The 104,889-nt window shown below is 31.4% G+C and carries 98 protein-coding genes, 2 tRNA genes and 2 pseudogenes; 69 read left to right on the forward strand and 33 right to left on the reverse strand.

The genetic code is table 11. From position 1 onward, the window contains the following. Positions 1-95 (forward strand): annotated as a pseudogene (locus BUB70_RS14070) (fructose-6-phosphate aldolase); the annotation flags it as partial. A 31-nt stretch (positions 96-126) separates the two neighbouring features. On the opposite strand, the gene BUB70_RS13050 reads toward BUB70_RS14070, so the two are convergent. Next, on the reverse strand, positions 127-816 hold the full coding sequence (locus BUB70_RS13050) for an NUDIX hydrolase (RefSeq protein WP_073122330.1): 690 nt from the start codon (positions 814-816) through the stop codon (positions 127-129). Positions 817-1,116: 300 nt separating this feature from the next. Between BUB70_RS13050 and BUB70_RS13055 the strand changes: the two genes are divergently transcribed. From BUB70_RS13055 to BUB70_RS13100, 10 genes are all read left to right on the forward strand, one after another. Then, positions 1,117-2,676 carry an alpha-N-arabinofuranosidase gene (locus BUB70_RS13055; protein ID WP_234950304.1) on the forward strand — a complete coding sequence of 520 codons (1,560 nt, stop codon included), beginning with the start codon at positions 1,117-1,119 and terminating at the stop codon, positions 2,674-2,676. Positions 2,677-2,760: 84 nt separating this feature from the next. Beyond that, positions 2,761-3,747, forward strand: coding sequence for a glycoside hydrolase family 43 protein (locus tag BUB70_RS13060; RefSeq protein WP_084730291.1), 987 nt, complete (start codon positions 2,761-2,763; stop codon positions 3,745-3,747). A gap of 11 nt (positions 3,748-3,758) precedes the next feature. Further along, positions 3,759-4,757: an arabinan endo-1,5-alpha-L-arabinosidase gene (locus tag BUB70_RS13065; RefSeq protein WP_308691729.1), complete on the forward strand. Its 999-nt coding sequence runs from the start codon at positions 3,759-3,761 to the stop codon at positions 4,755-4,757. A 5-nt stretch (positions 4,758-4,762) separates the two neighbouring features. Further along, complete coding sequence (locus BUB70_RS13070) at positions 4,763-5,875, forward strand: glycoside hydrolase family 43 protein (protein ID WP_200777498.1); 1,113 nt, start codon at positions 4,763-4,765, stop codon at positions 5,873-5,875. 73 nt (positions 5,876-5,948) lie between these two features. After that, positions 5,949-7,616 carry a ribulokinase gene (locus BUB70_RS13075; RefSeq protein WP_073122334.1) on the forward strand — a complete coding sequence of 556 codons (1,668 nt, stop codon included), beginning with the start codon at positions 5,949-5,951 and terminating at the stop codon, positions 7,614-7,616. Positions 7,617-7,623: 7 nt separating this feature from the next. Further along, positions 7,624-8,325, forward strand: a complete 702-nt coding sequence (locus tag BUB70_RS13080) for an L-ribulose-5-phosphate 4-epimerase (protein ID WP_073122336.1) — start codon at positions 7,624-7,626, stop codon at positions 8,323-8,325. A gap of 22 nt (positions 8,326-8,347) precedes the next feature. After that, positions 8,348-9,856 carry an L-arabinose isomerase gene (araA, locus tag BUB70_RS13085; RefSeq protein ID WP_073122526.1) on the forward strand — a complete coding sequence of 503 codons (1,509 nt, stop codon included), beginning with the start codon at positions 8,348-8,350 and terminating at the stop codon, positions 9,854-9,856. Between the two features lie 34 nt (positions 9,857-9,890). Beyond that, positions 9,891-11,072: an aldose epimerase family protein gene (locus tag BUB70_RS13090; protein ID WP_073122337.1), complete on the forward strand. Its 1,182-nt coding sequence runs from the start codon at positions 9,891-9,893 to the stop codon at positions 11,070-11,072. Positions 11,073-11,146: 74 nt separating this feature from the next. Next, a complete protein-coding gene (locus tag BUB70_RS13095) occupies positions 11,147-12,736 on the forward strand; it encodes a solute:sodium symporter family transporter (protein WP_073122338.1) in 1,590 nt (529 codons plus the stop codon). A gap of 216 nt (positions 12,737-12,952) precedes the next feature. Further along, positions 12,953-13,026, forward strand: a tRNA-Arg gene (locus BUB70_RS13100). Between the two features lie 163 nt (positions 13,027-13,189). Here the strand turns inward: BUB70_RS13100 and BUB70_RS13105 are convergent. Further along, positions 13,190-14,215 (reverse strand): LacI family DNA-binding transcriptional regulator, encoded by a 1,026-nt coding sequence (locus BUB70_RS13105; protein ID WP_073122340.1) that lies wholly within the window; start codon positions 14,213-14,215, stop codon positions 13,190-13,192. Between the two features lie 184 nt (positions 14,216-14,399). On the opposite strand from BUB70_RS13105, the gene BUB70_RS13110 reads away from it, so the two are divergent. From BUB70_RS13110 to dusB, 10 genes are all read left to right on the forward strand, one after another. After that, positions 14,400-15,407: a zinc-binding alcohol dehydrogenase family protein gene (locus BUB70_RS13110; protein ID WP_073122342.1), complete on the forward strand. Its 1,008-nt coding sequence runs from the start codon at positions 14,400-14,402 to the stop codon at positions 15,405-15,407. Between the two features lie 44 nt (positions 15,408-15,451). Next, positions 15,452-16,486 (forward strand): sugar kinase, encoded by a 1,035-nt coding sequence (locus BUB70_RS13115; protein WP_073122344.1) that lies wholly within the window; start codon positions 15,452-15,454, stop codon positions 16,484-16,486. Positions 16,487-16,566: 80 nt separating this feature from the next. Further along, entirely contained in the window at positions 16,567-17,235 is a 669-nt protein-coding gene (locus tag BUB70_RS13120; protein ID WP_073122346.1) for a bifunctional 4-hydroxy-2-oxoglutarate aldolase/2-dehydro-3-deoxy-phosphogluconate aldolase, read from the forward strand. Between the two features lie 22 nt (positions 17,236-17,257). Beyond that, positions 17,258-18,910 carry a UxaA family hydrolase gene (locus BUB70_RS13125; protein WP_073122348.1) on the forward strand — a complete coding sequence of 551 codons (1,653 nt, stop codon included), beginning with the start codon at positions 17,258-17,260 and terminating at the stop codon, positions 18,908-18,910. 124 nt (positions 18,911-19,034) lie between these two features. Continuing rightward, positions 19,035-20,471 (forward strand): tagaturonate reductase, encoded by a 1,437-nt coding sequence (locus tag BUB70_RS13130; protein WP_073122351.1) that lies wholly within the window; start codon positions 19,035-19,037, stop codon positions 20,469-20,471. Positions 20,472-20,732: 261 nt separating this feature from the next. Further along, positions 20,733-21,569 carry an amidohydrolase family protein gene (locus BUB70_RS13135; RefSeq protein ID WP_073122353.1) on the forward strand — a complete coding sequence of 279 codons (837 nt, stop codon included), beginning with the start codon at positions 20,733-20,735 and terminating at the stop codon, positions 21,567-21,569. A gap of 9 nt (positions 21,570-21,578) precedes the next feature. After that, positions 21,579-22,370 carry an SDR family oxidoreductase gene (locus tag BUB70_RS13140; RefSeq protein ID WP_073122356.1) on the forward strand — a complete coding sequence of 264 codons (792 nt, stop codon included), beginning with the start codon at positions 21,579-21,581 and terminating at the stop codon, positions 22,368-22,370. Between the two features lie 30 nt (positions 22,371-22,400). After that, complete coding sequence (gene fucP / locus BUB70_RS13145; protein ID WP_073122358.1) at positions 22,401-23,720, forward strand: L-fucose:H+ symporter permease; 1,320 nt, start codon at positions 22,401-22,403, stop codon at positions 23,718-23,720. Positions 23,721-23,723: 3 nt separating this feature from the next. Beyond that, positions 23,724-24,059 carry an L-rhamnose mutarotase gene (locus BUB70_RS13150; RefSeq protein WP_073122360.1) on the forward strand — a complete coding sequence of 112 codons (336 nt, stop codon included), beginning with the start codon at positions 23,724-23,726 and terminating at the stop codon, positions 24,057-24,059. Between the two features lie 182 nt (positions 24,060-24,241). Beyond that, positions 24,242-25,246 (forward strand): tRNA dihydrouridine synthase DusB, encoded by a 1,005-nt coding sequence (gene dusB, locus BUB70_RS13155; protein ID WP_073122362.1) that lies wholly within the window; start codon positions 24,242-24,244, stop codon positions 25,244-25,246. Between the two features lie 78 nt (positions 25,247-25,324). On the opposite strand, the gene BUB70_RS13160 is transcribed toward dusB, so the two are convergent. Beyond that, positions 25,325-26,524, reverse strand: coding sequence for an ABC transporter permease (locus tag BUB70_RS13160; protein ID WP_073122365.1), 1,200 nt, complete (start codon positions 26,522-26,524; stop codon positions 25,325-25,327). Between the two features lie 4 nt (positions 26,525-26,528). Further along, positions 26,529-26,924 carry a 30S ribosome-binding factor RbfA gene (gene rbfA / locus BUB70_RS13165; protein ID WP_073122368.1) on the reverse strand — a complete coding sequence of 132 codons (396 nt, stop codon included), beginning with the start codon at positions 26,922-26,924 and terminating at the stop codon, positions 26,529-26,531. Positions 26,925-27,086: 162 nt separating this feature from the next. Here rbfA and BUB70_RS13170 point away from each other — a divergent pair, with 162 nt between their 5' ends. The 4 genes from BUB70_RS13170 to truB are packed head-to-tail and all read left to right on the forward strand — an operon-like array spanning position 27,087 to position 29,709. Next, complete coding sequence (locus BUB70_RS13170; RefSeq protein WP_073122370.1) at positions 27,087-27,965, forward strand: cell division protein FtsX; 879 nt, start codon at positions 27,087-27,089, stop codon at positions 27,963-27,965. A gap of 3 nt (positions 27,966-27,968) precedes the next feature. Continuing rightward, a complete protein-coding gene (locus BUB70_RS13175; RefSeq protein WP_073122373.1) occupies positions 27,969-28,208 on the forward strand; it encodes a DUF3098 domain-containing protein in 240 nt (79 codons plus the stop codon). A gap of 1 nt (position 28,209) precedes the next feature. Next, the gene (locus BUB70_RS13180) at positions 28,210-29,004 is read left to right on the forward strand and encodes an undecaprenyl-diphosphate phosphatase (protein WP_073122375.1); all 795 of its coding nucleotides are present in this window, start codon (positions 28,210-28,212) and stop codon (positions 29,002-29,004) included. Continuing rightward, on the forward strand, positions 29,005-29,709 hold the full coding sequence (gene truB, locus BUB70_RS13185) for a tRNA pseudouridine(55) synthase TruB (RefSeq protein WP_073122377.1): 705 nt from the start codon (positions 29,005-29,007) through the stop codon (positions 29,707-29,709). Positions 29,710-29,736: 27 nt separating this feature from the next. On the opposite strand, the gene BUB70_RS13190 is transcribed toward truB, so the two are convergent. Beyond that, entirely contained in the window at positions 29,737-30,213 is a 477-nt protein-coding gene (locus tag BUB70_RS13190; RefSeq protein WP_073122379.1) for an ABC transporter ATPase, read from the reverse strand. A 161-nt stretch (positions 30,214-30,374) separates the two neighbouring features. On the opposite strand from BUB70_RS13190, the gene BUB70_RS13195 reads away from it, so the two are divergent. Beyond that, a complete protein-coding gene (locus tag BUB70_RS13195) occupies positions 30,375-30,926 on the forward strand; it encodes a hypothetical protein (protein ID WP_073122381.1) in 552 nt (183 codons plus the stop codon). A gap of 10 nt (positions 30,927-30,936) precedes the next feature. Here the strand turns inward: BUB70_RS13195 and BUB70_RS13200 are convergent, their stop codons facing one another. The 5 genes from BUB70_RS13200 to BUB70_RS13220 all read right to left on the reverse strand — a co-directional run bounded on the left by BUB70_RS13200 (position 30,937) and on the right by BUB70_RS13220 (position 38,037). Beyond that, a complete protein-coding gene (locus tag BUB70_RS13200) occupies positions 30,937-31,413 on the reverse strand; it encodes a regulatory protein RecX (protein ID WP_073122384.1) in 477 nt (158 codons plus the stop codon). 62 nt (positions 31,414-31,475) lie between these two features. Then, entirely contained in the window at positions 31,476-34,928 is a 3,453-nt protein-coding gene (locus BUB70_RS13205; RefSeq protein ID WP_073122386.1) for an efflux RND transporter permease subunit, read from the reverse strand. 7 nt (positions 34,929-34,935) lie between these two features. Beyond that, the gene (locus BUB70_RS13210) at positions 34,936-36,069 is read right to left on the reverse strand and encodes an efflux RND transporter periplasmic adaptor subunit (protein ID WP_073122388.1); all 1,134 of its coding nucleotides are present in this window, start codon (positions 36,067-36,069) and stop codon (positions 34,936-34,938) included. A 22-nt stretch (positions 36,070-36,091) separates the two neighbouring features. Then, on the reverse strand, positions 36,092-37,429 hold the full coding sequence (locus BUB70_RS13215) for a TolC family protein (RefSeq protein WP_084730292.1): 1,338 nt from the start codon (positions 37,427-37,429) through the stop codon (positions 36,092-36,094). 2 nt (positions 37,430-37,431) lie between these two features. Then, positions 37,432-38,037: a TetR/AcrR family transcriptional regulator gene (locus BUB70_RS13220; protein WP_073122390.1), complete on the reverse strand. Its 606-nt coding sequence runs from the start codon at positions 38,035-38,037 to the stop codon at positions 37,432-37,434. A gap of 145 nt (positions 38,038-38,182) precedes the next feature. Between BUB70_RS13220 and BUB70_RS13225 the strand changes: the two genes are divergently transcribed. Further along, positions 38,183-39,154, forward strand: a complete 972-nt coding sequence (locus BUB70_RS13225) for a polyprenyl synthetase family protein (RefSeq protein WP_073122392.1) — start codon at positions 38,183-38,185, stop codon at positions 39,152-39,154. 61 nt (positions 39,155-39,215) lie between these two features. Continuing rightward, positions 39,216-39,289: transfer RNA gene (locus BUB70_RS13230), tRNA-Ile, on the forward strand. 44 nt (positions 39,290-39,333) lie between these two features. Here the strand turns inward: BUB70_RS13230 and BUB70_RS14120 are convergent. Next, positions 39,334-39,495, reverse strand: a complete 162-nt coding sequence (locus BUB70_RS14120; protein ID WP_159431435.1) for a hypothetical protein — start codon at positions 39,493-39,495, stop codon at positions 39,334-39,336. A gap of 252 nt (positions 39,496-39,747) precedes the next feature. Here BUB70_RS14120 and BUB70_RS13235 point away from each other — a divergent pair, with 252 nt between their 5' ends. From BUB70_RS13235 to BUB70_RS13265, 7 genes are read left to right on the forward strand one after another with little or no spacing between them, the layout of a single operon-like run. Further along, positions 39,748-40,161 carry a response regulator gene (locus BUB70_RS13235; protein ID WP_073122394.1) on the forward strand — a complete coding sequence of 138 codons (414 nt, stop codon included), beginning with the start codon at positions 39,748-39,750 and terminating at the stop codon, positions 40,159-40,161. Beyond that, positions 40,162-40,704, forward strand: coding sequence for a heme NO-binding domain-containing protein (locus BUB70_RS13240; protein WP_073122396.1), 543 nt, complete (start codon positions 40,162-40,164; stop codon positions 40,702-40,704). Continuing rightward, a complete protein-coding gene (locus BUB70_RS13245; RefSeq protein ID WP_073122398.1) occupies positions 40,701-42,329 on the forward strand; it encodes a PAS domain-containing sensor histidine kinase in 1,629 nt (542 codons plus the stop codon). Before BUB70_RS13240 ends, BUB70_RS13245 begins: the two co-directional genes overlap by 4 nt. Beyond that, positions 42,301-43,434, forward strand: a complete 1,134-nt coding sequence (locus BUB70_RS13250) for an FIST signal transduction protein (protein WP_073122400.1) — start codon at positions 42,301-42,303, stop codon at positions 43,432-43,434. Before BUB70_RS13245 ends, BUB70_RS13250 begins: the two co-directional genes overlap by 29 nt. Then, the gene (locus tag BUB70_RS13255) at positions 43,434-44,486 is read left to right on the forward strand and encodes a sensor histidine kinase (RefSeq protein WP_073122402.1); all 1,053 of its coding nucleotides are present in this window, start codon (positions 43,434-43,436) and stop codon (positions 44,484-44,486) included. Before BUB70_RS13250 ends, BUB70_RS13255 begins: the two co-directional genes overlap by 1 nt. After that, positions 44,487-44,804, forward strand: a complete 318-nt coding sequence (locus tag BUB70_RS13260) for an Hpt domain-containing protein (RefSeq protein WP_073122405.1) — start codon at positions 44,487-44,489, stop codon at positions 44,802-44,804. A gap of 9 nt (positions 44,805-44,813) precedes the next feature. Further along, positions 44,814-45,542, forward strand: a complete 729-nt coding sequence (locus BUB70_RS13265) for a LytR/AlgR family response regulator transcription factor (RefSeq protein ID WP_073122407.1) — start codon at positions 44,814-44,816, stop codon at positions 45,540-45,542. Here the strand turns inward: BUB70_RS13265 and BUB70_RS13270 are convergent. Continuing rightward, on the reverse strand, positions 45,537-47,600 hold the full coding sequence (locus BUB70_RS13270; RefSeq protein ID WP_073122409.1) for a tetratricopeptide repeat protein: 2,064 nt from the start codon (positions 47,598-47,600) through the stop codon (positions 45,537-45,539). The genes BUB70_RS13265 and BUB70_RS13270 overlap by 6 nt on opposite strands. Before the next feature lie 166 nt (positions 47,601-47,766). On the opposite strand from BUB70_RS13270, the gene BUB70_RS13275 reads away from it, so the two are divergent. Then, positions 47,767-49,026, forward strand: coding sequence for an oligosaccharide flippase family protein (locus tag BUB70_RS13275; RefSeq protein WP_073122411.1), 1,260 nt, complete (start codon positions 47,767-47,769; stop codon positions 49,024-49,026). A gap of 104 nt (positions 49,027-49,130) precedes the next feature. Continuing rightward, positions 49,131-50,342, forward strand: a complete 1,212-nt coding sequence (locus BUB70_RS13280; protein ID WP_073122414.1) for a glycosyltransferase — start codon at positions 49,131-49,133, stop codon at positions 50,340-50,342. On the opposite strand, the gene BUB70_RS13285 is transcribed toward BUB70_RS13280, so the two are convergent. Genes BUB70_RS13285 through BUB70_RS13295 form a run of 3 tightly spaced genes read right to left on the reverse strand, consistent with a single transcriptional unit; the run spans position 50,332 to position 56,123 of the window. After that, positions 50,332-51,852 (reverse strand): glycoside hydrolase family 2 TIM barrel-domain containing protein, encoded by a 1,521-nt coding sequence (locus BUB70_RS13285; RefSeq protein ID WP_073122416.1) that lies wholly within the window; start codon positions 51,850-51,852, stop codon positions 50,332-50,334. The two genes, BUB70_RS13280 and BUB70_RS13285, sit on opposite strands and share 11 nt — an antisense overlap. Further along, positions 51,852-53,039 (reverse strand): hypothetical protein, encoded by a 1,188-nt coding sequence (locus BUB70_RS13290; RefSeq protein WP_073122418.1) that lies wholly within the window; start codon positions 53,037-53,039, stop codon positions 51,852-51,854. Before BUB70_RS13290 ends, BUB70_RS13285 begins: the two co-directional genes overlap by 1 nt. After that, entirely contained in the window at positions 53,040-56,123 is a 3,084-nt protein-coding gene (locus BUB70_RS13295; RefSeq protein WP_073122420.1) for a hypothetical protein, read from the reverse strand. It abuts the gene before it with no gap. Positions 56,124-56,301: 178 nt separating this feature from the next. Between BUB70_RS13295 and BUB70_RS13300 the strand changes: the two genes are divergently transcribed. Together BUB70_RS13300 and BUB70_RS13305 are read left to right on the forward strand one after the other, a co-directional pair. Then, on the forward strand, positions 56,302-57,051 hold the full coding sequence (locus BUB70_RS13300) for a dolichyl-phosphate beta-glucosyltransferase (protein WP_073122423.1): 750 nt from the start codon (positions 56,302-56,304) through the stop codon (positions 57,049-57,051). Positions 57,052-57,483: 432 nt separating this feature from the next. Beyond that, a complete protein-coding gene (locus BUB70_RS13305) occupies positions 57,484-57,678 on the forward strand; it encodes a PID-CTERM protein-sorting domain-containing protein (protein ID WP_073122425.1) in 195 nt (64 codons plus the stop codon). A 45-nt stretch (positions 57,679-57,723) separates the two neighbouring features. On the opposite strand, the gene BUB70_RS13310 is transcribed toward BUB70_RS13305, so the two are convergent. Beyond that, entirely contained in the window at positions 57,724-58,314 is a 591-nt protein-coding gene (locus BUB70_RS13310) for a riboflavin synthase (RefSeq protein ID WP_073122427.1), read from the reverse strand. A 50-nt stretch (positions 58,315-58,364) separates the two neighbouring features. Between BUB70_RS13310 and pdxA the strand changes: the two genes are divergently transcribed. The 13 genes from pdxA to BUB70_RS13375 all read left to right on the forward strand — a co-directional run bounded on the left by pdxA (position 58,365) and on the right by BUB70_RS13375 (position 68,847). After that, complete coding sequence (gene pdxA / locus BUB70_RS13315; RefSeq protein WP_073122429.1) at positions 58,365-59,402, forward strand: 4-hydroxythreonine-4-phosphate dehydrogenase PdxA; 1,038 nt, start codon at positions 58,365-58,367, stop codon at positions 59,400-59,402. Positions 59,403-59,474: 72 nt separating this feature from the next. Further along, positions 59,475-59,999, forward strand: a complete 525-nt coding sequence (locus BUB70_RS13320) for a YceD family protein (protein WP_073122431.1) — start codon at positions 59,475-59,477, stop codon at positions 59,997-59,999. A gap of 12 nt (positions 60,000-60,011) precedes the next feature. After that, entirely contained in the window at positions 60,012-60,206 is a 195-nt protein-coding gene (gene rpmF / locus BUB70_RS13325) for a 50S ribosomal protein L32 (protein ID WP_068827521.1), read from the forward strand. Between the two features lie 167 nt (positions 60,207-60,373). Further along, positions 60,374-61,369 carry a beta-ketoacyl-ACP synthase III gene (locus BUB70_RS13330; protein ID WP_073122434.1) on the forward strand — a complete coding sequence of 332 codons (996 nt, stop codon included), beginning with the start codon at positions 60,374-60,376 and terminating at the stop codon, positions 61,367-61,369. A gap of 41 nt (positions 61,370-61,410) precedes the next feature. Continuing rightward, positions 61,411-61,887, forward strand: a complete 477-nt coding sequence (accB, locus tag BUB70_RS13335; RefSeq protein ID WP_073122436.1) for an acetyl-CoA carboxylase biotin carboxyl carrier protein — start codon at positions 61,411-61,413, stop codon at positions 61,885-61,887. A 50-nt stretch (positions 61,888-61,937) separates the two neighbouring features. Next, positions 61,938-63,284, forward strand: a complete 1,347-nt coding sequence (gene accC, locus BUB70_RS13340) for an acetyl-CoA carboxylase biotin carboxylase subunit (protein WP_073122438.1) — start codon at positions 61,938-61,940, stop codon at positions 63,282-63,284. 72 nt (positions 63,285-63,356) lie between these two features. Then, positions 63,357-64,310 (forward strand): asparaginase domain-containing protein, encoded by a 954-nt coding sequence (locus tag BUB70_RS13345; protein ID WP_073122440.1) that lies wholly within the window; start codon positions 63,357-63,359, stop codon positions 64,308-64,310. A 107-nt stretch (positions 64,311-64,417) separates the two neighbouring features. Beyond that, positions 64,418-65,233: a MotA/TolQ/ExbB proton channel family protein gene (locus BUB70_RS13350; protein WP_073122442.1), complete on the forward strand. Its 816-nt coding sequence runs from the start codon at positions 64,418-64,420 to the stop codon at positions 65,231-65,233. An 8-nt stretch (positions 65,234-65,241) separates the two neighbouring features. Then, positions 65,242-65,682: a hypothetical protein gene (locus tag BUB70_RS13355; protein ID WP_073122444.1), complete on the forward strand. Its 441-nt coding sequence runs from the start codon at positions 65,242-65,244 to the stop codon at positions 65,680-65,682. Between the two features lie 9 nt (positions 65,683-65,691). Further along, positions 65,692-66,312 carry an ExbD/TolR family protein gene (locus BUB70_RS13360; protein WP_073122447.1) on the forward strand — a complete coding sequence of 207 codons (621 nt, stop codon included), beginning with the start codon at positions 65,692-65,694 and terminating at the stop codon, positions 66,310-66,312. Between the two features lie 8 nt (positions 66,313-66,320). Then, positions 66,321-66,794, forward strand: a complete 474-nt coding sequence (locus BUB70_RS13365) for an ExbD/TolR family protein (RefSeq protein ID WP_073122449.1) — start codon at positions 66,321-66,323, stop codon at positions 66,792-66,794. 157 nt (positions 66,795-66,951) lie between these two features. After that, positions 66,952-68,244 (forward strand): phosphopyruvate hydratase, encoded by a 1,293-nt coding sequence (eno, locus tag BUB70_RS13370; protein WP_073122451.1) that lies wholly within the window; start codon positions 66,952-66,954, stop codon positions 68,242-68,244. Between the two features lie 123 nt (positions 68,245-68,367). Beyond that, on the forward strand, positions 68,368-68,847 hold the full coding sequence (locus BUB70_RS13375) for a GNAT family N-acetyltransferase (RefSeq protein ID WP_073122453.1): 480 nt from the start codon (positions 68,368-68,370) through the stop codon (positions 68,845-68,847). Between the two features lie 79 nt (positions 68,848-68,926). On the opposite strand, the gene BUB70_RS13380 is transcribed toward BUB70_RS13375, so the two are convergent. From BUB70_RS13380 to BUB70_RS13405, 6 genes are all read right to left on the reverse strand, one after another. Then, positions 68,927-69,535, reverse strand: coding sequence for a superoxide dismutase (locus BUB70_RS13380; RefSeq protein ID WP_073122455.1), 609 nt, complete (start codon positions 69,533-69,535; stop codon positions 68,927-68,929). A 371-nt stretch (positions 69,536-69,906) separates the two neighbouring features. Next, positions 69,907-71,232, reverse strand: a complete 1,326-nt coding sequence (locus BUB70_RS13385; RefSeq protein ID WP_188351971.1) for an MptA/MptB family glycosyltransferase — start codon at positions 71,230-71,232, stop codon at positions 69,907-69,909. Between the two features lie 74 nt (positions 71,233-71,306). After that, positions 71,307-72,830: a cellulose synthase family protein gene (locus BUB70_RS13390; RefSeq protein ID WP_440870551.1), complete on the reverse strand. Its 1,524-nt coding sequence runs from the start codon at positions 72,828-72,830 to the stop codon at positions 71,307-71,309. Between the two features lie 98 nt (positions 72,831-72,928). Next, positions 72,929-73,624, reverse strand: coding sequence for a glycosyltransferase family 2 protein (locus BUB70_RS13395; protein WP_073122462.1), 696 nt, complete (start codon positions 73,622-73,624; stop codon positions 72,929-72,931). Positions 73,625-73,652: 28 nt separating this feature from the next. Further along, positions 73,653-75,269, reverse strand: coding sequence for a 4Fe-4S binding protein (locus tag BUB70_RS13400; RefSeq protein WP_073122465.1), 1,617 nt, complete (start codon positions 75,267-75,269; stop codon positions 73,653-73,655). 70 nt (positions 75,270-75,339) lie between these two features. Then, positions 75,340-76,671, reverse strand: coding sequence for an NAD(P)/FAD-dependent oxidoreductase (locus BUB70_RS13405; protein WP_073122467.1), 1,332 nt, complete (start codon positions 76,669-76,671; stop codon positions 75,340-75,342). A gap of 170 nt (positions 76,672-76,841) precedes the next feature. Between BUB70_RS13405 and BUB70_RS13410 the strand changes: the two genes are divergently transcribed. Further along, entirely contained in the window at positions 76,842-78,098 is a 1,257-nt protein-coding gene (locus tag BUB70_RS13410; RefSeq protein ID WP_073122470.1) for a POTRA domain-containing protein, read from the forward strand. A gap of 175 nt (positions 78,099-78,273) precedes the next feature. Here BUB70_RS13410 and BUB70_RS13415 read toward each other — a convergent pair whose 3' ends face one another. The 9 genes and pseudogenes from BUB70_RS13415 to BUB70_RS13455 all read right to left on the reverse strand — a co-directional run bounded on the left by BUB70_RS13415 (position 78,274) and on the right by BUB70_RS13455 (position 87,416). Next, entirely contained in the window at positions 78,274-81,642 is a 3,369-nt protein-coding gene (locus tag BUB70_RS13415; RefSeq protein WP_073122472.1) for a T9SS type A sorting domain-containing protein, read from the reverse strand. 134 nt (positions 81,643-81,776) lie between these two features. Beyond that, positions 81,777-81,968: pseudogene (locus tag BUB70_RS13420) on the reverse strand (FAD-dependent oxidoreductase); the annotation flags it as partial. A gap of 48 nt (positions 81,969-82,016) precedes the next feature. After that, entirely contained in the window at positions 82,017-82,985 is a 969-nt protein-coding gene (gene arsM, locus BUB70_RS13425) for an arsenosugar biosynthesis arsenite methyltransferase ArsM (protein ID WP_073122474.1), read from the reverse strand. A gap of 3 nt (positions 82,986-82,988) precedes the next feature. Then, positions 82,989-83,804: a purine-nucleoside phosphorylase gene (locus BUB70_RS13430; RefSeq protein WP_073122477.1), complete on the reverse strand. Its 816-nt coding sequence runs from the start codon at positions 83,802-83,804 to the stop codon at positions 82,989-82,991. Next, a complete protein-coding gene (locus tag BUB70_RS13435) occupies positions 83,804-84,412 on the reverse strand; it encodes a TIGR04282 family arsenosugar biosynthesis glycosyltransferase (protein ID WP_073122479.1) in 609 nt (202 codons plus the stop codon). Before BUB70_RS13435 ends, BUB70_RS13430 begins: the two co-directional genes overlap by 1 nt. A 51-nt stretch (positions 84,413-84,463) precedes the next feature. Further along, the gene (gene arsS, locus BUB70_RS13440; RefSeq protein ID WP_073122481.1) at positions 84,464-85,516 is read right to left on the reverse strand and encodes an arsenosugar biosynthesis radical SAM (seleno)protein ArsS; all 1,053 of its coding nucleotides are present in this window, start codon (positions 85,514-85,516) and stop codon (positions 84,464-84,466) included. Positions 85,517-85,607: 91 nt separating this feature from the next. Further along, positions 85,608-85,943 carry an arsenosugar biosynthesis-associated peroxidase-like protein gene (locus BUB70_RS13445; RefSeq protein WP_073122529.1) on the reverse strand — a complete coding sequence of 112 codons (336 nt, stop codon included), beginning with the start codon at positions 85,941-85,943 and terminating at the stop codon, positions 85,608-85,610. A gap of 5 nt (positions 85,944-85,948) precedes the next feature. Continuing rightward, complete coding sequence (locus tag BUB70_RS13450) at positions 85,949-86,659, reverse strand: DUF547 domain-containing protein (RefSeq protein ID WP_073122483.1); 711 nt, start codon at positions 86,657-86,659, stop codon at positions 85,949-85,951. A gap of 61 nt (positions 86,660-86,720) precedes the next feature. Next, positions 86,721-87,416, reverse strand: a complete 696-nt coding sequence (locus tag BUB70_RS13455) for a queuosine precursor transporter (RefSeq protein ID WP_073122484.1) — start codon at positions 87,414-87,416, stop codon at positions 86,721-86,723. Positions 87,417-87,524: 108 nt separating this feature from the next. On the opposite strand from BUB70_RS13455, the gene fabD reads away from it, so the two are divergent. Further along, positions 87,525-88,406 carry an ACP S-malonyltransferase gene (fabD, locus tag BUB70_RS13460; RefSeq protein ID WP_073122486.1) on the forward strand — a complete coding sequence of 294 codons (882 nt, stop codon included), beginning with the start codon at positions 87,525-87,527 and terminating at the stop codon, positions 88,404-88,406. Positions 88,407-88,461: 55 nt separating this feature from the next. On the opposite strand, the gene BUB70_RS13465 is transcribed toward fabD, so the two are convergent. Both BUB70_RS13465 and BUB70_RS13470 read right to left on the reverse strand, forming a co-directional pair. Further along, positions 88,462-89,139, reverse strand: a complete 678-nt coding sequence (locus tag BUB70_RS13465; protein WP_073122489.1) for an alpha/beta family hydrolase — start codon at positions 89,137-89,139, stop codon at positions 88,462-88,464. A 341-nt stretch (positions 89,140-89,480) separates the two neighbouring features. Then, positions 89,481-91,367 (reverse strand): peptidase U32 family protein, encoded by a 1,887-nt coding sequence (locus tag BUB70_RS13470; RefSeq protein WP_073122491.1) that lies wholly within the window; start codon positions 91,365-91,367, stop codon positions 89,481-89,483. A 242-nt stretch (positions 91,368-91,609) separates the two neighbouring features. On the opposite strand from BUB70_RS13470, the gene BUB70_RS13475 reads away from it, so the two are divergent. The 15 genes from BUB70_RS13475 (at position 91,610) to BUB70_RS13545 (ending at position 104,747) form a co-directional block, all read left to right on the forward strand. After that, on the forward strand, positions 91,610-92,449 hold the full coding sequence (locus tag BUB70_RS13475; RefSeq protein ID WP_073122493.1) for a 1,4-dihydroxy-2-naphthoyl-CoA synthase: 840 nt from the start codon (positions 91,610-91,612) through the stop codon (positions 92,447-92,449). A 107-nt stretch (positions 92,450-92,556) separates the two neighbouring features. Beyond that, complete coding sequence (purU, locus tag BUB70_RS13480) at positions 92,557-93,429, forward strand: formyltetrahydrofolate deformylase (protein ID WP_073122495.1); 873 nt, start codon at positions 92,557-92,559, stop codon at positions 93,427-93,429. 94 nt (positions 93,430-93,523) lie between these two features. Then, on the forward strand, positions 93,524-94,135 hold the full coding sequence (locus tag BUB70_RS13485; RefSeq protein ID WP_073122498.1) for a fumarylacetoacetate hydrolase family protein: 612 nt from the start codon (positions 93,524-93,526) through the stop codon (positions 94,133-94,135). A gap of 91 nt (positions 94,136-94,226) precedes the next feature. After that, complete coding sequence (locus tag BUB70_RS13490; protein ID WP_073122500.1) at positions 94,227-95,471, forward strand: CinA family nicotinamide mononucleotide deamidase-related protein; 1,245 nt, start codon at positions 94,227-94,229, stop codon at positions 95,469-95,471. Between the two features lie 73 nt (positions 95,472-95,544). Then, entirely contained in the window at positions 95,545-95,784 is a 240-nt protein-coding gene (gene rpmB / locus BUB70_RS13495) for a 50S ribosomal protein L28 (protein ID WP_073122502.1), read from the forward strand. A 28-nt stretch (positions 95,785-95,812) separates the two neighbouring features. Next, a complete protein-coding gene (gene rpmG, locus BUB70_RS13500) occupies positions 95,813-95,995 on the forward strand; it encodes a 50S ribosomal protein L33 (RefSeq protein ID WP_010134999.1) in 183 nt (60 codons plus the stop codon). An 8-nt stretch (positions 95,996-96,003) separates the two neighbouring features. Then, positions 96,004-96,156 (forward strand): DUF4295 domain-containing protein, encoded by a 153-nt coding sequence (locus BUB70_RS13505; protein ID WP_068824224.1) that lies wholly within the window; start codon positions 96,004-96,006, stop codon positions 96,154-96,156. Positions 96,157-96,258: 102 nt separating this feature from the next. Then, on the forward strand, positions 96,259-97,212 hold the full coding sequence (gene ftsY, locus BUB70_RS13510) for a signal recognition particle-docking protein FtsY (protein ID WP_073122504.1): 954 nt from the start codon (positions 96,259-96,261) through the stop codon (positions 97,210-97,212). A 76-nt stretch (positions 97,213-97,288) separates the two neighbouring features. Beyond that, the gene (rimO, locus tag BUB70_RS13515) at positions 97,289-98,602 is read left to right on the forward strand and encodes a 30S ribosomal protein S12 methylthiotransferase RimO (protein WP_073122506.1); all 1,314 of its coding nucleotides are present in this window, start codon (positions 97,289-97,291) and stop codon (positions 98,600-98,602) included. A 350-nt stretch (positions 98,603-98,952) separates the two neighbouring features. After that, positions 98,953-100,041, forward strand: coding sequence for a DNA polymerase III subunit gamma/tau (dnaX, locus tag BUB70_RS13520; RefSeq protein WP_073122508.1), 1,089 nt, complete (start codon positions 98,953-98,955; stop codon positions 100,039-100,041). Between the two features lie 170 nt (positions 100,042-100,211). After that, positions 100,212-100,652, forward strand: a complete 441-nt coding sequence (locus BUB70_RS13525) for a hypothetical protein (RefSeq protein ID WP_073122510.1) — start codon at positions 100,212-100,214, stop codon at positions 100,650-100,652. 36 nt (positions 100,653-100,688) lie between these two features. Continuing rightward, positions 100,689-101,522: a universal stress protein gene (locus BUB70_RS13530; RefSeq protein ID WP_073122512.1), complete on the forward strand. Its 834-nt coding sequence runs from the start codon at positions 100,689-100,691 to the stop codon at positions 101,520-101,522. Positions 101,523-101,526: 4 nt separating this feature from the next. Further along, a complete protein-coding gene (locus tag BUB70_RS13535) occupies positions 101,527-103,737 on the forward strand; it encodes a SulP family inorganic anion transporter (RefSeq protein WP_073122514.1) in 2,211 nt (736 codons plus the stop codon). Next, positions 103,724-104,305, forward strand: a complete 582-nt coding sequence (gene miaE / locus BUB70_RS13540; RefSeq protein ID WP_073122516.1) for a MiaE family protein — start codon at positions 103,724-103,726, stop codon at positions 104,303-104,305. The genes BUB70_RS13535 and miaE overlap by 14 nt, the downstream gene beginning before the upstream one ends. Before the next feature lies 1 nt (position 104,306). Next, positions 104,307-104,747: a DUF4268 domain-containing protein gene (locus BUB70_RS13545; protein WP_073122518.1), complete on the forward strand. Its 441-nt coding sequence runs from the start codon at positions 104,307-104,309 to the stop codon at positions 104,745-104,747. Positions 104,748-104,889 lie beyond the last annotated feature (142 nt).

The raw sequence follows: 104,889 nt of genomic DNA on the forward strand, positions 1-104,889 counted from the left end.
CAGGACCATTATCATCAATTACTGGATTGTTAAAACATCCTTTAACAGATAGCGGATTGGCTCAATTCTTAGCGGATTACCAAAAAGGGAATTAGTAGAAATAAAATAATATAAAGGAAGAGGGGGTTATAATTTTAAATAAAAATTATCCCCTTTCTTTTTGTCATATTTTTCTTGATCAAACTGATAAAGGAAAGATCCTTTGGTAGAAGAAGTCATGTCTTTTTCGTTTAGCTTAATCAAAATATCCATGGAATTGATTTTGTTGATAAAATTTCTTTTGTCTAACTCCTTATCCAAAATAGCTTCGTACAATTTTTGCAATTGTCTCATGGTGAATTTTTCTGGTAAAAGTTCGAACCCAATTGGGTTTATAGAAGTTCTTCTTCTTAATCTTCTAATCGCCTTTTGAACCATCTCGTTATGGTCAAAAATTAAATCAGGAATATCAGCAAGACTAAACCACTGTGCGTTGTATTGTTGTATTAATTCTTCATTATGTTTCTCAATATTAATAATAGCATAATAAGAAGTTGAAATGGTTCTGGCTACAGGGTCACGGTCTAAATCACTAAAAGAGTAAAGTTGTTCTTGGTAAATATCGTGCACACCAGTCAATCTATGTAGAATTCTATCGGCAGCATCGTCTAAGGTTTCGTTAGATTTTAAAAACCCCCCCATTAAAGACCATTTTCCTTTTTCAGGTTCAAAATCTCTTTTAATTAAAAGTACTTTTAAATCTTCGTCGTCAAATCCAAAAATAATACAATCTACAGCCAGAAAAACTCTATCTTCAAGATTATAACCAGTATACATATTTCAATAAATTTAGGCAAATATATGTTTTTTTAGCGGAAATTATATTTATAACAGTCTTGTAAGTGTATTTGTTACATTTAATTAATAAATGTTTGTTTAAATTAATAATTTGTTATTATTTTACAAGTGTTTTATAAACATTTATAAAACAATCTTAAAAATTAATTTTTAAGATTGTGCGTAACTTAATGATAATGTATTAGGTTATGTCAATTTTTGAAGTGAAATTTAGGCGTTTTTTGAAAAAAATATATATGCTAAAATAGAATATAAAATCAAACTATAAATAAACCAAACATGATGTTTAAAGGCAAATCACTTTTATTAAATTTTGTTGCAGTTTTTATGACAACAGCAAGTGTTTTTTCACAAGAAAAAACAACAAAAATAACAATTAATGCTGATGAAAAATCTCCAGTAATTAGCAAGCATATATACGGGCATTTTGCAGAACATTTAGGAAGATGTATTTATGACGGTTTTTATGTAGGTGATTCCTCATCAATAGCAAATACTGATGGTATTCGTAATGATATTGTAGAAGCACTTAAAGAATTACAAATTCCTAATTTACGTTGGCCAGGTGGATGTTTTGCTGATACTTATCATTGGAAAGATGGTATTGGCCCTAAAGAAGATAGACCTACCATTGTAAATACTTGGTGGGGAGGGGTTACAGAAGATAATAGTTTTGGAACTCATGATTTTTTAAATATGTGTGAACTTTTAGGAACAGAACCATATTTATCAGGAAATGTAGGGAGTGGAACGGTACAAGAATTGGCTGATTGGGTTCAATACACCAATTTTGGAGGAATTAGTCCTATGAGTAAATTACGTGAAGAAAATGGAAGAAAAGAACCTTGGAAAGTAAAGTTTTGGGGAATTGGTAATGAAGCATGGGGATGTGGTGGTAATATGACTGCTGATTATTACGCAAACGAATACCGTAAATACGCAACTTTTATTTCTGATTGGGAAAATACTGGAGGATTATTACGTATTGCTTCTGGAGCTAGTAGTGATGATTATAACTGGACAGAAACTTTAATGAAAAACATACCTAAAAGTTTATTAGGCGGAGTAGCATTACATCATTATTCTGTAATTGATTGGAAAAAGAAAGGAGATGCTGTTACTTTTACCGATGCACAATATTTTAGAACTATGGAGGAGGCATTAAAGATGGAAGAATTGGTAACGAAGCATGCTGCCATTATGGATAAATATGATCCTAAAAAGAAAGTAGACTTAATTGTTGATGAATGGGGAGGATGGTATGAAGTTGAAAAAGGAACCAACCCAGGATTCTTATATCAGCAAAATACAATGAGAGACGCACTTTTAGCAGGTGCTACGTTAAATATATTTAACAATCATGCAGATAGAGTTCGTATGGCTAACTTGGCTCAAGCAGTAAATGTGTTACAAGCTGTTATTCTTACAGACAAAGCTAAAATGATTTTAACACCAACATATCATATAATGAATATGTATAAGGTTCATCAAGATGCAAAGTTATTGCCATTAGCTTTTGAATCTCCTAAATATACTTTTGAAGGGAAATCGTTACCAGCAGTTTCTGTATCTGCCTCAAAAGATAAAAAAGGATCAATTCATGTTTCATTAGTAAATATCGATCCTACAAAAGATAATGAAGTAGAGATTGATATTACAAAGCTTGGAATTAAAAATGTTTCAGGTACTATTTTAACTTCAAAAAACTTAAGAGATTATAACAGTTTTGACGAACCTAATAAAATTGAACCACAAATTTTTAAAAAGTTTAAGGTTAAAAAAGGTTTGCTAAAAGTAACGATTCCTGCTTTTTCAGTAATTGTTTTAGAAGGGAAGTAATTCATACAACATTAGCATAAAACATCAATAAAGAAAACTTCTTTATTGATGTTTTTGTTTTAGACTTTATATTATTAATTTTTTATGAAAAAATCTTTATTAATCTTATCGGTGATGTCTTTAATCACATCATGTAATACCATTAAAAATAATAATGTTGTTGAGAAGGATAAAATGGAAAAACCGTTAAAGCTCAACAATCCTATTATTACAGATAAGTATACAGCAGATGCTGCAGCTTTGGTTTATAATGACAAAGTTTATTTGTATGCAGGTCATGATCAGGCACCTGATAATGTTGAGGGATATAGAATGCATGAATGGCTGGTTTATACATCAGAAGATATGGTAAATTGGCAAGAACATCCTGTGCCATTAAAACCAACAGATTTTGTATGGGCATCTGGTAGCGCATGGGCATCTCAAGTCATAGAGCGCAATGGTAAGTTTTATTTTTATGCAACAGTAGAACATGGAAGTATTCATGGAAAAGCCATTGGAGTTGCCGTTGCTGACAATCCTTTAGGACCCTTTAAAGATGCTTTAGGAAAAGCCTTAATTACCAATGATATGACTACGGAAACTAATATTAGTTGGGATGATATAGATCCTACTGTATGGATTGATGATGATGGTCAAGCATATTTATATTGGGGAAATACGGTTTGCCATTATGTAAAATTAAAGGAGAACATGTTAGAATTTGATGGGCCTATTGAAACGGTTGAGTTACCAAATTATACAGAAGCTCCTTGGATTCATAAAAAAGGAGATTGGTACTATTTATCCTATGCTTATCAATTCCCCGAAAAAATAGCTTATGCCATGAGTAAGTCTGTAACCGGGCCATGGGAATTCAAAGGAATTTTAAATGAAGTTGCTGGGAATAGTAATACCAATCACCAAGCCATTATAGAGTTCAAAGGGAAAGATTATTTTATTTATCACAATGGAAGTATTCCAACACATGGGGGAAGTTTTAGACGTTCTGTTTGTATAGATAGATTGTACTATAACGCTGATGGAACCATGAAACGTGTGATTATGACTTCTGAAGGGATTCAAAAATAGAATAGGATAAAATGATGCAGTTAAACCAAGTGATAAAAGGATTGAAACTACTAGTTGTTTTATTGTTTACAACAAACATGTTTTCGCAAGATGTAATAGTTCATGACCCTGTTGTAATCAAACAAAATGATACCTATTATATGTATTGTACAGGAAGAGGTATAGATGCGTTTAGTTCGAAAGACTTAAAAGATTGGAAAAAATTACCTGCTGTTTTTTTGGAAAAACCAATTTGGACAGATAAAGTCGTTTCTGATTTTAACAATCATATTTGGGCTCCAGATATTTCGTTTCATCACAATAAATATTATTTGTATTATTCTGTGTCAGCTTTTGCTAAAAATACATCAGCGATTGGATTAACCATAAATACAACTCTAAATCCAGAAGATGAAAATTATAAGTGGGAAGATCAAGGGATTGTGATTCAGTCTGTTCCTAACAGAGATATGTGGAATGCCATTGATCCTAATTTGGTTTTTGATGATAACAATACGCCATGGTTGTCTTTTGGTTCTTTTTGGAATGGATTAAAATTGGTGAAATTAAATTCAGACTTAACCTCTGTTGCTCAGCCAGAAGAATGGTTCACCATTGCAAAAAGAGAAAGATCTTTTGATTTAAAAGATTCAAATCCAGGAGATGCAGCGTTAGAAGCTCCTTTTATCTTTAAAAAGAATGGATATTATTATTTATTCCTTTCTTGGGATTTATGTTGTAGAAGAGAAAAAAGTACTTATAAAGCAATGGTAGGTAGGTCTAAAAATGTAACAGGACCTTATGTTGATAAAGATGGAAAAAATTTGAATAATGGGGGTGGAACTTTATTAATCCAAGGAGATGAAAATTGGTATGGAGCAGGTCATAATAGTGTTTATACTTTTGATGGAAAAGATTACATTTTTTATCATGCTTATGATGCCAATGATAGAGCTATTCCAAAATTACAAGTTTCTGAATTGGAATGGGATGCCGATTTATGGCCAGTTTTAAAAAATCAAATCAAATAATTGATATGAAAAATAGATTTAAAATATTAGTGGTTTTTGTAGTTATGATGGTCTGTGTTTCTTCTTGTACAGATAAAAAAGTAAAGAATGAAAAAACTAAAGAAGTTGCTGTTAAACATGAGTCTATTTTAACAAATGACCCTATTGTGTTACAACGTGCAGACCCGTTTATTTATAAACATACAGACGGATATTACTATTTCACAGGATCGGTACCAACTTATGATGCTATAGAAATAAGGCGTGCTAAAACCATAGAGGATTTGCAAGATGCCAAACCGTTTATAGTTTGGGAAAAACATGAAAGTGGTCCTATGAGTCGCCATATCTGGGCACCTGAAATTCATTATTTAGATGGTAAATGGTATGTGTACTTTGCAGGTAGCGAAGAAGGCGATATCTGGAAATTAAGACCGTATGTTATTGAATGTTCTGGTCAAAATCCGTTAAATGATAAATGGATAGAACTAGGGCAAATGCAAGCAGCAGATAACGACCCTATGAGTTTTACTGATTTCTCTTTAGACGGAACCGTTTTCGATCATAATGGAAAACGTTATTTCTGCTGGGCAGAGAAAACAGGTGGACAATTTGCAGCTTCTAATTTATATTTAGCTGAAATGGAGTCGCCTATCAAATTAAAAACAGTACAATTTATGCTTACCACGCCAGACTATGACTGGGAACGTATTGGTTTTTGGGTTAATGAAGGGCCTGCAGTAATTAAAAATGGAGGGAAAATATTTATCACTTTTTCAGCTAGTGCCACAGGTGCTTGTTACAGCATGGGGATGATGGAAGCTGATGAGGAGGCTGATTTATTAGATAGAAATTCATGGACAAAATCTAGACATCCTGTACTTAAAACCAATGAAACAAAAGGTATTTATGGCCCTGGACATAATTCTTTCACTATAGATGAAAATGGTAATCCCTTAATGATTTACCATGCAAGATCCTATGAGAAAGCAGTTGGCGATCCTTCCGTAGTTCCGGCATCTGATACCAGACCATTAGAAGATATTAAAGCAGATCCATTGTATGATCCTAACCGTCATGCTAGAATGATGAAAGTTAGATTTGATAAAGATGGGAAACCTGTATTTAAATATTATTAAAAATAGTAAGTGTTTAATTGACACTTATGAATAAAATATTATATTTGCTTTTAGTTAGTTAAAATTTATTTAAATGAATAATTATGTAATTGGTTTAGATTACGGTTCAGATTCTGTGAGAGCTGTATTAATAGATACCCAAACAGGAAAAGAGTTATCTTCAAACGTACACTATTACCAGAGATGGAAAAATAAGGAGTATTGCAATGCTGCAATCAATCAATTTCGTCAACATCCTTTAGATCATATCGAAGGATTAGAAAACACCATTAAGTATGTGGTAGAAAACGGGAATGTAAATCCAGCTGATATCAAAGGTATTTGTATTGATACTACTGGATCTTCTCCAATACCGGTAACAGAAGATGGAACTCCTTTAGCTTTAACGCAAGGGTTTGAACACAATCCTAACGCAATGATGGTGTTGTGGAAAGACCATACAGCAATTAAAGAAGCTAATGAAATTAATGAGTTGGCTGCAAATTGGGGTGGTGAAGACTTTACTAAATATGAAGGAGGAATTTATTCATCAGAATGGTTTTGGGCTAAAATTTTACACATTGCTAGAGAAGATGAGGCTGTAAAAAATGCAACTCATACTTGGTTGGAACACTGTGATTTAATGACTTATTTGTTAATCGATAATAAGGATTTAAAATCTTTTAAAAGAAGTAGATGTGCAGCAGGTCATAAAGCAATGTGGCATAAAGACTGGAATGGTTTACCTCCAGAAGAATTTTTATCAAAATTAGATCCTTATTTAGCTGAGCTAAGAGGAAACTTATATGATGAAACCTATACTTCTGATTTGGTTGCTGGAAATTTAAATGCAGAATGGGCTCAAAAATTAGGGTTAACAACTGATACTGTTATTGCAGTGGGTACTTTTGATGCGCATTCAGGAGCTGTTGGAGCTAAAATAGATAATAATACATTGGTTCGTGTTATGGGAACTTCTACATGTGATATTATGGTGTCTCCAGAAGAAGCTGTTGGAACAAAAGCAGTTCGTGGAATTTGTGGACAAGTAGATGGTTCTGTAATTCCAGGAATGATAGGATTAGAGGCCGGACAATCTGCTTTTGGAGATTTATTGGCTTGGTTTAAAGATATGTTGTCCTGGCCAGTAGATAATTTAGTATTGACTTCTGACATTCTTTCTGCTGAACAAAAAGTAGCTTTAAGAGAAGAAATTGATGCTAACTTTATTAAAAAGTTAACGGAAGATGCTGAGAAAATTTCTTTAGAAGAAAGTATTCCTACAGCTTTAGATTGGATCAATGGTCGTAGAACTCCAGATGCAAATCAAGGGTTAAAAGCAGCCATGACGAATTTATCTATGGGAACTAGAGCTCCACATATTTTCAAAGCATTGGTAAACGCGATCTGTTTCGGTTCTAAGAAAATTGTAGATAGATTTGAAGAAGAAGGTGTTAAAATAGATACAGTTATTGGAATTGGAGGAGTGGCTAGAAAATCTGCCTTTATTATGCAATCTTTAGCTAATGTACTAAACATGCCTATTAAAGTAGCAGCATCAGACCAAGCACCAGCTTTAGGAGCCGCTATTTATGCAGCAGTTGCAGCAGGAATTTATCCAAATGTAATTGAAGCTAGTAAAAAAATGGGTAGTGATTTTGAAGCTGAATATTTCCCTGAAACTGAAAAAGTAGAAGCTTACGAAGCATTAATGGCATCATATAGTGAGTTGAGTACTTTTGTAGAATCTATCACAAAATAAAAATATTATGAGTTCTAAATATAAAGATTTAAAACAAGAATGTTACGAAGCAAACATGCAATTAAATGCATTAGGTTTGGTAGTTTATACTTTTGGAAATGTAAGTGCTGTAGATAGAGAAAACAGTGTTTTTGCTATCAAACCAAGTGGTGTTCCTTATGAAGATTTAAAGGCAGATGATATTGTGATTGTTGATTTTGATAACAATATTATTGAAGGAGAATTAAGACCTTCATCTGATACTAAAACACATGCTTATTTGTATAAAAATTGGCCAGAGATTGGAGGAATTACCCATACACACTCAACTTACGCTGTAGCTTGGGCACAATCTCAGTTGGATATTCCAATTTTTGGAACCACACATGCAGATCATTTAACAGCAGATATTCCTTGTGCTCCACCAATGGCTGATGAATTGATTGAAGGAAATTACGAGCACAATACTGGAATTCAGATTTTAGATTGTTTTAAAAACAAAAATTTATCATACCAAGAAGTAGAAATGGTTTTATTAGGGAACCATGGTCCTTTTGCTTGGGGTAAAAATGCTGCAAAATCTGTATATAACAGTAAGGTGTTAGAGGTAGTAGCTGAAATGGCATATTTAACTCGCCAAATCAACCCAAATGCTCCAAGACTAAAAGATTCATTAATAAAAAAACATTACGAACGTAAGCACGGAAAAAATTCTTATTACGGTCAATAAAAAATAAATAAAGATTAAAATGATAATAGATATCTCTCAGAAAGAAATTTGGTTCATCACAGGAAGCCAACATTTATATGGTGAAGAAACTTTAAGACAAGTTGCTGAAAACTCACAAGAAATTGTAAAAGGATTAAATGCATCATCTCACATTCCCGTGAAGATTGTTTTTAAACCAACAGTGAAGACGCCAGATGAAATTACAAATATTTGTATCGAAGCAAATGAATCTAAAAACTGTATTGGTTTAATTACTTGGATGCATACTTTCTCTCCAGCAAAAATGTGGATTAGAGGCTTAAGTATTATTAACAAACCAATTTGTCACTTACACACTCAGTTTAATGCTGAAATTCCTTGGAGTACTATTGATATGGACTTTATGAACTTAAACCAATCTGCTCACGGAGATAGAGAATTTGGGTTTATCATGTCTAGAATGCGTAAAAAACGCAAGGTCGTTGTTGGTCATTGGCAAGCAGAACCAGTTCAGAAAAAATTAGGAATTTGGTCTAGAGTGGTTTTAGGTTGGGATGAATTACAAAACTTAAAAGTAGCTAGAATTGGTGATAACATGCGTGAAGTAGCCGTTACAGAAGGAGATAAAGTTGAAGCACAAATTCGTTTCGGTTTTTCTGTAAATGGTTTTGATTCATCTGATGTTGTAAAACATATCGAGAAAATTACAGATAAAGAATTAAATGATTTATTGGCGGTTTATGAAGAATCTTATGAGTTAACACCATCATTATTAGAAGGAGGAGCTCAAAGACAATCATTGGTAGATGCTGCTAAAATTGAATTAGGATTAAGAGCTTTCTTAGATGAAGGAGGTTTTAAAGCCTTTACAGATACTTTTGAAAACTTAGGAGAATTAAAGCAACTTCCGGGAATTGCAACACAAAGATTAATGGCAGATGGTTATGGATTTGGTGGAGAAGGAGACTGGAAAACAGCTGCAATGGTTAGAGCTTTAAAAGTAATGAACTATGGTTTAGAAGAAGGAACTTCTTTTATGGAAGATTATACTTATCACTTTACACCACAGAAATCTTACGTTTTAGGTTCTCATATGTTAGAAATTTGTCCTACTATTGCTAGTGGAAAACCAAAATGTGAAGTTCATCCTTTAGGAATTGGAGGAAAAGAAGACCCTGCAAGATTGGTATTTGATTCACCTGCTGGAGAGGCAATCAACGTATCATTAGTAGATATGGGGAACAGATTTAGATTGATTGTAAATGAAGTAACTGCTGTAGAACCTATGGCAGATTTACCAAATTTGCCAGTAGCAAGAGTATTGTGGGATTGTAAACCAGATTTAGAAGTAGCAGCAACAGCTTGGATTTTAGCTGGAGGAGCACATCATACAGTATATAGTCAAGCAATTACAACAGAATACATGGAAGATTTAGCGGATATTGCAGGAATTGAATTACTTGTAATTGATGATAAAACAACTGTAAGAGAGTTTAAAGATAAGATCAATGCTAACGAAGCATATTACAATACGTTTCAGCACGGTCTATAAAATTAATTATTAACACTAATATCAAAATTGTATCATGAAATTATTTAAAAAAAGTTTGTATATAGCAGCAGCAATGGTTGTTTCTTTTGTGAGTATCCAATGTAAAGATGGAAAGAAAAAAGAGGCTTCTACAGAAGTTGCTAAATCGGTAGCAAAGGTAACTATTACTAAGGAGTCTTTTGGAACTACAGAGGATAATATACCGGTTGATAACTACACATTAAAGAATAGTAATGGTATGGAGGTTAGTGTAATTACTTATGGAGGAATTATACAATCATTAAAAGTTCCAAATAAGGATCAGGTTATAGAGGATGTTGTATTAGGGTTTAATTCTTTAGCACAATATGAAAAGCCAAATCCTTATTTTGGAGCTCTTATTGGTAGATTTGGAAATAGAATTGCAAAAGGAAAATTTTCTTTAGATGGAAAAGAATACACTTTGGCAACTAATGATGGAGAGAACCATTTACATGGTGGACCAGAAGGATTTCATAGAAAAGTTTGGTCGGCTACAGAAAATCAAACAGAGCATTCGGCTTCTTTAGTTCTTACTTATTTAAGTAAAGACATGGAAGAAGGATATCCTGGAAATTTACAAGTTGAAGTTACTTATATGTTAACTGATAAAAATGATTTAGCAGTAACTTATAGCGCTACTACTGATAAAAAAACAGTGTTAAATTTAACGCAACACTCGTACTTTAATTTATCAGGAGATTTTTCTAAAACTATTTTGGATCATGATGTAACAATTGATGCAGATAAATATTTACCTGTTGATGCTACTTTAATTCCAACAGGAGAATTAAGAGATGTTACTGGTACTCCTTTTGATTTTAGAGAAGCTAAACAAGTTGGTAAAGAAATTAATAGTGATAATGAGCAATTGAAAAGAGGTTTAGGTTATGATCACTGTTGGGTTTTAAATGGTAAAGAAGGTGAAATTGCTTTTGCTGCATCTGCTTATGATAAAGCTAGTGGAAGAATGTTAGAGGTATATACTAACGAGCCAGCAATTCAGTTTTATACAGGAAACTTTTTAGATGGAACCTTGCCAAGTAAACAAGGAGGTAACTATGAGCATAGAACTGGTTTTTGTTTAGAAACGCAACATTATCCAGATTCACCAAATCAAAAAGATTTTCCTTCAGTTGTGTTAGAACCTGGGCAAAATTACAAATCTAGTACAGTTTTTAAATTTAGTGTAAAATAATTGCAAGAAGTTTGTAAATTGTGCACCCAACACAATCAATAATTAATAAAAAAAATAAAATACATTAAAAAATTATGGGAATTATCTCTTTTGTTGCTTTTACTTTATTAGTAGCAGTTATATCATATTTGGCTACTAGAAAAACTGATGAAACTTCGTCGGACGGATATTTTTTAGGAGGAAGAAGTTTAACAGGACCTGTAATAGCAGGATCTTTATTGTTAACCAATTTATCAACAGAGCAAATTGTTGGATTAAATGGAGTATCATTTGCTGATGGTTTACCAGTAATCGCTTATGAAGTAGTTGCTGCCATAGCAATGGTTTTTACAGCGTTTGTTTTGTTACCACGTTATTTAAAAGGGGGAATTGCAACCATTCCTCAGTTTTTAGAGAAACGTTATGGTAAAGCAACAAAGACAATAGTTTCGATGTTATTTTTACTAGGGTATGCAATATCTATGTTGCCAACAGTATTGTATTCAGGAGCGCTTGCTATTAATACAATGTTTGATATTCCTGAAGCTTTAAATATGACCGCTGAAGGAACCTTATGGGTAACTGTATTGGCTATTGGAATTATAGGAAGTATCTATGCTATTTTTGGAGGATTAAAAGCAGTTGCTGTTTCAGACTCTATCAATGCAGTAGGTTTAATTATTGGAGGTTCTTTAATTCCAATTTTTGGTTTAATGTATATTGGTGATGGAAATGTATTAGATGGTTTAGATATTTTAACCACAGAGTTACCAGAAAAATTTGTAATTATAGGAGATGCAACTTCTGCAGTACCGTTTTGGACTTTGTTTACAGGTATGATAATTGTAAACTTTTATTACTGGGGTACTAACCAAGCAATTATTCAGAGAGCATTAGGAGCGAAAAACTTAAAAGAAGGACAAAAAGGATTAATCATTGCTGCTTTTCTTAAAATTTTAGGGCCAATTATTGTTGCTTTACCAGGAATTATTGCTTTCTATATTTTTAATGGAGATTTGGCTAATGCCGATGAAGCTTATCCTATGTTGGTAAGAAAAGTATTGCCAACTGCATTTATTGGTTTCTTTGCAGCAGTATTGTTTGGGGCTATTTTAAGTTCTTTTAACAGTGCTTTAAATAGTTCGGTTACTTTATTTGGATTAGATTTTTACAAAGAATACATTAATAAAGAGGCTAATGAAAGACAAGTAGTAAAAGCGGGTAAAACATTTGGATTTGTTTTGGCTTTATTTTCAATGGGAATTGCTCCGTTGTTATATGGAGTCGAAGGAGGAATTTTTACCTACTTACAAGAATTAAATGGATCTTATAGTGTACCTATTTTAGCGATTATTATTGTTGGATATTTTTCTAAAAGAGTATCAGGAAAGGCTGCGAATATTGCTATTATATTTAGTGTAGTAACTTACTTAGTATCATTGTATGTAATCAAACCTATCTTTGTAGAAAAGGGAATTTTCTTCCCACATTTCTTGCACTTAATGGGAATCATTTTTGCTTTAGCTGTATTGATTTTATACGGAGCTAGTAGAATAAAACCAAGAGAGTCTGACTTTGAACTAGAGTATACTAAACAAGTTGATATTACACCTTGGAAATATCTAAAAGTAGCAGGGTCATGTGTGATACTGATAGTTGTTAGTTTGTATATCTACCTATCTTAAAATAGTTAAATACAAGCATAAAATAAAAAAAGCAGATTATTTAAATAATCTGCTTTTTTGTTAATTATTGATTTTCTGTAGTTTATAAATTTTAGCTAAAAAAAGTTAAATTAATTTGATAATATATTAATAGAAGTTATATATTTGCATCCCGTAAGGAAAACAAGTAATTGTGATTCTTTAATAAGTTCAGAAATTTTTTTTAAAAAAATACTAGGTGGCATAGCTCAGCTGGATAGAGCACCTGCCTTCTAAGCAGGCGGTCGAAGGTTCGAATCCTTCTGCCATCACATAAACCCTTACTATTAATTAGTAAGGGTTTTTTGTTTGTGTAGATATAGGATTTTAATTCGTAGAAAAATTAAAGATAAACTAGCTTTTGCTTAATATAGAATTAGAGGTTTTAAATGTCTAATGCAGTAAAAATATCTAGTTTGTTAATTATACAGTAGTTTAAATCTTCTTAGATGAATCTCTAATAATAAGCTCTGCTTTTAAAATAGTTTTGGTTAAAACAGGTTTCCAGTTTTTGTCATTTACTCTTTTTAAGAATTGTTTTGCGACTAACTTTCCTATTTTTTTATTGTGTTGAGAAATAGTTGTAATGGTCGGTTTAATTAATGAAGTAAATGGTTCGTTGCTAAAACCAACTAAAGCAATTTCTTCGGGTACTTTAATATTGTTTTCTTGTAATATTTGTAAAGCTCCTAAGGCTGCATAATCTCCAGCTGCATAAATAGCATCGGGTCTATTAGGTAGCCTTAGGAGTTCTTTGGTTTTTTTTCTTCCATCTTCAAGAGTTAAATTACTTTCTTTGATTAAATCGGTGTCTAAAGGTAAATTGTGTTTTTCTAAAGCATCAACATATCCTCTAATTCTGTTCTTATATATTCTGGCTTGACTCAAACCTGCCAAATGAGCAATTCTTTTACATCCTTGTTCTACCAAATGTTCCACAACCAAATGGCTACTTTCATAATCATCAATCCCAATGTAGTCTACACCAATGTCGTTTTCACCTCTATCATATAAAATCAAAGGAATCCCTTTTGATTTAATTTTTTCGTAATGACTAAAATCAACGGTTTCGTTAGCTAAAGAGGCAATAATTCCATCTACTTGTGTTTGAAGTAAAGTCTGAATATTTCTACATTCTTTTTTGTAAGATTCGTTTGATTGAGTAATAATTACATTATACCCTTCTTTGTTCAGTTCGTTTTCTATGCTTTCAACTACAGTAGAAAAGAAATAACTATTTGTTTTAGGTACAATTACACCAACTAAATTGCTTTTACCGCTTCGTAATGCAGAGGCTAATTGATTTGGTTGATATTCTAATTCCAAAGCTACTTTTTTAACAGCTTCTTTGGTTTTGTCGCTAATTCGGGGATTATCGTTTAGAGCTCTAGATACAGCTGATGGGGTAATCTTCAAAACGTTAGCAATATCTTTTATAGTAGTTTTTCTTTTGCTTTTCAAAATATTACTTATATTTGGTCAATCGTTTGAACAAATGTAAATATAAATAGATTTTTATTCAATATTTACAAGTTTTATTTTTAATTTTCTGAGTTATAAGTAATAACATTTTTTTTTGAAGATAATTTTTTTAATTAAATATTGTTCAATCGTTTGAACAAAGTACGATAAATTTTAATATTGAATGAAATATATAGTTTGTGAAGAGCCAGGTGTTTTTTTGTTGAAAGAAAAACAATTACCTGTTCGAAAGGAGAATGAAGCATTATTGAGAGTTAAAAAAGTAGGTATTTGTGGTACAGACTTACATGCATACTCTGGAAATCAAGCATTTTTTACGTATCCAAGAATTTTGGGACATGAATTGGCTTCTGAAATTGTAGAAATTGGTGAGAATGATCAAGGATTAAAATCTGGGGATAAGGTTGTGATTATGCCATATGTAAGTTGTGGAAAATGTGTGGCTTGTCGTAATGGTAAAACCAATTGTTGTACTAATATTTCTGTTTTAGGTGTTCATTCTGATGGGGGAATGCAAGAGTATATTACGGTACGTCAAGACTTATTATTACCAGCTAACCAATTAAGTTATGATCAAATGGCTATTGTAGAGCCTTTAGCTATTGGTGCACACGCCATTCGTAGAGCCAATGTAAAAAAAGGAGAAACAGTTGTTATAGTTGGTTGTGGACCTATTGGAATTGGTATGGTTAAGTTGGCCCAAATTGCAGGAGCAAAAGTGATTGTGTTAGATGTGAATGATGACCGATTAAAATATACCAAAGAAGAAATAGGAGCAGATTATGTGATTAATGTAAATAATCAACCTGTTGAAAAAATTGCTGAAATTACTGGTGGAGACATGGCAACTGCCGTTTTTGATGCTACAGGATTTAAAGGTGCTTTAGAGGTTGGAGTTGATTATATGTCTCACGGAGGAAGATATGTTTTAGTTGGATTATCTAAAGGAGATTTAAATTTTAATCATCCAAAAATACACGCTAAAGAAACAACTATTATGTGTAGTAGAAATGCAACTACTGAAGATTTTGAACATGTTATAAATGTTTTAAATCAATTTCCGACAGATTCTTTTATTACTCATAATGTTCCGTTTACAGAAATGATTTCACATTTTGATAGTTGGACAAAGCCAGCTACTGGAGTGATTAAAGCAACAGTAGATTTTTAATAAGACAGAAATAATATTAAAGAAATAAGATTCAAATCATAAACATGAAAAAAAAGGATCACAAAGTCATCACTTTTGGTGAAATCTTAGGAAGACTATCTCCTCAAAATAATTTAAGATTTAGTCAGGCAACAAATCTTGAAGTTAATTATGGTGGTGGAGAATTTAATGTTGCAGCATCATTAGCAAATTATGGAATTAGAACACAATTTATTACCGCTATACCAGACAATGCAATTGGAGATTGTGTAATTCAGAGTATTAGAAGTAGAAATGTAGGAGCCAAACACATTCTTAGACAAGGAAAGCGTTTAGGTTTATATTTTCTAGAAAATGGAGCTTCTGGTCGTAATAGTAGTGTTGTTTATGATAGAGAGAATTCTTCTATTTCTGAGGTTAAAATAGGGCAGTTTAATTGGGATGTTATTTTTAAAGATGCAACTATTTTTCACTGGAGTGGTATAACACCTGCTTTGTCTCAAACAGCTGCTGACGTATGTTTAGAAGCAATTAAAGCAGCATCAGAAAGAGGTTTAACCATTTCTACAGATTTAAATTATAGAAGTAAGCTTTGGAAATATGGTAAACAACCTAAAGAGGTAATGCCAGAACTATTAAAGTATAGTAATATCCTTTTGGCTGATGTAGACACCGCAATGTTTATGTTAGGAAAAGAAAAAATCAATCCTGATTATAGTAAAGATGATGATATCAAACTTCAGTTTGATAAAATTATGGAAATGCTACCTAATGTTAATACTATTGGAATGACTTTTAGAAATTCAGTAAACGCATCACATCAAAAAATAGGAGGGTTGTTGTATAAAAATAAAGAACTTTATAGAGCACGTATTAAAGAAATTACTCCTGTGGTAGATAGAGTAGGAACTGGTGATGCTTTTATGGGAGGATTGCTTTATGGTTTAATTGGGTATAAAGATGATTTACAAAAAGCAGTAGCGTTTGCAACAGCTGCATGTGTAATTAAGCATACTATTTTTGGAGATGTAAATAGAGCATCAAAACAAGAAGTAATTGATTTTATGGAAAGTGATGGGTCTGCTTTGGTAGATAGGTAAAAAGAAGTTTTCTGATATCAAAACAATAGAACAGTTAAGCAAATAAATAAAAAGTTAAACGAAATAAACGTTAAATAAAAATGGCACAATATTCAAGAATAGAAGTAGCTCAAGTGATGAAAGAAACAGGAATGGTTCCTTTGTTTTATCACCCAGATGTAGAATTAGGTAAAAAAGTATTAAAAGCATGTTATGATGGTGGAGCTCGTTTGTTAGAGTTTACTGCTAGAGGGGATTTTGCTCATGAGGTTTTTGCAGCATTAACTAAATATGCTATTGCAGAATTACCAGGTATGATTATGGGAGTAGGATCTATTACAGATGCTGCTGCTGCTTCATTATATATGTCTTTAGGTGCTAACTTTATAGTAACTCCTGTTTTTAGAGAAGATATTGCAATTGCTTGTAACAGACGTAAAGTAGCATGGAATCCAGGATGTGGAACCTTAACGGAGATTGCTAGAGCCGAAGAATTAGGGTGTGAAATCGTGAAATTATTTCCTGGAAATTTATACGGACCAAATTTTGTAAAAGGAATTGTAGGACCGCAACCTTGGACATCAATTATGCCAACAGGTGGGGTAACTACAGAAGAGTCTAATTTACAAGGATGGTTTGATGCTGGAGTAGTTTGTGTAGGAATGGGATCTCAATTAATTAGTAAAAAAGTATTGGCTGATAGAGATTTTGAAGGATTAAAAAAGACTGTAGCTAAAGCATTAGAGACAATCAAAAAAGTTAGAGGTTAAAAAATAATTAATATTATATAATATGTCAGTTCAATACGCTCAAATAGATCCAAGAGATAATATTATTGTAGCTATTCAAGCCTTAGCAAAAGATACTTTTGTAGAGGTGGCAGGTCAAAGTTTAATGTTAAAAGAAGATATTAAACAAAAACATAAGTTTGCCTTAAATGATTTTGCTGTAGGTGATGAAATTATCATGTATGGTGTTTTAATAGGGAAGGCGGTAAAAGAAATTCCAGCAGGATGTGCTATTACGATTGATAACGTAAAACATGCCTCTTCAGAATTTAAAGAAACTAGCGAGAAGTTTACATGGAAAGCTCCTGATGTATCAAAGTTTAAGGACAGAACCTTTAATGGTTACCATAGAAAAGATGGTAAAGTTGGTACTGGTAATTATTGGTTGGTAATACCTTTAACTTTTTGTGAAAACAGGAATGTTGATGTTTTAGAAGGGGCGCTTTCTGAAAAATTAGGATACGAAACTAAAAAGGATTTTGCAGTAGATACTGATGCTTTGATTCAACAATACAAATCAGGAGCAAGTGCAGATGAAATTTTTAAAACACCTATCATTACTACCAAAGAAGAAATGTCTAAAAACAGAGTATTCCCAAATGTAGATGGTATTAAATTTTTAAAGCACGATGGTGGTTGTGGAGGAATCCGCCAGGATTCTGAAACTTTATGTAGATTGTTAGCAGGATATATTACAAACCCTAATGTAGCAGGAGCAACTGTGTTTAGTTTAGGATGTCAAAATGCACAGATAGAAATGTTACAAAACGCAATTAAGGATATTGCTCCTAATTGTGAAAAAACAGTTCACTATTTAGAGCAACAACAAAGCGAAAGCGAACGTGCTTTAATTGAAGAAGCTGTAAAACATACATTTATTGGTTTAACAGAAGCTAATAAAGTGACTCGTCAGCCAGCACCATTAAGCAAATTAGTTTTAGGATTAGAATGTGGTGGTTCTGATGGATTCTCAGGAATTTCCGCAAACCCAGGTTTAGGATATGCATCAGATTTATTAGTGGCTTTAGGAGGTTCTCCAGTATTATCAGAATTCCCAGAATTAAATGGAGTAGAGCAAGAAATCATCAACAGATGTGTGACTGAGCACGATGCTAAAAAATTCTACGATTTAATGAGAGCTTATTCTGCAGCAGCAGTTGCGGTTGGTTCAGGATTTGAAAATAATCCATCTCCAGGAAACATTAAAGATGGTTTAATTACAGATGCGATGAAATCTGCCGGAGCAGCAAAAAAAGGAGGAACTTCTCCAGTAGTTGCTGTGTTAGATTATACTGAACAAGTAACTAAGCCAGGATTAAACTTATTATGTACACCAGGAAACGATGTTGAGTCTACTACTGGTTTAGTAGGGTCAGGGTGTAATGTTGTGGTGTTTACTACAGGTTTAGGAACGCCAACAGGAAACCCAGTAGCTCCAGTATTAAAAATGTCGAGTAACACCAATTTATACGAACGTATGAATGATATCATAGATATCAATGCAGGAACTGTAATTACCGGTGAAGATACTATTGAGACCATGGGAGAAAAAATCTTAGATCACGTAATTAAAGTAGCAAGTGGAGAAGTAGCTTCAAAAGCTGTATTGCACGGTAATAATGATTTTATTCCTTGGAAAAGAGGGGTTTCTTTATAATATAGTATAAAGTACAAAGTATTGAGTACAGCGTATTCGGTATTTTGTAAGAACAATAAAAAATTAAAATTAAATAATGAGTGGTACTCTGTACACAATGCTCGTTACTCAATACTAAACAAAAATGAATTCATTAAATAGAAAAACAGCAGACGTAAAGTCGTACTCAGAGAGAGTAATTCAATTTGGAGAAGGTAACTTTTTAAGAGCCTTTGTAAACTGGATGTTTCATGAAATGAATCAAAAAGCTGGATTTAACGCAGGAGTTGTTGCGGTTCAGCCAATTGATCAAGGATTGATAAAAATGTTAAACGATCAAGATGGATTGTATACATTGTACTTAAACGGTATTAAAAATGGGAAAGCTATTAGCGAACACCAAATTATTGATTGTATTCAGAGAGGAATCAACCCTTATGAAAACTATACTGATTATTTGGCTGTTGCAGAAAATCCTGAATTACGTTTTGTAATTTCTAACACTACAGAAGCAGGTATTTCTTACAATGCTAATGATAAATTGGATGATGCACCACAATCTAGCTATCCAGGAAAATTAACGGCTTTATTATACAAAAGATTCCAAGCTTTTAATGGAGCATCAGACAAAGGATTAATTTTGATTCCTTGTGAGTTAATTGACAAAAACGGAGATAATTTAAAGAGAATTATTTTACAATATGCTGCAGATTGGAACTTAGGAGATGCTTTTGTAGATTGGATAAACAATGACAATATTTTCTGTAATTCTTTAGTAGATAGAATTGTGCCAGGATATCCAAGAGATAAAATGGATGCAATTACTAAAGAATTAGGATATAAAGATAATTTGGTGGTAGAAGGAGAGCAATTCCATTTATGGGTAATTGAAGGACCAGCATCTGTAAAAGAAGAAATTCCTTCTGAGTCTTGTGGGTTAAATATTGTATTTACAGACAATATGGAGCCTTATAGAACTCGTAAAGTAAGAATTTTAAACGGAGCTCACACCACTCTAGTACCTGTTGGTTATTTATACGGAATTGATAAAGTACGTGAGTCTTTAGAAGATGAAGTAGTAGGAACATATTTAAAGAATACCATTTTTAATGAAATCTGTCCTACTTTAGATTTACCTGAGGCTGAATTAAATCAATTTGCAAACGATGTGTTAGATCGTTTTAGAAATCCATACTTAGAACATGCTTTAATGAGTATTTCTTTAAATTCTACGTCTAAATTTAAAACAAGAGTACTGCCATCAATATTAGAGTATGTCAAAAGAAAGAATGAGTTACCAAAAGGTTTGTTGTTCTCTTTAGCTTCTTTAATTGCTTTTTACAAAGGAGATAGAGATGGTGAAAAAATTGCTTTAAATGATGATCAATCAGCATTAGACTTTTTTGCAACTCAATGGGCTACGGGAGATATTGTAGAAATTGTAAAGGCAACTTTATCTAATACAGATTTCTGGGGTACAGATTTATCTACTATTGATGGTTTGCAAACCACAGTAACTACCTATTTACAAGCAATTGTAGATAATGGAATGAAGGCAAGTTTACAAGCTTTTATTAAATAGTAAAAGTTCATAAATTTAAAAGCTCTTAATATATAGATTAAGAGCTTTTTTTGTATCTATACGTTAAATATTAAAAAGATAAATTTGGAGTTTAAATTTTATCAATTATGTATTTATTTACTAATAAATGTATAATCTTTATCATTTTTTCCAAAAAAAGTATCATAGATAAATATTCTATATTATTAGTTTTAAAAGTTAAGAATATGGATTATTTACTTGTAGGTAAAGAGGTTTAACATTATATGTTTATAGTTAAAAATGAGAGATTTAGTAATAGATTCACATCAGCACTTTTGGAAATATAATTCAGAAAAACACAGTTGGATAGATGATGAAATGGCGATTATCAGAAAAGATTTTTTGCCAGAAGAATTAAAAACAGTTTATCAGGAGAATAAAGTAGATGGTTGTGTGGCAGTTCAAGCAGATCAAACATTACAGGAAACAGATTTTTTAATAAATCTAGCTTCTGAAAATAGCTTTATTAAAGGAGTTGTTGGTTGGGTAGACTTTAGAGCAGATGATATTGATGAGGTTTTAGAACATTATAGTCAATTTCCAGTTGTAAAAGGATTTCGTCATGTTGTGCAAGTAGAAGCAGATCATAATTTTCTGTTAAGGCCTAATTTTTTAAAAGGTATTTCTAAGCTAGAAAAATATGGTTATACCTATGATATTCTTGTGTTTCCACATCAGTTAGGTGCTGTTTTAGAATTTGTAAAAAAATTCCCCAATATTAAATTTGTGATAGATCATATTGCTAAACCTTACATTAAAGATGGTTTTTATGATGGATGGGCAGTTTTAATGATAGAAATTGGAAAATGTCCAAATGTGTATTGCAAAATTTCGGGAATGATTACAGAAGCGGATTATAAAACATGGGATTACAATCAATTAGAACCATATATGCAATTGGTTTTAAATGCTTTTGGAGCGAATAGAGTTATGTTTGGTTCTGACTGGCCTGTTTGTTTAGTAGCAGGCAATTACGCAAGAGTAAAAGAGATTATAACCACATTTATTTCAAAATTAAGTACTCAAGAACAAGCAGCTATTATGGGAAATAATACTGCAAATTTTTACAATTTATAATATAAAAAAATGGATTTAAAACTAACAAATAAAGTAGTTGTAGTAACAGGAGCAGCAGGGGTAAAAGGAAGTATAGGAGAAACTATTGCACAAGCTTTGGCAAATGAAGGAGCCATACCTGTTATTGTAGATAGAAATGATAGAGGTTTTGGCTATGTAGAAGAATTTCAAAAAAGAGGAATAGATGCCATTTTTATTAAAACAGACTTATCAGATCATACACAAATAGAAAAAGCCGCTAAAATAATTGAAGAAAAATACGGTAGAGTAGATGCATTGATTAATAATGTTGGGATTAATGATGGAGTAGATTTAGATGGTTCTATAGAAGATTTTATGTACTCTTTAAAAATAAACATGGTTAGCTTTTTTGCCATGACTAAATATTGTTTGCCAATGATTAAAAAGGCAAAAGGGAATATTTTAAATATTGGTTCTAAAGTAGCATTAACAGGACAAGGAGGAACTTCAGGATATGCAGCTGCAAAAGGTGGTGTGTTTGGGTTGACTCGTGAATGGGCTGTAGATTTAATTAAGTTTGGCATTCGTTCTAATGCTATTGTAATTGCAGAAAGTTGGACTCCTGCTTATGATACATGGATTAAAACCTTAGACAATGCTGAAGAAAAATTAAAGTCTATTGTTGAAAAAATTCCATTGGAACACAGAATGACAACTCCGCAAGAAATTGCAGATCAGTGTTTGTTTACTATTTCAGAAAAATCATCTCATACTACTGGGCAATTTATTACTGTAGATGGTGGATATGTACATTTAGATAGATCTTTACTTACAGAGTAAAAACTAATAAAAATAATTTATAGAAACGTTATGGAGAATATAAAAGTGCCAGTAGTGGCCAAATCGGTTTTAGTACCTTTTGTTTTAATTACCTCACTTTTTGCCTTATGGGGATTTGCAAATGATATTACCAATCCTATGGTAAGGGCTTTTCAAAAAGTGTTAGAATTATCTAATGTAGAAGCTTCATATGTTCAATTTGCTTTTTATGGTGGATATGGTTGTATGGCTATACCAGCAGCATTATTTGTAAATAGATATTCTTATAAAAAAGGGGTGTTGGTAGGTTTGGCTTTATATGCTATTGGAGCTTTGTTATTTTTTCCAGCAGCTCAGTATGAAAGTTATACTTTCTTTCTATTGTCTTATTATATTTTAACATTTGGATTGGCTTTTTTAGAGACAACATCTAACCCATATATTTTATCTATGGGGGCAGAAGAAACCGCAACAAGACGTCTTAATTTTGCTCAAATGTTTAATCCAATTGGATCTATCGGAGGATTGTTAGTAGCTCAGAATTTTGTATTAAATGCATTAAAATCTGATGATACCAATGCCGACGGAACTTCTGTTTTTGATACCCTTTCTGATTCAGCCAAGTCAGTAATAAGAACCTCTGATTTAGAAGTGATTAGAAATCCATATGTGATTTTAGGAATTGTTGTATTGGTGTTTTTTGTAATGATTAGTGTTTTAAAAATGCCCCAAAACAAAGATCAAGAGGTAAAGGTTAATTTTTTAGAATCTGTAAAAAGATTGTGGAGTCAGCCAAAGTTTGCTTTTGGTGTAATTTCACAAGTTTTTTATGTCGGAGCACAAATTATGTGTTGGACCTATGTTTATCAATATGCAGAAACTTTGGGAATAGATAGTGAAAATGCTGTTTGGTTTGGTTTAGCAGGATATATTGTGTTTTTAGTAGGAAGAACCATTGGAACTATTTTAATGAAAAATATAGATTCAGGAAAATTGTTAATGTATTTTGCAATAGGAGCAATTTTAACAACCTTAGGTGCTGTTTTTATGCCAGGAATGACAGGAATCTATTGTTTGGTGGCTACTTCTGCATTTATGTCTATCATGTTTCCTACTATTTATGGTATAGCCTTAGAAGGTCAAGGGCAAGACGCTAAATTTGGAGCAGCCTTTTTAGTGATGGCTATTGTAGGAGGAGCTTTATTAACACCTTTACAAGGACGCATTTTAGATTTAGGTGGTTCTGGATATGAAGATGTAAGCTATTTAGGACTTACTGAAATGAGGCTTTCATTTATTATTACTTTAGTTTGTTTTATTGTTATAGGGGTTTATGGTAAATTGGTTTATTCAAAATATAATAAGAGTTAAAAGATGAACATAACAAGATATTGCTTTACCTGTGATTTAAAACAGGATGAGGTTTTAATAGCTGAATATAAAGAACAACATCAAAAAGTTTGGCCAGAAATTATAGCAAGTATCAAAGAAGCAGGAATTGTAGACATGCAAATCTATTTGTCTGGAAATAGAATGTTAATGATTATGGAATGTGATGAAACTTTTGATCCGGTTCAAAGAGCTAAAAAAGATGCTAACAATCCTAAGGTACAGGAGTGGGAACAATTGATGTGGAAATATCAACAAGCCATTCCTTGGGCAAAACCAGGAGAAAAATGGATTGAAATGGAAAAAATTTTTCAATTGTAAAACATATTACATTTTGTAAAATAATTTAAACCTGTGATTTTTTAATCACAGGTTTTTTATTTAGGGATATTATTGAACTGATATACAGGGATTAAAAATTCTTGATTTGTTATGGCAAATTGCTAAATCTTATGTTGTATCTTTGCAGTCCAAATTTTTTGGAACTTTAAAATCAGTACGTTATGGTAAAAATTGGTGATATAGAATTGTGCGACTTTCCTTTATTATTAGCTCCTATGGAAGATGTTAGTGATCCTCCGTTTAGAGCTTTGTGTAAAGAGCAAGGAGCGGATTTGGTATATACTGAATTTATATCATCAGAAGGATTGATTCGAGATGCAGCAAAAAGTGTAAAAAAATTAGATATCTACGAAAAGGAACGTCCCGTTGGAATACAAATTTTTGGAGCAAACTTAGAATCTATGTTACGTACGGTGGAGATTGTTGAGCAATCTAAGCCTGATATTATTGATATTAATTTTGGATGTCCTGTAAAAAAAGTAGTAAGCAAAGGTGCTGGTGCAGGTATTTTAAAAGATATTGATTTGATGGTTTCTTTAACCAAAGAAATGGTAAAACACACCAAATTACCTGTTACTGTAAAAACACGTTTGGGTTGGGATGAAAGTTCTATTATGATAGAGGAGGTTGCTGAGCGTTTGCAAGATGTTGGGTGTGCTGCCATTTCTATACATGGAAGAACTCGTGCGCAAATGTATAAGGGAAATGCAGATTGGACCAGAATTGCAGCGGTAAAAAACAATCCAAGAATGCACATTCCTGTCTTTGGAAATGGTGATGTTACTTCACCAGAACGTGCTATAGAAATGAGAGATGATTACGGTTTAGATGGTTGTATGATTGGTCGTGCTGCGATTGGAAATCCTTGGTTTTTTAAAGAAGTAAAACATTTTATGGCTACAGGTGAGCATTTACCAATAGCTTCAATTGAAGATAGAGTTGAGGTTGCACGTAGACATTTAGAAATGGAAATAGCTTGGAAAGAAAATGAAGTACAAGCAGTTATGGAAACTCGCAGACATTATGCAAATTACTTTAAAGGAATTAAAGATTTTAAAGATTACAGAATCCGTTTGGTAACTGAAGATTCAGCTCAAGGAGTGTATGATGTAATGAATGAGATTTTAGACAGGTTTACAGGGGTAGAAAACTTGATGCAAAAATAAATTAAAGTATTAAATAGGTAGTACTGAGTACAAAGAGTTAAGAATGAATGTTGAAGACTTTGTATCTTGTACTAAATTTTATCTTCTTTTTACAAATCTTTCAGAAATTCTACCGCTGGCCAATAAACTAGCCAAAGCTCCCAAGAGGATAATGGTAACGCAGACTACCCAGATGTTTTCCCATTCAAAAGCTATAGGATATGCAATGGAAGGAGTCATCATAATTAGGTCGTAATGAAGTTGAGTATGTACAATAATAACTCCTATAATCAATCCAACAAACATTCCCAATATATTTAATAGGAACCCATAAGTAGCAAAAATACGTCTTACACTTTTTAATGGAGCACCCATATTTAAAAGAGTTTTGATATCATTTTTTTTATCTACAATTACCATGATAATGGTTCCGCTAGTGTTAGATAATACCATAACAACCACTAGTAAAGAAACCAAATAAGCAATCAGTTTTTCGGAATTTAATATTTTATAAAAAGAACCATTAATTTCTTCTCTTTTAGAAATTTTATAATCAGGAAAATTCTTTTTTAGGTACTCAATGGTGTTGTCACCATCTTTTTTGTTTTTGATGGCTATGTCTATATAACTAACTTCATTGTTAGCTTTAGTTAGTAGTTTTTGACTTAAACCCAAAGGAACATATACATATTTCTTTTCCTCTTGACTTTGATTTGAAATGACTCCAACAACTTGTGGCTTAATGGTGGTAAAAGCATTGTTAGGGTTCGAAATATATCCTTTTCCAGCTTTGGGCACGTATACTTGTAGTAAATCAGTGTAAACACTTAAATTTAATTTCCTAGTCAAATGATATTCTACAATACAAGCATTAGTGCTTTTGGCAGCAAACCATTCTCCAGCCATTACTAAAGAATCTAAAGGAGTTACCTTATTGAAAAGACTATCTACTCCTTTGATGTGTGCAATTTCTTCTTTGTCTTTGTTTTTAAAAAAAGCACGTTCTTCTAATACTTTAGTATAAAAAATTGAGTCAGGAGTGTTTTGTAGTTTTTCTATAAAAAGGTTATCAACCAAAAAGGTTTTTCCTTTTGCAGGACTAATACGAATATCAGGAGTATCAACATCTAAAATGCTTAAACTATAGTCCTTAATTCCGGAAAAAACTGAAAGAACTATGAAAAGGGCTGTGGTTCCAGCCATCACTCCCAAACATGCCAAAATGGTAACAAGATTAATAATGTTGTTACCACTTTTAGATTTTAAATAGCGTTGGGCAATGTATAGTGGAAACCTCAAAAGCTTATGATTTTTTTCTTTTGTCTAAAATTTCAGGATTGTAAATAGGGTTTACATCTTTTCCTTTTAAAGAATCATCTATATTTTCTATATAATCCAAAGAGTCATCACCAAAAAATAATAAGTTAGGCATACGTCTTAATTGGTGTTTGGTACGTTGAGCCAATTCGTGACGAATTCCTACTACGTTCGCATTTACAGCTTTAATAATTTCCGCTCTTTTTTCTGATGGAAATACACTTAAGTAAGCTTTTGCTTGCCCTAAATCTGCAGTAACACTTACTTTAGATACTGAAATAATGACACCACGTAAACCATTTCTAGCATCTGCTTGTAAAACTTCGGCTAAATCTTTCTGAATTACCCCTGCTATTTTTTTTTGTCTATTTGTTTCTTCCATACGGCAAAGATACGATTATGAATTACGATTTTACAATTACGTATTAAGAATTATTAGCTTGATAAACATATAACTTAATACTGAATACTTTTATACTGATAACAAAATTTTTAATAATCATTTTTTGATAGTACCTTGCAGACAAATTATTGAGATTATACCATGTCAAAATCTTTTGAAAAGTATCAAAAAAGACGTTTACAAGCCTCGTACTTATCGGTAGTGTTAAGTATTACAATGGTTTTGTTAATGGTTGGTTTTTTAGGATTAACGGTGTTAAAATACCGTAATTTAAGTGGTTATTTTAAAGAAAAGGTAAGCATTACTTTGTATTTAAAAAATAACATGTCTGACAAGCAACAAACGGAGTTAAAAAAGTTTTTGGCAGATAAAGACTATACCAACAAAATAAGATTTGTATCTAAAAAGCAAGCTGCTGAAGAATTTAGTAAAGATATTGGAGAAGATTTTTTAAGCTTTTTGGGAGATAATCCTTTAAAAAGTTATTATGAAATTAGATTAAAGGCTGATTTTGTAAACCCAGCACAATTGGTGTACATAAAAAAAGAATTAGAAAAAAACGATTTTATTGAAGAAGCAGCTTATGATGCTCCTTTGGTAGATTTGTTAACAAAAAACATCAAAACCATTGGTTTCTGGTTAATTGTTGGAGCATCGGTATTGGCATTTATATCGGTATTGTTATTAAATAGTTCTATTAGATTATCTATTTACTCTAAAAGATTTACAATCAAAACCATGCAAATGGTTGGAGCTACAAAATCATTTATAAGAAAACCATTTATTTTAGGAAGTGTGCGTTTAGGATTGGCAGGAGCATTTTTTGCTTCAGCTATTTTATTAGGGATTTGTTATAAAATAAATCATAAATTACCTGCTTTGGCGTTGTTAGAAGATGTTAAAGTATTGGCTTTAGTAGTTGGAGGAATTTTTGCTTCAGCAATAATTATTACTGCTGCGAGTGCTTTTATGGCTACTCAAAGATTTTTACGTTTAAAAACAGATCAACTTTATTTTTAAGTTATGAAAGAAAAATTTGCATCAGACTTTGTGTTTGGAAAAAGAAATTATCAACTGATGTTGATTGGTTTGGCTTTTATTGCCATTGGATTTATTTTAATGTCGGGTGGAGGATCTGACAATCCAGAAGTATTTAACGAAGCAATTTACAATTTTAGAAGAATTAGAGTTGCACCCACTTTGGTGTTGATAGGATTCGGAATTGAAATTTGGGCCATTTTAGCAAAACCATCAAAAAAGTAGCATGGGAATATTAGAAGCAATTATTTTAGGTATTATTCAAGGATTAACTGAATTTTTACCTGTATCCTCTAGTGGACATTTAGAAATAGCAAAATTTATATTAGGAGACAATTCTGTACCAGAAGAAAGTTTAACTTATACAGTTGTATTGCATTTTGCAACAGCTTTAAGTACCATTGTTATTTTTAGAAAAGAAGTTTTTCAAATTTTAAAAGGATTATTTCAGTTTAAAATAAATGATGAATTTATGTTTTCTTTAAAAATAGTCTTGTCGATGATTCCTGCGGTTATGATTGGATTATTATTTGAAAAAGAATTAGAATCTTTTTTTGGAGGAAAAATACTTTTTGTTGGAGCCATGTTACTGGTAACAGCGGTACTTTTGTTATTGGCAGATAGAGCTAAAACGACCAATAAAGATGTAACCGTAGCAGGTTCAATTATTATTGGAATTTCTCAAGCCATTGCTATGTTACCAGGTATTTCTAGATCTGGGGCAACAATTTCTACTTCAGTGATTTTAGGAGTAGATAGAAATAAAGCAGCAAGGTTCTCTTTTTTAATGGTAGTGCCATTGATTTTTGGGAAAATAGCGAAAGATCTTTTAGGAGGAGATATTCATGTTTCTTCACAAGAAATGGTTCCCATGGGTGCAGGTTTTGCAGCTGCTTTTATAGCAGGGTTACTTGCTTGTCAATGGATGATTGCTTTGGTTAAAAAAAGTAAGTTAATTTATTTTTCTATTTACTGTGCAATTGTTGGTGTAATAGCAATTACTTATACCTTTTTATCTTAAATGAAAACATTAGAGGAGTATAAAGAAGGGCAGGTATTGTTGATTGACAAACCTTTACATTGGACATCTTTTCAAGTCGTAAACAAATTACGATGGGTTATTAAGCAACATTTTGGGCTTAAGAATATCAAAGTTGGTCACGCAGGAACGTTAGACCCTTTGGCTACAGGGTTATTAATTTTGTGTACAGGACAATTTACCAAAAAGATAGAAACGTATCAGGCTCAACATAAAGAATACACAGGAACTATTGTTTTGGGGGCTACCACTCCAAGTTATGATTTGGAAACAGAGATTGATAAAACATTTCCTACCGATCATATTACTTCTGAAATGATTTATGAAGCTACCAAGCAATTTGTGGGAGAAATAGATCAGGTGCCACCTATTTTTTCAGCCATTAAAAAAGAAGGAAAACGTTTGTACGAATTGGCTAGAGAAGGGAAAACAACTGAAATAAAATCAAGAAAAATTACCATTTCTGAATTTGAAATTACAGCAATTGATTTTCCGAATGTACATTTTAGAGTAGCATGTAGTAAAGGAACCTATATTCGTTCTTTGGCTTATGATTTTGGAAAAGCTATCAATACAGGATCTCATTTATCAGCTTTACGAAGAACTAAAATTGGAGATTTTAATGTTAATAATGCTGTTTCTGTGGCAGCTTTTTTACAAGATTTTGGATTAGAACTAAAAGAGTAGAAAAGTATAATTAGGTGTTTAATTAAATTAAAACATCCTAGAGTACCAAGTATCTTCGGCAGGTAGTTCCCAATCAGATTCTAGTTCTTCTTTGGTGTTGATTAGGTTATCAAAAACAATGGTGTTCTTGTTAACACTTTTGTTTTTAATCAATTTTTTAAACTCTTTAACATCTTTATATTGCACAAATTCACCTTGTTTAAAACAAACATTTAATTTGTCTAGCAATTCAATTTCGTGCTCCAGTTGTAGGGTAAAAATAAAGCTTACCAATTCATCAATAATGGTGGTGGTAATTGGCTTGGTGTTGTTAATAGCAATAATAATAAAACGTTGATGTTTAATATCAAAGCCAGCTTCAATATCGTTTTTATCACACCATTGAGTTACAAAATTATTTACTTTGGTTTCTATTTCTGAAAGTAATTCAGGATGAAACTTTTTATTGCTAGGATATAAAAAGACTTTAGCGTTATTTTCAAGCTGATTAAAATCTACTAACATAAATTAATTTTGTTTATTGCAAATATATTAGCTATCCCTAAAATAATCGTTTATTTTTTTAATTATTTAAATTTTGATTTTTAGAGAATTATCGTTCTTAAAATGTGATAAATTTTAAAGCCATCTATCATCATCCATAAGATTCTTATATATTTGTGTCTATGAAGTACATCACCCTATTAGTAATATTTTGCACTGTTTTTATTGCTTGTGAGCAAAAGAAAACCAAGACTGCTATAAATGCAGAAAATGATGAAAAATATTTAAGTACTAAGGACGAAATAATTGTTTTTGATTCTTTAGCACCTGTAGAGGTGATTTATAAAGATTCTATTATTGGTTGGAAGGGCTATTTTAAAGTTACCGAAGATTTAAAACGTTTAAAAAAAACAACCCCAAACGAAGTTTTAAATACAGCAGAAGAGTTGACCAAAGATGTGGAATTGATGAGAGATTCTATTACGGTTGAGGTTTTAAATGAGAGAGGTATGAGAGCAAGAATAAACACTTTGTTCAATCAATCTTTAAGATTGCAAGAAATGAAAGATATTCCAGCGATTACCGTTCCAGAAATAACCAAACAAACACAAGGACTTTTTAATATTTATAGAATGATCAATACCAAGATTAATGCGATTTATGAGCAAAATGATTTTGAAAGAGAATTGGTTGAGGATAATTTTTTCTTTTCTAAGATAGATTCTATTAAATAGTTCTAATTTATTATTGGTTGTTGTACTCAGATAGTGCTTCGTATATTAGGTTAGATTCATACCCTTTTCGTAGCAAAAAATCAGCAACTTTTTTTTTCTTTTTATAGAAGTTACTTTCTTTGGTGTTTTCCCATTTTTGAGAAGATAAAGCATAAAGTGTTTCTATATATTCTTTTCCATCAATTTCTTTTAAGGCTGTTTTGATGTTGTATTCTGAAATGTTTCTGAATTTTAGTTCTTGGGTAATTCTAACTTTACCATATTTTTTTATTCTAAATTTACCTCTAGCAAAACTTTTAGAGAAACGTTCTTCATTTAAAAAGTTGTGTTCCATTAAATGTAAAATAATCACTTCACAAGCCTGTGGAATCATGCCCATTTTGTGGAGTTTTTCTTCAACTTCTTTATGACATCTATCTTGATATACACAATAGTTTTCTAGCGCTCTTTTAGCTTCTTCTATAGTATAGGTTTTCTTATGTTGCATGATGCTAAAATAAAAAAGCCTACATAAATAATATGCAGGCTTTCCGTATTGTTTTTATATGCTTATTTATTTTTAACCTTGATTTTAATTTTATGTAATAAGTAAAACATCACTGGTACAATAATTAAGGTAAGGAAGGTTGCAAAGGTTAATCCAAAGATTACAGTCCATGCAAGTGGCCCCCAGAAAATTACATTATCACCTCCCATGTAAATATTAGGGTTTCCAGTACTAAACAAAGCAAAGAAATCAATATTAAAACCAATAGCTAAGGGCACCAATCCTAATACAGTAGTAATAGCAGTTAAAATTACAGGTCTTAAACGAGCTTTACCTCCTTGTACTATGGCCTCAAAGGCATGTTCTATAGATATTACTTCATCTTCAGGAAGATCGATTTCTTCTGCTTTTCTATCGAATAATAATTGAGTGTAATCTAATAAAACCACACCATTATTTACCACAATTCCGGCTAGTGATATAATTCCCATCATGGTCATCATAATAACAAAGCTCATTCCTATTCCAATAATACCGAAGAATACCCCAGTAAAACTTAAGAAAATAGCGACCATGATAATAGCCGGTTTGGTAACAGAATTAAACTGAAACACAAGAATAAACATAATTAATCCTAAACCAGTTAGTAAAGCTCCCATCAAGAAACTCATTTGTTTGTTTTGTTCTTCAATTTGTCCAGTAAAATCAAATGAAATTCCTTTAGGTGAATCAAAATCTGCCATTTCTAATTCAATTTGTTTTACTACAGCACCTGCATCTTTATAACCAGGAGCCAAAGCAGAGTATACCGTTACAGTTCTTTCTCCATTTATATGTTTAATAGCACTAAAAGAGGCTGTGTTTCTACGAGATATTAATGCAGAAATTGGTACTTCTTTTAATTGTCCATCTATTTGGCTACGGAAAATTACATTTTGATTAAATAATAAACTTGTATTGGTTCTGTCTTCTTTCTTAAAACGAACATACATGTCATAATCATCACCATCTTCTTTGTAAACACTTGCTTTTTCTCCAAAAATAGAACGTCTTAATTGATTGGCAACCATTACTACAGGTACTCCTAATGCACCTGCTTTTTTTCTATCAACATAAACCTCCATAGCAGGTTTTGCTTTGTTTACATCAACTTTAAGTTCATCAATACCTGCAATACTACGCTCAGAGATAAATTTTTGCATTCTTTGTGCTACTGAAATCAACTCGTTATAATCTTTTCCTTGTATCTCAATATTAATAGGGTATCCAGCAGGAGGTCCTGCCGCATCTTTTTCAACAGAAATAGCAAGTCCAGGATATTTGTTTTTTAAATCTTCTTGAACTTTAAGTCGTAATTCTTCAGAATCTGCTCCTCTACGATATTTATATTCTCGCATGGTAGCCGTAATTTTACCTCTATGTGGCATTTCAGAATCTCCACTATCAGTATTTGGGTTACCTGCTCCCATACCTACTTGAGAAACAGCAGATTCAACTAAAAAGTTGTAACCATTGTCTACATATTCGGCACTATTTAATATTTTATAAACACGTTTTTCGATGTCTTTGGTTATCTTATTGGTTTTTTCAATATCCGTTCCTTGTGGATATTCTAAATACACAATAATTTGGTTAGGTTTGTTGTCTGGGAAAAACTCTACTTGTGTTTTTCCAGATTCTACAGAGGTACCAAAGACCATAAATGAGGCAATTAACAATACAAAAGTTCCTCCTAAAAATACATAAGGTCTCCAGCTACTTAAAGAAAAACGCAAGGCTTTTTCATAAGCATTTTCAAAATAGGTTAGCATTCTTTCTTGGAAGAAAATAGCTCCATTTTTGATGAATAATCTATATAACCAAAACAAAAGACACGTAACGACCATTAAACTACCCAAACCTCTTGTGGCACCACCGAATAACATAATTGGAATTCCAACTCCACAAAGAATAATGGTTAATCTTGTTAATTGTTTGTAGGTTAATTTTTTTTCTCCAATGGTCATAAATTGTGAAACCAAAACTGAGTTAAAGAAAATAGCTACAAATAATGAAGATCCTAACACAATAGATAAAGTAATAGGGAAGTACTTCATAAATTGTCCCATAATTCCTGGCCATAAACCAAGTGGAATAAATGCTGCTACTGTAGTTGCTGTAGAAATGATAATTGGATAAGCAATTTCACCAATTCCTTTTTTAGCAGCTTCCTTTCTAGTCATTCCTTCCTCATCCATCAAACGGAATACGTTTTCTACTACTACAATACCATTATCAACCAACATTCCTAATCCCATAATCAATCCAAAAAGGATCATGGTATTCATGGTGTATCCTAATAAATCAATAATCCAAAAGGACATAAACATAGACATTGGAATAGCAAATCCTACAAATAATGCATTTCTAAATCCTAAGAAAAACATTAGTACCATTACTACCAATAAAATACCAAAGATGATGTTGTTTACTAGATCATCTACTTGATTTAAGGTATTAGAAGATTGATCGTTACTAATGGTGACTGTTAAATCACTTGGTAACTCTTCTATTTGAGCTTTTTTGATAATTTCTTTGATTTTATCAGCAGCTTCTACCATGTTTTTACCAGCACGTTTTTTAACGTCTAGCATTACTACAGTTTTTCCCCATTCACGAGCATAGGTTGTTTTTTCTTTTTCTTTAAAGAATACATCTGCTACATCTTTAAGATAAACAATCCCTCCTTGTCTTTTAATAACAAAGTCTTTTAGCTGAATAGGGCTTTCAATTTCTCCTAAAATTCTTATGGTTCTACGTTGTCCGCTGGTAATTAAATTTCCTGCAGACATGGTGATATTCTCTTGCTTAATAGCGTTGATAATATCATCAAAACTAACTTGAGCAGCTGACATTTTATAGACATCTACAGCAATCTCAACTTCTTTTTCTTGAGCTCCTCTAATATCTACTTTTTTAATTTCAGGTAACTCTTCAATTTCATCTTGTAAAAGTTCCCCGTATGCTTTTAACTTCTCTACAGTATAATCTCCTGTAAGGTTAATGTTTAGGATAGGCATTTCTTCCGAAATGTTTAAATCAAAAACAGCAGGGTCTACTTTGGCTCCGTTAAAAGTTGGCCAATCTTCTCCGGCTTTTACACCATCAACTTCATCTTTTACTTTTTGTTTGGCAGCTTCAACGCTAATTTTTTCATCAAATTCAACAATAATAATCCCGTAATCTTCTTGTGAAGTAGAGGTTACTTTGTTTACATTACTAATGTTTTTTAGTTCGTCTTCTAGCGGATCAACAATTAAACGCTCTATATCTTCGGCTGTATTACCTGGGTACATAGCATTTACATATATCTTTGTTTCCTTTACTTCCGGAAAACTTTCTCTAGGCAGGTTGTTGTATGCAGAAACTCCTAAAATTAGGATGACTGCAGCCAACACGTACATGGTGGTTCTATTGTTGATAGCCCATGATGACCATGCAAATTCTTTAATGGTGCTTTTTTTCTTTTCTGACATGATCAGCTTAGTTTAAAATAGTTACTTCTTGACCTTCTTTTACAGATCTTGCTCCTTCTACAATAATTAATGATTTTGGTGCCAATCCACTTACCACTTCAATGTCATTTTTGTTAGTTCTACCCAATTCAACAAATGTTTTATGAGCAACGTATTTGTCACCTTTCTTTACTGCTGTAAAAATATATTCTTCATTCTTCTCATTTTCTGAAATGATACTTTGAGGAATTAAAATAGCAGCTTCGTTATGATAGTCATTGATGTTTAAACGAACAGACATGTTTGGTTTTGCTTCAATACTATTAGGAACGTTCATTTCTACTTTAAACTTTCTGTTGTTAGGGTTAATGAAATTTCCTGCTTGTGTAATAGTAGTTTCAGCAGATGCATCTAACACAGGAATATAAATATCAACTTTTTTACCTTTTTTAACATTAGAGATAAATGTTTCAGGAACTTCTGCACTAATAGTCATATCGCTTAAGTTAACCAAACGAACAATAGGTGATTGACCAGGCATTACATAAGATCCTTCTTCTGTAATAATATCATCAACAATACCGCTATAAGGTGCTTTTAAATAGGTTTTGTCTATTTGTGCTTTTAAATTATCAACCGCTTTAGATTTAGCTGCATAAGCAGTTTTGGCTTGTAAAAACTGAATTTCAGAACCAATTTTTTGATTCCATAATCGTTCTTGTCTTTCAAAAGTAGTTTTTGCTAATTCAGCATCTGCATCTAATTGAGCTAATTGATCTTTTAAACCTGAATCATCAATAATGGCAATGGTTTGACCTTTATTAACTCTTTGACCTTCTTTTACCAAAATAGATTTTAAAGCTCCATTAATTTCTGGATAAAGAATTAAGTTTTGTTTGGTTTCTACATTTCCTTGGATTTCTACATAATGATAAAAATCTGTAGTAGTTGCTAACATGGTGGATACCAAAATAGTTTTTTTAACGGTATCTAATTTTGAAATTGCAATTTCTAATTCCTTTACTTGGCTAACAAGAGCATTTCTTTTAGCTTTAATTTCTTTTATGTTATTAGTTGCAATAACATCTGCAACTGATTGTTCTTTTTTAGTTCCACACGCAATCATGGTAATTGCTGCAATGACGAATAATATTTTTTTCATGATTCTATTTTTGAGAGCGGTTTTAGTTTTGTAATGCGTTTAATTCTGCTTTTTTGTTAATGACATTTACCATGGCTTGTAAATATTCTTGTTGACTACTGTATAATTGCATTTGCGCTTGTCTTAATTCAAAGCTACTAGCAATTCCTTCTTTATACTTAATATTGTTTTTATTTTCAATACGTTGAGCCAATTTTAGATTTTGTTTTTTGTTGTCTAAAGTATTAATAGCCAAATCTAAATCAGATTGTATGGTTTGGTAGTTGATTTGTATTTGCTCCTCCATATCAATTAAATTGTTTTGCGATTTTAACCATTCTATTTTAGCTCTTTTACGTTTTGCACCACTTGCAAAAGAAGAAAAGATTGGAATATCAACAGTTACACCAAACATAGCCGTTGGAATCCATGATTGACTACTTTGTAAAAATGTAAAACTGTTACTGTTACCTATATAATTTCCAGTTAAAAATCCACTAATACTTGGTAATAATTTAGCCTGTTCTAATTTGTATAACAGTTTTTTAGAAGTAGTTTCGTTTTCTGCAATTTTATAATCGATATTGTTAAAAACAGAAAAATCAGTAAAGGTTGTTGGTTGTTCTTTGGTTTCAGTAATTAAGGTTTGTAAGTCTTGAGTAAGGGTAAGTGAAACGTCTTCTGTAAATCCTAAGGTTAATCTTAATAATTTTAAAGAAATCTCATGCATTCTTTCTAAACTTTCTAAATTGCTTTTAAGGTTATTCAAAGTAATTTGAAGCTGTTCTATGTCTTCTTCTTCAGCAAAACCGTTTTGTAACATTGCTTTAGATTCTTTTAAATTACCTTCAATACTTTCAATATTCTTTTTAATTAGTTTAATGCTTTCTTCAGTTAATAAAACATTGCTATAGGCACTGGTGACACCTTTAGTGATTTCTTGATCTGTTTTTGCTTTGGCATTTTCAGAAATGGCTAAAAATACTTTGGCAGATTGTAATCCTACAATGTAAGAACCGTCAAAAATAAGTTGGGTTAAAGTAACTGTAGGCGTAATATTTTGTTTTGCACCGAAGTCGATAGTACCATCACCATTAAAATCGACTCCAGGAAATTGTTGCTTTAAAGCATTAGTATACTCTATTTTACCATTAATTTGTGGTAATCCTATAGCTGTAGTTTCCCACTTTTGTTGTTTTGCAGCTTCAATATCATAATTGGCATTTTGTGCCGTTCGGTTATTTTTTAACGCAAATTCAATAGCTTCTTGTAAAGAAAAGTTTGTTTTAATGCTATCTAGCACTTGTGTTTGCACTTTTTCTTGAGCAGGAACTATTAAGTATGTTAAAAAACATAGATATATAATAAAGTTCTTTTTCATAATTATTTTTTAGTGTTGTTTAGTATTTGGTTTAATGTTTTTATTCCTTTTTCTGTAGCAATAGCTCTTGTGTGGTATTCTAGGTATTCTGTAGCTAAATTAGATTTGTTTTCTAGCTCATTAATATGGTTTGCCATCTCTTTAACGCCTTCAATTCCAGCAAAGTGAATTTTAACTACAAAGTCTATATTTAAGTTTTTTCTGTAGTATCCTTCTAAAATTCCACGCTCAATGTTTTGAGTTACACACTTTGTCATAGCTTCTTGATGCTTTTTCTTCATTTTGCAGTGAATTTCGGGAAAAAATTTCTGAAGTTGGCAAATGGAAGAATGATTTTTAGTGCTGGAATTGTTCATCATTAGTTCTTTTATTTCGAAGAGTTCCTCAATAGAGTTTTGTTTTTTATTCTCTATGGCACTAATACCTTGTAAAATATTATTGAATATATTCAGGGTTGTAGCTTCTACAAGTTTATTTTTGTTTTTAAAATGGGTGTAAACTGTTTTTTTAGAAATCCCTAATGCGTTTGAAATATCATCCATAGTAACGCTTTTAAATCCAAGATCTAAAAACATACTTGTGGCGGTTGCTAATATTTTATCTTTTATTTACATTAAAATTTGATGGCAAAGATAATCATGGAAACTAAAAAAACAAATTTAGTTTCCATAGTTTTTTAAAATATAAATATTTGTTAACATTCCTTTTTCATAAAGTCTAACATTATATTACTTTTACTACAAAAAATACCCATTGGAATTATCAGTATATAGAAATTCGTTTCTTTCTTTTTTAGAAGAAAACACAAAATTTACAGAGCCTAAAAGTTTATATGAACCAGTAAGTTATATATTACAATTAGGAGGAAAGCGTATGAGACCTTTATTGGCTTTAATGAGTGTTGATGCTTTTGGTAAAGATTATAAATTAGGACTACATGCCGCTTTGGCTATTGAGGTGTTTCATAACTTTACGTTGTTACATGATGATATTATGGATGGTGCTCCGTTAAGACGAGGTAAAGCAACGGTTCATGAAAAGTGGGATGTAAATACAGCTATTCTTTCTGGAGATGCGATGATGATTTTAGCCAACCAGTGTTTAGAGGTTTACGAAGGAGATATTTATAAAAAACTGATGCAGTTATTTCAAAAAACAGCATTAGAGGTTTGTGAGGGACAGCAATATGACATGGATTTTGAAAATAGAAATGATGTTTCTATTCCAGAGTATATTGAAATGATTAGGTTAAAGACATCTGTATTAGTTGCAGCTGCTTTAAAAATGGGAGCCATTATATCGGATGCTTCTGAAAAAGATGCAGAAGCAATGTATCAATACGGATTAAATTTAGGATTGGCTTTTCAGTTACAAGATGATTATTTAGATGCCTTTGGAGATCCAGAAACTTTTGGAAAGCAAGTAGGAGGAGATATTATAGAGAATAAAAAAACATTTTTATACTTAAAAGCACTTGAAAACCTTGAAGGTTCTGAAAAAGATCAGTTGTTAACTTTGTTTACAACAACGCAAGAAAATATAGATTCTAAAATAGAAATTACAAAAAAAATATTTATAAAATCAAAAGCAGTTAATGAAATTCAACAAGAAATTAAAAATTATACTCAAAAGGCTTTTGATGTTTTAGAAGGGGTATCTATTTCAGTATCAACCAAAGAAGACTTAATTGCCTTTGGTCATTATTTAATGGGGAGAAAAGTATAAATAGAAAACTCATATTTTATTTGTGAGAAAATAAAAATATATTAAATTTGCGACCGCTTTAGGTCTCATAGCTCAGCTGGTTAGAGCACCTGACTCATAATCAGGGGGTCCATGGTTCGAGCCCATGTGGGACCACTACTTAAAGCCAAAACCACTTCAGTCCGAAGTGGTTTTTTTGTTTAAGATTTTTTACTCATTGCTAGCTTTTTTTGTAAAAGTTTGAATTCTTCAGGAGTTAGATTTTTTTTAGCATCATCATACACTGATGTGTATAAGTAAGGGTCACTTTTAATTCTGTTTATAAATTCAAAGTAATTTAATTTAGGTGTTATATTATTCATAATAATAGCTTTAGATGTTTATATACTTCAAAGCTATAAATAGAGTGAACTTTAAGTTTTAAAAATTAGATGAATTAATTTTTATTGTAGATGAGTTGTTGCATTTAAGAAATAAAGATTAAATTTAGGAGTGAAAAATTCACTTATCGATTAAAATTAACCATTCGTCTACAGATATTTAGTGTTTTAACGATATGAAAAACTGCTACAGAGTAGATTGATTATTTTTAGTTGCATTTAAAGTTGTATATAATGAACACGTTCCTGAAAATATTACTAATAGAGGATGATGCTATTGAAGTAATGAAGTTTAATAGGGCTATTTCTTCTTTAAGCTTACCACATAAAATGGTAAATGCTGGTAATGGAGAAGAGGCGTTAAAAATTTTAGAACAAAAAGATAGGTTGCCCGATATTATTCTATTGGATTTAAATATGCCAAAAATAAATGGTATTGAATTTTTATCGATCTTAAAAAATGATTCTGATTTAAGATATATTCCTACGATTATTTTAAGTACTTCAAATAATCAAAAAGACTTATTAGAATGTTATAAGATTGGAGTAGCTGGTTATGTATTAAAACCTTTAAAATATGAAGAATATGTGTCTAAAATAGAAAAATTATTATCTTATTGGAGTATCAATCAGTTAATTACTATATAAATGAAAGGAATTGTCTTTACAGATTTTTTAGAATTGGTTGAAGAAAAATATGGTTTAGAAATGGTTGATGACATCATCAATCAATCTATGTTAAACTCAGGAGGGGCTTATACCTCCATAGGAACTTATGAGTTTTCTGAAATGCTTCAGTTAATTTCTAATTTAAGCCTTAATACTTCCGTTTCTGTAGATGATTTATTAATGATTTTTGCCGAACACTTTTTTAAGACATTAATCAAATCACATCCTAATTTAGTTCAACATTATAAAAGTCCCATGGACTTATTAGCCTCTATAGAAAATCATATACATTTAGAAGTACAAAAAATATATCCAGATGCACAACTTCCTACTTTTGAATTGATTTTGCATGAGGAAAATAAAATGATCATGATTTATAAGTCAGACAAAGCTTTATATATTCTAGGGAAAGGCTTAATGGAGGAAACTTTTAAATTGTTTGGGGAACATGCTATTATAGAATTTGAAAAGTTAAAAGAAGATGGAACTGAAGTAAAATTCACCATTGTTAAAACATCATGAGTCAACATGAAGTTGAAATATTAAAACGAACTTTAGCAAGAGAGCGATCTGCTAGAAAACAAGCTGAAGAAATCCTAGAAAAAAAATCTGAGGAGCTTTATCATCTAAATCAAAAAAACAAAAAAGCCAAAGACAGGCTAGAAGCATTATTAAAAGTAAAAAACTCCGAATTAAAAGGGTTTTATGAAAACTTGGTAGATCCTTATATTATGATGGATTTATCAGGAAATGCTATCAAAATGAATGAGGCTGCAGAAAAACTAACTGCTTATCAATTGTCAGATGGTGTGTTAAATTTGATGAAATTAACTTTGCCAGAAGATATTGATTACATTTCTAATTCTTTTAAAACTTTATATGAGACTGGTAGAATTGTAGATTTTGAAATAAAAATAAAAACCAAGACATCAAAAATTAAATTGGTACAAATAAATGCTAGTATAATATATGATGAACATAATAAGCCTATTGCAGCACAAGGAATTTTAAGAGATATTACCTTAAATAAGTTATATGAAAGAAAGCTAGAGGCAGAAAAGCAAAAATACAGTAGTATTATTGCGAATATGAATCTTGGTTTATTAGAAGTTGATAATGATGATAAGGTGCTGTTTGTCAACCAAAGCTTTGAAGAAATGTCAGGTTTTTCAAGTAAAGAATTACTAGGTAAAGTAGCTTCAAGTATTTTTCTAAAGGATGAATCCAAAGAAAAGTTAGCTATTGAGCACGAAAAAAGAAAGAAAGGTAGTTCTAATTCTTACGAATTGCAGGTGTTTACCAAAACAGGTGAGCCTAGGTTTTGGTTAATTAGTGGAGCACCAAATTACAATCTTAAAGGAGAAATTACAGGATCTATAGGGGTTCATTTAGATATAACAAACCTTAAAAAATTAGAAAAACAAAAAGAAGAACTTTTAGAGGAATTAGCAAAGAGTAATGAAAGTTTAGAGGAATATGCCCATGTAGTTTCTCACGATTTAAAATCACCTTTAAGAAGTATTAATGCTTTAGTTAGTTGGATTAAAGAAGATAATTTAGAAAATTTAGATGAACTAAGTATTCAGAACATTGTAATGATTGAAAAAACATTGGAAAAAATGGAACTTTTAATCTCTGATGTTTTAGAGTATTCTCGTGTTGGAGCAGATTTACATCTAGATCAAAAAATCAATATAAATCATTTACTTAAAGACCTGTTAGAGGTGATATATGTACCAGCAAACATTCATGTTTCTGTAGAAAATAACCTTCCAATTGTACTAGGGGATAAAGTGAAATTAGAACAACTTTTTCAAAATTTATTAAGCAATGCTATTAAGTTTTGTGATAAGGAAAAAGGGGAAATAAAAGTAAGTTGTGTAGATGTTGGTACTCATTTCCAGTTTGCAATTTCCGATAATGGTATGGGGATAGAAAAGCAATATTTTGAGAAAATTTTTAAAATATTTCATTCCCTCAACGAAAGAAAAGACTCTTCGGGTATTGGGCTTTCCATCGTTAAAAAAATAGTAGAACTTCATCATGGAAACATCTGGTTAGAAAGTAAAGTAGGAGAGGGAACAATATTTTATTTTACCATAAAAAAAGAAAATAGCTATGAAAAGAATGCAATTAACAAGAAATGAAAAAGGGGAATGGGATTTTATTGGTGAAAAAAAAGATCTTAATAAACCACTGATTTTGGTGTTTGGAAATAGATTGGTGTTAGAGTCTATTCCTGTATACCAAGAATTAAAAGATATTTTTGAGAATGCTCATATTGTTATTGGTTCAAGTTGTGGAAATGTAACTTCGCAATATGTAGAGGATAGTAGTGTAACGGCTACGGCTATTGATTTTGAAAACAGTGAATTTATCATTAAAACCAGTAATGTTTTAAATACAGATTTAGATAGTTTTAAAACAGGAAAAGAATTAATTGAACAATTTCCTTTAGAAGGATTAAAATTTGTTTTTGTTGTTTCAGAAGGGAGTTTTATCAATGGAAGTAAATTAACTGAGGGAATGAAAAGTGTTGTTCCTCAGGATGTATTAATTACAGGAGGTTTGTGTGGAGATTCTGAAAGATTTGAAAGGACCATTGCTTCGTATAATGAAGAACCTAAAGAAGGTGAAATTATTGCCATTGGATTGTATGGAGAAAGTTTAGAAATTTCTTTTTCTATTTTTGGAGGCTGGACTCCTTTTGGACCAGAAAGAATTGTGACTAAGTCTGATGGGAATGTATTGTTTGAGCTAGATAACAAACCTGCTTTGGATTTATACAAACAATATTTAGGAGACAAATCAAAAGAGTTGCCAAGTGCTGCTTTGTTATATCCTCTAAATGTACAAATTGAAGGAGAAGAACAGTCTATTGTAAGATCTATCTTAAACATAGATAATGATAAAAATGCTATGATTTTGGCAGGAGATATTCCTGTAGGTTCTAAGGTTCAATTGATGATGACAAATATTGATAATATAGCCAATGCCTCAGAAATGGCAGTAAAAAGAGCTAATAAAAACAGAATAAAAGATTCAGAATTGGTTTTGTTTGTAAGTTGTATTGGTCGTAAATTGGTCTTAGATCAAAGAGTAGAGAAAGAAGTAGAAGAAGTGGTAGATGTTATTGGTAATGTTCCAACCGTTTGCGGTTTTTATTCCTACGGAGAAATAGCTCCTTTTAATGGGGAAAATACATGTAGATTGCATAATCAAACTATTACAGTTACATTAATTAGCGAATAATGAATTCATTGCTGAAAAGACAAATCAGAAAATATTTGTCAGAAGAACTAACAAATCATCCAGATATTAATGTATTTTTAGATGTAATAGATAGATCTTATGATAATTATGATGAGCAATTTATAATGCTACAACGTGCTATGAAAATTAGTTCTGATGAGTTGTTTGAAGCAAATGGATTATTAAAAAAAGATACAGACAGACAACAACAAATTATTGCTCAGCTTAAAAATGTGGTAGATACTTTAAGAGGAAGTGAAAATATAGAAGAGGTTGTAGCGCATGAAGTTGAAAAAGAGAGTAAAAAGTTTATGGATTTGATGAGTTTAAAAACCCAAGAAATTGTGGAAATAAACAAACAAAGAGAAAAACTTTTAAAAGAACTTGAGCATCAAAATAAAGAGTTAAGTGAGTATGCTCATATGGTTTCTCACGATTTAAAATCACCCCTAAGAAGTATTGATGCATTAACTGCATGGTTAAAAGAAGATTATGGGTCGGTAATGGATGAGCAGGGAAAGCACACCATTGAATTAATTAGAGCAAATGTAGAAAAAATGGATGCTTTAGTTACAGGTATTTTGGAGTACTCAACTTTAGGCAAAAAAGAAGAAACTATTTATCCTGTAGATTTAAATTTATTATTAAAAGAAATTATAGAATACATAGAGATTCCAGATCATATTGAAGTAAGAGTAAAAGGAGAATTACCTGTTGTGAATGGTGACAAGCATAGGTTACAACAACTTTTTCAAAATTTAATAGTCAATGCTATTTCTTATAATGATAAAGAAAAAGGATGGGTAGAAATAGGTTATCAACCCAAAGATGATATGTTACAATTTTATGTAAAAGATAATGGTAAAGGGATTGATAAGAATTATTTTGAAAAAGTATTTAAAGCTTTTTTTAAGTTAGAAAACAGTCAAAAATCAATAGGTATTGGATTGTCAATAGTAAAAAAAATTGTAGAAATTTATAAAGGAAAAATCTGGGTAGACTCAGAGGTGTCAAAAGGTACTACCTTTAATTTTCTAATTAAAAATAAATAGATGGAAAAGCCCAATATTGACTACATTAAAGAACTTGCTGGAGGAGATAAAGATTTTGAAAAAAAACTCATAGCAATTATGATTGATGAGTTTCCTACTGAGAAAGAAAAGTACTATAATAGCTTAGAATTAGAAGATGATAAGTTTATTATAGAAATAGTTCATAAACTTAAGCATAAAATTAGTATTTTGGGTCTGAAAAAGAGTTATGAAATTGCGGTGGAGTATGAAAATAATCTAAGAGCGGGAAATTCAGATTTGGAAAAAGAATTTAAAGAAACCTTATCTGTTATGACTCAGTTTTTAGCCTCGCTATAAATTGTGAATATGAATTGTATTATTGTTGATGATGAAGCTACTTCAAGATTGGTAATTAACCAACTTTGTAGTCAAGTAGGAGGATTAGAAATAGATGGAGAGTTTTCTAATGCCATTCAAGCTATAAAACACTTAAATCAAAACGAAGTAGATTTGATTTTTCTGGACATACATATGCCAGATTTTACAGGTTTTGATTTTATCCAAACATTAAAAAATCCACCTAAAATTGTATTAATTACATCCGATACTCAATTTGCTATTGATGCATTTGAGTATGATTGTATTGTAGATTATATGGTAAAGCCTATTGCTTTGCCTCGTTTTTTAAAGGCAGTTAAAAAGGTTGAAAGTGCTATTTTGTCAAATGAACCTGTTCAAGAGAGTACCTCTACCAAGAGTACAAAAAAGGAATCGGTAGCATCTGGAAAAGATTTATATGTGAATATTGATAGAAGATTAGTTAAAATTAATATTCCTGATATATATTTAATTGAAGCCAAAGGAGATTATATTCAAATAAAAACAGAAGCTAAAAATTATGTAGTTCATTCTACATTAAAGAAAATAGAAGATAAACTTCCTGATGATTTGTTTTTAAAGGTACACAGGTCTTACGTTATTAATATTAAAATGATTATTGATATTGAAGACAATAGTGTGTTGATTAAAAAAGATGTAGTACCTGTTAGTAGGTCTAATAGACCAGAGTTAATGAAACGATTAAATCTTTTATAAGGTTTTAAAGATTGGCTTTTTAAGAAAATGCCATGTAAATTTTACGCCAAATTCTGTAAAAGTAAATCCACTAGCGGCTGCCGAAGCAATGTTACTATGGTTGGCAAATCCTTCTAAATAACATTGGTCTGTAAACTTGTATCCTATATTACTTTGAATTCTATAAGTACTTTGCTTTGCTTGTTTTTCAATGTATTGATATCCAATAGCAGTCGTTAAGCCATAGTACCAATTTTTGCTTTTTGCAATTCCTCGGTCTTTAATCAAGTTCACAAAAACTTCTATAGCTTTAAATTCAGCGGGACTAAAATAAATAGTAGGTACTTGATTTTTAAAAGTCAAGTATTGAAAGTTGATTCCCGTTTTTAATGCTGGCTTTGGTAATAAATTATAATACAAAGAGGTGAATAATAAATTTCTAGTGTTGTCATCATTCTGAGTTGTATAATAATATTGTGTAAACCATCCTAAGTTAAAGTTGGTGCTTAAATTATAGTTTCCATAAAAGTTATTCTGAATAATTTCTCTGTTTAACAATTCGGCGTTAAAGTTTTGTAATTCTCTTTTGTAGCCAATATCTAAATGCTGTAATTTAAAAGGTTTGGTTTTAAAAAGGATGTCTGTATAAAACTGATCGTAACTACTTTTATTCCCATTAATTTTGTTAATTCCCACAGTTCCTAAGAAATTTATTTTAGGATGCAATTGATATCCCAATCCGGCTCCAATTAAATTAGAAGTACTGTTATTGTCTGTAACATCATTAATGGCTTTTTTGTATTGATATTGGGTAGACAAGGTAAGTTTAGTGCTCATTGGGAATACAACACGAGAAGTTGAGGTGTAAGCTTTACTATCTCCATTGTCAAAACTATATCTTGCATCGCTTTCAAAAACAGGAATGTAACTACTGTTTAAATTATTGATAAAATTCAACGCATCTTTTTGATTTGGAAAATGTACCAACGTTTCTCTAGCAGCCAAATAAGCATTGTTAATTTGTCCGTTGGCTTTTAATGCATTTGCTTTTCCTAAGTTTCCATCAAAAGAAGTTTCATCATTACTTAAAATAGCATTATAAGTGTTTAGACTTTTGTTAAAATCACCTGTATAAGTGTAAAGAGTTGCTTTTAATCCTAAAATCCAGTTTTCTTTTTCTTTCCCTTTTGCAATTTCATCAATATATTTTTTTGCTTTTTTATATTTTCTATTCCAAATTAAAGCTTGTGCATATCGCTCTTGAGTACTTTTAATATCTTTTTTGGGAGTTGTTTCATCAATTTCAGAAAGTGTTTTGGTGCTAATCTCAAGTGCTTTTTTGTCTTTTTCTTGCAGATGAGCATTTAATGCCAATCCATTCTTGGCATGAAAATACAAAGTTGAATCTTGTTGCATTTCTACAAACAATGCTTCTGCTTCTTGATGTTTTTTTGCAATAATATAAGTGTTGGCTAAATTTAAATAGATATCTCTGTCTTTAGGAAACAATTCCATATCCGTTTTTAAAGTAGCAATGGCTTCTTTGTATTGTTGCTTTTGTTGTTGTTGATTGGCCAATCCTAAATAAATATACTTTTTAGAAACCATTGCATTTGGGTTGTTCGGTAATACTTCTAAAGCCTTGTTTACATACTCTAAAGCTTTGGTATATTCCTTTAAATTAGATAAGGTGTTGGCGTAACCCAACAAGGCGGCAAAACTTTTAGGATTGGTATTTGTTAGTTGTACGTAATATTCTTTTGCTTGATTAAATTTTTTACTCCATAGTAAAGACTCTGCATAGTTTAGTTGAATTTCAAAATCACCAGGATAAGTAGTTAGTAATTCCGTAAAAATAGTAACGGCCTGTTCGGGTTTTCCATTTAGTCCAACCGCTCTACCATAACAAAGTTTGGCTGTTTTGTTTTTGGGGTATTCTTTTAGAATGTTTTCAAAAAATATTTCAGCTTTTTTGTAATTACCTGTTTCTAGGTAAGTAAAACCAGTTTGCATTTGTTGTGCAAAAGCAATATTTGTGGTAAAAAATAATAGGAAAATAACAAAAGATAAATTCTTCATCGATAGCGTTTTATTGATGATTACAAGTTAAGGATAATACCTTGTTTATTCACCGTTAGCAAGATGCAATTGAACGAAATATAAAAGGTTTTGAAGGAGGTTTGGGTGAAATTTGTGTCAGATTTAATGAGTAATCTATTAATTTTTAACCAAAAACACCAAAGCTATGTTGTCTATTTCTATCACTAAAAAACCAATTCTTTCTCAGGAACAATTGTTTATGTTAAGCGTTTTAACGGTTAACGGAGGAAATTATTTGTATAACCTTTTATTAGGTAGAATTTTAGGGCCAGAACAATTTTCTGATGCAGCTATTTTAATTACTATGTTATTAGTATTGTCGTTTGTTGCCATGACTTTTCAATTAGCGGCAGCAAAGTTTACAGTTACTTTATCTGAAACTATTTTTGGAGCTTTTGTAAAAAAGATTTATAAAAACGCAGTGATGGTTGGAATCTTTTTTGGGGCTATGGTAGTAGTTTTTGCAAAAGATTTACAAGGAATTTTTCATACTTCGTCTTCTATGATGTTTACCATTTTTGGAATTGGAGTGCCGTTGTATTTTTTAATGAGTGTAAACAGAGGTTTTTTTCAAGGTAAAAAACAATTTAAATTGTTATCTATTACTTATCAAGCAGAAATGTTTACCAGATTAGGACTTACTTTAATTTTAGTATTGTTATTTCATTCTCAATCATCGGTAGTAATTGCTGTAGGAGTTTTGGTGTCTCTTGTGGTTGGGTTGTTTCCATTAAATTTTGATAAAAAACAATTAACTAGTAAAGTAGTCTTTCCTAAAAAAGAATTAGCACAAGTAAAAAAGTTTTTTGTGATTACTGCTTTTTATGAATTGTCTCAAATCATCATTAATAACAGTGATATCTTATTGGTAAAGCATTATTTTGAAGCTTATGATGCTGGGTTATATGCTTCTTTAGCTTTAATAGGTCGTATTGTATATTTTGTTGCGTGGATGTTTGTGATGTTGTTGTTACCAACGGTAGTTCAACTTAAAAAAGAAGGAAAAGATACTACCAAGGTATTGATGAAATATGTTTCTTATATTGCCATTATTGCCACAACTATTGTGTTGGCTTGTGCCATGTTTCCAACGTTAATTGTACAAATGTTATTTGGGAACGATTATGTAGAGATAGCTCCACTATTATGGAAGTATGCTTTTGCTACTGGAATCTTTGCTGTGGCCAATATTTTTGCATACTACTTTTTGTCTTTAGATAAATATATCCCTGTATTAGTATCTGCAATTTTTGGAGCATTGCAAGTTTTACTAGTCGTTTTTTATCACGCTTCATTAGATCAAGTAGTTCATGTACAAATGTTGGCGATGACTTTTTTGCTATTCACCCAAGTTATTTTCTTTTTCATCGATGCTAAGAAAGTATCGACGAATGGTAAAAAATAAAATGCTCTTCAATTCATCTAAAGAAACGAGCTAACTACCTAAAATGATAGTGTTTACCTTTGGTTATGTTGCAATTTTACATCATAATTAAAACACAAAGCATTATGAAATTAGCAATTGTAACATCGTATCCACCAAGCAAAGTAACTTTAAATGAGTATGCATATCACTTGGTAAAAAACTTTAGACAAAAACAAGAAATCTCAGAAATCATCTTATTAACAGATGAAACTCCAGAAGCTAAAGATTTAAATTTTGAAGAGCAAGGATGTAAAATCACTGTAAAAGAATGTTGGAAATTTAATAGTTATGCAAACATTGTAAATGTAACCAATGCTATTAGCGAAGTACAACCAGATGCAGTATTGTTCAACTTACAATTCATGAAGTTTGGAGATAAAAAAGTAGCGGCTGCTCTTGGATTGATGTTGCCTTTAATTTGTAGAATTAAAAGAATTCCAACCATCGCTTTACTTCACAATATTTTAGAAGAAGTAGATTTAGGAACTGCAGGTTTTACTTCAAATAAAATGATGCAAAAAATATATGGTTTTATCGGAACTAGCTTAACAAAATTGATTTTACAAGCAGACACAGTTGCGGTAACCATGCAAAAATATGTTGACATTTTAGAATCTAAATACAACGCAAAAAATATAGTTTTAATTCCACATGGAACTTTTGAAGTATCAGAAAGACCAAGTTTTAAAACTGCTGAAGGACCTTTAAAAGTAATGACTTTTGGAAAGTTTGGAACTTACAAAAAAGTAGAGTCTATGATTGAGGCTGTAGAAAAAGTAAGAACCAAAACAGGGTTAGATTTGGAAGTGGTAATTGCGGGAACAGATAATCCTAATGTACCTGGTTATTTAGCAGGAGTTCAAGAACAATACAAACATGTTTCTGGAGTTCGTTTTACAGGATATGTTGAAGAGGAAGAAGTAGCTCCTTTATTCCAAGAGAGTGCGGTAGTTGTATTTCCTTACACAGCTACAACGGGAAGTTCTGGTGTTTTACATCAAGCAGGAAGTTACGGTAAAGCAGTTGTAATGCCAGACTTAGGAGATTTGGCTTTATTAGTACAAGATGAAGGATATAAAGGAGAATTCTTTAACCCAACTTGTGTTGATAGTTTGGCAACCGCTATAGAAAATATTGTGGTAAATGAAGCTTATAGAACTTCTTTAGGAAAAGCAAACTACAGAGCAGCAACAGCATTTCCAATGAGTACTATTGCAGATATGTATATCAATAATTTTGAATCTATTTTCTTAAGAAAAGCTCCACAAACAGCTACAAATTCTGTTACGGCTTAGAGATATACTGGAAAGATGCTTTTCTTTCTCCAGTCTGATTAATAAAACCAAAATGCTTTTGATTATATTTTCTCCAAGGAAGTTGTCCAACAACTTCTTTGGGGATTTTTTTGAAATCATACAAAGTCCAAGAAATAAAAGGAATCTTATTTTTAGAAGCTATTTTTTGAAATTGCTGATGATATTCAGCTTGATCTTCTTCTGAATTCCCAAAAGGATTCCAAAGTCCTCTATAAGAGGATATTCCATATTCCCCTAAAACAATTTTTTTATCAGGAATATTTTTTTCTAATTGTTGATAAGCTTTTTCTAATTGTTGTAAATCTTCATAGTAATGAAAGCTTACAAAATCTAACATGTCTTTTAAATAAGTAGCGCTTTTGGTGTTAGACCAACCAATGGTTACAGGGTGAATTCTATCGATAGATTTTACATGGTAAATCATTTGTTTTAACCAAGCCAATACGTTTTCTTTTCCTCTAGATTCAAAATCTAAATTTGGTTCATTTTTAAGATCCCAAGCTAGTAAAGCAGGATGTTCTTTGCAATGATTGATGATTTTAGTAGCGTGTTTGTTGTTTAAAGTCCAATCTAATACTTGGTAATCTCCATAAAAATCAAACAGAGTAATGATGACTTTTAAATTGTTTTTTACAGCCAAATTTAAAACAGTACTTAGTTTTTCTAGTTTTTCTGCTTTTACTTCAGACTTTCCAAAATCTTCATAGGGAATAAAAACTCGAATCGTATTTAATCCAGCATTTTGAATGATGTTAAAGTCTTGATTGATGATCTTTTCATTAAAATCCTCTCCAAACATATCCCATGGAGTGTCTTGTGGATAATAATTAATTCCTTTAATATTTTGATTTAGTTGAGTTAAGTGAACTTGATTATTGCTAATTTTAGTAGGTTCAATTCTTAAAATTTGTCTAATTCTCCAAAAACCATCTTCTAGTAATAAAAGAATTTGATAAGTATTAACCTCTGTAGTTTCCAACTGCAGTATATTGTTTTTATATATGCGTTTGTATTCTTTTACCTCTTTATCAGTAAGTACAACTAGTTGACCGTCTTCACTAAAAAAATCAACAGAAGGATGATGATTGGTACTTGTTCCTTGAATTGAAATTTTATTTTTAGTATTCGTGTTAATTGAGTTTTTAATAGTTGCTAAAGCACTTTTGGTATAGTAATCTTTGAGTCCTTTATCAGTGTTTTTTTCAAAAGCCACTTGTTTTACATACCAAGCGTTTAGGTAATCTTTTTCAAGATTTTGTAATGTGGTGTTGCTCATTTCTCGTCCTTCGGTATTACTGATGTCCCAAATAATTTCTGGTTGATAATGAACAGTTTCGTGAATTTTATTATGCAACATTAAGTTTCTATCAGCTCCAGTATTTAGATAAGTAAATACTGCACTGAGTCCAAAAACCACCAACAGTGTAACGCTTATGTAAACAACAAACAGCGATATTTTTAATATGTTTTTATGGATGCTTAAAGTCATTAGATTTTAATTTCTAGTTGTTTGCTAATTTGTGCTGCCTTTATCTTGATTTTATAGGTTTTATCTTTTTTAAGAAATGCATGTAAATCAAAAACAGCACAACCATTTTCGGTTTGCAAATGTATGTTCTGAATTATTTTTCCATTTTCATATAATTCCAACTCAACCATTAATCCATCTGGTAAGGTTTGTTTCATAAAACTTTTAAAAGGTCCAACAACTAAATGTTTTGTGTTTTTATCAAAATGAATATTAAAGTCTTTTACAGCATTTTTATAGGTTAAGGTAATGGAATTACTATTAGAAAAACCATCTACAAAAGCCATTACATTCCACGTGTCTGCATGGTCTGGGTGTACCATTTGAGCAGTAGCGACACCATTGATAGTTGTTCCAAAAGTTTGTAAAAACATTCCTTTATCATTTAAGATTCTAAAAGTTACAGAAGTTCCATCAGCAACCATATTATCATATCTATCTTTAATCATAGAGGTAGAGAATTTTGTGATTTGATTTCCATCTCCATAATCGTGAACCCTATCATAATAAATATTAAAATTTGTAGGACTCGCAGGAACAATTTCAAGTGTATATTCTTTAGATGTTTCGCTTAAACATTCCGAGCTAATAAAGGTTCTTCCTGCCTTTTTGTTGCTGTAAATAATTTTATGAGCAATCATTCCGTTAAAAGGAATAGTTGTTTCTTCTAAATTATCTAAGTGTTTTTTATGAACGATAACAGGTGTGTTTTTTGCTACAGGATTGTTAAAATTGTCCAAAGGAATTACCACTAGCATGGCGTAATCTATTTCTCCAACTTCAATACTTGGAGGACCTAAGTAGGTTTCAATATTGTTTACTTTTTGCGTAGGATGGATGTAGAACTTGCCTTTTATGTTTTGAAAAGCTCCTGTAAGTTGCCAATGTACATAACCTGTTTTTTGACTGATAAAATTAGGAATGATATAATTTATTTTGTTGTTTTTAAGTTGAGGACTTACAATAATATTTCCGTAGCTAGCACTACAATACAGGTCGGGAATACTATCGGTAGTTTTGCTAAATTCCAAACAGATTTCATCTCCAGCAGTAAATGCTGTTTTTGCAGTTAACAATTGCATTTTATTCTGCTGAGCATTTGCACAGAGAAATATAAAAAAGATGATATGTGAAATTAACTTTTTCATTTAATAAGGAACTCCAGTATAATTGTTGATTTCTATTTTAACATATGAAAAATAAAGATGATTTATTTTGATTAAAGGATGGTGAATATCTCCGTTGCGTTGTGAAGCTATTTTGCCTGCAATTGATTTATTTGGCAGTCCATTTACAAAGCAATTTTCCATGCCACTACTAATAATTTCAGATTGATTTTGTGGGATTTTATATTCAAAATAATGTTTTCGTTGTTGCCTAATTCCTTCAATTACATAAGTATGGTCTACATAAATAGGTTCTTTGTCTTTGTTGTAGAAAGTGAAAATTAATTCTGGAATAGTTGCCTGAGCAGTTCCGCTATTAAAGAGTAAACCACTGATTTTTGTGGAATCAATGTCTAATTTAGAAATGGCTACTTTTTTGTATAAATCAGAACCAGAAACGTTTCCTGCTATTTGTAAATCAAATTTTGTGGGAACATCACTTAAATTGATATCTGTAAATTCATCTGGATTAAAAGTTTTAGGTGATGTTTCGTTGAGGTTTAACCATGCAATTCCTTCAAAATCTATTTTGAATGATGTGATTTCTTTAGGAAGTAGTTTGTGTTTAACTTGATCTTTTGCGTTAAATGTAGCTAAAAGTTCATTGTTGTTATTGTATAATGTTCCTTTTAAAACAACATCTGCAGGAACATTGTCTATGTTTTGAATTTCTCCAATCACAGAATATTGCTCGTTACTTTTAATAAGTTTAGCTGTTAATATTTCTAATACAGGTTGTTTTAAAACATCTTCATGATAAGTTTGTTCGGTTGTAATTCTTCTTCTTCCTTGATTAAAGTAGGTAGGTTTGTTTTCTACAAATAACTGATCAGGTGGCAGGTCTTTGTTTATGACTTCTGGATTGATATACCAATTTCCGTTTTTCTTAACAAGAGTTTTAATACAACTATCGTTAACTTTTTCTAAGGCTGTAATCCAGGCAGTTTTTATATTGGCAACAGCGGTGCTATCTGTTCGTTCGGTAATATTAATATGTATACTGTCCATTTTTGCATAAGAACTTAATAAACCATCGGTCACCGAAATTTGTAGCATGTATTGCGCAATTGGTAAATCGCTATCAGGATTAATTAAGCTGTGTGCTTTTTCAAATCTTTTAAAATCCAAAGCATCATAATAAGTTAAAATGGCATTTTCAGGAGATCTTTGAGAATCGTTTTTAATGTAAAAAGAATAACAAGTGAATCCAACTATAATTAATAAGAAAAGAACCCATACATGTAGGAATAAGACTAATTTCCATGAGAATTTTTTATAGTGATAACTTTCTTTAATATAAGCGATGGTTGAATCTTTTTTAGTTTTAAAAGTTCGTGTAAGTAAAGTTCTAGAGTTAATTAAAAATGCAAGAATTACCGTAAGTAAAGGAACTGTTCCCCAGTGAATTTTTTGCCAAGTAGCAACATCTACTCTTGGTAGAATAACACTAATTGGCGGAACATTTAGTTTTTCCCAAACCATGATACCGTTTTCTAATTGACGTAATCTTTGCCATCCGCAGAAATAGAGAATAGGATCATAAAACTTATCATTAGAAAAAATATACTTTAAATTGTATTTTTCAGGAACGGTTAAAAATTGTTGTAATGATCCAATTCCTTCAATTCCTTTAAATTTTGAGTTTTCCAATCTTTCAATAGCTCTGGTGGTTAATTCAGGCAATCTTCTGGCGGAATGATAATTTCCATCAACTGTTAAGGCTTTTGTATTCGCTGATAACCATGCCATTTGATCTCCAAATCCTAAGGTTAAATATCTCCATTGGTCATGTTGGTCTTGATTTAAGAAATTTACAATAGGTAAGATTTTTATTTTTTGAGGTTGAGAAGGTCTAAAATAGCCTAAGCTAATGGTAAAAACACTCATAAATAAAAAAGAAAAAGCTAAAAATCCTCCACTTAATCTATGGTAAACGGGGCTGAATCTTTTTTGTATGATTTGTTTTAAATCTCCTTCAGAAAATCTTAAAACAAATTCACCAACCATGGGAATAGACATAATAGCTGCCCAAAGTGTAAATCTATCTAAGGTTAAAATATTAAAAGCATTGGCTCCTAAAATCATTTTAGGTAAAGGTGTAGTTCCTCCAGTTCCTAGCAAGGTTAACATGGATAATGAAATCCCGAAGAAAATATATCGTTTGTGGTAGTATCTATAAAAGATATACGGCAATAAAAATAAAACCACTCCCCAAGGAATTAAAAAGAAAACCAAACCAGAGGAAGTAATCTCTATAAAATTATCTCTAGATCCGTGTGGAATAGGAACCTGAGTAATAGGATTGTTTTTGGAGTTGATCCAATAAGGTAGCAAACAGGTTACAATAATGGTTAGGGCGAGTCCAATAAATAAAAAGATTCTCTTTAGTGATTTTTTAAAGCTTAATAAAAAAACACGAATACTTACTTTTTTTAGACTACCAGCTTGTTGCGTAGCCGTATCCATAATAACAGTTCCTATTAAAGGAGAGATAAAAAATACCATTCCGAATATAGGTGTTACATGGTGTGAGGTAACTGTTACGGATATTAAAGAAAGTGAGGTGAAAAGATGTTTTAACTTTCCTTCTCTAATCCATAAATAAATTTCAGGCATGGCATGTAAAAGCACAGAAACACCTACAATGCTGGGTAGCTGTCCAAATAAATGTAAAGTTTCTATAAAAGTAGAAGATAAAGTTGCTAAAATAGCTGCATATCCTGCTGCACTTCTGTTAGAGGTAATGAGTAAAGAAAATCTATAGGTTCCAGTAATGAATAAAACGACAGCGATTAGAGCAGTAGTGAACAAACCAAATTTTAGTCCTCCAATAAAAGACAATAAAGCAATAGTTTGATGAACCAAAGGTGGGTAACTCATTACGGTAAAACCAGTATACCATTTAAAACTCCACGGTTCAAACCAACTATTGGCATAATGATCTGCAAAAAATAAATGAATTAAAGCATCATAAGTAGTTTCTAAAGTAAAAAACATAGCAGTACCATGAAAAACAAGTCCTATTAATAAAGCTGTAATCAGGTATTTGTTGGTGCTTTGTTTCATTTATAAATCAGTGCTATAAGTTTTTATCATAAATATAGGGTAAAGTTTTGTGAAGTTAAACGGTTGTAGACGGATGTTTTTTTTCATTCACCGACAGTAAAGAGTAGTTAAACTAATTCTTTAAAAATAAGCTTCTGTCTGTAAGTACTTTTGGTATATAATTAAAAAACAAACTATTATGAAAACTGGAATTATCATCCCTTGTTATAATGAAGCAAATAGATTAGATGTAAATGAATTTATCCGTTTTGCTAAAGAAAATAAAAACTATCACTTATGTTTTGTAAATGATGGAAGTAAAGATCACACATTAGAAGTTTTGGAGGATCTTCAAGAGCAATCATCAGATAATATAACGGTGATTGATGTAAAAATTAATGCTGGAAAAGCTGCAGCTGTAAGAACTGGTGTAAAGTATTTAAACAGAATAGAAGAAATTGCTTATATCGGTTTTATGGATGCTGATTTGTCAACTGATTTTAACGATTTTGAAAAATTAGTAAGAACATTAAAGTTTAGAGAGGAGTTGACTTTTGTTTACGGATCTAGAGGTAAAGGAGAAGGGCAAATTGAAAGAAGTTTTTTTAGAAGCCTTTTTTCTAAAATGGTAAAAATGATAGTACTAATGATTCTTGGTTTACCAATTGAAGATACACAGTGTGGAGCTAAAGTCTTTAAAAAAGAAATTATAGGAGTTGCTTATGGGGATAAATTTTTAACTCGCTGGTTATTTGACGTGGAGATTTTTATCAGATTAAAAAAGTATTATGGAAAACAAACAATCATGAATAAAATTTATGAACAACCATTAACAAAATGGGTTCATGTAGATGATTCTAAATTGGGAGTAAAAGATGCTGTTCAAATTCCTTATATGTTACTTTCTATATGGTTTTCATATAGCTTAGGTAATGTTGTAAGTAATTAATAAAATGCTTTAGAGCTTAGATGTTCATCGTTGTTGTGAATTAAAAGATGAGAGAATTTTAAAAATTCCATTTTACTTAGTCTTTTACTTTGATCCATTCACCGATAGTAAACGACCATTCACCTAATATTAAGTCTTAGGCAGGTTATATAAGATTATCTTTAACTTATAATTAGAGAGGTTAATATTAGCTTGTTTTTAATACAAATCTTTATCATAAGTAGAAAAATGAATCTTTGATGTTTTATGTGAGTTATATACATATAAAGAATTATAGATGAAGAAGATAATGTTTAATAATTAACTAATGTTAAATAAGTTAGATGAATCAAAATATTAACATAAATCAGTTTGTTAAGAAAGAATAATCAATTAGTTTTGTTCTCTGAATTAAAGAATTGATATATATCAATATTTTAATAGCAACCAATTATGAAGGCTAAAAGTTTTAAAATATTAATTTTACTAGCAGTTGGTGTAGTCTTTGTGGCTAATGCAGCTCCAGGTCCGCCACCGCCACCGCCAGGGTTACACCCTCCGGCTTTGCCTATTGATACGGGAGTAGTTGTGTTAGTGTTAGCAGCCGTAGGATTGGGAATAATTAAATTGAAAAAACAAACTATATAATAAAAAAGCCACTCATTGAGTGGCTTTTTCTTTGATTTTAGATTTTTAAATACTGTATTGAGATATTTTTTTTACATACTTTCCTAATACATCAAATTCTAAATTCACTTTTGTGTTTATCTTATAATGTTTAAACCTAGTATGTTCGTAGGTATAAGGAATTATAGCAACGCTAAAAGTATTTTCGCCAGAGTTAACAACTGTTAAACTAGTACCATCTATAGTAATAGATCCCTTTTCTATGGTTAAGTTACCTAATGCTTTGTCATATTCAAAGCTAAACTGCCAACTCCCATCTTTGTTTTCAATACTGGTGCAAATACCTGTTTGATCTACATGACCTTGTACAATATGTCCATCTAATCGATCACCAAGTTTCATTGCTCGTTCTAAATTCACAACATCATTTATTTGTAGTGTGTTTAAATTTGTTTTTTCAAGAGTTTCCGCAATAGCAGTTACGGTATATTCATCTTTGTTAATTTTAACAACCGTTAAACAAACTCCATTATGAGCAACACTTTGATCAATTTTAAGTTCATTGGTAATATTTGAAGAAATGGTGATATCTAAATTGGTGTTTTTTTGTACTAAGTTTCTAACAACACCGGAGGTCTCAATAATTCCTGTAAACATGATGTATATGATTTTAAATGACTAATTTCGTATCCCAAAAGTAATATATAATGAGTGATAATCGTATAATAAGAGTAGGAATCTCTGTTGGTGATTTGAATGGCGTAGGAGTTGAGTTGATCTTAAAAACATTTGAAGATAAAAGAGTGTACGACTTGTGTACACCTGTTGTGTATGCATCAGATAAGGTAATGTCATATTACAAAAAACAATTAAAATTTAATTACCCTATAAATTTCATAGCAGATTCGCAAGGCATAGAAGAAGGAAAGTTAAATGTAATAAAAGTTTGGGATGAGATAGTTGAATTACAACCAGGGATACCCACACAGGTTTCGGGTCAAAAAGCTTTTGAGTCATTGGCAGCAGCTACAGAGGCTTTAAATAAGGAGGAAGTGGATGTGCTTTTAACAGCTCCAATTAGTAAAGATAATATTCAGTCAGAGGAATTTAATTTCCCAGGACATACAGAGTATTTAGAGTCAAAGATTGATGGAGAAAGTTTGATGATTTTAATGTCAAAATACATTAAAGTTGGTTTGGTTACTGGACACATTCCTGTTTCTGAAGTTTCGGCAGCTTTGAATAAGGAGCTTATTTGTAAAAAAATTGATATCATGTATCAATCGTTATTACAAGATTTTGGAATTTCAAAACCAAGAATTGCTGTTTTAGGTTTAAATCCGCATTGTGGAGATCATGGTGTAATTGGCAAAGAAGATGATGAATTAATTCGTCCATTATTAGAAGAATATCAAGAAAAAGGACAATTGGTTTATGGGCCTTATGCAGCAGATGGTTTCTTTGGAAATCAATTTTATCAAAAATTTGATGGCGTAATTTCTATGTATCACGATCAAGGGTTGGTAGGTTTTAAAGCGATTTCGTTTGGAGAAGGAGTTAATTTTACAGCAGGTTTGGCTAAAGTAAGAGTGTCTCCAGACCATGGAACAGCCTTTGATATTGCTGGTAAGGGAACTGCAAATGTCTCATCTTTTCAAGAAGCTTTGTATAATGGAATTTCAATAATTAAAAAGAGAAAAGAGTACCAAAAATTAACGGCTAACAGTTTAAAAACTAAAAAGTAAGAAATTAATCATTTAGTTTTTGAATCAATAAAATGTTTTTATATCTTTGCCGGCTCAAATTGATGTTTTTATATGAAAACACTTAGCGAATTTAGGATACCATTTGTAGGGTTGAAAGAAGGAAAACACCAGTTTGATTTTCAAATTGATAGAAAGTTCTTTGATGCTTTTGAATATGATGAATTTGAGGAGGTTGATTTTGAAGTTAGTTTAGAGCTAAATAAAAAAACAACTTTAATGGAGTTGGATTTTGTTGCTAATGGTACGGTAAAAGTTCCATGTGATGTAACAGGAGAAGATTTTAGTTTAAAAGTTAATGGTGAATTTTCGTTAATTGTAAAGTTTGGAGAAACTTTTAATAATGATGTAGAGGATTTACTTATTTTACCTCATGATGCATATCAGATAGAAGTACAACAATATATATATGAGTTAATCGTATTGTCTGTACCTCAAAAAAGAGTAAAACCTGGAGTCTCTCGTAAAGAGATAAATGATGCAGATGAGCTTAAGAAGCAATTAAAGAAAAAGGAAGTAAAAAAAGAACAATTAGATCCAAGATGGGATCAATTAAAACAATTATTAGATAAAAAATAAAAATTTATAGCAATGGCACATCCAAAGAGAAAAATCTCAAAAACAAGAAGAGATAAAAGAAGAACTCATTACAAAGCTGTAGCTCCACAAGTTGCTGTAGATCCAACTACAGGAGAAGCGCACTTATATCATAGAGCTCACTGGAACGAAGGAAAATTATATTACAGAGGTCAAGTTGTTATTGACTCAACTGAAGCTGAAGCATAGTTAATCGTTTTTAAATGTATTAACAAAGAAACCCTCATTTTATGAGGGTTTCTTTGTTAATTTGAACGAATTTTGACAAAAAAAGGAGCCTTTTTAATCAAGATTTAGAAATAAATTTTATTACTTTGGCTTTTCATATTGTTTAAAGATTTCTTAACAATCAATTTATGGCAAAGATTAATGCTGCTATCACAGCTGTTGGAAAATATGTTCCTGATTATGTATTGACTAACAAAGAGTTAGAGCAGATAGTGGAGACAAATGACGAGTGGATTACGTCTCGAACAGGAATCAAAGAAAGGAGAATCTTAAAAGATAAAGATAAGCCAACATCTTATTTAGCAATCAAAGCTGCTGAAGATTTGATTCAAAAGAAAGGATTAGACCCAAAGGAAATTGACTTAGTTTTAGTTGGAACAGCTACACCTGATATGAATGTAGCATCTACTGCAGTATATGTAGCAACTCAAATTGGTGCTGTAAATGCATTTGGTTATGATTTGCAAGCAGCATGTTCAAGTTTTTTATATGCAATGTCAACAGCGGCAGCATATATAGAGTCTGGTAGATATAAAAAGGTATTGATTATTGGTGCCGATAAAATGTCATCTATTATAGACTACGAAGATAGAGCAACTTGTATTATTTTTGGTGATGGAGCAGGAGCTGCATTATTTGAACCAAACACTGAAGGTTTAGGGTTACAAGATGAATACTTAAGAAGTGATGGAATTGGAAGAGAATTCCTTAAAATGGAAGCTGGTGGATCTTTAAATCCTGCTTCTCATGAGACAGTAGATAATAAACAACATTATATAAGACAAGAAGGTAGAACTGTATTTAAGTATGCCGTTTCTAATATGGCCGATGCTGCGGTAAAGGTTTTAGAAAGAAATAATTTGACAAATGATGATGTAGATTGGTTGGCTGCACACCAAGCAAATACTAGAATTATTGAAGCAACTGCTAATCGAATAGAGTTAGATAAAGAAAAAGTTATGATGAATATTCAGTATTATGGAAATACTACATCTGGTACTTTACCTTTATTATTGGCAGATTACGAAAAACAACTTAAAAAAGGAGATAATATAATCTTTGCCGCTTTTGGTGGCGGATTTACATGGGGAGCCACATACTTAAAGTGGGCTTATAACTCATAAAATAATTAATTTTAAAGAATACGCACTTAATATAAACGATTATGGAATTAAAGGACATTCAGAATTTAATTAAATTCGTAGCAAGATCAGGAGCTAACGAAGTAAAATTAGAAATGGAAGATATTAAAATCACCATTAAAACAGGAGAGGGTAAAACCGAAACTACTATTTTACAACACGCAGCACCATTGTCTATGGCTGCACCAGTAGCTCAGGCAGCACCAGCTCCTGCAGCACCAGTTGCATCAGAGGCAGCTCCTGCGGCTGAAGACTCAAAATACATTACGATTACTTCTCCTATGATTGGTACTTTTTACAGAAGACCATCTCCAGATAAACCTTTGTTTGTAGAGGTAGGTGATACTGTACAAGCTGATTCTGTAGTTTGTGTAATTGAAGCAATGAAGTTATTTAACGAAATTGAATCTGAAGTATCAGGTAAAATTATAAAAATATTAGTAGAAGATAGTACTCCAGTAGAATTTGGACAACCATTATTTTTAGTAGATCCATCATAATTATTAGATAGATTTTAAAGATTTAAGTACTAACTACTAAAAGAAATAAAATGTTTAAAAAAATATTAATAGCCAACCGTGGTGAGATTGCTTTACGTGTCATTAGAACATGTAGAGAAATGGGTATCAAAACAGTAGCTGTATATTCAACTGCAGATCAAGATAGTTTGCATGTTCGTTTTGCAGATGAGGCAGTTTGTATTGGTCCTGCTCCAAGTTCGGAGTCTTATTTAAAGATGGTAAATATTATTGCAGCTGCAGAAATTACCAATGCAGATGCAATTCACCCAGGATATGGATTCTTGTCTGAAAATGCAAGATTTTCTAAATTATGTCAAGATCACGATATTAAATTTATTGGAGCTACTCCAGAAATGATTAATAGAATGGGAGATAAAGCAAATGCTAAATCTACCATGATTGCTGCTGGTGTACCATGTGTACCAGGTAGTGAAGGAGTGATTGAAGATTTTGAAACATGTGAAAAAGTAGCGCTAGAAACAGGATATCCGGTAATGCTTAAAGCTTCTGCTGGTGGTGGTGGTAAAGGAATGAGAGCTGTTTGGAAAGCAGAAGATTTAAGAGATGCTTGGGATTCTGCACGTCATGAATCAAAAGCTGCTTTTGGAAATGATGATATGTACATGGAAAAGTTAATTGAAGAGCCACGTCATATTGAAATCCAAATAGTTGGTGATGCATATGGAAAAGCTTGTCACTTATCAGAAAGAGATTGTTCTGTACAACGCCGTCATCAAAAATTAACAGAAGAAACACCTTCTCCATTCATGACCGATGAGTTAAGAGAAGCTATGGGAAATGCTGCTGTTGCTGCTGCTGAATACATTAAGTACGAGGGAGCTGGTACTGTAGAGTTCTTGGTAGATAAGCATAGAAACTTCTACTTTATGGAAATGAATACTCGTATTCAGGTAGAGCATCCAATTACAGAAGAAGTAGTAGATTACGATTTAATTCGTGAACAAATTATGGTAGCTGCTGGAATTCCAATTTCTGGTAAAAACTATTTTCCAAAATTACATTCCATAGAGTGTAGAATTAATGCCGAAGATCCTTTTGCAGGATTTAGACCAGCACCAGGAAAAATTACTTCTTTCCATGCACCAGGAGGACATGGAGTTCGATTAGATACTCATGTTTATGCAGGGTATACGATTCCGCCAAATTATGATTCTATGATTGCAAAGTTAATTTGTACAGCGCAAACTCGTGAAGAAGCGATTAATAAAATGAAGCGTGCTTTAGATGAGTTTATTATTGAAGGAATTAAAACAACCATTCCTTTTCATCGTCAATTAATGGATCATCCAGATTATGTAGCAGGAAATTATACTACTAAGTTTATGGAAGATTTTGTAATAGAAAAACCAGTATAAATACTGTTTTAATAAATTAAAAAAGAGAGCGCTTTAAAGCGCTCTCTTTTATTTTTATGTAAATTTATTGTCATGAAAATATTAGTTGTTTATACAGGGGGGACACTTGGCATGGTTAAAGATGAAATCTCCGGAGCTTTAAAACCAGGTGAAATAAAAGGAATTGAACAGTTTTTTGAAAAAGAAAATGTTTTAAGTTATTGTGATTTAATACCTATGAGTGATTTGGTAGACTCCTCTAATTTTAACAGAAAGTATTATTCAGAATTAAGTAATATTATAAAAAATAATTATTCAAAATACGATGCTTTTTTAATATTAATGGGAACAGATACGATGGCTTATATAAGTTCATTGTTAAGTTTTTGTATCAGTGGTCTTTCTAAATCTATCATATTTACAGGAGGTCAAAAAACATTATACGAGCAGGGTTCTGATAGCATAAAAAATTTAAAAGGAGCGATTCAAGGGTTAGTTACAAACAAATTTCCTAAAGAAGTTGGGATATTTTTTGCTGAAAAATGGCATAGAGCGGTGTGTACAACCAAGCAAAACACTAAAGATTTTGATGCATATATTTCAGTAAATAATAATATTTATCAACCTAATTTAAGTGAAGAATTTGATGTTACTACAGATGTTTCGGCTAATTTGGTGATTATAAAAATGACTCCTTTTGATGACGAGAATTTGTTATTTACACTTTTAAAAGATGAAAATATTAACATAATCATATTAGAAATATTTGGTTCGGGTAATTTACCTGAGTTTTCAGAAGCCTTAAAAAGGTACTTCAAAAAGAGAATTAATCAAGGTTTAAAAGTAGTAGTAACCTCACAATGTATGTATGGAGGGTTAGAAATAGGACGATATGAATCTAGCTTAAACATCTCATCATTAGGCTTTTTAAATGCAGGAAGTATGACTAAAGAGTCCATTGTCGGGAAATTGATGTCCTTGGTCGAAAAAAAATTAAATATTCAAGACTTTAAGATAATCTTTGAGAATTCTGTTCGTGGTGAATAGAAAATTGTTAATAATATTTAACATTATAATATTTTTTAAAGTAAACATTTTTTTGTTACTTGCTCATCGTTTATCAATTATCATTAATAGTATTAATTAAAATAGAAATGAAAAAAGTTTTTAGTATCCTAGCTGTTGCAGGATTATTGTTTTTAGGGACTTCAAATGCATTTGCACAAGAAGAAGGAGCTACTGTAGATTCTACAAATGTAGCAGCAACTGAAAATGTTGCAAATGAAGAGACGGCGGCTACTCCAGAAGAAGCGAAAGAAGCTGAAGCTCCAAAAGTTGAACCAACTTTTCACCAAGTATTAAAACAACGTTTTATTGAAGGTGGAGCTGAATTCATGGGAATTGTATTGGTTGCTTTAATTTTAGGATTAGCGATTGCTATCGAAAGAATTATTTATTTAAACTTAGCTACTACAAACACTAAGAAATTAGTTGCTAAAGTAGATGAAGCTTTGGCTTCTGGAGGTTTAGATGCAGCAAAAGAGGTGTGTAGAAATACAAAAGGACCTGTTGCTTCTATTTTTTACCAAGGTTTAGATAGATCATCAGAAGGAATCGATGCTGCTGAAAAAGCTGTTGTTGGTTACGGAGGAGTACAAATGGGATTATTAGAGAAAAACATCTCTTGGTTATCTTTGTTTATTGCTTTGGCACCGATGTTAGGGTTTATGGGTACAGTAATTGGTATGATTGATGCCTTTGATGCGATTCAAGTTGCGGGAGATATTAACCCAGCGGTAGTTGCAGGAGGTATTAAAGTAGCCTTATTAACAACTGTATTTGGATTAGTAGTAGCAATTATATTACAAGTTTTTTACAATATTATCGTTGCAAAAGTTGATAGTATTGTTAACAAGATGGAAGACGCTTCTATCTCTTTAATCGACTTATTAGTTAAATACAAAAAATAATATTCATTATGAGTAGTAAATTATCAAAAATATTAACCGCTGTAATTTTTATTATTGCTGTTATTGCTGCTGTATTGTTTATTAACGTATATATTGCTGAAGAAGATGAATTGGCATCTAAAGTTAATCCTTTAGTAGAATTCTCAGCATGGTTGTTATACATTACATTGGCTATAACTTTAGTATTCTCAGTGGTGAATATCTTTAAACACCCAGAGGAAATAAAAAAGATAGTAATCAATTTAGCTATTTTAGCAGTTGTTTATTTTATAGCATATTTTACAGCATCTGATGCTGCTGTATTAGATGTTCAAGGACAAGTGTTAGAAGGAGGAGATGCTGGGACTGTATCAAAATTAATTAGTACAATTATTAACTTTAGTTTATACTTAGGAGTTATTGCAATTGCAGCTGTTGGTTTAGGTACTGTTAAAACAGCAATTAAATAAACCTGATTTATGGCAAGAAGAGAAAATAGTGAAATTAATGCAGGTTCAATGGCAGATATTGCTTTCTTGCTGCTTATCTTTTTCTTGGTAACAACAACTATGGATACCGATTCTGGTATTCTAAGAAAATTACCAGAAAAACAACCTGAGGATGTTGAGGCACCTCCAGTAAGACAGAGAAACATATTTGAAGTAAATATCAACCGTTTCGATCAATTATTGGTTGAAGAAGAAGAAGTAAAAATTGGTGATTTAAGAGAGTTAGCAGTTAAATTTATTGACAACGGAGCAGGTAAAAATGCAGAAGGGCAACCATGTAATTATTGTGAAGGTGAAAAATCAGAATCATCTTCTGAGCATCCAGCTAAAGCAATTATTTCAGTTCAAACTGCACAAACAACTTCATACGGAATGTATATTTCAGTTCAGAATGAGTTGTTGGCTGCTTACACAGAGTTAAGAAATAGATACGCTAAAAAATATCTACAAGGAAAATACAAAGGACTTTCATATTCTGATTTGTTAAAACTACAAAAAGGAGAAGTTAAAAACCCTGATTTAGATGCTGCAATTGACCAAATTAAAAAGGCATATCCTGAGATATTATCTGATGCTAAACCAATAAAATAAGAAGCACTATGTCAAAGTTTGGAAAAAAGAAAAAAGAAGTGCCAGCAGTGAATACTGCTGCCTTACCGGATATTGTATTTATGCTTTTGTTTTTCTTCATGGTATCTACTACTATGCGTGAAACTTCTTTGTTAATTAAAAAACCAAAATTGCCAAGTGCAACGGAAGTAAAGAAGTTAGAGCATAAAAGTTTAGTAAGTACTATATATGTTGGTAAAGCAGTAAATCCTTCTGAGGGAACTGGAGATAAAATTCAGTTAAACGATAAAATTTCTACAGTAAACGATATCGTAAATTTTATCTACTCAGAAAGAGATAAGCACGATGCTGATGAGCAGAAAGCAATGGTTACCTCTATCAAAGCTGATATGAAAACCAATGTTGGAACCATTTCAGATATTAAAGATGAATTACAATCTATTAATGCATTAAAAATTAGTTATTCATCTAGTTCTGGTGATGTAGCTAATAATTTTAAATAATAAAAAAGCAGTGCCAAAAGCACTGCTTTTTTATTGATATTATATGATGAAATTTTAACGAATAGGTTTTCGAAACTTATTTATTTTGTTGTATTTTTCAATCCAATAGTTGTTTATTTTAGCAACATTAAAATTATAATAATTAAATACTAAAAATATGAGCGTTATAGTTAACATTCACGCAAGACAAATTTTTGACTCAAGAGGTAATCCAACTGTAGAAGTTGATGTAATTACTGAAAATGGAGTTTTAGGTAGAGCAATTGTTCCTTCTGGAGCATCTACTGGAGAACATGAAGCTGTAGAACTAAGAGATGGTGGTTCTGACTTTATGGGAAAAGGTGTTTTAAACGCTGTTAAAAACGTAAATACTGTACTTGCTGAAGAGTTAATAGGTTTTTCTGTTTTTGAACAAAATGCTATTGACAAAGCAATGATTGATTTAGACGGTACTCCGAATAAAGCTAAATTAGGAGCTAACGCAATTTTAGGAGTTTCTTTAGCTGTTGCTAAAGCCGCTGCAAACGAATTGGACATGCCTTTGTACCGTTACGTAGGTGGTGTTTCTGCTAATACTTTACCTGTTCCTATGATGAACATCGTAAACGGTGGATCACACTCTGACGCTCCAATCGCATTCCAAGAGTTCATGATTATGCCAATTAAAGCTAAAAACTTTACTGAAGCATTAAAAATGGGAACTGAAATTTTCCACAACTTAGCTAAAATTTTACACGGACGTAATTTATCTACTGCTGTAGGTGATGAAGGAGGATTTGCTCCAACATTTGATGGAACTGAAGATGCTATTGAAACAGTATTATCAGCTATTGAAAAAGCTGGATATAAGCCAGGAGAAGAAGTGAAATTAGCTTTAGACTGTGCTTCTGCTGAGTTCTATGAAGATGGAAAATACAACTACGCTAAATTCGAAGGTGAAGGTGGTGCAGTACGTTCTTCTAAAGAGCAAGCTGAATACTTAGCTGAATTAGCTAACAAATATCCAATCATCTCTATTGAAGATGGTATGGATGAAAATGACTGGGAAGGATGGAAGTACTTAACTGAATTAATTGGAGATAAAGTTCAATTAGTAGGTGATGATTTATTTGTAACTAACGTTGAACGTTTAGCTACAGGTATTGAAAAAGGTATTGCAAACTCTATCTTAATTAAAGTAAACCAAATTGGTACTTTAACTGAAACAATTGCAGCTGTAAACATGGCACATAACGCTGGTTACACTTCTGTAATGTCTCACCGTTCTGGAGAAACTGAAGACACTACTATTGCTGATTTAGCTGTGGCGTTAAACACAGGTCAAATTAAAACTGGTTCTGCTTCACGTTCTGACCGTATGGCTAAGTACAACCAATTAATTAGAATTGAAGAAGAATTAGCTGAGGTAGCATATTTCCCTCAAGCTAAAGCTTTTAAAGTTAAGGCTTAATTAACTTTTAAAATATTTAAAAAGCACCTCATTTGAGGTGCTTTTTTTGTTTTATTCAAGTTCTATCTATGATTATTTAAAAAGGACTTATTATTTTTGAGTTTAGAATATTAATTTTTTGTGATGGGTGTAATTATAAGAGAAGGTGAGTTAAAAGATACAAGTGGTATATTTTCATTGATTAATGAATTAGCTAAGTTTGAGAATGAACCTGATGCTGTAGAACTAACTATAGAAGATATTAAGAATGATGGATTTGGTGACCATCCAAAATTTGAAGTATTTGTAGCAGAATTAAATGAAGAATTAATTGGTATGGCTTTGTTCTACTACCGTTATTCTACCTGGAAAGGTAAAACATTACACTTAGAAGACTTAATTGTTAAAGAGACTGCTAGAGGAAATGGAGTTGGGAAATTGTTGTACAATGAAGTTTTAAAGTATGCACATCAGCAAAAGCTAAAAAGGGTTGAATGGGCAGTTTTAAATTGGAATACTCCTGCCGTAAATTTTTATGAAAATTCTGGAGCGGTAGTTTTTGATGATTGGCGAGTAGTACAAATGTCTCAAGAACAATTGAAGAATTATATTGATAGTATTTAAAGACTATTTATAGCTGATGAATAAAAAAAATCCCAAAGCGATAAAGCTTTGGGATTTTTTAAATTATGATAGTTGCTAATTATTTAGCAGCCTCGTAGTTTGCAGAAACAGCATCCCAGTTAATTACATTAAAAAATGCATTGATATAATCTGGTCTTCTGTTTTGGTAATTTAAGTAATATGCATGTTCCCATACATCTAACCCTAAAATAGGTTGGTTACCACAAGTAACACCTGGCATTAATGGATTGTCTTGGTTAGGAGTAGAACATACGTTCACTGCTCCACCTTTAGCAACACATAACCATGCCCATCCAGATCCGAATTGAGTAGCAGCAGCTTTAGAAAAAGCATCTTTAAAAGCTTCAAAAGATCCAAATGCAGCATCAATAGCAGTAGCTAAAGCTCCAGTTGGTTGTCCTCCACCATTTGGAGACATTACGTTCCAAAATAAAGAGTGATTGTAAAAACCTCCACCGTTATTTCTAACAGCTTTGTTTTCCATATCTAATCCATTTAATATCTCTTCAATAGACTTTCCTTCTAAGTCTGTACCAGCAATAGCAGCGTTTAAGTTGGTTGTATATCCATTGTGGTGCTTGCTATGGTGTATTTCCATAGTTTTTGCATCTACGTGTGGTTCTAATGCATCGTATGCATAAGGTAATTTTGGTAATTCAAAAGCCATTTTGTTATGATTTTTATTGATTCGTACTCAAAGATAAATAACTATTTTTTTTTCAAAGAATTTTTAAGAGTTATTTACAGATATCATGATACTGTGAAAATATAAAAAACTTAAAATTAGTGTTTTATGAATTAAATTCATAAATTTAGTATGATTCATGGTAATACGAACCCCTTACATGTTTTTGTTTAACTAAAACTGTTTTCCCATGAGTAATTCTATTTTTACTTCCGATGGATTAAGTTCCATGTATCATGTTATTGTTGATGCTATTTATAATATTGTTAGAGGTATTCTAAACCAGATAAGGGTGCTAAATACCATTCAGAAAATTATCATAGCGATATACTTTTCTTTAGTGGTATTTTTCTTTAGTATGGCAATTTACTATGCTTTATTTCAGCGCTGGTTTTAGCTTGATTAAATTCTATGATAAAAAAGATTATCACTATAAAATATTCTAAAAACACCAACCAAAGGTTTTCTTTGTAGTTGGTATTTATGTATGCGCTGTAACTTAATATAATGGTAAAGCTCCATACTACAGCAAAGTTATATTTTGTGAAGATACTCAAAAACAAAGGAATGGCTATATACCAAGGATGAACCACACTGGCCAATAAATAATAGCTGATAATTAAAAACAGCATACTTGTAAAAAGTGTTACTGTTTTATTGTTTTTTCTAATGATAGAAATAAGTATGGTAATAACAATAATAATAAAAGGTGTTGTTTTTCCAACCAGTCCAATGATATTATAACCTTTAATCCAAAAACCAATTTCCCTAACCACATAATAAATACTAGCATTGAACTCAAAATTTTGAAAATAGAGTTCTATACTAGACATAAAGTTGTTTACTAAATTTTGACTTAAAAAAGGGATAAATAATATTGCGTTAATCCCTAAAACAATTGTTCCGTAAATGAACAGGTTTTTGAATCCCAATTTTTTGTATAAAAGAGGAATAAAAAGTAATGGAATTAGTTTGATTGAAACTGCACAAGCCCATAAAGATGCAGATAAATGATTTTTATTTTTAAGTAGATAATAAATACTTGCACTTAAAAAAGCAATCATCATTCCTTCATAATGTAGGTTTCCCGTAAGTTCTATAATAATAAAAGGGTTGATAAAATATAAGAGTATTTTTCTCTTATCAATATTTAAGATTTTTAAAATTTTGAGACCAAAATATACCGTAATAATATCTGCGATAATTAAGGTTAATCTCATCATAATAGTACTGATAAAAATACCATTTTCTGAGATGATGGCAGGAATGGTAAAGGCAAATTGATTTAAAGGTGGATAACAGGTGAAATGACTTCCATTCATATTTCCCATGCCTTTATACAATTCTATTCCGTTAGAAATAAGTTCAGGATTGTTTTGTGGTAATATTAAATATGGATTGATACCCTTTGCGATGGCTCTTCCATCCCATAAAAATCTGTAAAAATCATCAGAAAGGTTAGGAATGGCAAATAGTAGAATAAATCTGAAAATAATTCCACCAATAATTAGCCATCTTATAGATAGGTTACTGCATTTATATAAAAGTCCAAACCCAATAAATAGAAGACTGTAATAAGTAAAAACTTTGTTGAAATCTGTTCTAGGTGTTGTATAGCCAAATAAATAGTAGGCTATGGCAGAAAGTAAAATGACTAACAAAGCTTGTTTGTTAGTCATTTTAAAAGATTTTATAAATAATTTCATTTGACTTTCTTGAACCTGATTTGTCGAAAAAAAGCTACTTATTTACATTATACTTTTTTAAACACAGAGGTATAAAATATAAATCCGAAACCTAAAAATAACATTACATGGAATATAATCAATCCACTATCAAAAGGAATGTACCAAGCATCGCATGGAGCCAAACCAAACATACATTCTTTATCATAAACTTTAAGTTCATTTCGGCCAATATATCTCACTAACCAAGCACTCACAATTCCAAATAAAAAGTAAAGACATAAAAAACCTTCATAAATTACATTCTTTGATGGTTTTTTACGAATGTATTTGTTTGTTTTCCAACCATCAATAGATTTGATATTAAACTTTGGTGTTCTAACAAATTCACTACGTTTACGTCTATGTCCTTCAATAACAGCTCCAGAGTTATTTAAAGACAATCCCATGGCAACACTAAAGAAGGTTAGAAAAGTTCTGATGTATTGTAAAAAACCTTTGACTCCTGATTTTTTTTGCACATGTTTAAACATATACCAGTAACAAATAAAGAAAATAAGGGTACTGATTCCGAAAAAACTCATGGCTATAAAATAACCTTTAAAATCATCAAAATAGTTTTTAACGTATAACATAGGAACGCTTAAAACTCCTACAATTAATACATTTAAAAACATGGTACTGTTTAAAAGATGTAATACACAGTGAGCTTTGGTCTTGAAAGACAAATCAGAATGAATAATTTTTTTGAACATTTTCTGAAAGTTTTCAGCCCCACCTTTGTTCCATCTAAATTGTTGAGATCTTGCAGCACTAATAACTACAGGTAATTCAGCAGGTGTTTCCACATCAACCAAATATTTAAACTGCCAACCTTTTAATTGAGCTCTATAACTTAAATCTAAATCTTCGGTTAAAGTATCGCCTTCCCAGTTACCAGCATCATAAATACATTCTTTTCTCCAAACGCCTGCAGTTCCATTAAAGTTTATAAAATGTCCTTTAGAGTTTCTACCCATTTGTTCTAAGGTAAAGTGAGCATCTAAAGCAAAAGCTTGAATTTTAGTTAATAGAGAATAGTTTCTGTTAATATGTCCCCATCGTGTTTGTACTACCCCAATTTTTTCATCCTTAAAATAAGGAATGGTTTTGTACAACCAATCAGCTTCAGGTAAGAAGTCGGAATCAAAAATGGCAATTAATTCCCCTTTAGCAATAGCCAACCCTTCTTTTAAAGCTCCTGCTTTATAACCTTGTCTATTGGTTCTTGTAATATGAATAATATCTAAACCTGTTGCAGCAAGTTTATCAACTCTTTCTTTTGTTTTGATAACTGTCTCATCTGTAGAATCATCTAATACCTGGATCTCTAACTTTTCTCTGGGATAATCTAACAAAGCGATGTTTTTTAACAATCGTTTCATTACATATTTTTCGTTAAAAACAGGTAGTTGAATAGTTACATAAGGAATTTCATCAGGATTATTTAAATCAAATTTAGGAGAATTGTCTAATCCTTTTTTGTCTTTTTTCTTAGCCTTAAGGTAATTGAACAGCAAATTTAACTGTGCCAAAGCATAAAAGAAAACCATTACCAACGAGACTATGTATATAATTAAAAGTATGCTACTGATAATGTATATGATATCATTGGTAGATTTTGAAAGCGTAAATAGTAAACCGTGCAACATTACTTGAAACTATATTTAAAAATCCAACTTAATATTTTAATTCCGGCAAAGATAGTTCCTTTTATCGTACCTGAAACTTTTGAAACCCCAATTCTTTTCTTATATCTAACGGGTACCTCAAGATAGTTAATTTTTTGTTTCAGAGCCTTTAATTGCATTTCGATTGTCCAACCATAGGTCTTGTCTTGCATGTTTAATTTTAATAAAGAATCGTATTTAATGGCTCTAAAAGGTCCTAAATCAGTAAACTTTGCATTGAATATGATTTTCATTAGACGGGTTGCTAACCAATTCCCAAAAATTTGCTGTGGAGTCATGGAGTGTTTTTCTCGCCCACTTTTAGTTCTTGCTCCAATTACCATATCATAATTTTGGGTGATGATAGGTTTTACCAAATCAATCATTTCTTCTGGATAGTCTGAATAATCTCCATCTAAGAAAACAACAATATCAGGGTTGATATTGTTCTTAGCGATATAATCTAATCCTTTTAAGCAAGCATAGCCATAACCCATTTGTTTTTCTAACAAAACGGTTGCTCCAGCATTTTCTGCAATTTGTTGCGTATGATCGGTAGAATTATTGTTGACTACAATAATGTGGTTAGCGATATTCTTAGGAATATCATGTATAACATGAGCTATAGATTGCTCTTCGTTATAAGCAGGAATAATCACTGCTATGGTATTGTTCATATAATTTTATAGTTGATATTTTAAATGATTAGGAATTCTTTTTTGTCATATTAAGTAAGTCCATATCATTCCCCAAAAGTATATCATTTACTTGAGTTCTACTAGCATCTGTATTAGAACCATTTTCTAATTTTAATACCCCACGCGGGCACACGGCAGAACAGATTCCACACCCTACACAAGAGGAACGAACAATATTCTGTCCTTTTTGTGCATAAGCCCTAACATCAATTCCTTGTTCGCAATAAGTAGAACAATTTCCACAAGAAATACATTGCCCTCCGTTGGTTGTAATTCTAAATTTAGATTTAAAACGCTGTACGAAACCTAGATATGCGGCTAAAGGACAACCAAATCTGCACCAAACTCTATTTCCCATAATAGGATAAAATCCAGTTCCAATGACACCAGAAAAAATAGAACCAATAAAAAATCCATACCAGGTTTGAACATCATACGCTGAAATACCAAAGGCAATTACTTTCCAACTTTCTATATGAGCAAAATAAACGTATAAAGTCAAGGCTGTCATAGAAGTAGCAAACACCAAAACTCCGTGTATCAACCAACGTTCTATTTTCCATGATAATAAAGATTTATCGGATAATTGTCTATATGGATCTCCTAAAGTTTCAGCCAAACCGCCACATCCACAAACCCAAGAGCAATACCACCTTTTCCCATAAAAATAAACCATAATAGGAACAATAATAGCAGTTAATGCAATTCCCCAAACCAACATAAATATTCCTAAATGTCCACTGTTGATAAGATTGTTAATGTTATAGTCAAAAAAGAAAGTATAGTTTAGTGGCCAAGCATTTTTAAAATCAAACCAAGGTTTGTTAAAGGCTACTAAAATTTCGGGAATTAAAAACCCAAAAGCTATTTGAAAAAATAAAACAACAGTAGTTCTTAATAATTGATAACTATTGTGACGATATTTAATAAACATCCTTACAGCAAAAACTGTCATCACAGAGCAATACATTACACCATATAAAAACCATTGACTGGCATCGTTACCACTTAAAAAATGACTGATTCCATTTACGGATAAAATAGGATTGATGATGTAATTAGGAAAAAAGTAAAGCAACACATAAAAGGCCATAAAAAAGAAAGCAGTGATAAAACCAATGATTCCTCTGTTAGTAGCACTATGTTGAAAAATTCCGTTGTTTTTAATTCCTGCAGGTCCTAATAATTTATAATCAGGAATAAAAACCATTAAACCACCAATAATAGCCAAACCAAACGTCATAAAAAACCAAAGACTTATGTTGTTGCTGTACCAACCAATTACTGAAGCTCTGGCCAGAGGATAAATGAAATCTTTAGAAGTTTTGTTCCACTTTAGATGAATGATTTTATTCCAATCTGTTTTAGTTTGACTTTTTTGATATTGATTTGATGCTTTGGCTTGATTAAGAATGATATGAGACAATTCCCAAGTACTTATTTCTTTATCAACAATGGCTTTTTGAGTATGGTTTATAAAATATTCACTTTTAATATTTTTACTCTGTATCCAGCTTTCATAAGTAGCTGTTGTTACTTTATGGGTTCCTGTAAAAACACTTCCTATAAAAAAGGCAAAACCTAAAAAAGTTAAAAGATATCCTACGTTTTTAATTGCTTTCATTTGGATGATGTTGAATGGTTGATTTGTGTAAATGTTAAGTAGTTTCGTATTTTTTAATTGACTAAACAAATCAACTTGTTTGAAAAATTCTTTTCCAACTTTTCTTTTTTGCTTTTAATGAGGTTCCGTTTTCAATATTAAACTTTGCTACAATTTCGTTTTCATATTGTTTATAAAACTCAGGATCAAAATTGGCATCTTTTAGGTGTTCTAAAACATATTCAATACTTTTTTCTTCGGTTAACCATTTGTCAAATAATTGATGTCTTAACCTAATTCCTAAAGTGTTAATTCCAATAAATCTTTTTGAATTTTTATCAAAATTAAAGTGCAAACATTTTTTACTATCTGTATGTTCCCAATAAAAACGAGCTTCATTTTCTTTCGGTTCTGCAGTAATCCAACCATAAGTTTGATATTCTATATCAAAAAACTTGGCAGAGTTAAACCAATGTCCAGGATTGTATTTTGTAGGAGTACCACAAATGGTTCTAGCCACTGTTTCCCCCATCATTCTACCGGTATACCAAACGGCTTCAATAGGTCTTCTTTCTCCAATTGCTGATTGTTGTTGAGCGCAATCTCCAATAGCATAAATATTAGGGATATTGGTTTCTAAATATCTGTTTACTAAAACACCTTTGTCTAATTGAATTCCAGAATCTTTTAAAAAACTAACATTAGGACTTACTCCAGCTGTTAACCCTACTAGATTACAAGGAATGGTTTCTCCTTTATCTGTTACCACAGCTTTTGCTCTCCCGTATTCATCAGATAAAATTTCTATCAAATTAGTGTCTAAAAGTAAATCTATATGGTGTTCTTTAATGTGCTTATTAATCATTTCAGATTCTTGGGCAGGTAACACTTTGTTCCAAAAACTAGTTTCTCTTACCAAAAAGGTTACAGGAATGTTTTTAGAAGCAAACATTTCTGCCATTTCAATCCCAATCAATCCACCACCTACAATTACAGCTCTTTTACAATCTTTAGCATAATGAGTAATTTCATCTAAATCTTGTTTAGAATACATTCCCATGACTCCCTTTAAGTCCTGTCCAGGCCAACCAAATTTGTTTGGTTTAGAACCAGTAGCAATAATTAAATCATCATAAGAAATAGAGGAGTTGTTGTCTAAAATTAAGGTTTTAGAAGCTATTTCAACTTTTTGAACATGTGCTTGAATTAGATCAATTCTGTTTTTTTTCCAAAACCAATTTTCATATGGCTGAGTATGTTCAAATTTTATATGCCCCATAAAAACATACATCAAAGCAGTTCTGGAAAAAAAATACTTGGTCTCTGATGAAACAATAGTAATATGATAATCAGATTTTTTTCTGATATGCCTCGCAGCCGTAATACCTGCAATACCGTTACCAATAATAATAACTTGTTTCATGAGCATTGAGTTTAACAAAGTTTAATGTACAAGCATTTTGTCGAAAATTAAAGAGGGTTCTTAAAAAAGAAATACTATTTATATTTTATTTAAATAAGACAATCCTACTGTAAGTTATTTATGGCATTAACCACAAAGAAAGAGTCTCTAATCTATACTAAAAAACATCAATGCACTATAAAATACTAATTACGTTATTTGTTTTTACTCCTTTTAAACTAAATGCTCAGGTTATAAAAAGTATTGGTTATGAAGGAAATAAAAAGACTAAAACAAAGGTCTTAGAGAAATTAACAACGATAAAAGTTGGAGAGAAATTAGATTCTGTTGTTTTAGAAAAAGACATCACTTTGATTAGTAGATTACCTGTTTGCAATACATCAGAGTATGTCATATCGACAGATAGTGATGGGAATTATGAGGTTATTTATACAATTGAAGAAACAAATACTATTATTCCAACGGTCAATTTTTGGACGGCTAATAATCAACAATTTGCATATCAATTAGGAGTTAAAGAATTTAATCTTTTAGGAGAAAACAAACAAATAGGAGGATTTTATAGAAACAACGGCCTCCATTCTTTTTCGGTCAATTATCAAGATCCTTTTTTGTTTAGTGCAACAACAGGTATTTCCATCACTTTACAAAATTTAAGTAGTTTAGAACCCTTGTATTTTGATGATGAAAGTGCAGACTATCAATATAAAAACAGCTCCATAGAAGCATTAGTATTAAAAAGGATAAGTCCTAATCACAATATTAATTTAGGAGTAATTTTTTTTAATGAACAATACCAGTATGTCGAAGGATATCAAGCGACCAATACTTTAAGAAGTTTAGATGAATTAAAACTTTCATTTAAAGGAGGTTTTGACTATAATACTTTAAAATATTATTATCAATATGTTGAAGGATTTAGAAGTTTGTTAAATTTTCAGCATGTAATGCCAGTTGATGAAAGTAACAGAAAATTGACTGTTTTTTGGAATGATTTTCTGTATTATAAACGCATCCATCAAAAAGGTAATTTAGCGACAAGATTAAGGTTGGGTATTTCGAGTAATAATGATAGTCCTTTTGCTCCTTTTGCTTTAGATAATAATTTAAACATAAGAGGAGTGGGGAATATTATAGATAGAGGAACAGGAGTTATGGTCTTAAATATGGAATATAGACATACTGTTATTGATAAAAAATGGTTTTCTATGCAAACCAATATTTTTGTAGATGCTGGTAATTGGAGAAAAACAGGAGGAGAGCTTAATGGATTGGTTAAAATTTCAGGAGCAAGATTACATCCTGGGATAGGTTTAAGATTTATCCACAAAAAAATATATAATGCTGTTTTAAGAATTGATTATGGATTTAGTGTAATTAATGAAAAACAACAAGGTTTGGTATTTGGTGTTGGGCAGTATTTTTAATTATAAAACTCCTATATGTTTTTTAATGTTAGCTTTTCAAAGTATATTATAAACAATTCTTTGAAAGAAAAAAATTAGAGATTTAATTTTAAAACAATGATAAGACATGTATAAGAAATAAAACAGGCTGTCTCAAAGACAGCCTGTTTTATAATAATTGAATGGGTTATTCAATTTAATGAATAAGTATCTTTTTAACTTCTCTATTAGCATCAGAACTTAATATTACAACATAAATTCCTGTTTTCATTCTATGTGAAAAAGATGAAGTAGTTATGTTTTCTTGTAAAATTAACACACCTCTAATATCATAAACAGTTATTTCTGTATTTGCACTTATATTTTTAACATGAAGTACATTGTCTTCAGAATAAACTAAATTTTTAGATGCACTTGTGTTTATATTGTCTTCTAAACTTAATGTGCTTTTTAACTCTTCAACGTCATTAGAATCAAGTATTAGCCATCGTTGACTAGTTGAAGTATTATTTAGATTTAATCCTTGAGTTGTTGTTAAATCTGAAGTTGTAGCTCTAAGTACAGCTGGCGAAGTACTTGCTTCAGGATGAATAATCCAATATCCTTTATAAGATTCTGATCCAATTGTAGTTTCCACACGGGCATTCATCAATTGAAAATAATCATTTGAGGCTGGGGTTGCTCTAGCAATTGTACTAATACCATTACTTCCTGTGTTTTTATATGTAAAATATTTTCCAGTAGCTGCATTCTTTATGGTATAGTATGAGTTTGATGGATTAAATTCTAAATACCATGCTGCATTATCATCGCCCATTGCTTCAGATGGAGTCATAACCTTGTTTATAAGATTTCCAGATTCGTCAATGGTAATAAAAGCATTGTCTCTTCTAGTTGTTTCTTCTTCGCTTTTAATGTAGTATTTAATATTGTCTTTTAATTCAAAAGTATAAGCTGGTGTCGCAAAATTACCTGTTGGAGGTAATCCATCTTCACCAAGAGCTTGGGCAATTAAACAATTTGTAATATATAATAATTCACTTCCGTTATCTTCTTGAGCACCATTAATACCATATGGCCACATGTGTACGTTATCACCAGTTAAATGTTCATTAGGATTATTACTTATAAACTGAATAACTTTGTCTACACGTTCACCAAGCCAAAGTCCTCTAGAACCTGTTTCTCTTAACGGAGAACTAGGTCCATACCACATACTATGTGTTCCTACACCAATAGTGTGTGCCATCTCATGTAGAGCAGTACCTGTTCTTTGGTAACTAGCATTTGGACCAAATCTCATCCATCCACCATAAGAGGCTTCAGCAGTAGGAGTACCTGAACCATAATTTACAGTTATATGATGTCCTTTGATACTTGTAAGGTTGTTATAATAGTTAATAGCTGAAGACATTGCTGCTTCTACCCTTGTACGGTTATCACCTGTTAAACCACTTGTTAGATTATAAGTCACCGTTCCTTTTGGAATGGTAATGAATTTTATTACGTCACCGTAACCTATTGCATTTCCAGAGCTTACAGCATAAGCTCTCATGTAATAAACAGTAGAAGGTTCTAGGTTTTCAAGATGATAAATATTACCATTGCTTGATAGGTATTTGGTAGTTTTATTATCAAATATGGTTGGTTCAGGGTTAGTACTCCAGCAGAATCCATGTTCTTTTAGCGTTGATATGTTTACTCCTGATATTGTACTACGACCAAATGCCATTGTAGCACCTCTTGCATAATTTGGATTTGTAATAACAGTTGGAGCGGGTCCTGTAGCATTCGCTATACCATATTTATCAACTGCTGTATTTAATGTATTGATAGCATTATGTATATCATTAACACTAAGACTGAAATTATTGGATGATGTTATAGCATTGTTAATAGCAGTATCTAGTTCTGCAGCTTCATTACCATTACCATCTCCATAAATCATCAATGCTTCATCAATAGCAGTTTGTAACTCTAAATATGAGTTTACAGAAATTTGAGCGTTTAAGGTTTGATCTTTTAATAGTTGAATTGTACTTGCAAGTGTTTCTTTGGTAACGGACTGATCTGCTATAGCTTGATCACCAGAGTTTATTGCGCTAATAAGTTCTGTTCTATAATCATCACTCATCTTGTCTGTTAGTAAACCATTAGCAGTATCAACTAATTCTTGTATAAAGGTTTTTGAGCTTTCAATGTCAAAACCATTAAATATTAACCTGAAATTATCACAAGCAATCCAATTTCCAGAAGCATTTTCTGCCTTTAATCCTATCGTTGTTGTTCCGTTGGATACAAAAAGATTTATAGTATAATCATTAATTATATTTACAGGGGTTTTATCATCGTTTGCAAAAATATATACGCCAGTTTGAATGGATGATAAATTATTTGTATTACTATTTCCAGCAGCAACAGTAAGAGTATAAAACCCGTTAGGTAATCCATTTACTGTTTGTTGTATGCTAGCATTAGGCATGTTTTGAGTAGTTGACACGTATTTTTCAGCATAAGTATTACCTTCTTTTTTAGAAAAAGCATTATTACCTTGACTAGCCATTCCATTATTTTCCCAGCCATTTAATGATGATTCAAAACTAGGGTTTTCAATATAATCTGTGAAATCTGTCTTGTTAGCAAAGTTATATTTATCAATAGCTAAATTTAGTGCTTCTGTAGCATTATTGACTTCTTCAAGGCTAATTGAGAAATTATTTGATGTGTCTTTGGCTGTATTGATAGCAGTTTGTAGTGCAATTGCTTCTTTACCAGATCCATCATCATATATAGCTAAAGCGGAATCAATAGTGGTTTGTAAATTTTCATATGAATTTACTGAGATCTGAGCGTTTAATTCTTTCTCTTTTATATGTTGAATGACATCAGCAATTGTTTGTTCTGTAGCAGCTTCATCAGCTATAGTTTGATCACCTAAATTTATGGCACTAACAAGTTCTGTTCTAACATTATTATTCATTTTATCTGATAATAAAGTATTTGCAGCATCAACTAATTCTTGTATATAAGTTTTAGAATTTTCACCATTATATACTAATCTAAAATTATCACAAGTAAGCCAGTTTCCAGTGGCATTTTCTGCTTTTAACCCTAAGGTTATCGTTCCATTATTCACAAAAAAATCTATAGTATAATCTTTAACTGTGTTTACAGATGTTTCAACATTGTTTGCAAAAATAGACACCCCTGTTTGAGGGGTTGATGAGTTATTTATGGTGCTACCACTAGCAGATTGCTGTATGTTACCAGCAGCAACAGTAAGACTATAATACCCGTTAGTAACCCCAGTTATTGTTTGTTGTACACTTACATTAGGAATGCTTTGACCTCTTGACACCCATCTTTCAATATAAGTGTTACCATCTTTATTAGGGAAAACATTATTAGTTTGCGTAAACATTCCGTTATTTACCCAACCTGTAAATCCATTTTCAAAACTTATATTAGAGAGAAGATTGTTTGTGGTTTGAGCATTGGCATTTGTAGGAAAGAATAACAAACTTAAAAGTGTGACAAGTATTGATAATTGTAATTTTATTTTCATAAAATATCAAGGTTAAATTAATTTTTGATAAAACTATTAAATTATGTTGTGTTATTAGGGTGGCGTATTAATAATAAAACGGGGTGTTTTTTGTGTTTTGTTTAATAATGGGTGTTTATGATGTTTATTTTCTAGAACCAATTTTCATATGGTTGAGTATGTTCAAATTTCATATGCCCCATAAAAACATACATCAAAGCAGTTCTGGAAAAAAAATACTTGGTTTCTGATGAAACAATAGTAATATGATAATCAGATTTTTTTCTGATATGCCTCGCAGCTGTAATACCAGCAATACCGTTTCCTATAATTACTATATTTTTCATCTGTTTAATTTTTAGTTAATAGATAGTTTTGTTTCTAAAGGAGTTTTATTAGCAACATCCACCACCATCATAATGATGGGTGGATTCTGAAATATAAATATCATCTCTAACTAAATCTTTTAAAGCCTGTGCTGTTTTATCACAAATGGCCAAGGGTTGATTTTTTAACAAAGTGTGTCCTTTTCCATCATCAAAAAAATCTTCATCACCAAAGTAAATAGCTGCTTTACCTGTAAAAATACAAGGTCCATCTTCTGGCATTGGATCTTTAATGGCGGCTATCTCAATAGATTCAATATAAATCAATTCGTCTGTAGGATAATTTTTAGGATCTAAAATTCGATAAGGTTTTCTTGCTCTAATTTCTATGGTTCCAAAACCAGTATCTGTTAAAGCCTTTACATAGTCTGCAATAGGTAAACTTCCACTTAAACACAAAGCACGTAAACGTTCATCATTGCGTAAAGTGTCATTCATAGGTTGTTCACAAGTAGGGTCACTCATCACTAAACGACCATGCGGTTTTAAGACTCGATACATTTCATCAATGGCTTTTTTTAAGTCCTCAGCTTTAAAAATGTTGAACAAGCAGTTTTGTGCTGCTACATCAATAGAATTGTCCTCAACTGGCAAGTTAAGAGCATCTCCTTTTCTTAAATCGACAAATTCTTTCTTAAACCAATCGTTTTTTTCTTCTGCTTCTACAAAATTTTTAGCAGAGGCTTCTAACATTTCGTCTACTACATCAACTCCAATAACTCCTTGTTTTTGACGGGAAAAATATGCGAATTGTAATAACTCCATTCCGCCACCAATTCCTACATATAATATTTTTGGACTGCGAGACAAATCACGAGCATGCACTGTAGAACCACAACCATAGTTCATTTCTTGCATAATTTTAGGAATGGTTAAACCTGGTAATTCCCAAATAGGATTGGTGGTGCAACACAAACCAACATCTGGAGTCAATGCTGCTTCTTTGTATACGTTTTTGGTGGTTTCTAAATAACTCATGTTTTATAGTTGTTTGATTAACTCTGTGTATAAAGTAATTAATTGTGGTTCTGCTTTGGCAGCCATGGCAAATATTTCAGGAATGTCAATGGGTTTTAAATTATCAGGATCACACTCATCTGTTAATACAGAAATAGCTACACAGGGCAATCCAATTTGATTGGCAACAACTACTTCAGGAACGGTACTCATCCCAACGGCATCGGCACCAATAATTTTTAAATATTTGTATTCTGCACGGGTTTCTAACTGAGGTCCTACCACTGAAGCGTATACTCCTTTGTGTAAAATAATATTGTTTTTTTCTGCAATATTTTCCAATTGCTCATTCATTTCTTGATGATAAGGAGCTGACATGTCCACAAAAATATTCCCAAATTCTTTTGCGTTTTTAAAAGCTAAGGGAGAACCTCCTTGCAAATTGATATGGTCATCAATTAACATGATTTCTCCTTTGTTAAAGTTTAAGTTGATGGCACCAGCAGCGTTGGAAATTAATAAATGTTTTGCTCCTAAAGCTTTCATTACTCTTATTCCATAGGTTACTTCGTTAAAGTTGTAGCCTTCATATAAGTGAAAACGACCGTTCATAATCACAACTTCTTTTCCTGCTAGGGTTCCAAAAATTAATTTCCCTGCATGAGATTCTAATGTAGCAGCTACAAAATGTGGAATGTCTGTATAATCAATTTCGTGAGTAATATTGATTTGATGTACCATTTGTCCCAATCCAGTTCCTAAAACAATGGCTATTTTTGGAGTGTTAATTCCTTTTGATTTTAAAAAACCAACACTTTCTTGTATGTCTTGAACCGTCATTATTTAAAATCTTTTACGTGATGAAATAAAAGGGAATCTTCTTCTATATCTTCTAATAAATCAATATCATTTAATTCTTCTAAAATGGCAACTTCTTCATCAGCAAGATCTATTAAAGTATCTCTTAACACCGTGTCGGTTCCCCATTCTTTATTTGTAAAAACATCGGTTCTAGGCTCTTCTAAGCCTAATAAATAATAGCCTCCATCTTCTGATGGGCCAATTACGGGTTGTTCTTTTACTTGTTCAAAAGCTTCTTCTAAAATTTCTTTTGATAGCGTGTCTACATCGCTCCCAATAATGATGATTTCAAAATATCCTGCTCCAAAACCTTTAAAAAAAGCATCTTGCATTTTGGCTCCTAAATCCCCTTCGGCTTGAATCATTTTCATGTAATCCCCTTCATCCCAAAGATCATCAAATTCGATGTCATCAGTATAAAACACCCATTTATCTACTTCTAAATCTTTGGTGATTTGATGTGTGTGAATTAATAAATCTTTATAAACAGCCAAAGCAACTTCATCAGAAGTGTCTTTTGCTAATCTTGTTTTTACTTTTCCTAATTCTGGTTTACGGATAAATATAATTAAGAGTTGTTTGCTCATTTATATGATATGTTTATTTGTTTAACTGTGAGAGTGTGTTTTTTTTGGGGGCTAATTGCTAATTGTACCCTGACAACTACTACCTGCACCAGCTGTACAACCGTAACAATGCTGAGAGACCACAATTTGTCTATTATTTAAATCATCTATGTTAAAATCTGATAGATGTTTTCCTTGGGTTGCTACTTTTAAATCTAATTGTTGATTAAAATCACAATCGTATAAATAACCATTCCAATCTACAGAAATAGTGTTTTTACACATCACGTTTTTTACTGCTTCTGGGTTGTAGGCATCTACCAGTTCATCCATATAATCTTCATAGTTTTCAGAAGCTACTAAAAACTCTAAAAATCTACTAATAGGTAAATTTGTAATGCAAAAAAGATTATTAAAAGTAATATCAAAATCTTCTTTTAAAGCCGATTTGAATTCACGTTCCAATTCATTTTGATTTCCTGGTAAGAAAGCTCCAGCAGGATTAAAAACCAAATCTAGTTTTAAGCCAGTTCCTTCTATTCCATATCCCACTTTGTTCAGTTCTTTTAAGGCTTCAATAGAAGCATCAAAAACGCCATCACCACGTTGTTTATCTGTTTTTCCTTTTTTGTAAAATGGTAGAGAGGAAACAACATGAACATTGTGTTTTTTAAAAAACTCAGGTAAATCATAATATTTTTTGTTGGCTCTAAGAATGGTTAAGTTAGAACGAACAATAAAATCTTGAACCCCAATTTTACTAGCTTCTTCTACAAACCATCTAAAATTAGGATTCATCTCAGGAGCTCCTCCTGTTAAATCTAAAGTAGTTGCCCCAGATTCTTTTAATTTATCCAAACATAATTGCATGGTTTCTGTGGTCATAATTTCTTTTCTATCGGGACCAGCATCTACATGGCAATGTGTACAAACCTGATTGCACATATATCCAAGGTTTACCTGAAAGATTTCTAGTTTATTAGGCTTTAAAGGATATTGATTACTTTCGGTAACTTTATTTTTAAATGTTGGCAATTCTCCATTAGCAAACACACCGCCATTAAACAATGCAATTTGATTTTTAGGATTTGCCAAGCTATTTTTTCTCTTTGCGAGTGATTTCATAATTCTAGTATTGAGTATTAAGTACAGTGTATTGAGTTTTATCAGAGCTTTTTTGCTCATTACTCACTACTTTGTACTCTATACTAAAATTTTACATTGATAATTTATCATATTTCTTCATCATTTGTACTCCGTGAACCAAAGTAGCTCCGGATTTTATAGCAGCAGCCACATGTACAGCTTCCATCATTTCTTCTCTTTCTAATCCGCGTTTTAATCCGTCAGAAGTATATGCATCAATGCAATAAGCACATTGAACGGTATGGGAGACAGCTAAAGCAATTAAAGATTTTTCACGTGCGGTTAAGGCTCCTTCTTCAAATACTTTTCCATAATATTCAAAAAACTTTTCTCCTAGTTCTTGGTCCCATTCGCTAATTTTTCCAAAATCTTTTAAGTCTTTTGGATCATAATATGTTTTTTGCATGTTGATTATTTTTGCTTGTTTAAATTCCAATTGTATTCTTTGTATGCAATTGTTGCACCACTATTGATTTTAATAGTACTGTATTGATTGATAAAAGTAATTAAATCGGATTGTTGAATAAAATCATCTTGGAACCAATTAAAAATTTGCGATAATTCTAATTTATTACTTGTGATGGTATTTCGATTTTTATCATTTATAAAGTTTGTCATTGCTTTAGTTAGTAAATCATCGATGTTTTTTTCAGTAAAAGCTTTATTAGGCAAAGCAGGACATGAGATAGATGCGCAATTAATTCCAACATGAATTCTAGGATCGTTAAACTTTTTTCTTAAAATTTCGTGCTCAATGTGGTTTAATGTGTATATTTTTTTACCCGCTTTTACAAATGGAATTTCCCAAGCGTTTTTGTTTTTTTGTTTGATGTCTAAAATTGATTTTAAAGGATAATGGTTTAAAATCAATTTAATAGTAAAGGCATTGTAAGCATTAACCCAAAAGGCTTTTTGTTTGTTCTTAGACCAACTATTGTTGAGACTGGTATTTTCTATATAAGCTAAGTATTGATTTAATTTGATACTATCATTTTTAAAACCATCATAATTAACCCAACCATTTTTGTCTACATTTTTTTGAAGCAATTCATCCCATATTTTTTCTTGAGAAAAACTCTGAATACTTATCAATAAAATAAAAATGAAAAATAATGGTTTCATGTAGTGTAGTTTGTTATCAAAATAATCTTATGAAACCTTAGTGGGGCTTTCTTTTAAATCATTACAGAACTAATTTTGTCATTTCTTGATTTGTTTCCAAATTGAATTTCTTTTTCATGTAAAATACAATCAGATAAAGAACAGGAGTGTCTAACAAAGCAATTAAAGCTTTAAATAAAAATCCACTAATTACTAAAGGTATAAAAGAGTTCCAAGATAAGACTTTGAATGCACAAAGTAATCCAACAACCAAACTAGTATCTATAAATTGAGAGGTGAAAGTTGAAAAATTATTTCTAATCCAAAGATGTTTTCCTTGGGTATAATTCTTCCAAAAGTGATAGATTTTAATATCTACAAATTGAGCAGCCAAATAAGCCAACATAGAAGCCAAAACACCTAATGGTGATAATCCAAAAACGTTGGTAAAAGTTTCATCATTCACAGGGGAATTAGTAATAGCAGGAGCGTGGTTGGCAATAAGGATTATAGCCATAGAAAATACTGAGGCAAAAATTCCAACAATTACTACCTGATTGGCTTTTTTCTTTCCATAAATTTCAGAAATGGTATCGGTAATTAAAAAAGTTATGGGGTAAGGTAAAATACCAACAGAAATTTCAAAGCGGTACCAGCCAAAAGGCTCCAAATAAATAAATTTTTGAAAAATTAAATTAGATACTACAAGGGAGGTAATAAATAGGGTGGCTAGAATTAAATAAATATTAGTGGCGAGTTTTTCTTTTTTTGTAATCATACAGTATTTGTCTTATCTTCCTTAAAAATAGAACTCTTTAAGTGAAAAAACATTGTTTTTGGGGTTTTTTGCTATTTTTGCCCCACAAAATTTAGAAAACTAATTTTTATGAAAGCATATGTATTTCCTGGACAAGGAGCACAGTTTACAGGAATGGGGAAAGATTTATATGAGAACTCTCCATTGGCTAAAGAATTATTTGACCAAGCAAATGAGATTTTAGGATTTGACATTACTAAAATTATGTTTGAAGGTTCTGCAGAAGATTTAAAGCAAACCAATGTAACTCAGCCCGCTGTGTTTTTACACTCAGTAATTTTAGCAAAAGTTTTAGGAGATGATTTTAAAGCAGATATGGTAGCTGGACACTCATTAGGAGAATTGTCAGCTTTAGTTGCCAACGGAACTTTATCTTTTGAAGACGGATTAAAATTAGTTGCTAAACGTGCTGATGCCATGCAAAAAGCTTGTGAAATGCAAGCAGGAACCATGGCTGCTGTTTTAGGATTAGAAGATGTTGTAGTAGAAGAAATTTGTGCTGCAATTGATGGAGATGTTGTTGCTGCAAATTATAACTGTCCTGGACAGTTAGTAATTTCTGGTGAGTTAGAAGCGGTAAAAGCAGCATGTGAATTGGCCACAGAAAAAGGAGCGCGTAGAGCATTATTATTACCTGTTGGTGGAGCATTCCATTCTCCATTAATGGCACCAGCGAAAGAAGAATTAGCTGCGGCTATTGAAGCAACTCAGTTTAATGAGCCATCTTGCCCAGTGTATCAAAATGTGGTAGCGAAAGCCGTTACAAATCCTGCTGAAATTAAAGAAAATTTAATAGCTCAGTTAACAGGTGCTGTAAAATGGACACAATGTGCGCAAGCCATGATTGCTGATGGAGCAACGGAAGTAATTGAAGTAGGACCAGGAAAAGTATTACAAGGTTTATTTGCTAAAATAGACAGAACTGTAGCTAGAAGTAGTGCAGAGATTTAATAAGCAAAGTATTATAAAAGTAAAAATCCCTTCTGAATTTTTCAGAAGGGATTTTTTATACATTCTTTATAATTGTATCTATTTGAGTTAATACTTTTTCCCAGTCTTTAGTACTTAGGTTAAAATCGTGATCGGCATCTACAAACTGTAAATTTATATTGGGACTTAGCATGTATTTATCTTTGACCTCTAACCCACCATATTCATCTTTATCTCCCTGAAAAATAGTCATAGGCGTTTTTAAGTGCTCTAAATGAATATATCTATCAGGCTCCACTCCATTGTTTGGATTTTGAAAAGGGTAACTTAAACAAATAATATGTTTGATATTTAGTTCGTCAGCTACTGATGAGGCAAACCTACCTCCAGATGACCTGGAGATGATTATGATGTCTTTGTTTAACTTAGAAAGGATGCTTTTTAAGTTTTTTTTAAGTGCTTCAGGTGAGTTATTTCTTCTTTTTTTTAGGTATTTGAAATAATCCCAATGAGTTATTCCATATAAAATTTTTATGAAACGAATATTTATGGTTTTTAAAGCTTCAGGAACCCAATAAAAATAGTTAATTTCTAATTGACGTACTTTAAATAAAAAAAATTCTGATGGATCTTCCCAAATAATTTTATGCCCTGATTTTTTTAAATGATTTAATAATATGTATTTAAGGTCAGTGTCTTTTAGCCAATTATCTCTTCCTATTAGAAATAATTTTTTTTGTTGTGGTTTTGTCATTTATCTTTTTAAGTGTATACTTTAAAATTTTGATATTGTGATGATATTCTAAACATATATCTTAAACCAATTCTACCTTCTTTAACTTTGTTTTCCAATTTTTGGTACCATCATCTTTAAACTTCCTTTTTTAGTTGATGAAATTGTGCTTCTTCTATGTTTTGTGAATAACAGAAGTGTTTAACTAGAAAAAAAGAAATTAATAAAAAGTAATGTTTAATCATTTCTTGTAGAGCATTGGTTTAAGGTTAAATTTAATTATTTTCCTTTTGTTATAAAGTGTTTATTATAACAAAAAAAAATCAGCTGTTAAGCTGATTTTTTTAGATTGTTTATTTGACTTAGTTGAACTTTTCCCATTCAAACTCTTCATCATATTTAAGATCTGCATCTTTTTCCCAAATTTCCATTTCACAGGGTTTACAATTAAACTTTAATTTGTATTCGTTTTCTCCGTGGGTAAGTGTTAATGGTTCTTTTAATTTTTCTCCCATGGTAGCACGTTGGAATCTTGCACATTTTCCAAGCTCATACTTAACACAATACTTGGTCGTCATTACTCTAGCTTTTCCAGGTTCCCACTGTAGTTCAAAAGCTTTTTCAATTTCTTCTACACCATGTCTTTTGTAAAACTGTCTAGCCAATTTGTTAGAAACATTATAAGTAAAGTCTAATGTTTTTTCAGGATAAGGATGATCTGTTTTTACAATAGCTTGTTCTTCTTTATGGTACTCTTCAATTCTAATATCAATCAATTTTTCTAAAACAGTTCTTCTGATTTCATTGATTTTAGAAATAGGTACAAACCAGTTGTTTTCTAATTCAAGTTCAATATCATCAACAATAAAAGGTGTGTTTCCTGTTTTGATTAAATTCTTTTCTAAGTTGTCTTTTAAGAAACCTTCTTTTTTTGCTAATTCTTTGGTGATTTTAAATCCTTCAGAGCTAACATGTCCATCTTCATCAGTAGCAGTTAAGCTAAATCCGTATTGGGTTTCTTCAAACTTAAGCTTTACACCAATTTTTCTAATAGCACTGTTGTCTTTTTCAACTTGTTTGTTAAAATTAGCATCAGAGTTTCTAGAAATTAAAGTTCCTATAGGAATGTTTTTATAATTGTTAGGTGTTATCCAACCGTTTTCTACGGTATTGATTTGTACTCCATCAGCTTCGTTTTCTTCGTTGATGAAATAAAGACCATCCCCATTGTTTAGTTTTTCAGCATTTTCAATTAAATACTTACCGTTTTTAATTTCAATCACTTTACCAATGATTTGACCTTTAGATTTTGGACTTTCCCAAGATCCAATTTTAGTCATTCGTTTGTTTACAAAATAGTCTGTATATCCACGGTTAAAACTTCTGTCCATTTCTGCATCAAAAGTGTAAAAAGTTCTACCAGATGAAGCTTTTTGATAATTTTCTTTTCCATCACCGTTTAAAAAATCATCTAATCTTTTTCTTAAGTAAGACACGTTGTTTTTAACATATACTACATCTTTTAATCTTCCTTCAATTTTAAAAGACATCACCCCAGCTTCAATCATTTGAGGTAATTGATCACTTAAATCTAAGTCCTTAATAGACAATAAATGACTGCTTTCTATTAAAGTGTCATTATTTCCATCAGTCAATTTATAAGGCAATCTACAGTTTTGAGCACAGGAACCTCTGTTGGCACTACGTTCTCCTCCAGCCACACTCATGTAACAGTTTCCGCTAAAAGAAACACATAAAGCCCCAGAAACAAAAAATTCTAGTTCAACATCACAAGCTTCGTTAATTTCTTTAATCTGATCTAAGTTTAATTCTCTTGCCAAAACCACACGTTTCATTCCTGCTTTTTGCAAAAAGTCCACTTGTTTAGGATCTCTGTTATTGGCTTGGGTACTTGCATGAATTACAATAGGAGGCAAGTTCATTTCAAAAATAGCCATGTCTTGCACAATCAAAGCATCCACTCCAACATGGTATAATTCATGAATTAATTTTTCACAGGTTTCTAATTCATTATCATATAAAATGGTGTTAATTACCACAAAAACTTGTGCTTTAAATAAGTGAGCATACCTAACCATTTCGGCAATATCTGCTACCGAGTTGTTTGCGTTTGTACGTGCTCCAAATTGCGGAGCTCCAATATATACAGCATCTGCTCCTGCATTAATAGCCGCCATTCCTTGAACTAGGTTTTTGGCAGGTGCTAAAATTTCAACCTTTTTTTTCATAAATGATATTCCTGTCTAATAGCTCTTAATGTGTTGATAAAATGCTTTTTATCAAATGATTACATCAAGAGTATTTGTTTTTTTAAAATTAGGGATTGCAAAGTTAGTGTTTTTTGTTGGTAAAATAATTAATAATCAAACGTTTAAGATGATTTTATGTTTGTTTTTTAGATTGATGAAAACAGAGATTGAAATAAAATTAAAATGATAACTTTACAGCTTGTTTAGAAAATAAATTTACCATGTCAGAAATCAATTGGGAAGTAGTTAAAGAATACGAAGATATCACCTATAAAAAATGTAATGGAGTCGCAAGAATTGCGTTTAACAGACCTAATGTTAGAAATGCATTTAGACCTAAAACCACTTCAGAATTATATGATGCTTTTTATGATGCACAAGAAGATCCTAATATTGGAGTAGTTTTATTATCTGCAGAAGGTCCATCAACAAAAGATGGCGTGTATTCTTTCTGTTCTGGTGGAGATCAAAAAGCAAGAGGGCATCAAGGATATGTTGGTGAAGATGGTGCACATCGTTTAAATATATTAGAAGTACAACGTTTGATTCGTTTTATGCCTAAAGTAGTTATTGCTGTAGTTCCAGGATGGGCTGTGGGTGGCGGACATAGTTTACATGTAGTTTGTGATATGACTTTGGCAAGTGAAGAACATGCTATTTTTAAACAAACAGATGCCGATGTAACTAGCTTCGATGGTGGTTACGGTTCTGCTTATTTGGCTAAAATGGTTGGACAGAAAAAAGCCAGAGAAATTTTCTTTTTAGGGAGAAACTATTCTGCTCAAGAAGCTTTTGAAATGGGAATGGTGAATAAAGTAGTTCCTCATGCTGAGCTTGAAGATACTGCTTACGAGTGGGCACAAGAAGTTTTAGGAAAATCACCATTATCAATTAGAATGTTAAAGTTTGCTATGAACTTAACCGATGACGGAATGGTTGGTCAACAAGTTTTTGCTGGTGAAGCAACTCGTTTGGCTTATATGACAGATGAAGCGAAAGAAGGAAGAAATGCCTTTTTAGAAAAGCGCAAACCAAATTTTGATAAAAAATATATAGTATAAATAAGTTATCAAGTAGAAAAGTTATCAAGATCAAAGGCTTTATAATATAAGGTAGAACTAAGAACTTTATAAACTTTACAACTTTATAAACTTTACAAACTTAAACAATGAAACCACAAATCATAACTTTTTTAATAAAGTGTCCCGATCAAAAAGGGATTGTCTCTAAAATAACGCATTTCTTTTATCAAGAAGGATTTAACTTAGTTAGTGCACAACAATATACCAATTCAATAGACGGAATGTTTTTTATGCGTTTGCGTATTGAGTCTGATGACACGGTAACCATTAGTAAAGAGCAGTTAGAAGAGCGTTTTGCTCGTTTGGCACCTGCGTATGATATTATTTGGAGTGTAGATTATGGTACAACCAAGCAAAAAGTGGCGATTATGGTTTCGCATACAACTCACAACTTATACGATTTGTTGCAACGTAACAAAGAGGAAAAATTACATTGTGATGTAAAAATGGTGGTGAGTAACCATACCAAATTAAAACCTATTGCAGATATGTTTGAAATCCCTTTTTACCATTTACCGGTAACTAAGGATACTAAAAAAGAACAGGAACAACAATTGATTGAATTGTTTGATTCTAATGATATAGATTTAATTATCATGGCTCGTTACATGCAAATTTTATCAAATGATTTTATCAATCATTACCCTAATAAAATTATCAATATTCATCATTCTTTTTTGCCAGCCTTTCAGGGAGCAAATCCTTATATGAGAGCTTATGAAAGAGGAGTAAAGTTGATTGGAGCTACAGCACATTACGCAACTCAAGATTTAGATGAAGGGCCAATTATTGAGCAAGATGTAGAGCGTGTTACACACGAAAGCACACCAGCTACTTTAAAAGCCATAGGTGCTGATATTGAAACCATGGTGTTGGCAAGAGCGGTTAAAAGTCATTTAAACAATCAAATTATTGTAGATAATAACAAAGCAATTGTTTTCCCAGAAACAGGAGAGTAAATTTAAATAGTACAAAGTAAAAAGTACGAAGTACATAGTTAGCGTAGAGCTATGGTACTAAATACTCAGTACTCAGTACTTAATACTAAATAACATGAAAATCATCTGCATTGGTCAAAATTACGAAGACCATATAAAAGAATTGGGATCAAAAAAACCAGAAGAACCATTGATATTTTTAAAGCCAGATTCTTCAGTATTACCTAAAAAAAATCCATTTATCATTCCGCCATTTTCTAATGAAGTTCATTATGAAGTTGAGGTTTTGGTTAAAATCAATAAAGTAGGAAAGTTTATAGGAGAAAGGTTTGCTCATAAATACTATGACGAAATTGGTTTGGGAATAGATTTTACCGCAAGAGATTTGCAAGCCAAATTAAAAAAAGCAGGACACCCATGGGAAAAAGCTAAAGGTTTTGATGGAAGTGCTGTGATTAGTCCTTTCTTTTCTAAAGAAAATTTTGACGATTTAAATGATGTCAATTTTTCATTAGCAAAAAATGATGAAAAGGTACAAATAGGAAATACCAAAGACATGATTTTTAAGATTGATGAGTTAGTGGCTTATGTATCTAAATTCTTCACTTTAAAAAAAGGCGATATTATTTTTACAGGAACTCCTGTTGGAGTGGGAGCAGTTGCAAAAGATGACGTGCTCACTGGTTTTTTAGAAGATGATAAAGTAATAGATATTAAAATAAAATAGTTTTTAGTTGCTATGGATTGGTTTTTAGTTAAATAAAATCAGCCAATAGCAATTATTCAAAAACTACCAACCAACAACTAAGAACGAAATTTTGAAAGCAAGTATAATTACCATAGGAGATGAAATTTTAATTGGTCAAGTGTTAGATACTAATAGCCAGTGGGTAGCCAATAAATTACATGCGTTGGGAGTAGAGTTGGTAGAAACAGTGTCTATTTCAGATACCAAACAAGCCATTGTCAATGGAATAGATCATGCTATGTCTATTGCAGATTTAATTATTGTTACAGGAGGGCTTGGACCTACCAAAGATGATGTTACCAAATATACATTGGTAGAGTACTTTAATGATGAACTGGTTCTAAATCCAGAAATTTTAGAGGATATTAAAGAACGATTTAGAAAAAGAGGAATTCATTTTTCAGACTTGAATAAAAGTCAGGCAATGTTGCCAAAGAAAGCAACTATTTTACCTAATAAATTAGGAACAGCAGCAGGAATGTGGTTTCAAGAAAATGGAAAAATAGTGATTAGCTTACCAGGAGTTCCTTTTGAAATGAAAGGATTGATTGATGCTGAGGTTTTACCAAGATTAAAACAAATAGGAGGATTTCCTTCTCAGGTGTATCAAACTTACGTATTGTATGGTGTAGGAGAAAGCAATGCTGCAGATGCGCTAGAAGTTTTTGAAAATAACTTACCTGATTTTATCAAGCTAGCTTATTTGCCTAGTCCGGGTCGTTTAAGATTAAGGTTAACAGGAACACATCAAGATAAGTGGCTGTTAGAAAATGCTATTCAGCAATTAGGAAAAGAATTGATGTTGGTGTTTAAAGAGGAAAGCATTATAGAAGGAGATGTAAGTTATGTGGATGTTATTCAACAATATTTAACTAAAAACAAACAAACCTTAGCTGTAGCTGAAAGTTGTACAGGAGGAAAAATTGCGAGTGATATTACGGAGAAAAGTGGAGTGTCTCAGTTTTTCTTAGGAGGCGTGGTTGCTTATAATGCCTTGTTAAAACAAAATATTTTAGGAGTCTCAAAAGAGATCATCGAAAAACACTCTGTAGTTTCTAAAGAAGTAGCTCAAGAAATGGCTTTAGGAGTTCAGAAATTAACAGGAGCAGATTATGCCATTGCTACCACTGGAAATGCAGGTCCGACAACTGATGATACCAACGAAGAAGTTGGAATTGTTTTTATTGCTATTGCTACACAAAATCAGGTAATTGTAGAGCGATTTAACTTTGGTCAGCCAAGAGAAAAAGTCTTAGAACAGGCGAAAAATAAGGCTTTAGAGATGTTGAGTCAAGAAATATTAAAAAATCAGTAAATTAATTTTGTTTGTACCATTATTTGTTGTTAAATTTGCACTCCGTTTAGAATTAAATTAAAACTGTTACGAGATGTCTAAAGTTTGTGAACTTACTGGTAAAAAAGCGATGGTTGGGAACAATGTTTCTCACGCATTAAATAGAACAAAAAGAAAATTTAACGCTAACCTAATTACAAAGCGTTTCTATATCCCTGAAGAGGATAAGTGGATTACATTAAAAATATCTACTGCTGCGTTAAAGAATATCAATAAAAAAGGTATTTCTGCTGTAATTAAAGAAGCAAAAGAAAAAGGATTTTTAGTTAAATAATTTTTTCTTATAAAAAGCATATATAGAGATGGCAAAAAAAGGAAACAGAGTACAAGTTATTTTAGAGTGTACTGAACATAAAGCTTCTGGTCAACCAGGAACTTCTAGATACATTACAACTAAAAACAAGAAGAATACTCCAGATAGATTAGAGATTAAGAAATTTAATCCTATCTTAAAGAAAATGACAGTTCACAAAGAAATTAAATAATATAGGATATGGCAAAGAAATCAGTAGCATCGTTACAGACAGGTTCTAAGAGATTGTCTAAAGCTATCAAAATGGTAAAATCTCCAAAATCAGGAGCTTATACTTTTGTTGAAGCTATTATGGACCCAGCGCAAGTAAAAGACTTTTTTGCAAAAAAATAATTTTTTGTAAAATTTATATACAAAGGCTACTTTCAATCATGAGAGTAGCTTTTTTTGTATTTTAATGCTTTCGTGTGATAACAAGTGTAAACAAATTAAGATATGAGTTTTTTTAAGAAAATATTTTCTTCTGATAAAAAAGAAACCTTAGATAAAGGTCTAGAAAAATCTAAAACTAGTTTTTTTTCAAAACTGTCTAAAGCAGTAGCTGGAAAATCTAAAGTAGATGATGATGTTTTGGATAATTTAGAAGAAGTTTTAATTTCTTCAGATGTTGGTGTGGATACCACCTTAAAAATTATTGAAAGAATTGAAGAAAGAGTAGATCGTGATAAGTATTTAGGTACGGATGAATTAAATTTAATTCTAAGAGAAGAGATTGCTGGTTTGTTGTCAGAAACAAGTGGTGAAGATGCAACAGATTTTGTAATTCCAGAAAACAAAAAACCTTATGTTTTAATGGTGGTTGGAGTAAATGGTGTTGGTAAAACTACTACCATTGGTAAACTGGCAGCACAATTTAAAAAGAAAGGATTGAATGTAGTTCTTGGTGCAGCCGATACTTTTAGAGCAGCAGCTATTGATCAATTACAAGTTTGGGCAGATAGAGTAGATGTGCCACTTGTTCGACAAGACATGGGGTCAGATCCTGCTTCTGTTGCTTATGATACATTAAAATCAGCAGTGGCTAAAAATGCCGATGTGGTAATTATTGATACTGCAGGTCGTTTGCATAATAAAATCAATTTAATGACTGAGTTGACAAAAATTAAACGTGTAATGCAAAAAGTGGTGGCTGATGCTCCGCATGATGTATTATTGGTTTTAGACGGGTCAACTGGACAAAATGCATTTGAACAAGCAAAACAATTTACCTTGGCAACCGAAGTTACAGCTTTAGCGGTGACTAAATTAGATGGAACGGCAAAAGGAGGAGTAGTCATTGGTATTTCTGATCAATTTAAAATTCCAGTAAAATATATTGGAGTCGGAGAAGGAATAGATGATTTACAAGTGTTCAATAAATTTGAATTTGTAGATTCTTTCTTTAAATAATTTAGTTGTCTGTTGTTGGTGGTTCGTTTTAGAATTTTAAACCAGCAACTAGAAACTAACAACTAATAACTAATACATGCGTACAAAAACAATAAAGCAAAATAAAATAAACGTAGTAACTCTAGGGTGTTCTAAAAATGTTTATGATTCTGAAGTCTTAATGGGGCAATTAAAAGCCAATGGAAAAGATGTAGTTCATGAGGATGAAAATGATGAAGGAAATATTGTAGTGATCAATACTTGTGGATTTATTGGAAAGGCTAAAGAAGAATCTGTAAATACTATTTTACATTACGCCAATCAAAAAGAACAAGGGTTGGTAGATAAAGTATATGTTACAGGTTGTTTGTCCGAAAGATATAAGCCAGATTTAGAAGCTGAAATTTCTAATGTTGATCAATATTTTGGTACGCAAGATTTACCAAACTTGTTAAAAGTTTTAGAAGCAGATTATAAGCACGAATTAATTGGAGAAAGATTAACAACAACTCCAAAGCATTATGCCTATTTAAAAATTGCAGAAGGTTGTGACAGGCCTTGTTCTTTTTGTGCTATTCCTTTAATGAGAGGTAAACACCGCTCTACTCCTATAGAAGAATTGGTAGAAGAAGCCGGAAAGTTAGCTGCTAACGGAATTAAGGAGTTGATTTTAATTGCACAAGATTTAACTTATTACGGGTTAGATTTATACGGAAAAAGAAACTTAGCTGATTTGTTAAAAGAATTGGTGAAGGTTGAAGGGATTGAATGGATTCGTTTGCATTATGCATTTCCAGCAGGTTTTCCATTAGATGTCTTAGATGTAATGAAATCAGAGCCTAAAGTTTGTAATTATTTAGATATTCCTTTACAGCACATCAACACTGAGATTTTAAAATCGATGCGTAGAGGAACTACTTATGAGAAAACCAATAAATTGTTAAAAGAGTTTAGAAATCATGTTCCAGAAATGGCGATTAGAACGACTTTAATAGTGGGGTACCCAGGTGAGACAGAAGAAATTTTTCAAGAATTAAAATCATGGGTTGAAGAGATGCGTTTTGAACGTTTAGGAGTTTTTGCATATTCTCATGAAGAAGATACGCATGCTGCTACTTTGGTTGATGATGTTCCTGAAGAAGTAAAAGAAGAAAGAGTTGCTGAGATTATGGAGTTACAGGCTCAAATATCATGGGAGTTAAATCAGGAAAAAGTAGGGAATATCTATAGATGTATTTTTGATAGAAAAGAAGGTGAATACTTTATTGGTAGAACAGAACATGACTCACCAGATGTAGATAATGAGGTGTTAGTTGAGGCTAGTAAATTTTATATTAAAACGGGAGAATTTATAGATATTAAGATATTAGAAGCTGGGGATTTTGATTTATATGGAGAGCCAGTTCGTTAAATAACAATACCTACTAAGTCTTTTTAAATAAGCGATTTACAGAAAAATAAATCATTTAAATTTAAAAATCAACTTTTTTTGTTTTTTTCATTGCTATAAAAATAATGCTTTGTATATTTGAGACATAAATATTTAGGGGTAGGTATTTATAATTGCATTATACATCTTAATTTTTAGGGGTAGAAATTAAAATGTTGTTTTAAATAACAGATAATGTTTAACAGTTAACCCAGTTCATAAGTTTGTTAGTCTTATGGCTGGGTTTTTTTCTTTTTTATTACTTTTTCTTTATTATCTGCTTTGCCTACAAGATATCAAATAGGTATATTTGCTAACATCAAAAAATATATATGAATCCATTTATAGTATCTGCAAGAAAATACAGACCTCTTACTTTTGAGGATGTGGTTGGCCAAAAAGCCATTACCAATACGCTAGAGAATGCTATAAAAAATGATCATTTAGCCCAGGCATTGCTATTTACAGGTCCAAGAGGAGTTGGTAAAACAACTTGTGCTCGTATTTTAGCAAAAAAAATAAACGAGCAAGCTACTGGTGCAGAAGTTGAAGATGATTTTGCGTTTAATGTCTTTGAGCTAGATGCTGCCTCGAACAACTCTGTTGATGATATTAGATCGTTAATAGATCAGGTACGTATTCCTCCACAAGTAGGAAAATTTAAAGTATATATTATTGATGAGGTACATATGTTATCTCAAGCGGCTTTTAATGCTTTTTTAAAAACATTAGAAGAGCCACCTGCACATGCTATTTTTATTTTAGCAACTACAGAAAAGCATAAAATTATTCCAACAATCTTGTCTCGTTGTCAAATTTTTGATTTTAAAAGAATTACGGTTTTAGATGCCAAAGAACATTTAAAAAGAATTGCAGAACAAGAAGGAGTAACAGCAGAAGATGATGCGTTGCATGTAATTGCTCAAAAAGCAGATGGTGCCATGCGTGATGCGCTTTCTATTTATGATAGAGTTATTAGTTTTGCAGGAAAAGATTTAACAAGATTAGCGGTGACCGAAAATTTAAATGTTTTAGATTATGACATTTATTTTAAAGTAACCAGCTTGTTAATCGAGAATAAAATTCCTGAAGTATTGGTTGAGTTTAATAGTGTTTTATCAAAAGGTTTTGATGGGCAACATTTTATCAATGGTTTGGCCTCTCACTTTAGAGATTTATTGGTGGCAAAAGACAATACTACTATTTCGTTATTAGAAGTTGGAGATAATGCCAAGAAACAATATCTAGAACAAGCAAATAAAGCCACTTTACCTTTTTTAATGGAGGCTATTGATAAAGCTAATCAATGTGATTTGCAATATAGAGCTAGTAAAAACCAACGATTGTTGGTAGAGATTTGCTTAATGCAATTGGCTTCTATTACTTTTAGTGATGTAAAAAAAAAAGCAGTAACTTCATAATTCCAGCTACTTTTTTTAGATCTCATATTCCTGTTTCTAATCAACAAATAGATAAGAAAACTACTGCTCCACAAATTCAGCAACAGCAAGTTGAAGTTAGTAAAGAAACACTTTCAAAACCGAAACCTACTATTGCAGCTGCAGCTTCAAGACGAAGAAGAGCTTCTGCATTGTCTTTAAAAAACATCCATTCAAAATTAACAGATTTAGATTATGTTGCTACTGATGAAGATTTAAGTAACAAGCCTAAAACTCCTTTTTCTGAAATTACTTTGGTGGAAAAATGGGCTGCTTTTGGAAACTTATTACAATCTGAAGGAGAGTTAAATATGGCTTCTATCATTAATGCTAATAAACCAATCTTAAAAAATAATCAGATAGTTTTTGCTTTGCCTAATAAGTTAATGGAAGATCAGTTTGGAATTATTAGACCCAAATTATTAAATTATTTAAGAGAAGAATTAAATAATTATGGAATTGTAGTAAAAACTGAAGTAGTTCACGAAGAGGTTAAAAAATATATTTATACGCCACAAGAAAAGTTTCAAAAGTTAGTAGAATCTAATCCTGATGTAATGTTATTAAAAACAAAATTTGGATTAGATATCTAAAGTTGATTGTCTATATTTAAATTCAAAACAATACTCTTGCCAAAATTCAATAAAATTCTTGTTGGTGCAGCCTTTTCACCAAATTTAAAAGTCAACATTATTCAGGCCTGTAGATTTGCCACTTACTTTAATGCAAAATTATATGTAGTGCATATTGGAGCCTCTAGTAATTTAAAACTAGAACAACTAAATGAAATAGTAAAGAACTTTGAGTATAAGGGGCAAATTGAATTTATTTTTAAAGAAGGAAAACCAATTGAAGTCTTATCAGATATTTGTGAAGAAAATAAAATAGATTTGTTGATTTTAGGTGCGCAACAAAGAGAAAATATTTTTAAGCATTACATTGGTACTGTTGCTAAAAAGCTTACTAGAAAAGTAAAATGTTCTGTTTTACTTTTAAGAAACCAATCAAAAGTAGAGTTTGTTAAAAAACATATTGTAATCAATGGTTTAGAGTCTGAAAGTTCAGAAAATACAATTGTTACAGCATTTTATACAGCAAAAGGTTTGTCATCTAAAAAAATAACAATTGTAGAAGAAATTGCAAATGAAGGTTTAAAGGTTGATGATGACAGATCTCTAAGAAAAGCAACCATTAATCACGAAAGAAAAACACATCAAGAAGATTTAAGGATCAAAAAAATAATAGCAAACATTCCCGAGAAATATCAAACAGGAATTGAAATAAAGCTGCAAAGTATTTTTGGTCGTAGTGGTTATGCCATTGGTCATTATGCTAGGGTGGTACGTGCAGATTTATTAGTGATGGATATTCCTAAAAAAAGTGGAATTTTTAAAAGATTTATGATGGATGATTTGGATTTTATATTGTCTGAATTGCCTACAGATGTATTAATAGCTAAATAAACTTATGCCAAATAAAAAAGGAAACAAATTCATAGAAACACTTCCCCAGAATATTTTTTCTGGATTTGTGGTTTCGTTAATTGCGTTGCCATTGGGTTTAGGTTTGGCATTGGCATCAGAAGCTCCTCCTATTTCTGGAGTAATTGCTGCTGTTGTAGGTGGAATTGTAGTTTCTATTTTTGGAGGATCAAAAGTAACCATCACAGGACCTGGTAATGGTTTGGTTGTGGTGTTGTTAACTGCTATTACTACTTTAGGAGGTGGTAATTTACAATTAGGTTACATGTATACACTTGCTGCTATTGTGTGTTCAGGTGCTATTATGATTTTATTAGGTTTTTTAAGAATGGGGATTCTGAGTGATTTTTTTCCATCAACAGCCATACAAGGAATGTTGGCCGCTATTGGTGTGGGAATCTTTGCCAAGCAATTTCATGTAATGTTGGGGAATACTCATGAAGACGGTGGTTTGGTTGAGTTGCTTTTAGAAATTCCCAAAACCATACAGCACTTTGTCAGTACTAATGATCATAACTTTTTTTATGCAGGAATAGCTGGTTTGGTCAGTTTGGCTATTATGGTTTTTCATGCAAAAATTAGAAATAAATATTTTCAGCTAATTCCGGCTCCTATGTGGATTGTGTTTTTTGCAGTTGGAATGAGTTATTTTTATCAACTTGTTTTAAAACAAGAACATCCTATTGATGAGGAATGGTTAATTAATATTCCAAATGATGTGTTTTCAAATCTTGCTTTTCCAAATTTTAAAATCATTTATAAATTTGAATTTATAGCAACTGTAGTTTCTATTACTTTAATTGCAAGTATAGAATCTTTATTAAGTATTAAAGCGGTTGATTTGTTAGATCCTTTAAAAAGAAGATCTAATGTAAATAAAGATTTAAAAGCTTTAGGATTGGCAACTATGATTAGTGGTTTTTTGGGAGGTTTAAATGTAGTGACTGTAATTGCAAGAAGTTCCGTAAACGTAAATAACAAAGCAACCAATAGATCTTCTAATTTTTTTCATGCTGTTTTTTTACTTGTGTTTTTGTTGTTATTTCAAAAGCAATTACACATGATTCCTATGTCTGCTTTAGCAGCAATTTTGGTTTATACAGGTTATAGATTGGCAGCTCCTTCTAATTTATTATCGGTAAGCAAAGTTGGGAAAGATCAGTTAATCATTTTTATTATTACTTTGTTAACTACCATTTTTACGAGTTTAATCATAGGGATTTTAGCAGGGATTGTTGCAACATTTATTACTCATGTCATTATGAATAAAGATGTTATTCTATTTTTTAGAAATGTGTTAAAGCCAAATGTTTTAATGTTTAAAGAAACAGATGGTAGTTATTATGTAAGTATTAAAAATTTTAGTTCTTTTTTAAATTTTTTTAGGTTAAAAAATAAGTTGAACTTAATTCCGGAAACTGAAAATGTGGTAGTCGATTTTTCTAGATGTAGATTTGTAGATAATACGGTGATGGAAAATATGAATACTTATGTGGAGAAATTTGAAGCCAAACAAGGAAACTTAGAAGTTATAGGATTAGATTTACATGGAACGGAAACAACTCATCCATTTGCATCTAGAAGAATGATGCAAAAATCTTTACAAACAAAAGGATTTAGTCTAACCAAACGTCAAACAAATTTGCAAATTGTTGCCAAAGATTTCGGATGGGAATACATTCCTTATACAGAAGAATCTATTGGAGCAATGTCGGAGTTTACTTACTTTAAGACAAGACAAATTCAGGCAACTAAAAATTTATTGCAAAATAACAATGATACTTTATTTGATGTTATTTTTACAGAGGGAGCATTTATCGCTCGTCAGTTAATAAGATCAACCATGTTTCATATCAAAATGGAACATCAGATTCCTGAATTTACGTTGGATAAAGAAGGCTTGTTTGAGTTTGTAAAACAATACACAGAATTTTCTGATATTGAAATTCCAAATCATTCAGACTTTAGTAAAAGATTTTATTTGTCAGGAACTAATAAAGAAGATATTATAAGTTTTTTTACTGATGATATTGTGTTGTTTTTAGAAAGCAATAATTATTATCACATAGAATCAAACAAAATAGGATTGTTAATTTTTAAGAAAGAAAGATTAGCAAGTGTAAAAGAAGTAAAAGCAATGATAGATTTTGGATTGCGTTTTGAGAAATTAATAAAAGAGAAATATGCTAGGGCTTAAATTACCAACAGACCCAAGATGGGTAAATATTGCAGAAAAAAATATTGATGAAATTTTAATAGATCATGCACATTGTGAGCAAAAAGCTGCTTCAACAGCTATTTCATTAATAGTAAGTTTTCCAGAGTATACAGATTTGGTTACAGAAATGATTGCTTTGGTAAAGGAAGAAATGAGTCATTTTAAATTGGTTCACGACAGACTTATTAATAAAGGAGTTGTATTAGGTAGAGATAGAAAAGATGAATATGTAATGGATTTGATTAAATTCTTTCCAAAAGGAGGGAGTAGAACGACACAATTAGTACATCGACTTTTATATGCTGCATTAATAGAAGCACGTAGTTGTGAAAGATTTCGTTTGTTGTCAGAAAATTTAGAAGATAAAGAATTGGCTAAGTTTTATAGAGACTTAATGGTTTCTGAAGCCAATCATTATACTTTGTTTTTAAATTTTGCTCGTCAATATGGAAATAGAACTGAAGTTGATGAAAAATGGCAAGCTTTGTTAGAATATGAAGCCAAGTTGATGAAAAATTTAGGAAACAAAGAATCTATACACGGATAATATGTTTAGTAGAGAAGAATCGGCAAAAATCAGAAAAGAATTTTGGGTGAGCTATGGTAAATCTTTCCCAAGAAAATGGCTTTTGTACAATACAAAGATCAAAGACTTTGGTTTTAAATTCGTTGCTGATAGAAAAACTGCAGAAGTAACTTTAGATATTGAGTCTTCAGATGAAACACAAAGAGAGCTTTTGTTTGATCAAATTCTTTCTTTAAAAAAGATTATTGAGTCAGAATATCTACCTGATGTTATTTTCGATAAAGAATATACATTAGACAATGGAAAGAAAATTAGTCGTATATATATAGTGTATCAAAAAAAGTTTAGTATCCATAATAAAGATACTTGGGCAGATTGTTATGATTTCTTTAATAACACCATGCCAGAGTTCGAATTATTTTGGTATGAATACGAGGACTACATCCGCCAGGCAGTGGTTTAAAACAAAAAAAGGACTTCTATAATAGGTCTCTTTTTTTGTTTTAGAGGTGTTTTTATAAGAAAGATGGTAGTTTTCATTTAGTAAGTGATATAGTTTTTAGGTACTGATTAAATGTCTTCAGAGGAGGTTATGGATTACTAAG

It is taken from the genome of Wenyingzhuangia marina (genome assembly GCF_900130035.1).
Taxonomy (GTDB): domain Bacteria; phylum Bacteroidota; class Bacteroidia; order Flavobacteriales; family Flavobacteriaceae; genus Wenyingzhuangia; species Wenyingzhuangia marina.

What these genes read in the sequence shown, in the direction of transcription:
- BUB70_RS13050 (WP_073122330.1), bottom strand. Translation starts at nt 816, where the DNA reads ATGTATACTGGTTATAATCTTGAAGATAGAGTTTTTCTGGCTGTAGAT.
- BUB70_RS13055 (WP_234950304.1), top strand. Translation starts at nt 1,117, where the DNA reads ATGATGTTTAAAGGCAAATCACTTTTATTAAATTTTGTTGCAGTTTTT.
- BUB70_RS13060 (WP_084730291.1), top strand. Translation starts at nt 2,761, where the DNA reads ATGAAAAAATCTTTATTAATCTTATCGGTGATGTCTTTAATCACATCA.
- BUB70_RS13065 (WP_308691729.1), top strand. Translation starts at nt 3,759, where the DNA reads ATGATGCAGTTAAACCAAGTGATAAAAGGATTGAAACTACTAGTTGTT.
- BUB70_RS13070 (WP_200777498.1), top strand. Translation starts at nt 4,763, where the DNA reads ATGAAAAATAGATTTAAAATATTAGTGGTTTTTGTAGTTATGATGGTC.
- BUB70_RS13075 (WP_073122334.1), top strand. Translation starts at nt 5,949, where the DNA reads ATGAATAATTATGTAATTGGTTTAGATTACGGTTCAGATTCTGTGAGA.
- BUB70_RS13080 (WP_073122336.1), top strand. Translation starts at nt 7,624, where the DNA reads ATGAGTTCTAAATATAAAGATTTAAAACAAGAATGTTACGAAGCAAAC.
- BUB70_RS13090 (WP_073122337.1), top strand. Translation starts at nt 9,891, where the DNA reads ATGAAATTATTTAAAAAAAGTTTGTATATAGCAGCAGCAATGGTTGTT.
- BUB70_RS13095 (WP_073122338.1), top strand. Translation starts at nt 11,147, where the DNA reads ATGGGAATTATCTCTTTTGTTGCTTTTACTTTATTAGTAGCAGTTATA.
- BUB70_RS13110 (WP_073122342.1), top strand. Translation starts at nt 14,400, where the DNA reads ATGAAATATATAGTTTGTGAAGAGCCAGGTGTTTTTTTGTTGAAAGAA.
- BUB70_RS13115 (WP_073122344.1), top strand. Translation starts at nt 15,452, where the DNA reads ATGAAAAAAAAGGATCACAAAGTCATCACTTTTGGTGAAATCTTAGGA.
- BUB70_RS13120 (WP_073122346.1), top strand. Translation starts at nt 16,567, where the DNA reads ATGGCACAATATTCAAGAATAGAAGTAGCTCAAGTGATGAAAGAAACA.
- BUB70_RS13125 (WP_073122348.1), top strand. Translation starts at nt 17,258, where the DNA reads ATGTCAGTTCAATACGCTCAAATAGATCCAAGAGATAATATTATTGTA.
- BUB70_RS13130 (WP_073122351.1), top strand. Translation starts at nt 19,035, where the DNA reads ATGAATTCATTAAATAGAAAAACAGCAGACGTAAAGTCGTACTCAGAG.
- BUB70_RS13135 (WP_073122353.1), top strand. Translation starts at nt 20,733, where the DNA reads ATGAGAGATTTAGTAATAGATTCACATCAGCACTTTTGGAAATATAAT.
- BUB70_RS13140 (WP_073122356.1), top strand. Translation starts at nt 21,579, where the DNA reads ATGGATTTAAAACTAACAAATAAAGTAGTTGTAGTAACAGGAGCAGCA.
- fucP (WP_073122358.1), top strand. Translation starts at nt 22,401, where the DNA reads ATGGAGAATATAAAAGTGCCAGTAGTGGCCAAATCGGTTTTAGTACCT.
- BUB70_RS13150 (WP_073122360.1), top strand. Translation starts at nt 23,724, where the DNA reads ATGAACATAACAAGATATTGCTTTACCTGTGATTTAAAACAGGATGAG.
- dusB (WP_073122362.1), top strand. Translation starts at nt 24,242, where the DNA reads ATGGTAAAAATTGGTGATATAGAATTGTGCGACTTTCCTTTATTATTA.
- rbfA (WP_073122368.1), bottom strand. Translation starts at nt 26,924, where the DNA reads ATGGAAGAAACAAATAGACAAAAAAAAATAGCAGGGGTAATTCAGAAA.
- BUB70_RS13170 (WP_073122370.1), top strand. Translation starts at nt 27,087, where the DNA reads ATGTCAAAATCTTTTGAAAAGTATCAAAAAAGACGTTTACAAGCCTCG.
- BUB70_RS13175 (WP_073122373.1), top strand. Translation starts at nt 27,969, where the DNA reads ATGAAAGAAAAATTTGCATCAGACTTTGTGTTTGGAAAAAGAAATTAT.
- BUB70_RS13180 (WP_073122375.1), top strand. Translation starts at nt 28,210, where the DNA reads ATGGGAATATTAGAAGCAATTATTTTAGGTATTATTCAAGGATTAACT.
- truB (WP_073122377.1), top strand. Translation starts at nt 29,005, where the DNA reads ATGAAAACATTAGAGGAGTATAAAGAAGGGCAGGTATTGTTGATTGAC.
- BUB70_RS13190 (WP_073122379.1), bottom strand. Translation starts at nt 30,213, where the DNA reads ATGTTAGTAGATTTTAATCAGCTTGAAAATAACGCTAAAGTCTTTTTA.
- BUB70_RS13195 (WP_073122381.1), top strand. Translation starts at nt 30,375, where the DNA reads ATGAAGTACATCACCCTATTAGTAATATTTTGCACTGTTTTTATTGCT.
- BUB70_RS13200 (WP_073122384.1), bottom strand. Translation starts at nt 31,413, where the DNA reads ATGCAACATAAGAAAACCTATACTATAGAAGAAGCTAAAAGAGCGCTA.
- BUB70_RS13205 (WP_073122386.1), bottom strand. Translation starts at nt 34,928, where the DNA reads ATGTCAGAAAAGAAAAAAAGCACCATTAAAGAATTTGCATGGTCATCA.
- BUB70_RS13210 (WP_073122388.1), bottom strand. Translation starts at nt 36,069, where the DNA reads ATGAAAAAAATATTATTCGTCATTGCAGCAATTACCATGATTGCGTGT.
- BUB70_RS13215 (WP_084730292.1), bottom strand. Translation starts at nt 37,429, where the DNA reads ATGAAAAAGAACTTTATTATATATCTATGTTTTTTAACATACTTAATA.
- BUB70_RS14120 (WP_159431435.1), bottom strand. Translation starts at nt 39,495, where the DNA reads ATGAATAATATAACACCTAAATTAAATTACTTTGAATTTATAAACAGA.
- BUB70_RS13235 (WP_073122394.1), top strand. Translation starts at nt 39,748, where the DNA reads ATGAACACGTTCCTGAAAATATTACTAATAGAGGATGATGCTATTGAA.
- BUB70_RS13240 (WP_073122396.1), top strand. Translation starts at nt 40,162, where the DNA reads ATGAAAGGAATTGTCTTTACAGATTTTTTAGAATTGGTTGAAGAAAAA.
- BUB70_RS13245 (WP_073122398.1), top strand. Translation starts at nt 40,701, where the DNA reads ATGAGTCAACATGAAGTTGAAATATTAAAACGAACTTTAGCAAGAGAG.
- BUB70_RS13250 (WP_073122400.1), top strand. Translation starts at nt 42,301, where the DNA reads ATGAAAAGAATGCAATTAACAAGAAATGAAAAAGGGGAATGGGATTTT.
- BUB70_RS13255 (WP_073122402.1), top strand. Translation starts at nt 43,434, where the DNA reads ATGAATTCATTGCTGAAAAGACAAATCAGAAAATATTTGTCAGAAGAA.
- BUB70_RS13260 (WP_073122405.1), top strand. Translation starts at nt 44,487, where the DNA reads ATGGAAAAGCCCAATATTGACTACATTAAAGAACTTGCTGGAGGAGAT.
- BUB70_RS13265 (WP_073122407.1), top strand. Translation starts at nt 44,814, where the DNA reads ATGAATTGTATTATTGTTGATGATGAAGCTACTTCAAGATTGGTAATT.
- BUB70_RS13270 (WP_073122409.1), bottom strand. Translation starts at nt 47,600, where the DNA reads ATGAAGAATTTATCTTTTGTTATTTTCCTATTATTTTTTACCACAAAT.
- BUB70_RS13275 (WP_073122411.1), top strand. Translation starts at nt 47,767, where the DNA reads ATGTTGTCTATTTCTATCACTAAAAAACCAATTCTTTCTCAGGAACAA.
- BUB70_RS13280 (WP_073122414.1), top strand. Translation starts at nt 49,131, where the DNA reads ATGAAATTAGCAATTGTAACATCGTATCCACCAAGCAAAGTAACTTTA.
- BUB70_RS13285 (WP_073122416.1), bottom strand. Translation starts at nt 51,852, where the DNA reads ATGACTTTAAGCATCCATAAAAACATATTAAAAATATCGCTGTTTGTT.
- BUB70_RS13290 (WP_073122418.1), bottom strand. Translation starts at nt 53,039, where the DNA reads ATGAAAAAGTTAATTTCACATATCATCTTTTTTATATTTCTCTGTGCA.
- BUB70_RS13295 (WP_073122420.1), bottom strand. Translation starts at nt 56,123, where the DNA reads ATGAAACAAAGCACCAACAAATACCTGATTACAGCTTTATTAATAGGA.
- BUB70_RS13300 (WP_073122423.1), top strand. Translation starts at nt 56,302, where the DNA reads ATGAAAACTGGAATTATCATCCCTTGTTATAATGAAGCAAATAGATTA.
- BUB70_RS13305 (WP_073122425.1), top strand. Translation starts at nt 57,484, where the DNA reads ATGAAGGCTAAAAGTTTTAAAATATTAATTTTACTAGCAGTTGGTGTA.
- BUB70_RS13310 (WP_073122427.1), bottom strand. Translation starts at nt 58,314, where the DNA reads ATGTTTACAGGAATTATTGAGACCTCCGGTGTTGTTAGAAACTTAGTA.
- pdxA (WP_073122429.1), top strand. Translation starts at nt 58,365, where the DNA reads ATGAGTGATAATCGTATAATAAGAGTAGGAATCTCTGTTGGTGATTTG.
- BUB70_RS13320 (WP_073122431.1), top strand. Translation starts at nt 59,475, where the DNA reads ATGAAAACACTTAGCGAATTTAGGATACCATTTGTAGGGTTGAAAGAA.
- rpmF (WP_068827521.1), top strand. Translation starts at nt 60,012, where the DNA reads ATGGCACATCCAAAGAGAAAAATCTCAAAAACAAGAAGAGATAAAAGA.
- BUB70_RS13330 (WP_073122434.1), top strand. Translation starts at nt 60,374, where the DNA reads ATGGCAAAGATTAATGCTGCTATCACAGCTGTTGGAAAATATGTTCCT.
- accB (WP_073122436.1), top strand. Translation starts at nt 61,411, where the DNA reads ATGGAATTAAAGGACATTCAGAATTTAATTAAATTCGTAGCAAGATCA.
- accC (WP_073122438.1), top strand. Translation starts at nt 61,938, where the DNA reads ATGTTTAAAAAAATATTAATAGCCAACCGTGGTGAGATTGCTTTACGT.
- BUB70_RS13345 (WP_073122440.1), top strand. Translation starts at nt 63,357, where the DNA reads ATGAAAATATTAGTTGTTTATACAGGGGGGACACTTGGCATGGTTAAA.
- BUB70_RS13350 (WP_073122442.1), top strand. Translation starts at nt 64,418, where the DNA reads ATGAAAAAAGTTTTTAGTATCCTAGCTGTTGCAGGATTATTGTTTTTA.
- BUB70_RS13355 (WP_073122444.1), top strand. Translation starts at nt 65,242, where the DNA reads ATGAGTAGTAAATTATCAAAAATATTAACCGCTGTAATTTTTATTATT.
- BUB70_RS13360 (WP_073122447.1), top strand. Translation starts at nt 65,692, where the DNA reads ATGGCAAGAAGAGAAAATAGTGAAATTAATGCAGGTTCAATGGCAGAT.
- BUB70_RS13365 (WP_073122449.1), top strand. Translation starts at nt 66,321, where the DNA reads ATGTCAAAGTTTGGAAAAAAGAAAAAAGAAGTGCCAGCAGTGAATACT.
- eno (WP_073122451.1), top strand. Translation starts at nt 66,952, where the DNA reads ATGAGCGTTATAGTTAACATTCACGCAAGACAAATTTTTGACTCAAGA.
- BUB70_RS13375 (WP_073122453.1), top strand. Translation starts at nt 68,368, where the DNA reads ATGGGTGTAATTATAAGAGAAGGTGAGTTAAAAGATACAAGTGGTATA.
- BUB70_RS13380 (WP_073122455.1), bottom strand. Translation starts at nt 69,535, where the DNA reads ATGGCTTTTGAATTACCAAAATTACCTTATGCATACGATGCATTAGAA.
- BUB70_RS13385 (WP_188351971.1), bottom strand. Translation starts at nt 71,232, where the DNA reads ATGACTAACAAACAAGCTTTGTTAGTCATTTTACTTTCTGCCATAGCC.
- BUB70_RS13390 (WP_440870551.1), bottom strand. Translation starts at nt 72,830, where the DNA reads ATGGTTTTCTTTTATGCTTTGGCACAGTTAAATTTGCTGTTCAATTAC.
- BUB70_RS13395 (WP_073122462.1), bottom strand. Translation starts at nt 73,624, where the DNA reads ATGAACAATACCATAGCAGTGATTATTCCTGCTTATAACGAAGAGCAA.
- BUB70_RS13400 (WP_073122465.1), bottom strand. Translation starts at nt 75,269, where the DNA reads ATGAAAGCAATTAAAAACGTAGGATATCTTTTAACTTTTTTAGGTTTT.
- BUB70_RS13405 (WP_073122467.1), bottom strand. Translation starts at nt 76,671, where the DNA reads ATGAAACAAGTTATTATTATTGGTAACGGTATTGCAGGTATTACGGCT.
- BUB70_RS13410 (WP_073122470.1), top strand. Translation starts at nt 76,842, where the DNA reads ATGCACTATAAAATACTAATTACGTTATTTGTTTTTACTCCTTTTAAA.
- BUB70_RS13415 (WP_073122472.1), bottom strand. Translation starts at nt 81,642, where the DNA reads ATGAAAATAAAATTACAATTATCAATACTTGTCACACTTTTAAGTTTG.
- arsM (WP_073122474.1), bottom strand. Translation starts at nt 82,985, where the DNA reads ATGAGTTATTTAGAAACCACCAAAAACGTATACAAAGAAGCAGCATTG.
- BUB70_RS13430 (WP_073122477.1), bottom strand. Translation starts at nt 83,804, where the DNA reads ATGACGGTTCAAGACATACAAGAAAGTGTTGGTTTTTTAAAATCAAAA.
- BUB70_RS13435 (WP_073122479.1), bottom strand. Translation starts at nt 84,412, where the DNA reads ATGAGCAAACAACTCTTAATTATATTTATCCGTAAACCAGAATTAGGA.
- arsS (WP_073122481.1), bottom strand. Translation starts at nt 85,516, where the DNA reads ATGAAATCACTCGCAAAGAGAAAAAATAGCTTGGCAAATCCTAAAAAT.
- BUB70_RS13445 (WP_073122529.1), bottom strand. Translation starts at nt 85,943, where the DNA reads ATGCAAAAAACATATTATGATCCAAAAGACTTAAAAGATTTTGGAAAA.
- BUB70_RS13450 (WP_073122483.1), bottom strand. Translation starts at nt 86,659, where the DNA reads ATGAAACCATTATTTTTCATTTTTATTTTATTGATAAGTATTCAGAGT.
- BUB70_RS13455 (WP_073122484.1), bottom strand. Translation starts at nt 87,416, where the DNA reads ATGATTACAAAAAAAGAAAAACTCGCCACTAATATTTATTTAATTCTA.
- fabD (WP_073122486.1), top strand. Translation starts at nt 87,525, where the DNA reads ATGAAAGCATATGTATTTCCTGGACAAGGAGCACAGTTTACAGGAATG.
- BUB70_RS13465 (WP_073122489.1), bottom strand. Translation starts at nt 89,139, where the DNA reads ATGACAAAACCACAACAAAAAAAATTATTTCTAATAGGAAGAGATAAT.
- BUB70_RS13470 (WP_073122491.1), bottom strand. Translation starts at nt 91,367, where the DNA reads ATGAAAAAAAAGGTTGAAATTTTAGCACCTGCCAAAAACCTAGTTCAA.
- BUB70_RS13475 (WP_073122493.1), top strand. Translation starts at nt 91,610, where the DNA reads ATGTCAGAAATCAATTGGGAAGTAGTTAAAGAATACGAAGATATCACC.
- purU (WP_073122495.1), top strand. Translation starts at nt 92,557, where the DNA reads ATGAAACCACAAATCATAACTTTTTTAATAAAGTGTCCCGATCAAAAA.
- BUB70_RS13485 (WP_073122498.1), top strand. Translation starts at nt 93,524, where the DNA reads ATGAAAATCATCTGCATTGGTCAAAATTACGAAGACCATATAAAAGAA.
- rpmB (WP_073122502.1), top strand. Translation starts at nt 95,545, where the DNA reads ATGTCTAAAGTTTGTGAACTTACTGGTAAAAAAGCGATGGTTGGGAAC.
- rpmG (WP_010134999.1), top strand. Translation starts at nt 95,813, where the DNA reads ATGGCAAAAAAAGGAAACAGAGTACAAGTTATTTTAGAGTGTACTGAA.
- BUB70_RS13505 (WP_068824224.1), top strand. Translation starts at nt 96,004, where the DNA reads ATGGCAAAGAAATCAGTAGCATCGTTACAGACAGGTTCTAAGAGATTG.
- ftsY (WP_073122504.1), top strand. Translation starts at nt 96,259, where the DNA reads ATGAGTTTTTTTAAGAAAATATTTTCTTCTGATAAAAAAGAAACCTTA.
- rimO (WP_073122506.1), top strand. Translation starts at nt 97,289, where the DNA reads ATGCGTACAAAAACAATAAAGCAAAATAAAATAAACGTAGTAACTCTA.
- dnaX (WP_073122508.1), top strand. Translation starts at nt 98,953, where the DNA reads ATGAATCCATTTATAGTATCTGCAAGAAAATACAGACCTCTTACTTTT.
- BUB70_RS13535 (WP_073122514.1), top strand. Translation starts at nt 101,527, where the DNA reads ATGCCAAATAAAAAAGGAAACAAATTCATAGAAACACTTCCCCAGAAT.
- miaE (WP_073122516.1), top strand. Translation starts at nt 103,724, where the DNA reads ATGCTAGGGCTTAAATTACCAACAGACCCAAGATGGGTAAATATTGCA.
- BUB70_RS13545 (WP_073122518.1), top strand. Translation starts at nt 104,307, where the DNA reads ATGTTTAGTAGAGAAGAATCGGCAAAAATCAGAAAAGAATTTTGGGTG.